The organism is Klebsiella sp. KP20-425-1, from assembly GCF_025813515.1.
GTDB classification, from domain to species: Bacteria; Pseudomonadota; Gammaproteobacteria; order Enterobacterales; family Enterobacteriaceae; genus Klebsiella; species Klebsiella pneumoniae.
Genome location: NZ_CP109614.1, coordinates 4,980,043 through 5,095,385 on the forward strand (window position 1 = coordinate 4,980,043; position 115,343 = coordinate 5,095,385).

General features: G+C 56.9%; 96 protein-coding genes, 10 tRNA genes, 5 rRNA genes and 1 riboswitch (2 of these 112 only partly in view). Of the genes, 31 read left to right on the forward strand and 80 right to left on the reverse strand.

Going from position 1 to position 115,343, the window contains the following annotated elements; translation table 11 throughout:
* The 8 genes from OHJ17_RS24280 to pepQ form a co-directional block, all read right to left on the reverse strand.
* A 23S ribosomal RNA gene (locus tag OHJ17_RS24280) occupies positions 1–2,217 on the reverse strand (it extends 685 nt beyond the left edge of the window).
* A gap of 169 nt (positions 2,218–2,386) precedes the next feature.
* Positions 2,387–2,462 (reverse strand) — tRNA-Ala (locus tag OHJ17_RS24285).
* 36 nt (positions 2,463–2,498) lie between these two features.
* Positions 2,499–2,575 (reverse strand) — tRNA-Ile (locus OHJ17_RS24290).
* A gap of 71 nt (positions 2,576–2,646) precedes the next feature.
* Positions 2,647–4,186 (reverse strand): 16S ribosomal RNA (locus OHJ17_RS24295).
* Together the 16S and 23S rRNA genes with 2 tRNA genes alongside form the textbook arrangement of a ribosomal RNA operon.
* Before the next feature lie 387 nt (positions 4,187–4,573).
* Positions 4,574–5,107 carry a menaquinone-dependent protoporphyrinogen IX dehydrogenase gene (hemG, locus tag OHJ17_RS24300; protein WP_002883453.1) on the reverse strand — a complete coding sequence of 178 codons (534 nt, stop codon included), beginning with the start codon at positions 5,105–5,107 and terminating at the stop codon, positions 4,574–4,576.
* Between the two features lie 11 nt (positions 5,108–5,118).
* Positions 5,119–6,570, reverse strand: a complete 1,452-nt coding sequence (trkH, locus tag OHJ17_RS24305; RefSeq protein WP_002883450.1) for a Trk system potassium transporter TrkH — start codon at positions 6,568–6,570, stop codon at positions 5,119–5,121.
* A gap of 38 nt (positions 6,571–6,608) precedes the next feature.
* A complete protein-coding gene (locus OHJ17_RS24310) occupies positions 6,609–7,223 on the reverse strand; it encodes an IMPACT family protein (RefSeq protein ID WP_002883449.1) in 615 nt (204 codons plus the stop codon).
* Positions 7,223–8,554, reverse strand: coding sequence for a Xaa-Pro dipeptidase (pepQ, locus tag OHJ17_RS24315; protein WP_004152060.1), 1,332 nt, complete (start codon positions 8,552–8,554; stop codon positions 7,223–7,225). Before pepQ ends, OHJ17_RS24310 begins: the two co-directional genes overlap by 1 nt.
* Before the next feature lie 191 nt (positions 8,555–8,745).
* On the opposite strand from pepQ, the gene fadB reads away from it, so the two are divergent.
* On the forward strand, positions 8,746–10,935 hold the full coding sequence (gene fadB / locus OHJ17_RS24320; protein ID WP_004901902.1) for a fatty acid oxidation complex subunit alpha FadB: 2,190 nt from the start codon (positions 8,746–8,748) through the stop codon (positions 10,933–10,935).
* 9 nt (positions 10,936–10,944) lie between these two features.
* Positions 10,945–12,108: an acetyl-CoA C-acyltransferase FadA gene (fadA, locus tag OHJ17_RS24325; RefSeq protein ID WP_004150456.1), complete on the forward strand. Its 1,164-nt coding sequence runs from the start codon at positions 10,945–10,947 to the stop codon at positions 12,106–12,108.
* 106 nt (positions 12,109–12,214) lie between these two features.
* Here fadA and fre read toward each other — a convergent pair whose 3' ends face one another.
* Positions 12,215–12,916 (reverse strand): NAD(P)H-flavin reductase, encoded by a 702-nt coding sequence (fre, locus tag OHJ17_RS24330; protein WP_002883448.1) that lies wholly within the window; start codon positions 12,914–12,916, stop codon positions 12,215–12,217.
* A gap of 49 nt (positions 12,917–12,965) precedes the next feature.
* Entirely contained in the window at positions 12,966–14,441 is a 1,476-nt protein-coding gene (gene ubiD / locus OHJ17_RS24335; RefSeq protein WP_009309755.1) for a 4-hydroxy-3-polyprenylbenzoate decarboxylase, read from the reverse strand.
* A 178-nt stretch (positions 14,442–14,619) separates the two neighbouring features.
* On the opposite strand from ubiD, the gene rfaH reads away from it, so the two are divergent.
* On the forward strand, positions 14,620–15,108 hold the full coding sequence (gene rfaH, locus OHJ17_RS24340; protein WP_002883430.1) for a transcription/translation regulatory transformer protein RfaH: 489 nt from the start codon (positions 14,620–14,622) through the stop codon (positions 15,106–15,108).
* Here the strand turns inward: rfaH and tatD are convergent.
* The 9 genes from tatD to udp all read right to left on the reverse strand — a co-directional run bounded on the left by tatD (position 15,105) and on the right by udp (position 23,071).
* On the reverse strand, positions 15,105–15,908 hold the full coding sequence (gene tatD, locus OHJ17_RS24345; protein WP_004146458.1) for a 3'-5' ssDNA/RNA exonuclease TatD: 804 nt from the start codon (positions 15,906–15,908) through the stop codon (positions 15,105–15,107). The two genes, rfaH and tatD, sit on opposite strands and share 4 nt — an antisense overlap.
* A gap of 32 nt (positions 15,909–15,940) precedes the next feature.
* The gene (gene tatC, locus OHJ17_RS24350) at positions 15,941–16,720 is read right to left on the reverse strand and encodes a Sec-independent protein translocase subunit TatC (protein ID WP_002883427.1); all 780 of its coding nucleotides are present in this window, start codon (positions 16,718–16,720) and stop codon (positions 15,941–15,943) included.
* Between the two features lie 2 nt (positions 16,721–16,722).
* Entirely contained in the window at positions 16,723–17,259 is a 537-nt protein-coding gene (gene tatB, locus OHJ17_RS24355; protein ID WP_002883426.1) for a Sec-independent protein translocase protein TatB, read from the reverse strand.
* A 3-nt stretch (positions 17,260–17,262) separates the two neighbouring features.
* Positions 17,263–17,514 (reverse strand): Sec-independent protein translocase subunit TatA, encoded by a 252-nt coding sequence (gene tatA / locus OHJ17_RS24360; RefSeq protein WP_002883425.1) that lies wholly within the window; start codon positions 17,512–17,514, stop codon positions 17,263–17,265.
* A 129-nt stretch (positions 17,515–17,643) separates the two neighbouring features.
* Positions 17,644–19,284, reverse strand: a complete 1,641-nt coding sequence (gene ubiB, locus OHJ17_RS24365) for a ubiquinone biosynthesis regulatory protein kinase UbiB (RefSeq protein ID WP_004177924.1) — start codon at positions 19,282–19,284, stop codon at positions 17,644–17,646.
* Positions 19,281–19,886 carry a ubiquinone biosynthesis protein UbiJ gene (ubiJ, locus tag OHJ17_RS24370; RefSeq protein ID WP_002883422.1) on the reverse strand — a complete coding sequence of 202 codons (606 nt, stop codon included), beginning with the start codon at positions 19,884–19,886 and terminating at the stop codon, positions 19,281–19,283. The genes ubiB and ubiJ overlap by 4 nt, the downstream gene beginning before the upstream one ends.
* A 13-nt stretch (positions 19,887–19,899) precedes the next feature.
* Positions 19,900–20,655 carry a bifunctional demethylmenaquinone methyltransferase/2-methoxy-6-polyprenyl-1,4-benzoquinol methylase UbiE gene (ubiE, locus tag OHJ17_RS24375; protein ID WP_002883421.1) on the reverse strand — a complete coding sequence of 252 codons (756 nt, stop codon included), beginning with the start codon at positions 20,653–20,655 and terminating at the stop codon, positions 19,900–19,902.
* 70 nt (positions 20,656–20,725) lie between these two features.
* Positions 20,726–22,174 carry a DNA recombination protein RmuC gene (gene rmuC / locus OHJ17_RS24380; protein ID WP_002883420.1) on the reverse strand — a complete coding sequence of 483 codons (1,449 nt, stop codon included), beginning with the start codon at positions 22,172–22,174 and terminating at the stop codon, positions 20,726–20,728.
* A 135-nt stretch (positions 22,175–22,309) separates the two neighbouring features.
* Entirely contained in the window at positions 22,310–23,071 is a 762-nt protein-coding gene (udp, locus tag OHJ17_RS24385; RefSeq protein ID WP_004181652.1) for a uridine phosphorylase, read from the reverse strand.
* Between the two features lie 272 nt (positions 23,072–23,343).
* On the opposite strand from udp, the gene OHJ17_RS24390 reads away from it, so the two are divergent.
* A complete protein-coding gene (locus OHJ17_RS24390; RefSeq protein ID WP_002883417.1) occupies positions 23,344–24,156 on the forward strand; it encodes a dienelactone hydrolase family protein in 813 nt (270 codons plus the stop codon).
* Positions 24,157–24,214: 58 nt separating this feature from the next.
* Here the strand turns inward: OHJ17_RS24390 and metE are convergent, their stop codons facing one another.
* A complete protein-coding gene (gene metE / locus OHJ17_RS24395) occupies positions 24,215–26,479 on the reverse strand; it encodes a 5-methyltetrahydropteroyltriglutamate--homocysteine S-methyltransferase (RefSeq protein ID WP_004895068.1) in 2,265 nt (754 codons plus the stop codon).
* Positions 26,480–26,726: 247 nt separating this feature from the next.
* On the opposite strand from metE, the gene metR reads away from it, so the two are divergent.
* Positions 26,727–27,680 carry an HTH-type transcriptional regulator MetR gene (gene metR / locus OHJ17_RS24400; protein ID WP_002883415.1) on the forward strand — a complete coding sequence of 318 codons (954 nt, stop codon included), beginning with the start codon at positions 26,727–26,729 and terminating at the stop codon, positions 27,678–27,680.
* On the opposite strand, the gene OHJ17_RS24405 is transcribed toward metR, so the two are convergent.
* The 3 genes from OHJ17_RS24405 to pldB form a co-directional block, all read right to left on the reverse strand.
* Complete coding sequence (locus tag OHJ17_RS24405) at positions 27,568–28,467, reverse strand: carboxylate/amino acid/amine transporter (RefSeq protein ID WP_002883414.1); 900 nt, start codon at positions 28,465–28,467, stop codon at positions 27,568–27,570. The two genes, metR and OHJ17_RS24405, sit on opposite strands and share 113 nt — an antisense overlap.
* Before the next feature lie 88 nt (positions 28,468–28,555).
* Positions 28,556–29,356, reverse strand: coding sequence for a sugar/pyridoxal phosphate phosphatase YigL (gene yigL, locus OHJ17_RS24410; RefSeq protein ID WP_004146466.1), 801 nt, complete (start codon positions 29,354–29,356; stop codon positions 28,556–28,558).
* A 44-nt stretch (positions 29,357–29,400) separates the two neighbouring features.
* Complete coding sequence (gene pldB, locus OHJ17_RS24415; protein WP_002883412.1) at positions 29,401–30,393, reverse strand: lysophospholipase L2; 993 nt, start codon at positions 30,391–30,393, stop codon at positions 29,401–29,403.
* 109 nt (positions 30,394–30,502) lie between these two features.
* Between pldB and rhtB the strand changes: the two genes are divergently transcribed.
* Both rhtB and OHJ17_RS24425 read left to right on the forward strand, forming a co-directional pair.
* Positions 30,503–31,123: a homoserine/homoserine lactone efflux protein gene (gene rhtB, locus OHJ17_RS24420; protein WP_002883411.1), complete on the forward strand. Its 621-nt coding sequence runs from the start codon at positions 30,503–30,505 to the stop codon at positions 31,121–31,123.
* Between the two features lie 162 nt (positions 31,124–31,285).
* Positions 31,286–32,206: an Rpn family recombination-promoting nuclease/putative transposase gene (locus OHJ17_RS24425; protein ID WP_032433742.1), complete on the forward strand. Its 921-nt coding sequence runs from the start codon at positions 31,286–31,288 to the stop codon at positions 32,204–32,206.
* A 44-nt stretch (positions 32,207–32,250) separates the two neighbouring features.
* On the opposite strand, the gene rhtC is transcribed toward OHJ17_RS24425, so the two are convergent.
* The 3 genes from rhtC to pldA form a co-directional block, all read right to left on the reverse strand.
* Positions 32,251–32,871: a threonine export protein RhtC gene (gene rhtC, locus OHJ17_RS24430; RefSeq protein ID WP_004177928.1), complete on the reverse strand. Its 621-nt coding sequence runs from the start codon at positions 32,869–32,871 to the stop codon at positions 32,251–32,253.
* A 61-nt stretch (positions 32,872–32,932) separates the two neighbouring features.
* Positions 32,933–34,759 (reverse strand): ATP-dependent DNA helicase RecQ, encoded by a 1,827-nt coding sequence (gene recQ, locus OHJ17_RS24435; protein ID WP_004152055.1) that lies wholly within the window; start codon positions 34,757–34,759, stop codon positions 32,933–32,935.
* Between the two features lie 67 nt (positions 34,760–34,826).
* On the reverse strand, positions 34,827–35,687 hold the full coding sequence (gene pldA / locus OHJ17_RS24440) for a phospholipase A (protein ID WP_023286996.1): 861 nt from the start codon (positions 35,685–35,687) through the stop codon (positions 34,827–34,829).
* Positions 35,688–35,839: 152 nt separating this feature from the next.
* Between pldA and yigI the strand changes: the two genes are divergently transcribed.
* Together yigI and rarD are read left to right on the forward strand one after the other, a co-directional pair.
* Positions 35,840–36,304 carry an acyl-CoA thioesterase YigI gene (gene yigI / locus OHJ17_RS24445; RefSeq protein WP_002883404.1) on the forward strand — a complete coding sequence of 155 codons (465 nt, stop codon included), beginning with the start codon at positions 35,840–35,842 and terminating at the stop codon, positions 36,302–36,304.
* A 48-nt stretch (positions 36,305–36,352) separates the two neighbouring features.
* Complete coding sequence (rarD, locus tag OHJ17_RS24450) at positions 36,353–37,246, forward strand: EamA family transporter RarD (protein WP_002883402.1); 894 nt, start codon at positions 36,353–36,355, stop codon at positions 37,244–37,246.
* Positions 37,247–37,289: 43 nt separating this feature from the next.
* On the opposite strand, the gene corA is transcribed toward rarD, so the two are convergent.
* From corA to lptM, 8 genes are all read right to left on the reverse strand, one after another.
* Positions 37,290–38,240, reverse strand: a complete 951-nt coding sequence (corA, locus tag OHJ17_RS24455; RefSeq protein WP_012543234.1) for a magnesium/cobalt transporter CorA — start codon at positions 38,238–38,240, stop codon at positions 37,290–37,292.
* Positions 38,241–38,390: 150 nt separating this feature from the next.
* On the reverse strand, positions 38,391–38,447 hold the full coding sequence (ysgD, locus tag OHJ17_RS26495; protein ID WP_349815745.1) for a YsgD/CorL family protein: 57 nt from the start codon (positions 38,445–38,447) through the stop codon (positions 38,391–38,393).
* Positions 38,448–38,595: 148 nt separating this feature from the next.
* Entirely contained in the window at positions 38,596–40,758 is a 2,163-nt protein-coding gene (gene uvrD / locus OHJ17_RS24460; RefSeq protein ID WP_012543235.1) for a DNA helicase II, read from the reverse strand.
* 63 nt (positions 40,759–40,821) lie between these two features.
* A complete protein-coding gene (yigB, locus tag OHJ17_RS24465) occupies positions 40,822–41,538 on the reverse strand; it encodes a 5-amino-6-(5-phospho-D-ribitylamino)uracil phosphatase YigB (RefSeq protein WP_032433739.1) in 717 nt (238 codons plus the stop codon).
* Positions 41,538–42,440 carry a tyrosine recombinase XerC gene (xerC, locus tag OHJ17_RS24470; protein ID WP_002883396.1) on the reverse strand — a complete coding sequence of 301 codons (903 nt, stop codon included), beginning with the start codon at positions 42,438–42,440 and terminating at the stop codon, positions 41,538–41,540. Before xerC ends, yigB begins: the two co-directional genes overlap by 1 nt.
* Positions 42,437–43,144 carry a DUF484 domain-containing protein gene (locus tag OHJ17_RS24475; RefSeq protein WP_002883395.1) on the reverse strand — a complete coding sequence of 236 codons (708 nt, stop codon included), beginning with the start codon at positions 43,142–43,144 and terminating at the stop codon, positions 42,437–42,439. The genes xerC and OHJ17_RS24475 overlap by 4 nt, the downstream gene beginning before the upstream one ends.
* Positions 43,141–43,965: a diaminopimelate epimerase gene (dapF, locus tag OHJ17_RS24480; RefSeq protein ID WP_002883394.1), complete on the reverse strand. Its 825-nt coding sequence runs from the start codon at positions 43,963–43,965 to the stop codon at positions 43,141–43,143. The genes OHJ17_RS24475 and dapF overlap by 4 nt, the downstream gene beginning before the upstream one ends.
* A 35-nt stretch (positions 43,966–44,000) precedes the next feature.
* On the reverse strand, positions 44,001–44,204 hold the full coding sequence (lptM, locus tag OHJ17_RS24485; protein ID WP_002883392.1) for an LPS translocon maturation chaperone LptM: 204 nt from the start codon (positions 44,202–44,204) through the stop codon (positions 44,001–44,003).
* 146 nt (positions 44,205–44,350) lie between these two features.
* On the opposite strand from lptM, the gene cyaY reads away from it, so the two are divergent.
* Complete coding sequence (gene cyaY, locus OHJ17_RS24490) at positions 44,351–44,671, forward strand: iron donor protein CyaY (RefSeq protein ID WP_002883389.1); 321 nt, start codon at positions 44,351–44,353, stop codon at positions 44,669–44,671.
* A 48-nt stretch (positions 44,672–44,719) separates the two neighbouring features.
* Here the strand turns inward: cyaY and cyaA are convergent, their stop codons facing one another.
* Positions 44,720–47,272, reverse strand: a complete 2,553-nt coding sequence (gene cyaA / locus OHJ17_RS24495) for a class I adenylate cyclase (RefSeq protein ID WP_002883383.1) — start codon at positions 47,270–47,272, stop codon at positions 44,720–44,722.
* A gap of 357 nt (positions 47,273–47,629) precedes the next feature.
* Here cyaA and hemC point away from each other — a divergent pair, with 357 nt between their 5' ends.
* The 4 genes from hemC to hemY are packed head-to-tail and all read left to right on the forward strand — an operon-like array spanning position 47,630 to position 51,711.
* A complete protein-coding gene (gene hemC, locus OHJ17_RS24500) occupies positions 47,630–48,571 on the forward strand; it encodes a hydroxymethylbilane synthase (protein ID WP_032433738.1) in 942 nt (313 codons plus the stop codon).
* The gene (hemD, locus tag OHJ17_RS24505; protein WP_002883380.1) at positions 48,568–49,308 is read left to right on the forward strand and encodes a uroporphyrinogen-III synthase; all 741 of its coding nucleotides are present in this window, start codon (positions 48,568–48,570) and stop codon (positions 49,306–49,308) included. The genes hemC and hemD overlap by 4 nt, the downstream gene beginning before the upstream one ends.
* 21 nt (positions 49,309–49,329) lie before the next feature.
* Positions 49,330–50,511 (forward strand): uroporphyrinogen-III C-methyltransferase, encoded by a 1,182-nt coding sequence (gene hemX / locus OHJ17_RS24510; RefSeq protein WP_004150429.1) that lies wholly within the window; start codon positions 49,330–49,332, stop codon positions 50,509–50,511.
* A 3-nt stretch (positions 50,512–50,514) separates the two neighbouring features.
* Positions 50,515–51,711: a protoheme IX biogenesis protein HemY gene (hemY, locus tag OHJ17_RS24515; protein ID WP_004150428.1), complete on the forward strand. Its 1,197-nt coding sequence runs from the start codon at positions 50,515–50,517 to the stop codon at positions 51,709–51,711.
* Between the two features lie 461 nt (positions 51,712–52,172).
* Here hemY and OHJ17_RS24520 read toward each other — a convergent pair.
* From OHJ17_RS24520 to trxA, 19 genes are all read right to left on the reverse strand, one after another.
* A tRNA-Pro gene (locus tag OHJ17_RS24520) sits at positions 52,173–52,249 on the reverse strand.
* 42 nt (positions 52,250–52,291) lie between these two features.
* Positions 52,292–52,378: transfer RNA gene (locus tag OHJ17_RS24525), tRNA-Leu, on the reverse strand.
* 23 nt (positions 52,379–52,401) lie between these two features.
* Positions 52,402–52,477 (reverse strand) — tRNA-His (locus OHJ17_RS24530).
* 55 nt (positions 52,478–52,532) lie between these two features.
* Positions 52,533–52,609: transfer RNA gene (locus OHJ17_RS24535), tRNA-Arg, on the reverse strand.
* A 102-nt stretch (positions 52,610–52,711) separates the two neighbouring features.
* Positions 52,712–54,097: a bifunctional threonine/serine APC transporter ThrP gene (thrP, locus tag OHJ17_RS24540; RefSeq protein WP_002883322.1), complete on the reverse strand. Its 1,386-nt coding sequence runs from the start codon at positions 54,095–54,097 to the stop codon at positions 52,712–52,714.
* A gap of 205 nt (positions 54,098–54,302) precedes the next feature.
* Positions 54,303–55,043 carry a lipopolysaccharide N-acetylmannosaminouronosyltransferase gene (gene wecG, locus OHJ17_RS24545; RefSeq protein ID WP_004177935.1) on the reverse strand — a complete coding sequence of 247 codons (741 nt, stop codon included), beginning with the start codon at positions 55,041–55,043 and terminating at the stop codon, positions 54,303–54,305.
* Positions 55,044–55,054: 11 nt separating this feature from the next.
* Positions 55,055–56,401, reverse strand: coding sequence for an ECA oligosaccharide polymerase (wzyE, locus tag OHJ17_RS24550; RefSeq protein WP_004186365.1), 1,347 nt, complete (start codon positions 56,399–56,401; stop codon positions 55,055–55,057).
* Positions 56,398–57,474 carry a TDP-N-acetylfucosamine:lipid II N-acetylfucosaminyltransferase gene (locus OHJ17_RS24555; RefSeq protein ID WP_004146501.1) on the reverse strand — a complete coding sequence of 359 codons (1,077 nt, stop codon included), beginning with the start codon at positions 57,472–57,474 and terminating at the stop codon, positions 56,398–56,400. Before OHJ17_RS24555 ends, wzyE begins: the two co-directional genes overlap by 4 nt.
* A complete protein-coding gene (gene wzxE, locus OHJ17_RS24560) occupies positions 57,471–58,721 on the reverse strand; it encodes a lipid III flippase WzxE (protein WP_032433737.1) in 1,251 nt (416 codons plus the stop codon). Before wzxE ends, OHJ17_RS24555 begins: the two co-directional genes overlap by 4 nt.
* A 1-nt stretch (position 58,722) precedes the next feature.
* The gene (gene rffA, locus OHJ17_RS24565; RefSeq protein ID WP_250950032.1) at positions 58,723–59,853 is read right to left on the reverse strand and encodes a dTDP-4-amino-4,6-dideoxygalactose transaminase; all 1,131 of its coding nucleotides are present in this window, start codon (positions 59,851–59,853) and stop codon (positions 58,723–58,725) included.
* A gap of 5 nt (positions 59,854–59,858) precedes the next feature.
* The gene (rffC, locus tag OHJ17_RS24570; RefSeq protein ID WP_004146507.1) at positions 59,859–60,533 is read right to left on the reverse strand and encodes a dTDP-4-amino-4,6-dideoxy-D-galactose acyltransferase; all 675 of its coding nucleotides are present in this window, start codon (positions 60,531–60,533) and stop codon (positions 59,859–59,861) included.
* On the reverse strand, positions 60,511–61,392 hold the full coding sequence (gene rfbA / locus OHJ17_RS24575) for a glucose-1-phosphate thymidylyltransferase RfbA (protein ID WP_023301353.1): 882 nt from the start codon (positions 61,390–61,392) through the stop codon (positions 60,511–60,513). The genes rffC and rfbA overlap by 23 nt, the downstream gene beginning before the upstream one ends.
* Before the next feature lie 18 nt (positions 61,393–61,410).
* Complete coding sequence (gene rffG / locus OHJ17_RS24580; protein ID WP_002883303.1) at positions 61,411–62,478, reverse strand: dTDP-glucose 4,6-dehydratase; 1,068 nt, start codon at positions 62,476–62,478, stop codon at positions 61,411–61,413.
* Positions 62,475–63,737, reverse strand: a complete 1,263-nt coding sequence (gene wecC, locus OHJ17_RS24585; protein ID WP_004186361.1) for a UDP-N-acetyl-D-mannosamine dehydrogenase — start codon at positions 63,735–63,737, stop codon at positions 62,475–62,477. The genes rffG and wecC overlap by 4 nt, the downstream gene beginning before the upstream one ends.
* Entirely contained in the window at positions 63,734–64,864 is a 1,131-nt protein-coding gene (gene wecB, locus OHJ17_RS24590; protein WP_002883297.1) for a non-hydrolyzing UDP-N-acetylglucosamine 2-epimerase, read from the reverse strand. Before wecB ends, wecC begins: the two co-directional genes overlap by 4 nt.
* Before the next feature lie 56 nt (positions 64,865–64,920).
* Positions 64,921–65,967, reverse strand: coding sequence for an ECA polysaccharide chain length modulation protein (wzzE, locus tag OHJ17_RS24595; protein ID WP_002883296.1), 1,047 nt, complete (start codon positions 65,965–65,967; stop codon positions 64,921–64,923).
* 13 nt (positions 65,968–65,980) lie between these two features.
* Positions 65,981–67,084, reverse strand: a complete 1,104-nt coding sequence (wecA, locus tag OHJ17_RS24600) for a UDP-N-acetylglucosamine--undecaprenyl-phosphate N-acetylglucosaminephosphotransferase (protein WP_002883295.1) — start codon at positions 67,082–67,084, stop codon at positions 65,981–65,983.
* A 240-nt stretch (positions 67,085–67,324) separates the two neighbouring features.
* Positions 67,325–68,584 carry a transcription termination factor Rho gene (rho, locus tag OHJ17_RS24605; protein ID WP_002883293.1) on the reverse strand — a complete coding sequence of 420 codons (1,260 nt, stop codon included), beginning with the start codon at positions 68,582–68,584 and terminating at the stop codon, positions 67,325–67,327.
* Positions 68,585–68,914: 330 nt separating this feature from the next.
* Complete coding sequence (gene trxA / locus OHJ17_RS24610) at positions 68,915–69,244, reverse strand: thioredoxin TrxA (protein ID WP_002883224.1); 330 nt, start codon at positions 69,242–69,244, stop codon at positions 68,915–68,917.
* Between the two features lie 341 nt (positions 69,245–69,585).
* On the opposite strand from trxA, the gene rhlB reads away from it, so the two are divergent.
* The 5 genes from rhlB (at position 69,586) to OHJ17_RS24635 (ending at position 75,338) form a co-directional block, all read left to right on the forward strand.
* Complete coding sequence (rhlB, locus tag OHJ17_RS24615) at positions 69,586–70,851, forward strand: ATP-dependent RNA helicase RhlB (protein ID WP_002883222.1); 1,266 nt, start codon at positions 69,586–69,588, stop codon at positions 70,849–70,851.
* Between the two features lie 118 nt (positions 70,852–70,969).
* Positions 70,970–72,478, forward strand: a complete 1,509-nt coding sequence (gppA, locus tag OHJ17_RS24620) for a guanosine-5'-triphosphate,3'-diphosphate diphosphatase (RefSeq protein ID WP_004150419.1) — start codon at positions 70,970–70,972, stop codon at positions 72,476–72,478.
* A gap of 19 nt (positions 72,479–72,497) precedes the next feature.
* Positions 72,498–73,424, forward strand: a complete 927-nt coding sequence (locus tag OHJ17_RS24625) for a LysR family transcriptional regulator (protein ID WP_002883211.1) — start codon at positions 72,498–72,500, stop codon at positions 73,422–73,424.
* Between the two features lie 130 nt (positions 73,425–73,554).
* Complete coding sequence (locus OHJ17_RS24630; protein ID WP_004181642.1) at positions 73,555–74,553, forward strand: amidohydrolase family protein; 999 nt, start codon at positions 73,555–73,557, stop codon at positions 74,551–74,553.
* A 62-nt stretch (positions 74,554–74,615) separates the two neighbouring features.
* On the forward strand, positions 74,616–75,338 hold the full coding sequence (locus tag OHJ17_RS24635) for a DUF554 domain-containing protein (RefSeq protein WP_002883185.1): 723 nt from the start codon (positions 74,616–74,618) through the stop codon (positions 75,336–75,338).
* A 4-nt stretch (positions 75,339–75,342) separates the two neighbouring features.
* On the opposite strand, the gene rep is transcribed toward OHJ17_RS24635, so the two are convergent.
* Entirely contained in the window at positions 75,343–77,364 is a 2,022-nt protein-coding gene (rep, locus tag OHJ17_RS24640; protein WP_004181641.1) for a DNA helicase Rep, read from the reverse strand.
* 112 nt (positions 77,365–77,476) lie between these two features.
* On the opposite strand from rep, the gene ppiC (OHJ17_RS24645) reads away from it, so the two are divergent.
* Together ppiC (OHJ17_RS24645) and ppiC (OHJ17_RS24650) are read left to right on the forward strand one after the other, a co-directional pair.
* On the forward strand, positions 77,477–77,758 hold the full coding sequence (gene ppiC, locus OHJ17_RS24645) for a peptidylprolyl isomerase PpiC (protein WP_002883181.1): 282 nt from the start codon (positions 77,477–77,479) through the stop codon (positions 77,756–77,758).
* 51 nt (positions 77,759–77,809) lie between these two features.
* Positions 77,810–78,091, forward strand: a complete 282-nt coding sequence (ppiC, locus tag OHJ17_RS24650; RefSeq protein WP_002883180.1) for a peptidylprolyl isomerase PpiC — start codon at positions 77,810–77,812, stop codon at positions 78,089–78,091.
* 203 nt (positions 78,092–78,294) lie between these two features.
* On the opposite strand, the gene ilvC is transcribed toward ppiC (OHJ17_RS24650), so the two are convergent.
* Positions 78,295–79,770, reverse strand: a complete 1,476-nt coding sequence (gene ilvC, locus OHJ17_RS24655) for a ketol-acid reductoisomerase (protein ID WP_002883178.1) — start codon at positions 79,768–79,770, stop codon at positions 78,295–78,297.
* A gap of 152 nt (positions 79,771–79,922) precedes the next feature.
* On the opposite strand from ilvC, the gene ilvY reads away from it, so the two are divergent.
* Complete coding sequence (ilvY, locus tag OHJ17_RS24660; protein WP_002883176.1) at positions 79,923–80,813, forward strand: HTH-type transcriptional activator IlvY; 891 nt, start codon at positions 79,923–79,925, stop codon at positions 80,811–80,813.
* Here the strand turns inward: ilvY and ilvA are convergent.
* From ilvA to ilvL, 7 genes are all read right to left on the reverse strand, one after another.
* Positions 80,810–82,354, reverse strand: a complete 1,545-nt coding sequence (ilvA, locus tag OHJ17_RS24665) for a threonine ammonia-lyase, biosynthetic (RefSeq protein WP_002883174.1) — start codon at positions 82,352–82,354, stop codon at positions 80,810–80,812. The two genes, ilvY and ilvA, sit on opposite strands and share 4 nt — an antisense overlap.
* A gap of 2 nt (positions 82,355–82,356) precedes the next feature.
* The gene (gene ilvD / locus OHJ17_RS24670) at positions 82,357–84,207 is read right to left on the reverse strand and encodes a dihydroxy-acid dehydratase (protein ID WP_002883173.1); all 1,851 of its coding nucleotides are present in this window, start codon (positions 84,205–84,207) and stop codon (positions 82,357–82,359) included.
* Positions 84,208–84,271: 64 nt separating this feature from the next.
* The gene (ilvE, locus tag OHJ17_RS24675) at positions 84,272–85,201 is read right to left on the reverse strand and encodes a branched-chain-amino-acid transaminase (RefSeq protein ID WP_032422068.1); all 930 of its coding nucleotides are present in this window, start codon (positions 85,199–85,201) and stop codon (positions 84,272–84,274) included.
* Between the two features lie 16 nt (positions 85,202–85,217).
* Entirely contained in the window at positions 85,218–85,475 is a 258-nt protein-coding gene (ilvM, locus tag OHJ17_RS24680; RefSeq protein ID WP_002883170.1) for an acetolactate synthase 2 small subunit, read from the reverse strand.
* Positions 85,472–87,118 carry an acetolactate synthase 2 catalytic subunit gene (ilvG, locus tag OHJ17_RS24685; protein WP_012737117.1) on the reverse strand — a complete coding sequence of 549 codons (1,647 nt, stop codon included), beginning with the start codon at positions 87,116–87,118 and terminating at the stop codon, positions 85,472–85,474. The genes ilvM and ilvG overlap by 4 nt, the downstream gene beginning before the upstream one ends.
* A gap of 2 nt (positions 87,119–87,120) precedes the next feature.
* Entirely contained in the window at positions 87,121–87,174 is a 54-nt protein-coding gene (gene ilvX, locus OHJ17_RS26500) for a peptide IlvX (protein ID WP_201281575.1), read from the reverse strand.
* Positions 87,175–87,258: 84 nt separating this feature from the next.
* On the reverse strand, positions 87,259–87,357 hold the full coding sequence (gene ilvL, locus OHJ17_RS24690) for an ilv operon leader peptide (protein ID WP_130568688.1): 99 nt from the start codon (positions 87,355–87,357) through the stop codon (positions 87,259–87,261).
* A gap of 354 nt (positions 87,358–87,711) precedes the next feature.
* Here ilvL and OHJ17_RS24695 point away from each other — a divergent pair, with 354 nt between their 5' ends.
* On the forward strand, positions 87,712–89,232 hold the full coding sequence (locus tag OHJ17_RS24695) for a YifB family Mg chelatase-like AAA ATPase (protein ID WP_002883134.1): 1,521 nt from the start codon (positions 87,712–87,714) through the stop codon (positions 89,230–89,232).
* Positions 89,233–89,256: 24 nt separating this feature from the next.
* Here the strand turns inward: OHJ17_RS24695 and OHJ17_RS24700 are convergent, their stop codons facing one another.
* The gene (locus OHJ17_RS24700) at positions 89,257–89,595 is read right to left on the reverse strand and encodes a MaoP family protein (protein ID WP_004146520.1); all 339 of its coding nucleotides are present in this window, start codon (positions 89,593–89,595) and stop codon (positions 89,257–89,259) included.
* Positions 89,596–89,713: 118 nt separating this feature from the next.
* On the opposite strand from OHJ17_RS24700, the gene hdfR reads away from it, so the two are divergent.
* Complete coding sequence (gene hdfR / locus OHJ17_RS24705; protein WP_004181639.1) at positions 89,714–90,535, forward strand: HTH-type transcriptional regulator HdfR; 822 nt, start codon at positions 89,714–89,716, stop codon at positions 90,533–90,535.
* A 109-nt stretch (positions 90,536–90,644) separates the two neighbouring features.
* Here the strand turns inward: hdfR and OHJ17_RS24710 are convergent.
* The 9 genes from OHJ17_RS24710 to btuB form a co-directional block, all read right to left on the reverse strand.
* Positions 90,645–90,720, reverse strand: a tRNA-Trp gene (locus OHJ17_RS24710).
* A gap of 53 nt (positions 90,721–90,773) precedes the next feature.
* Positions 90,774–90,850, reverse strand: a tRNA-Asp gene (locus OHJ17_RS24715).
* Positions 90,851–90,907: 57 nt separating this feature from the next.
* Positions 90,908–91,023 (reverse strand): 5S ribosomal RNA (gene rrf, locus OHJ17_RS24720).
* 96 nt (positions 91,024–91,119) lie between these two features.
* Positions 91,120–94,021 (reverse strand): 23S ribosomal RNA (locus tag OHJ17_RS24725).
* Between the two features lie 169 nt (positions 94,022–94,190).
* A tRNA-Ala gene (locus OHJ17_RS24730) sits at positions 94,191–94,266 on the reverse strand.
* A 36-nt stretch (positions 94,267–94,302) separates the two neighbouring features.
* A tRNA-Ile gene (locus OHJ17_RS24735) sits at positions 94,303–94,379 on the reverse strand.
* A gap of 71 nt (positions 94,380–94,450) precedes the next feature.
* Positions 94,451–95,990, reverse strand: a 16S ribosomal RNA gene (locus OHJ17_RS24740).
* 396 nt (positions 95,991–96,386) lie between these two features.
* On the reverse strand, positions 96,387–97,238 hold the full coding sequence (gene murI / locus OHJ17_RS24745; protein ID WP_002883026.1) for a glutamate racemase: 852 nt from the start codon (positions 97,236–97,238) through the stop codon (positions 96,387–96,389).
* Positions 97,183–99,039 (reverse strand): TonB-dependent vitamin B12 receptor BtuB, encoded by a 1,857-nt coding sequence (btuB, locus tag OHJ17_RS24750; protein ID WP_004187835.1) that lies wholly within the window; start codon positions 99,037–99,039, stop codon positions 97,183–97,185. Before btuB ends, murI begins: the two co-directional genes overlap by 56 nt.
* 64 nt (positions 99,040–99,103) lie before the next feature.
* A riboswitch (cobalamin riboswitch) is annotated at positions 99,104–99,291 on the reverse strand.
* A 114-nt stretch (positions 99,292–99,405) separates the two neighbouring features.
* Here btuB and trmA point away from each other — a divergent pair.
* Complete coding sequence (trmA, locus tag OHJ17_RS24755) at positions 99,406–100,506, forward strand: tRNA (uridine(54)-C5)-methyltransferase TrmA (RefSeq protein WP_002883023.1); 1,101 nt, start codon at positions 99,406–99,408, stop codon at positions 100,504–100,506.
* Positions 100,507–100,557: 51 nt separating this feature from the next.
* Here trmA and OHJ17_RS24760 read toward each other — a convergent pair whose 3' ends face one another.
* Complete coding sequence (locus tag OHJ17_RS24760) at positions 100,558–100,917, reverse strand: YijD family membrane protein (protein ID WP_002883021.1); 360 nt, start codon at positions 100,915–100,917, stop codon at positions 100,558–100,560.
* Positions 100,918–100,932: 15 nt separating this feature from the next.
* A complete protein-coding gene (fabR, locus tag OHJ17_RS24765) occupies positions 100,933–101,568 on the reverse strand; it encodes an HTH-type transcriptional repressor FabR (RefSeq protein ID WP_004151856.1) in 636 nt (211 codons plus the stop codon).
* Between the two features lie 196 nt (positions 101,569–101,764).
* On the opposite strand from fabR, the gene sthA reads away from it, so the two are divergent.
* Complete coding sequence (gene sthA, locus OHJ17_RS24770) at positions 101,765–103,165, forward strand: Si-specific NAD(P)(+) transhydrogenase (protein ID WP_002883016.1); 1,401 nt, start codon at positions 101,765–101,767, stop codon at positions 103,163–103,165.
* Here the strand turns inward: sthA and oxyR are convergent.
* The 4 genes from oxyR to argC form a co-directional block, all read right to left on the reverse strand.
* A complete protein-coding gene (gene oxyR / locus OHJ17_RS24775) occupies positions 103,148–104,065 on the reverse strand; it encodes a DNA-binding transcriptional regulator OxyR (RefSeq protein WP_002883015.1) in 918 nt (305 codons plus the stop codon). The genes sthA and oxyR overlap by 18 nt on opposite strands.
* A 258-nt stretch (positions 104,066–104,323) precedes the next feature.
* A complete protein-coding gene (argH, locus tag OHJ17_RS24780; RefSeq protein ID WP_004187840.1) occupies positions 104,324–105,697 on the reverse strand; it encodes an argininosuccinate lyase in 1,374 nt (457 codons plus the stop codon).
* A 99-nt stretch (positions 105,698–105,796) separates the two neighbouring features.
* A complete protein-coding gene (gene argB, locus OHJ17_RS24785) occupies positions 105,797–106,573 on the reverse strand; it encodes an acetylglutamate kinase (protein ID WP_004187843.1) in 777 nt (258 codons plus the stop codon).
* A 6-nt stretch (positions 106,574–106,579) separates the two neighbouring features.
* Entirely contained in the window at positions 106,580–107,584 is a 1,005-nt protein-coding gene (gene argC, locus OHJ17_RS24790; RefSeq protein ID WP_004181637.1) for an N-acetyl-gamma-glutamyl-phosphate reductase, read from the reverse strand.
* A gap of 113 nt (positions 107,585–107,697) precedes the next feature.
* Between argC and argE the strand changes: the two genes are divergently transcribed.
* Positions 107,698–108,849, forward strand: a complete 1,152-nt coding sequence (argE, locus tag OHJ17_RS24795) for an acetylornithine deacetylase (RefSeq protein WP_004177969.1) — start codon at positions 107,698–107,700, stop codon at positions 108,847–108,849.
* A gap of 258 nt (positions 108,850–109,107) precedes the next feature.
* A complete protein-coding gene (gene ppc / locus OHJ17_RS24800) occupies positions 109,108–111,759 on the forward strand; it encodes a phosphoenolpyruvate carboxylase (RefSeq protein ID WP_004181636.1) in 2,652 nt (883 codons plus the stop codon).
* A 43-nt stretch (positions 111,760–111,802) separates the two neighbouring features.
* Here ppc and zinT read toward each other — a convergent pair whose 3' ends face one another.
* On the reverse strand, positions 111,803–112,453 hold the full coding sequence (gene zinT / locus OHJ17_RS24805; RefSeq protein ID WP_032433735.1) for a metal-binding protein ZinT: 651 nt from the start codon (positions 112,451–112,453) through the stop codon (positions 111,803–111,805).
* Between the two features lie 24 nt (positions 112,454–112,477).
* Here zinT and OHJ17_RS24810 point away from each other — a divergent pair, with 24 nt between their 5' ends.
* The 3 genes from OHJ17_RS24810 to gldA all read left to right on the forward strand — a co-directional run.
* Entirely contained in the window at positions 112,478–113,464 is a 987-nt protein-coding gene (locus OHJ17_RS24810) for an AraC family transcriptional regulator (protein WP_072196953.1), read from the forward strand.
* Between the two features lie 205 nt (positions 113,465–113,669).
* On the forward strand, positions 113,670–114,332 hold the full coding sequence (gene fsa / locus OHJ17_RS24815; RefSeq protein ID WP_004177977.1) for a fructose-6-phosphate aldolase: 663 nt from the start codon (positions 113,670–113,672) through the stop codon (positions 114,330–114,332).
* Between the two features lie 54 nt (positions 114,333–114,386).
* Positions 114,387–115,343, forward strand: partial view of a bifunctional L-1,2-propanediol dehydrogenase/glycerol dehydrogenase gene (gene gldA, locus OHJ17_RS24820; protein ID WP_004146274.1) — the 5' portion only. 147 nt of this gene lie beyond the right edge of the window; only the first 957 of its 1,104 coding nucleotides appear in the window; the start codon lies at positions 114,387–114,389; its stop codon lies beyond the right edge, outside the window.

Consider the following 115,343-nt stretch of genomic DNA (forward strand, 5'->3'; position numbering starts at 1 on the left):
ACCCCGGTAAGGGGCCAACGTTAGAACATCAAACATTAAAGGGTGGTATTTCAAGGTTGGCTCCACGCAGACTGGCGTCCACGCTTCAAAGCCTCCCACCTATCCTACACATCAAGGCTCAATGTTCAGTGTCAAGCTATAGTAAAGGTTCACGGGGTCTTTCCGTCTTGCCGCGGGTACACTGCATCTTCACAGCGAGTTCAATTTCACTGAGTCTCGGGTGGAGACAGCCTGGCCATCATTACGCCATTCGTGCAGGTCGGAACTTACCCGACAAGGAATTTCGCTACCTTAGGACCGTTATAGTTACGGCCGCCGTTTACCGGGGCTTCGATCAAGAGCTTCTCCTTACGGATAACCCCATCAATTAACCTTCCGGCACCGGGCAGGCGTCACACCGTATACGTCCACTTTCGTGTTTGCACAGTGCTGTGTTTTTAATAAACAGTTGCAGCCAGCTGGTATCTTCGACTGGTCTCAGCTCCATCCGCAGGGACTTCACCTACACACCAGCGTGCCTTCTCCCGAAGTTACGGCACCATTTTGCCTAGTTCCTTCACCCGAGTTCTCTCAAGCGCCTTGGTATTCTCTACCTGACCACCTGTGTCGGTTTGGGGTACGATTTGATGTTACCTGATGCTTAGAGGCTTTTCCTGGAAGCAGGGCATTTGTTACTTCAGCACCGTAGTGCCTCGTCATCACACCTCAGCCTTGATTATCCGGATTTGCCTGGATAACCAGCCTACATGCTTAAACCGGGACAACCGTCGCCCGGCTAACATAGCCTTCTCCGTCCCCCCTTCGCAGTAACACCAAGTACAGGAATATTAACCTGTTTCCCATCGACTACGCCTTTCGGCCTCGCCTTAGGGGTCGACTCACCCTGCCCCGATTAACGTTGGACAGGAACCCTTGGTCTTCCGGCGAGCGGGCTTTTCACCCGCTTTATCGTTACTTATGTCAGCATTCGCACTTCTGATACCTCCAGCAACCCTCACAGGTCACCTTCGCAGGCTTACAGAACGCTCCCCTACCCAACAACACATAGTGTCGCTGCCGCAGCTTCGGTGCATGGTTTAGCCCCGTTACATCTTCCGCGCAGGCCGACTCGACCAGTGAGCTATTACGCTTTCTTTAAATGATGGCTGCTTCTAAGCCAACATCCTGGCTGTCTGTGCCTTCCCACATCGTTTCCCACTTAACCATGACTTTGGGACCTTAGCTGGCGGTCTGGGTTGTTTCCCTCTTCACGACGGACGTTAGCACCCGCCGTGTGTCTCCCGTGATAACATTCTTCGGTATTCGTAGTTTGCATCGGGTTGGTAAGTCGGGATGACCCCCTAGCCGAAACAGTGCTCTACCCCCGAAGATGAATTCACGAGGCGCTACCTAAATAGCTTTCGGGGAGAACCAGCTATCTCCCGGTTTGATTGGCCTTTCACCCCCAGCCACAAGTCATCCGCTAATTTTTCAACATTAGTCGGTTCGGTCCTCCAGTTAGTGTTACCCAACCTTCAACCTGCCCATGGCTAGATCACCGGGTTTCGGGTCTATACCCTGCAACTTAACGCCCAGTTAAGACTCGGTTTCCCTGCGGCTCCCCTATACGGTTAACCTTGCTACAGAATATAAGTCGCTGACCCATTATACAAAAGGTACGCAGTCACACCCGAAGGTGCTCCCACTGCTTGTACGTACACGGTTTCAGGTTCTTTTTCACTCCCCTCGCCGGGGTTCTTTTCGCCTTTCCCTCACGGTACTGGTTCACTATCGGTCAGTCAGGAGTATTTAGCCTTGGAGGATGGTCCCCCCATATTCAGACAGGATACCACGTGTCCCGCCCTACTCTTCGAGTTCACAGCCTGTGCATTTTGGTGTACGGGACTATCACCCTGTACCGTCGGACTTTCCAGACCGTTCCACTAACACACAAGCTGATTCAGACTCTGGGCTGCTCCCCGTTCGCTCGCCGCTACTGGGGGAATCTCGGTTGATTTCTTTTCCTCGGGGTACTTAGATGTTTCAGTTCCCCCGGTTCGCCTCGTTAACCTATGTATTCAGTTAACGATAGTGCAACGAATTGCACTGGGTTTCCCCATTCGGACATCGCCGGCTGTAACGGTTCATATCACCTTACCGACGCTTTTCGCAGATTAGCACGTCCTTCATCGCCTCTGACTGCCAGGGCATCCACCGTGTACGCTTAGTCGCTTAACCTCACAACCCGAAGATGTTTCACTTCTGATTGCGAAAATTTGAGAGACTCGAACACACATTGACTGTGTGTCGTTTCAATTTTCAGCTTGATCCAGATTTTTAAAGAGCAAAACTTCGCAGTGCACCTTTTCAGGTTCACTCTGAAGTTTTCTTGTGTTCGCAGTAAAGATGGTGGAGCTATGCGGGATCGAACCGCAGACCTCCTGCGTGCAAAGCAGGCGCTCTCCCAGCTGAGCTATAGCCCCATCGTTTGCAACCTCTTCAAATTTGCTTCGCAAATTTGGTAGGCCTGAGTGGACTTGAACCACCGACCTCACCCTTATCAGGGGTGCGCTCTAACCACCTGAGCTACAAGCCTGCAGAGATTACTTACTGCTCTATTTTCATCAGACAATCTGTGTGAGCACTGCAAAGGCAGGTTCTTTAAGGTAAGGAGGTGATCCAACCGCAGGTTCCCCTACGGTTACCTTGTTACGACTTCACCCCAGTCATGAATCACAAAGTGGTAAGCGCCCTCCCGAAGGTTAAGCTACCTACTTCTTTTGCAACCCACTCCCATGGTGTGACGGGCGGTGTGTACAAGGCCCGGGAACGTATTCACCGTAGCATTCTGATCTACGATTACTAGCGATTCCGACTTCATGGAGTCGAGTTGCAGACTCCAATCCGGACTACGACATACTTTATGAGGTCCGCTTGCTCTCGCGAGGTCGCTTCTCTTTGTATATGCCATTGTAGCACGTGTGTAGCCCTGGTCGTAAGGGCCATGATGACTTGACGTCATCCCCACCTTCCTCCAGTTTATCACTGGCAGTCTCCTTTGAGTTCCCGGCCGAACCGCTGGCAACAAAGGATAAGGGTTGCGCTCGTTGCGGGACTTAACCCAACATTTCACAACACGAGCTGACGACAGCCATGCAGCACCTGTCTCACAGTTCCCGAAGGCACCAATCCATCTCTGGAAAGTTCTGTGGATGTCAAGACCAGGTAAGGTTCTTCGCGTTGCATCGAATTAAACCACATGCTCCACCGCTTGTGCGGGCCCCCGTCAATTCATTTGAGTTTTAACCTTGCGGCCGTACTCCCCAGGCGGTCGATTTAACGCGTTAGCTCCGGAAGCCACGCCTCAAGGGCACAACCTCCAAATCGACATCGTTTACGGCGTGGACTACCAGGGTATCTAATCCTGTTTGCTCCCCACGCTTTCGCACCTGAGCGTCAGTCTTTGTCCAGGGGGCCGCCTTCGCCACCGGTATTCCTCCAGATCTCTACGCATTTCACCGCTACACCTGGAATTCTACCCCCCTCTACAAGACTCTAGCCTGCCAGTTTCGAATGCAGTTCCCAGGTTGAGCCCGGGGATTTCACATCCGACTTGACAGACCGCCTGCGTGCGCTTTACGCCCAGTAATTCCGATTAACGCTTGCACCCTCCGTATTACCGCGGCTGCTGGCACGGAGTTAGCCGGTGCTTCTTCTGCGGGTAACGTCAATCGCCAAGGTTATTAACCTTAACGCCTTCCTCCCCGCTGAAAGTGCTTTACAACCCGAAGGCCTTCTTCACACACGCGGCATGGCTGCATCAGGCTTGCGCCCATTGTGCAATATTCCCCACTGCTGCCTCCCGTAGGAGTCTGGACCGTGTCTCAGTTCCAGTGTGGCTGGTCATCCTCTCAGACCAGCTAGGGATCGTCGCCTAGGTGAGCCGTTACCCCACCTACTAGCTAATCCCATCTGGGCACATCTGATGGCATGAGGCCCGAAGGTCCCCCACTTTGGTCTTGCGACATTATGCGGTATTAGCTACCGTTTCCAGTAGTTATCCCCCTCCATCAGGCAGTTTCCCAGACATTACTCACCCGTCCGCCGCTCGTCACCCGAGAGCAAGCTCTCTGTGCTACCGCTCGACTTGCATGTGTTAGGCCTGCCGCCAGCGTTCAATCTGAGCCATGATCAAACTCTTCAATTTAAGTTTGATGCTCAAAGAATTAAACTTCGTAATGAATTACGTGTTCACTCTTGAGACTTGGTATTCATTTTTCGTCCGAGGACGTTAAGAATCCATGTCACTTTGAGTGCCCACACAGATTGTCTGATAAATTGTTAAAGAGCAGTGCCGCTTCGTTTTCGCTGCGGCGCGGGGTGTGCATATTACGCTTTCCCGCTGCAGAGTCAAGCATTTATTTTTGCTTTTCTCTGCGAGGTCCTCACCGGAACCCCGCTGACCCGGCGGCTTGTTTGCCGTTGTTCCGTGTCAGTGGAGGCGCATTATAGGGAGTAATTCTGAGGTGACAAGGGGAAATGCAAAAAAACTTTTCGTTCGCTCGATTTTCCATCACAACGCGAGTTTTACGCGCTATTTGCGCGCCATTTGTGCGATTTCCCGAGCAAACCGGGATACCTGTTGCCAGTCGGTATAGACCACTTCTTTGCGGGTATCCGTTTCACCCCCGGTCATTTTCATAATCAGGCGGATCATAAACCGATCGTACCAGCTGTAGCGCGGGTAGCGCAGCGCGCCGGCAAATACCGCGCAGCTCTGCGGCTGCCACGGCGAGTTCAGCAGAAACTTACGCGTATAGCTGTTGGTCTGCGGCGTGCGCTTCTCGGGTTTACGCGCCACCAGGTTAACCGAAAAGAATGCCCCCGGCAGCGCCTGCAATGCTGCCAGATGCTTTTTCACAAAGCGGTCCACCGCCGGATGAAAGTGCCCGTAGCGAATCGACGCGCCAATGACCACTCGATCGTAGTGATGCCATTCGACGACATCGGTACGGTTCAGGTTCAGGGTGTCCGCATCGATGCCCAGCTCTTTAAGCTCAGAGGCGAGAAACGAAGCGATTTCACGGGTCTGCCCGTCGCGGGTGGAGAAGAGAATTAAAGTTTTCACGAGCACTCCTGTTATTCGCGCCAGAAAGTGGGGGTAAAGAGCACCAGTAAGGTGAACACTTCCAGACGACCAAACAGCATATTAGCAATCAGGATCCATTTCGCGACCGGGTTCATGGTGGCAAAGTTATCCGCGACGACGCCGAGCCCAGGCCCGAGGTTGTTCAATGTCGCCACCACGGAGGCGAAAGCAGAGAAGTCATCCACCCCGGTGGCGATAATCGCCAGCATACTAATGATAAAGACCAGCGCATAGGCGGAGAAGAATCCCCATACCGCTTCCAGAATACGTTCCGGCAGCGCGCGGTTACCTAATTTAATGCTATACACCGCATTCGGGTGCACCAAACGCTTCAGCTCACGGTTGCCCTGCTTGAACAGCAACAGGATACGGATCACTTTTAATCCACCGCCCGTGGAGCCAGCGCAGCCGCCGATAAATGCGGAGCACAGCAACAGCACCGGAAGGAACAGCGGCCAGCGTGCAATGCTATCGGTGGTGAACCCCGCGGTGGTCGCCATCGACACCACCTGGAAAAACGCCTGGTTCAGCGTCGTCAACACCGAGCCGTACACGTTATGAAGCCATAGCACCAGCGTACAGACGATGACCAGCGTCAACTGGACGCCAATGAACATCCTAAATTCAGGGTCGCGCCAGTACACCTTCAGGCTGCGTCCGCTCAACAACGAAAAATGCAGACCGTAGTTACAGCCGGAGATCAGCAGGAAGATGGCAATGATGGAGTTGATCATCGGGCTGTTGAAATAGCCGACGCTGGCATCGTGAGTCGAGAAACCGCCGATGGCGATGGTGGCGAAACTGTGCCCGATCGCATCGAACGCCGGCATACCGGCAAACCAGAGCGCCAATGCGCAGGCGATCGTGAGTAACACATAGATGAGCCACAATGTCTTCGCCGTCTCGGCAATACGCGGACGCATCTTGTTATCCTTCAGCGGGCCGGGCATTTCCGCGCGGTAGAGCTGCATCCCCCCGACGCCGAGGATAGGCAGAATCGCTACCGCCAGCACAATGATCCCCATGCCGCCGAACCACTGCAGCATCTGACGATAAAAGAGGATAGCGTGCGGAAGCGAGTCCAGCCCCACCAGAGTGGTCGCCCCGGTCGTCGTCAGGCCGGAAAATGACTCGAAGAAGGCATCCGTCACCGTCAGGTTCGGCTGTTCGGAGAAGATAAAGGGCAAGGCCCCCACGCTCCCCAGCACGGTCCAGAACAGCACCACGATCAGAAACCCTTCACGAGATTTCAGTTCGCCTTTTTGCTTACGGTTCGGCCACCACAGCATGGAGCCGATCGCCAGAGCGACAAAGAAGGTTTGAGTGAAGGCCCGTCCCGCGCCATCGCGATATATCAGGGCCACTAATCCCGGGACGATCATCGTCCCCGAAAACAAGATGACCAGCAGTCCAACGATTCGGGTTATGGCGCGAAAATGCATCTCTGGCGCTTCCTTTGATAAGCAAAAAACAGAGGGGATTATTCGTTAATCTTCAGTAATTGCAATGAACCACGACTAAAATCAGCCAGTCTTGCTGAAAAAGCCGCCACTTCGGCCTGGGGAAGCGCCACGCGCAGCCGAACTGACGCCAGATATTCGCTTTCAACGACGTTTCCGGAGAATTGGGCGAGCAGCGCTTCGACGCCGGCCAGTTGCCCATACTCACACTGCAAAGTATATGCCGTTAACGGCGTCTTGCGCAGCGTCGTCAGCTGCGCCAGCGCCTGATGCACCCCGCCGCCATAGGCCTTAACCAGACCGCCGGTGCCCAGCAGGATACCACCGTAGTAACGCACGACGACAGCGGTTATCTCGCCGACGCCGCTTCCCATCAGCTGCGCCAGCATCGGTTTACCCGCCGTTCCCGCCGGTTCGCCATCGTCTGAAAACCCCAGCTGTTGCGAATCATCAGGCGGCCCCGCGACCCACGCCACGCAGTGGTGGCGGGCATCAGGGTGATCCGCTCTGACGGACTCGACAAAAGCTTTTGCCGCCGCCACGCCGTCGGTATGCGCCAACAGCGTGATAAAACGGCTTTTTTTAATCTCCTCAACGACGGTAACCGGCGCCGCCGGGATTAACCAGCTCTCCATCAGGCCAGCTTCAGATCGCGCGTCATATTTTCGATACTGTTTTCGTGAATCACCACGTTATCTTCGATACGGATCCCACCGAACGGCTTCATGGCGTCAATTTTTTGCCAGTTAAAGTGCTTGCTGAACGGGCCTTCACGCCACGGCGCCAGTAACGACTCGATGAAGTAGATGCCGGGTTCAATAGTTAACACCATCCGCGGCTCGATAATACGGGTGCAGCGCAGATACGGGTATTTCGACGGCGCCGCCAGATGCGTACCGGTGTCATCCTGCATAAAGCCAGCGACATCATGCACCTGCAGACCCAGCGGATGGCCAATCCCGTGCGGCATAAACGGCCCGGTCAGGTCATTCTCCACCATCGCCTCTTCGCTCATGTCGGTAACCAACTGGTGTTTACGCAACAGCTTCGCGATACGCTGATGGAACTGGATATGGTAATCAATGTAACTGGTACCGGCCTTCATGGTACTAATCAGCGCCTGCTGCTCATCGTTAACGTCTTTGATCAGATGGGCAAAGTCGTTATCGCCGTGCGCCGCCCAGGTGCGCGTCAGATCTGCGGCATAGCCGTTATATTCCGCACCGGCGTCGAGCAGGAAACTGCGCATCTCCGCCGGGGCACGATGGTCCAGTTTGGTGTAGTGCAGGACGGAGGCATGCTCATTCAGCGCGACAATATTGCTGTAAGGCACGTCGGTATCACGATGGCCGGTGGCGGTGAGATAGGCCTGGTTGATATCGAATTCGCTCATCCCCGACTGGAAAGCTTCGTAGGCCGCACGATGACCATTCACCGCCGACTTCTGCGCTTCACGCATGCAGGCCAGCTCGTAATCGGTTTTGTAAGCCCGGTAGTAATGCAGGTAGTCGATAACCCCTTTCGGGTTGATCTTATCCGCGGCGATACCCAGGCCCAGCGCGCGCTCAGGCACCGGGCCGATATAGCCAATATTACCGCGAGCGGCAGGCAGCTGGCTGCCGATGCCATCGGCCTTCGGTAGCGCGATCACGTCTATCTCTTCGGTCCAGAAAGAGGTCGGCAACGGCTCAACGTTATGCCAGTAATCTACCGGCAGATAGAACCACAGCTTCGGTTTATTCACACCGTCCACCAGCAGCCAGCAGTTAGGCACCTGAGTCACAGGCACCCAGGCTTTGAACTGCGGATTGACCTTGAACGGGTACGGATGGTCATCAAGGAAGACGTTAACCAGCTCGCCGGAGTGAATCAGCAGAGCATCCATTTGAAAACGGGCCAGGACGTCGCGGGTACGTTCTTGTAGGGTAACAATATGATTTTTATAGAGCGCGGCCAGGGATTCCATCTTTTATCCTTTGCTTTTATGGGATCGTGATACACCGCATCTTAGCACATCGACCTGCGTGCGGGTGATTTCCGCCGGATGTGATCCGACCAGCAATTATTTAAAGAGTAATTTGCAATTCTTTAACATAAATTCCACACTCCGTTTCATCTGGTATGACCAGATCATATTGCTGGATTCAGGAGACTGACATGCTCTACAAAGGCGACACCCTGTACCTCGACTGGCTGGAAGATGGCATCGCCGAACTGGTGTTCGATGCCCCAGGTTCGGTCAACAAGCTTGATACCGCAACCGTAGCCAGCCTCGGTCATGCGCTGGACGTACTGGAAAAACAAAGCGATCTCAAAGGTCTGCTGCTGCGCTCTGAAAAAGCGGCATTTATCGTCGGCGCGGATATCACCGAATTCCTCTCGCTGTTCCTGGTCCCTGAGGAGCAGTTAAGCCAGTGGCTGCATTTTGCTAACAGCGTCTTCAATCGTCTGGAAGATCTCCCCGTCCCCACTATCTCTGCCGTCAATGGCTATGCGCTGGGCGGCGGTTGCGAATGTGTGCTGGCGACCGATTACCGCCTGGCGACGCCGGATCTGCGCATTGGGCTGCCGGAAACCAAGCTCGGCATTATGCCCGGCTTCGGCGGTTCCGTGCGTCTGCCGCGCCTGCTCGGCGCCGATAGCGCGCTGGAAATTATTGCCGCCGGGAAAGACGTCGGCGCCGATCAAGCACTGAAAATCGGCCTGGTGGATGGCGTGGTCGCTGCGGAAAAACTACGCGACGGCGCGCTGGCGATCCTACGTCAGGCCATGAATGGCGACCTGGACTGGAAAGCGAAACGTCAGCCGAAGCTGGAGCCGCTGAAGCTCAGCAAAATTGAAGCCGCCATGAGCTTCACGATTGCCAAAGGCATGGTCGCGCAAACCGCCGGGAAGCATTACCCGGCGCCGATCACCGCGGTCAAAACCATTGAAGCCGCCGCGCGTCTTGGTCGTGAAGAAGCCCTGGTGCTGGAAAATAAAAGCTTTGTCCCGCTGGCCCATACCAATGAGGCCCGCGCGCTGGTTGGTATCTTCCTGAACGACCAGTACGTCAAAGCGAAAGCGAAAAAGCTGACCAAAGATGTCGAGACGCCGAAGCATGCTGCCGTCCTGGGCGCTGGCATTATGGGCGGCGGTATCGCTTACCAGTCGGCCTGGAAGGGCGTGCCGGTGGTGATGAAAGACATCAGCGACAAATCGCTGACCCTAGGTATGACCGAAGCGGCGAAGCTGCTGAATAAACAGCTGGAACGCGGCAAAATCGACGGTCTGAAGCTGGCCGGAGTGATTAGCACCATTCAGCCAACGCTGGAATACAGCGGTTTTGACCGCGTGGACGTCGTCGTTGAAGCGGTGGTGGAAAACCCGAAAGTGAAGAAAGCCGTACTAGCGGAAACCGAGTCAAAAGTGCGCCCGGATACCGTGCTGGCGTCCAACACCTCAACGATCCCCATCAGCGAGCTGGCCAGCGTTCTGCAGCGCCCGGAAAACTTCTGCGGTATGCACTTCTTTAACCCAGTGCATCGCATGCCGCTGGTTGAAGTGATCCGCGGCGAAAAAACCTCGGATAATACCATTGCCAAAGTGGTGGCCTGGGCCAGCAAAATGGGCAAAACGCCGATTGTGGTGAATGATTGTCCCGGCTTCTTCGTCAACCGGGTACTGTTCCCCTACTTCGCCGGCTTCAGCCAGCTGCTGCGCGACGGGGCGGACTTCCGCAAAGTCGACAAAGTGATGGAGAAACAGTTTGGCTGGCCGATGGGCCCGGCTTATCTGCTGGACGTGGTCGGCATCGATACCGCGCACCATGCTCAGGCGGTCATGGCGGCGGGCTTCCCGCAGCGGATGCAGAAAGATTATCGCGACGCCATCGACGCCCTGTTTGACGCCAACCGTTTCGGCCAGAAGAACGGCCTCGGCTTCTGGCGCTATAAAGACGACAGCAAAGGTAAGCCGAAGAAAGAAGAAGATGCTGCCGTCGACAGCCTGCTGGCCGACGTCAGCCAGCCGAAGCGCGATTTCAGCGATGAAGAGATTATCGCCCGCATGATGATCCCCATGGTTAACGAAGTCGTCCGCTGCCTGGAAGAAGGCATTATCGCCAGCCCGGCGGAAGCGGATATGGCGCTGGTATACGGCCTGGGCTTCCCTCCGTTCCACGGCGGCGCATTCCGCTGGCTGGACACCATCGGCAGCGCGAAGTATCTCGATATGGCGCAGCAATACCAGCACCTTGGCCCGCTGTATGAAGTGCCAGCCGGTCTGCGTGACAAAGCGCGCCATAACGAAGCGTATTATCCCCAGGTAGAGCCAGCCCGTCCGGTTGGCGCTCTGAAAACGGCTTAAGGAGTCACAATGGAACAGGTTGTCATTGTCGATGCAATTCGCACCCCGATGGGCCGTTCGAAGGGCGGCGCATTTCGCCACGTGCGCGCGGAAGACCTCTCCGCGCACCTGATGCGTAGCCTGCTGTCGCGCAATCCGTCGCTTGAGGCAAGCGCGATAGACGATATCTACTGGGGTTGCGTGCAGCAAACCCTCGAGCAGGGTTTTAACATCGCCCGAAACGCGGCGCTGCTGGCGGAGATCCCGCATTCGGTACCAGCAAATACGGTCAACCGTCTGTGCGGTTCTTCCATGCAGGCGCTGCACGATGCGGCCCGTATGATCATGACCGGCGATGCCAGCGTCTGCCTGATTGGCGGCGTCGAGCACATGGGCCATGTGCCAATGAGCCACGGCGTCGATTTCCATCCGGGCCTCAGCCGCAACGTGGCAAAGGCGGCAGGGATGATGGGGCTGACTGCGGAGATGCTGGCGCGTCTGCACGGTATTAGCCGCGAGATGCAGGATCAGTTCGCCGCGCGCTCTCACGCTCGTGCCTGGGCCGCAACCCAGTCCGGCGCATTCAAAGCGGAGATTATCCCCACCGGCGGCCACGATGCCGATGGCGTACTCAAGTCCTTTAACTATGACGAGGTGATCCGCCCGGAAACCACCGTCGAGACGCTGTCCACGCTTAAACCGGCGTTTGACCCGGTGACCGGTACGGTAACGGCGGGTACCTCTTCCGCCCTTTCCGATGGCGCAGCGGCGATGCTGCTGATGAGCGAAAGCCGCGCTCGCGAGCTGGGGCTGAAGCCGCGCGCTCGCGTCCGTTCAATGGCGGTGGTCGGCTGCGACCCGTCCATTATGGGTTATGGCCCGGTTCCGGCCTCAAAGCTGGCGCTGAAAAAAGCGGGCTTATCCACCAGCGATATCGACGTTTTTGAAATGAATGAAGCATTTGCCGCGCAGATCCTACCGTGTATTAAAGATCTGGGCTTAATGGAGCAGATCGATGAGAAGATCAACCTCAACGGCGGGGCGATCGCGCTCGGTCATCCGCTGGGCTGTTCCGGGGCGCGTATTAGCACCACGCTGATCAACCAGATGGAGCGCAAAGACGCTCAGTTCGGCCTCGCCACCATGTGTATCGGCCTGGGACAAGGGATCGCTACCGTGTTTGAGCGGGTTTAAGCGAAAGGGTATCTCAACGCCATGGCCACCAGAACCTGGCGGCTATGGCGAAGAGAGCAGGTTTAGTTGCCGTTCTTCCCGCCTGTCAGGGGCGGGTTTTTTATTTTCAGATAAACGCAAACGCATCGCCAAACAGGCGATCTTCACGCGCGCCGCGCTCATTACAGAACAGGTCGCGAGCGATCTTGGCCATCTCAAAACGACCGGCAATGTAGATGTCATGCTCGGCCAGCGTACCGTAATCCTGCAGCACGGCGGTGAGTACCGTACCGGAGCGACCACGCCACCCTTCTTCCGGCTGTTCAACCACCGGCTCGATGCGCAGATTCGGATGCTTGATGCTTAACGCTTCCAGCTCGGCCAGATCGTACAGATGCTTAGCCTCGCGGCCGCCCCAATAAATGGCGATATCGCGATCCGGGTTACGCGCCAGCGCGCTTAACAGAATAGAACGCACATAAGAGAATCCGGTACCGCCGGCGATCAGAATCAGCGGGCGATCTTCGTCATCGCGCAGCCACGCTTCGCCATGCGGAATATCAACCTCAATTTCACGCTCTTTCAGAATGCGATCCATGACCGCCATCGCGTACAGATTGAGCTCCGAGGCGCCGATATGCAGCTCGATAAATTCCTGTTCCGCCGGCGTGGAAGCCATGGAGAACGGGCGCTTGTCGCGCTCATCCATTACCACCATCAGATACTGGCCGGCACGGAAGGAAAATGCCGCTTCCGGCACTAATCGAACACGATATACGGTATCGGTAATCGCCTCCACCGAGGTCACTTTACAGCTTAAGGTTGTCATGCGTCCCCTCTGTCGGGTCAATAGAGCAAAACAGCGGCGTTAGCCCCGCTTACTGTTGTTTAAAGATGGCCAGTTCATCCCAGATGGCGTCAATACGCGCCGTAACGGCAGGATCTTTTTTGATTGGGCGACCCCATTCACGCTGGGTTTCGCCAGGCCATTTATTGGTGGCATCCAGCCCCATTTTTGAACCCAGGCCGGAAACCGGCGAGGCAAAATCCAGATAATCAATTGGCGTATTCTCTACCAGTACCGTATCACGAGCCGGGTCCATACGGGTAGTGATCGCCCAAATCACATCGTTCCAGTCGCGTGCATTGACGTCGTCATCGCAGACAATCACGAACTTGGTGTACATAAACTGGCGCAGGAACGACCAGACGCCCATCATTACGCGCTTGGCATGTCCCGCGTACTGTTTTTTCATGGTCACCACCGCCAGGCGATAGGAGCACCCTTCCGGCGGCAGATAGAAATCAACGATTTCCGGGAACTGCTTTTGCAGGATCGGGACGAAGACTTCATTCAGCGCCACGCCCAGCACCGCTGGCTCATCGGGCGGTCGGCCGGTATAGGTAGAATGATAAATCGCGTCTTCACGCTGGGTAATATGGGTTACCGTAAACACCGGGAACTGGTCTACTTCATTGTAGTAACCGGTGTGGTCGCCATACGGGCCTTCCGGCGCCATTTCACCGGCCTCAATGTAGCCTTCTAGCACAATTTCCGCGCTGGCCGGCACTTCAAGGTCATTGGAAACGCACTTAACCACTTCGGTCTTGGTGCCGCGCAGCAGGCCTGCGAAGGCATATTCCGACAGGGTATCGGGCACCGGCGTCACCGCGCCAAGAATGGTTGCCGGATCGGCGCCAAGCGCCACGGAAACCGGGAAGCGTTCGCCCGGACGCGCCGCGCACCACTCCTGGAAATCCAGCGCGCCGCCGCGATGAGACAGCCAGCGCATAATCAGTTTGTTTTTGCCGATCAGCTGCTGGCGATAAATCCCCAGGTTCTGCCGCTCTTTGTGCGGCCCGCGGGTTACCGTCAACCCCCAGGTGATCAGCGGCGCGGCATCTTCCGGCCAGCAGGTCATAATCGGGATTTTATTCAGATCGACATCATCGCCCTGGATGATTTTTTGCTGACAGGGGGCGCCGCGCAGGCGTTTGGTCGGCATATTCAGCACTTGCTTGAACTGCGGCAGCTTATCAAACAGGTCGCGGAAGCCTTTTGGCGGCTCAGGTTCTTTCAGAAAGGCCAACAGTTTACCCACCTCGCGCAGCGAACTGACATCCTCCTGCCCCATCCCCAACGCCACGCGACGCGGCGTGCCGAACAGATTGCACAGCACCGGCATGGTATAGCCTTTCGGATTCTCAAACAGCAGCGCCGGGCCGCCGGCGCGCAGAGTCCGGTCGGCAATTTCGGTGATTTCCAGGTGAGGATCGACCGGCAGAGTGATACGTTTTAGTTCGCCCTGTTGTTCCAGGAGTGTCAGAAAGTCGCGAAGATCGTGATATTTCATGGAAGTGTTATTGACCTCTCTACAGGCGGCTAATTATACGGTGTTCGACGGCGCGATGCTGTAATTTTGTTAAATTAGCGTGAAAGAACGCTGAAATTTGGATTTCAATTATAATGGCTTTCGCGATTACACCAGCCATTTGTTATGCTTGCCGTTATTAGAAGTGGAATGAGTCATTATGCAAGCCTGGTACTTACTGTATTGCAAACGTGGGCAGCTACAACGAGCCCAGGAACATCTGGAACGTCAGTCAGTTAACTGCCTGATGCCGACGATTGCGCTGGAAAAAATCATTCGCGGTAAACGCACCATGGTCAGCGAACCGTTGTTCCCGAACTACCTGTTTATTGAGTTCGATCCAGAGGTGATTCATACCACCACCATCAGCGCCACTCGCGGGGTTAACAACTTCGTGCGCTTTGGCGCCCTACCCGCTATCGTCCCCTCGGCGGTCATCCATCAGCTTTCTATCTACAAACCGGAAGGGATTACCGACCCGGAAACGCCGCATGAGGGCGATAGCGTGCTAATCACCGACGGCGCGTTTGAAGGCCTGGAGGCGATCTTCACCGAGCCCGACGGCGAAGCGCGCTCTATGTTGCTGTTAAACCTGCTGAATAAGCAAGTCCTGCAGAGCGTTAAAAATACCGACTTCCAGAAAATCTAAACGCCGTTAATGTCGACGCCAAACAGCGCCCTGACGTTTGCGTCCGTTTGCGCCTCCAGCCATTGCGCCTCCTCGCCGCGCCAGGCCGCGACGCTGGCCAGGATATGCGGCAAATACGCGGGCTCGTTACGCCGCGAGGCCGGTTTCGGCTTGAGATCGCGCGGCAGCAGATAAGGCGCATCGGTCTCCAGCAGCAGACGTTCCGCCGGGATCGCCGGCAGCAGCTCGCGCAGTTCCAGTCCTCGCCGCTCATCGCATACCCAACCGGTAATACCGATAAACAGGCCCAGATCCAGGCATTCCTGCACCTCGCTGCGGCTGCCGGTAAAGCAGTGCAGCACCGCGCCCGGGATCTTCTCAAGCCAGGGTTTAAGCAGCGTCAGAAACCGATCGTGGGCGTCGCGGCAGTGCAAAAACACCGGCATCGACAGCTCAGCGGCCAGCGCCAACTGGGCGCTGAACGCTACCTCCTGCTCGTGCGGCGTGGAAAAATTCCGGTTAAAATCCAGACCGCACTCGCCTATCGCCACCACCTGCGGCTCGCCGGCGAGGGTATAAATCGCCTCGGCGACCGCTGGCGTCCAGCTGCTACCGTCATGGGGATGAACCCCCGCCGTGGACCAGCAGCCGGAATAGCGGCTCGCCAGTTTCTGCGCCTGCTGGCTCTCCGCCAAATTTGTACCGGTCAGCAGCATGCCGTTAACCCCCGCAGCCAGGGCGCGCGCCACTACCTCATCATGATCGCGGGAAAACTGCGAACTGGTCAGATTAACGCCGATATCAAACATGATCGCTCCCATATGCCAACCGCCCTGACGGGCGGTTGGCGGTATTACTCTTCTCTGTGCTCTGCGGCTTCAGCTTCGGCCGCGGCGTCGTCATCGCGCGTCAGGCGCTTCCCGGTGTAGAAGCGGGCAAAGAACACCCCGACTTCAAACAGACAGTACATCGGAATGGCCAGCAGTGTCTGCGAGAATACGTCCGGCGGCGTCAGCAGCATGCCCACCACGAAGGCACCCACCAGCACATACGGCCTTTTTTTACGCAAGTCTTCCGGCGTGGTAACACCCATCCAGCAGAGCAACACAATGGCGACCGGCACCTCAAAGGAGACCCCGAATGCCATAAACAGCGCCATCACGAAGTCGAGATAGCTGCGAATATCGGTCGAGACCAGCACCCCTTCCGGCGCCGCATGGGTCAGGAAGCCGAACGCCAGCGGAAACACGACAAAATAGGCGAAAGCCATGCCGATATAGAACAGCAGGGTACTGGATACCAGTAAAGGCACCACCAGCCGGCGTTCGTGCTTATACAACGCCGGCGCGACGAAGGCCCATACCTGGTAAAGAATAATCGGCACCGACAGGATCACCGACACCATGAAGGTCAACTTTATCGGCGTAAAGAAAGGTGAAGCGACATCGGTGGCGATCATCGTCGCGCCCACTGGCATCTTACTGATAAGCGGGGCCGAGACCAGCTGGTAGATATCATTGGCGAAATAGACCAGCGCCAGGAAGATCACCAGAATAGCAATGATGCTGTTGAGCAGACGCTTGCGCAGCTCAATCAGATGCGAAATTAGCGGTTGTGTATCGTCTACGCCCATGTTTACGGTTTATCACTCGATGCGGGGGAAGAATGGGGAACTGCCGCCGTAGCGGACGTTTTCTCTGCCTGAAGGTCAGCCGGTGAAGCAGATTGCTCGTCGGCAACGGGATCTGGCGCATGAGCCGGAGCGCTGGCCTGATGTTCTGCCGTCGCCGGCGTGACGTCCTGGCGCTGCGCTTCGCTGCCTTTGACCACCGGATTAAGGATGGTATTGGCTTCGTCGCTGGCTTTTTCGGGATCGTGGGCGCTATAGGAGCGCTTCATCGACTCCGCGGCCTCGCGCAGTTCATCCATCGAGGCTTTCAGCTCCGGCGTCAGGTTATTCAGGCTAGCCTTTTCCACCTTCTTCAGGCTCTCCTGGAACTCCTGCAGTTTTAGCTCCTGGGCCAGCTCATTTTGTACCGTGGTCGCCAGCGAGCGTAACGTACGGATCCAGCCAACTACCGTTTTAACCGCTACGGGAAGCCGCTGTGGCCCCAGAACAATGAGGCCAATCACAAACACCAGCAGTAGTTCACTAAAACCAATATCGAACACGAGTTACACCTGCTCTTTGTCGTGGCGTTTTGTCTCGTCTTTTTTTGCATCATCCTGTTTATCGGCGATGGTTTTCGCCGTGAAATCTGCGTCTGGCGCCGACTTTTCGGGTTTATCATCATCACTCATGGCTTTTTTAAAGCCTTTGATAGATGCCCCTAAGTCAGACCCCAGCGAGCTCAGCTTCTTCGTCCCAAAAAGCAGAACTACGATGACGACAACAATTAATAACTGCCAAATACTGATACCACCCATACACGTTCCCCTATGACAGATGATGAATTGTGTGGACGCATTATACACGCCATCCTGCGAGCCGCCTCTTCGTCAGGCCGCCGACATGATTTTGCGCAAATAAGCCTGCGTCATGAAGAGGCGAACCGATCAGTGGGTTTTCCGCCAGCCAATAAGCCAGGTCACCACACCGCCGGCCATCAGCCAACCGGGCATCATTCCCCACTCAGGGCGATGGATAAAGAGCAGCGTACCACTGAGCAATAAAACCGCGCCTATACCAAACAGGTAACGGGATTGGCCCTGGCGCACATGACGCACATGCATATCCCGCACAATAGTATCGACGCTGGTCTGCAGCTGTTTGCTCTGCTGCAGGCTCTGATACACCAGCTCAGGTATTTCCGGCATTCTTTCGATCCAGAATGGCGCTTTGTCTTTAAACGCGCGCACCAGCGCCGGAATGCCGACCTGATCTTTGATCCACGACTCGAGGAAAGGCTTCGCCGTTTTCCACAAGTCTAACTGAGGATAGAGCTGCCGGCCTACCCCTTCTACGTAAAGTAATGTCTTCTGTAGTAAAACGAGCTGCGGCTGGACTTCCATATTGAAACGCCGCGCGGTATTGAACAGATTAAGCAGCACGTGGCCGAAGGAGATCTCCGCCAGCGGCTTCTCAAAGATCGGCTCGCAGACCGTGCGGATCGCGAACTCAAACTCTTCAACGTTGGTATCGGGCGGAACCCAACCGGAATCGACGTGCAGCTCGGCAACTTTACGATAATCGCGGTTGAAAAAGGCGATAAAGTTTTCCGCCAGATAGCGCTTATCTTCTTTGTTCAGTGAGCCGACAATACCGCAGTCGATGCCGATATACTGCGGATCTTCCGGATGCTCGTAGCTGACGAATATGTTGCCAGGATGCATATCGGCATGGAAGAAGCTGTCGCGGAACACCTGGGTGAAGAAGACCTGCACGCCCCGCTCCGCCAGCAGCTGCATATTGGTGCCCTGGGCCTCCAGCGCCTCCACATCGGACACCGGGATACCGTAAATGCGCTCCATTACCATCATGCTTTCGCTGCAGTAGTCGGGGTACACCTCCGGCACGTACAGCATCGGGCTGTCTTCGAAATTACGCCGCAGCTGAATAGCGTTGGCGGATTCCCGCAGCAGGTTCAGCTCATCCAGCAGCGTTTTTTCATATTCACGAACTACCTCCTGCGGGCGCAGACGACGACCGTCAGGCAGCAGACGCGGTACCCAGCGCGCCAGGCGGTAGATGAGCTTCATGTCCGCTTTAATGATCGGCAAAATATCCGGGCGGATAACCTTGATCACCACCTCTTTGCCATTCTCTTTCAGACGCGCGGTATGCACCTGGGCGATGGACGCCGAGGCTAACGGCTCAACGGAGAAATCATCAAACCAGGTCTCGACCGGCAGCCCCCCCATCGCTTTCTCTATCTGCTGCTGCGCGAGCTTCCCTTCAAAGGGCGCCACGCGGTCCTGCAACAGCGCCAGCTGATCGGCAATATGCGGCGGAAAGAGATCCCGGCGGGTGGAAAGCATCTGGCCGAATTTTATCCACACCGGCCCCAGCTCCTGGAGCGCCAGCCGAAGGCGGGCGCCAAGAGGCTGATCCTGATGGCGGTTTGGCATCCAGAACAGCATCCGCCGCCAGATACGCAGCGGCAGCGTGATCCGCATTTTGGGGATGAGCTCATCGAGCCCGTAGCTCAAAAAGGTGTGGATGATGAAATACAGGCGCCGTAATTCTCCTGGCGTCATTTGCCCTCCAGCGTTTCCAGCCGTTTTTCCAGTGCGGCCAGCGCGCGCTCAATAGCCGTTGTCTCTTCAGCAAACCAGGCCAGCTCCAGCGGCCCCGGCGCCAGGCGCCACTCTTCAGTGATCGCTTCCGCGACATAGCGCTGCTGGCGCTCTGCGCCCTTCAGCAGAAACTGAGCGCCGCCGCGCAGGACTTTACCGACGCCTTCGGCCACAATATCGCCGGTATAGGGCGCCAGCAGTTCAGCGGGATCAAACTCTGCCAGGTCGCACAGGGAGACCATATTCTGCACCACCTGCAGATCGCCCTGCACTTCCAGATCACCGCTGCGAATAAGCGCCGTGAGCTGCTGACGATTGCGTAGTTTTGGCAGCACGCTGAGCCGGGTAATCACGGTGCAATCGGCCTCTCCGTCCCAAGCGCTCAGGACGTCAACCTGGCGTTCGCTGAATACCAGCACCACGGGCGTGGCGAAATCCTGCAGCTGGACCCGCAATACCTTGCCCAGCAGGCGCTGACGAGCGGGTTTAAGCGCTTTGTCGCGCCAGAGGAAAGTATTCAGCGCCGTTTCAATGCCAGCGGTAACCAGGGGTGTGAAAGGCATAGCGTCCCTCCTGTCAGAACTTGTAACCGCGATGCAAAGCAACGATACCCGCCGTCAGGTTGTAGTAATCCACGTTTTCGAAGCCCGCATCCTGCATCATCCCTTTCAGGGTTTCCTGGTCCGGATGCATACGAATAGATTCCGCCAGGTAGCGATAGCTGTCGCCATCTTTTGCCACCAGCTCGCCCACCTTCGGCAGGATATGGAAGGAGTAAGCGTCGTAGGCTTTGCTCAGCGGTTCGATAATGGGTTTAGAAAACTCCAGCACCAGCAGACGTCCGCCCGGCTTCAGCACGCGATACATCGAACGCAGCGCTTTCTCTTTGTCGGTCACGTTACGCAGACCGAAAGAGATGGTGATGCAGTCAAAGGTATTATCAGCAAAAGGCAGGGCTTCCGCGTTGGCCTGAACATACTCAACGTTGCCTACGATGCCGATATTGCGCAGCTTTTCGCGGCCCATTTTGAGCATAGAATCATTGATATCAGCAAGCATGACGCGGCCGGTTTCCCCTACCAGGCGGGAGAACTTGGCCGTCAAATCACCGGTACCGCCCGCCAGATCCAGCACGGTCTGCCCGCGACGTACGCCGCTGCAGTCGATGGTGAAACGCTTCCACAAACGATGGATCCCAAACGACATCAAGTCGTTCATCACATCATATTTTGCGGCGACAGAATGGAATACATGCGCCACCATATCTGCTTTCTGCTCTTTAGCGACCGTCTGAAAGCCAAAGTGCGTCGTTTCTTGTGAATCCTCAACCATCTCTATGCCTGCTTGCTTTTCAAGAAAATGTTCACTGAGTGTATCAGACTCAGCGCATTTCCCATACGTTTCAGCGTGGCGGAGCCGCCTCCCGGCTACGCACCGTCTCGGCAGAGTCGGGTGAAAATGCGTCATTTTCCGGCAGGTTATCCTCATCTTCGAGACGATATTGCTCGTCCTGAGCCGTAGCTTGTTCGACTAAATCAGGATTAATCCCGCGCTTGACCTCCACGCCCAGGCCGCGAAAGGCCTCCGCCTGGGCCAGCAGATTACCACGCCCGGAAGCGAGCTTTTTCATCGCCTGGCGATAGCTCTCTTGCGCCTTATCCAGGCTCTGGCCGATGGCGGACATATCATCCACAAACAGGCGCATTTTGTCGTAAAGGCGCCCCGCCCGCTCGGCAATCTTCTGCGCGTTACGACTCTGGTGCTCATAGCGCCACAGATTGGCGATAGTGCGCAGGGCTACCAGCAGCGTCGTCGGGCTAACCAGCATAATATTATTTTGCAGCGCCTCGCTGATGAGCTCAGGCTGGCGATCGATGGCCAGCAGGAACGCCGGCTCAACGGGAATAAACATCAGCACATAGTCGAGCGAGCGCAGGCCAGGCAGCTGTTGATAATCCTTGCGTCCCAGCAGGCGAATATGGTTTCGCACCGAGGCAAGGTGTTCCTGCAGCGCGACTTCGCGGGTGTAGTCGTCTTCGGCGTTGAAATAGCGCTCATAGGCGACCAGGGTCATTTTGGCGTCGATCACCACGTCCTTACCCTGCGGCAGGCGCACGATAACGTCCGGCTGCATCCGCGAGCGGTTGTCGGTCTCAATACTGACCTGAGTCTGGTACTCATAGCCTTCGCGCAGGCCGGAGGCCTCCAGCACGCGGGTTAAGACCACTTCCCCCCAGTTGCCCTGAGTTTTGTTATCCCCCTTCAGCGCTTTGGTCAGGTTCAGCGCCTCCTGTGCCATCTGCGCGTTCAACTGCTGCAGATTGCGGATCTCATGCGCCAGGGTATGTCTTTCACGCGCCTCCTGGCCAAAGCTCTCCTGCACCTGGCGGCGGAACCCGTCCAGCTGTTCGCGTAGCGGCGTCAGCAGGCCATGCAGGCTCTGGCGGTTTTGCTCATCGACCCGCCGGTTGCTGTGTTCGAAAATACGGTTGGCGAGGTTTTCAAACTGCTCGCTAAGGCGCTGCTCGCTGTTCATCATCTGGCGGATCTTATCTTCCGCATGCAGCTGGGTGGATTCGAGCCGGGTGGTGACCTCACGGAGATCGGCCTCGAGCGAGGTATTGATATCCCGTAGGCTGCGCAGCTCGTTGTTCAGCAGCTCACACTCCTCACGCCAGTGGGCCTCCTGCGCCAGTTGCTGGCGGGCGGCGCTCAGCTCAATATCCAACTCTCGCCGTTCCTCGATGAGATCGGCCCGAATTTGATCGGCACGCGCTTTGGTCGCCAGCCAGCCGACCATTAACCCGGCTGCCAGTGCGATAACCGCGCTGATAATAATGGAGAGATCCACGACGCCCCCTGCGATAACCTGATGACACAAAATAGAATTGTGCTGTACAAACGTCCAGTTTAAAAGGAATTTCCTGCGAGAGGCGACGCAAAAAAGAAAGGCCGGAGGATCCGGCCTGACAGGGAAAGAGTTGAATTACAGCAGACGACGCGCCGCTTCCACGACGATTTTCACCGCGTGGCTTTCGGTTTGCTTCATGGTTTCGGCGTTAGGGATCTCTTGCTGGGTACGGTTCACGATAACCCCAGCCACCATCCCGGCGCGCAGGCCCTGGCTGGCGCACATGGTCAGCAGCGTGGCGGATTCCATTTCATAGTTCATCACGCCCATTGCCTGCCACTCTTCCATTGAGCCCTTGAAGCGGCTCACCACGCGGCCGGAGAAGGTGTCGTAACGCTCCTGGCCCGGGTAGAAGGTATCCGAGGAGGCAGTCACGCCGATATGGGTGGTGGCGCCGATTGATTTCGCCGCTTCCACCAGCGCGGTGGTACAGGCGAAGTCTGCGACGGCCGGGAACTCCATCGGCGCGAAGTGCAGGCTGGCACCGTCCAGACGGACAGAACCGGTCGTCACCAGTACATCGCCAACATTGATATGTGGCTGAATCGCGCCGGTGGTGCCGATACGCAGGAAGGTACGCACCCCCAGCTGCGCCAGCTCTTCCACGGCGATGGAAGTCGACGGGCCGCCGATGCCAGTAGAGCAGACGATCACTGGTTTGCCGTCCAGCTCCGCGCGCCAGGAGGTAAATTCGCGATGAGATGCCAGTTTAACCGGCTTATCCATCAGCGCGGCGATCTTTTCCACACGCTCCGGATCGCCAGGGACGATAGCCAGCGTAGCCCCTTGTAAATCGTTCTTGGTGAGGCCGAGATGAAAAACATCAGACTTGGACATAAAAAACTCCTCTGTGGGTCGAATTATCAGCAGAAGCAAAACGGTACTGTACAGAAGCCCCTGGCAACATTTTGTGATGATAGTCACCAAGACCAATAATGATTGCAGTTGTTTTTCAGTAAATAGTGATACACATCACATTAACAAGTTATATTCATCATCACAGAACAAAAGATAGCCGCTTTCAGGCACTGTGCTTTATTACCGCCCGAACTAAAGGTAAAGGGTCTATAGTTACTGATGCGCTAATAAATAAGGGTACGGAGAATACCATGACCACCACCAAGCAACCTGGATTCGCACCTGCAGCTTCACCACACGCCGCAACCGCCGTTCATACGCCGGAAGAGCATATTATCGCCGGAGAGACGTCGATTCCCTCTCAGGGTGAAAACATGCCGGCCTACCACGCCCGCCCGAAAAATGCCGACGGTCCGCTGCCGATCGTTATCGTGGTACAGGAAATTTTCGGCGTGCATGAACATATTCGCGATCTTTGTCGCCGCCTGGCACAGGAAGGCTATCTGGCTATCGCGCCTGAATTGTACTTCCGTCAGGGCGATCCGAATGAGTACCACGATATCCCGACCCTGTTCAAAGAGCTGGTCAGCAAGGTGCCGGACGCGCAGGTGCTGGCGGATCTCGACCACGTCGCCAGCTGGGCGGCGCGCCACGGCGGCGATGCCCATCGTCTGCTGATCACCGGCTTCTGCTGGGGCGGACGCATTACCTGGCTGTATGCCGCGCATAACCCGCAGCTTAAAGCGGCGGTGGCCTGGTACGGTAAGCTGGTGGGAGAAAAATCACTGAATTCGCCGAAGCACCCGGTAGATATCGCCGTCGATCTCAACGCCCCGGTGCTTGGTCTGTACGGCGCTAAAGACGCCAGCATTCCGCAGGACACCGTCGAGACTATGCGTCAGGCGCTGCGGGCAGCCAACGCCACGGCGGAAATCGTGGTCTATCCCGAAGCCGATCATGCCTTTAATGCCGACTATCGCGCCAGCTATCATGAAGAGTCAGCCAAAGATGGCTGGCAGCGGATGCTCGCCTGGTTTGCTCAGTATGGCGGTAAAAAAGGCTAATCGCCCTAAGCATGAAAAAAGGAGGCAAATGCCTCCTTTTTGATTTTTCGCGTAACGATTAGGCGGACTGGCGCAGATTTCGCGCCGCTTGCACCATATTCGCCAGCGCGGCGCGGGTTTCCGGCCAGCCGCGAGTTTTCAGGCCGCAGTCCGGGTTAACCCACAGTCGCTCCACCGGGATACGCTGCGCGGCTTTCTTCAGCAGCGCTTCGATCCACTCCACGCTCGGCACGTTTGGCGAGTGAATATCATATACTCCCGGCCCGATCTCATTGGGGTACTCGAACGCTTCGAACGACTCCAGCAGCTCCATATCGGACCGCGAGGTTTCAATGGTGATCACGTCAGCGTCCAGCGCGGCAATGGAGTCCATGATGTCATTGAACTCGCAATAGCACATGTGGGTATGGATCTGCGTGTCGTCTTTGGCGACCGCAGCATTAAGGCGGAAGGCTTCCACACCCCACTGCAGATAGGCATCCCAGTCGCTGCGCTTCAGCGGTAACCCTTCGCGCAGCGCCGGCTCATCAATCTGGATGATGCCGATCCCCGCCGCCTCCAGATCCGCCACTTCATCACGCAGGGCCAGCGCAATCTGTTTCGCGATGGTTTCACGGCTGACATCTTCCCGCGGGAAGGACCAGCACAGAATGGTCACCGGTCCAGTGAGCATCCCTTTCACCGGCTTGTCGGTCAGGGACTGCGCGTACTTCGCCCAGTCGACGGTGATCGCCTGCGGACGGCTGACGTCGCCGATCACCACCGGCGGCTTCACGCAGCGGGAACCATAGCTCTGCACCCAGCCGTTTTGCGTGAAGATAAAACCGTCCAGATGTTCGCCGAAGTATTCCACCATGTCGTTCCGCTCGGCCTCCCCGTGCACCAGTACGTCTAAACCTAACCGCTCCTGCTCGACGATCGCCTGCTTAATATGTTCCGCAATCCCCGTCCGATAATGACTGGCGTCAAGGTTACCCTTTTTGAAGTCCAGGCGCAGGCCGCGGATCTCGGTCGTTTGCGGGAATGACCCGATGGTGGTGGTCGGCCATTTCGGCAGGTTAAAGCGCTGGCGCTGTGCCTGCGCGCGAACCTCATAGGGGCTGGCGCGCTGGCTGTCCTGAGCAGTGATCGCCGCCAGCCGTTTTTCCACCTCCGCGTTGTGCACGCGGGTCGAATGGCGACGGGCCTGGATTGGCGCGCTCCACTCGGTAATCGCCGCCGTATCGCCGCTGTTCAGCGCATCGCGCAGCAGCGCCAGCTCACCGCATTTCTGCAGCGCGAAGGCAAACCAGCTCTTCACTTCCGCATCAAGGCGCGTCTCCACGCTCAGATCGATCGGGCTATGCAGCAGAGAGCAGGATGACGCGACCCATAGCTCGCGCTTACCGACGAGGTCTTTAATTTGCGCATACTTTTCGGTGAGATCGGCGCGCCAGACGTTACGCCCATTGATCAAGCCCGCGGACAGCAGCCAGTCGGCCGGCAGGCGGTTGTGCAGTTCGGCAACATCATCTTTGCCGTGCACCAGATCGACGTGCAACCCCTGGACCGGTAGCGCAGCAATGGTCGCGAGATTGTCGCTAACGCCTTCAAAATAGGTAGTCAGCAGCAGCTTCACCTGGCCCTGCAGGGCGTCATAAGCCGGTTGAAAGGCCTCCAGCCACGCTGGCGGCAGCTCCAGCACCAGCGCCGGTTCATCAATCTGCACCCAATCGATGCCGCGCTTCGCCAGTTCGGCCAGCACCTGCTGGTAAACCGGCAGGATGGCATTCAGCAGGGTCAGGCGGTCAAACGGTTCACCTTTCACTTTACCCAGCCACAGATAGGTTACCGGCCCCAGCAGCACGGGCTTGATCTTGTGGCCCAGCGCCAGCGCTTCGTCTACTTCATCCAGCAGTTGGGTCCAGCTCAGTTTGAACTGCTGGCCCTTCACGAACTCCGGCACCATATAGTGATAGTTGGTGTTAAACCATTTGGTCATTTCCGCAGCGGCGGCCGGTTCGCCAGTCGGCGCGCGGCCGCGGCCAATGCGGAACAGGGTATCGATGTCGATGGATCCGTCTTTGTTCTGATGACGAGCCGGCACGTTGCCAAGCAGCAGGCTGGTAGTCAGAACATGGTCGTACCAGGCGAAATCCCCCACCGGCAGCAGATCAACGCCCGCCTGTTTCTGCTGCTTCCAGTGACGGGCGCGCAGCTCACGGCCTACCGCCAGCAGTTCCTCGCGAGTGGCGTTGCCCGCCCAGTAGCTCTCTTGCGCTTTTTTCAGCTCGCGGCGCAGGCCAACGCGAGGAAAACCGAGGGTGTGGTTAATAATTGTCATTTATGTTCCTCTCTTATTTCATTGAATCTGAAGAAAAAATCTCAATAGTTCGGCTTGCAGGAAGGCGGCAACGATGCGCATCCCCAGGAGCTTACTGAAGGAAGTGACTGGGGTAAGCAAGGCAGCCAACGCATCTGCAAGTCGAAATATGACGAGTTTTAGACGTCCAGATGTTTACACATCCATAATTGACAGTTACTGTATATTCCTCAAGCGCAAATTGCTCATGGCGAAGTGAAGGACTTTCATGATCGAAATTAAACATCTGAAAACGCTGCAAGCGTTGCGGAACAGCGGTTCACTGGCGGGTGCGGCAGCGGCCCTGCACCAGACCCAGTCCGCCTTGTCTCACCAGTTCAGCGATCTGGAACAGCGCCTTGGCTTTCGTCTCTTTGTGCGTAAGAGCCAGCCGCTGCGTTTTACTCCTCAGGGGGAAATCCTCTTACAGCTGGCCAACCAGGTGCTGCCGCAGATCGCTCGCGCCCTGCAGGACTGTAACGAACCACAGCAGACCCGGCTGAGGCTGGCTATCGAATGTCACAGCTGTATTCAGTGGCTGACGCCGGCGCTGGAGAATTTCCGCGCCCGCTGGCCACATGTGGAGGTCGACTTCCATTCCGGCGTCACCTTCGACCCACAGCCTGCGCTGCAGCAGGGTGAACTGGATCTGGTGATGACCTCCGATATTCTGCCGCGCAGCGGCCTGCACTACTCGCCGATGTTTGATTTTGAGGTGCGTCTGGTGCTGGCGCCCGAGCATCCGTTAGCTATGAAGACGCTGGTTACCCCGGAGGATCTGGCCGCGGAAACGCTGTTGATTTATCCCGTGCAGCGCGGGCGCCTCGATATCTGGCGCCACTTCCTGCAGCCGGCCGGCATCAGCCCGCAGCTGAAAAGCGTCGATAACACGCTGTTGTTGATCCAGATGGTGGCTGCCCGGATGGGCATCGCCGCGCTGCCGCACTGGGTGGTGGAAAGCTTTGAACGCCAGGGCCTGGTGGTCACCAAAACCCTGGGTGAGGGATTATGGAGCCGGTTGTACGCGGCCGTTCGCGATGGCGAACAGCGTCAACCGGTCACCGAAGCGTTTATTCGCTCTGCGCGGAACCACGCCTGCGATCATCTGCCGTTTGTCCGGAGTGCGGAGCGACCCAGCGGCGATGGACCCACAGCGAGGCCAGGATCACCAACGCTCCGCTAATAAAGCTCGGCCAGTGCGGCTGCTCCTGCCAGATGGCAAGGTTAACCAGCAGCCCGGCGGGGACATGGACGTTATTCATGATCCCCAGCGTGCCGGCATCCACCTGGGTGGCGCCATAGTTCCACATAAAGTAACCCAGCCCGGAAGCCACCACGCCGAGCCACACCAGCACGCTCCACTGCAGCGTGGTGGTCGGCAGCTTCTGGGCGTTGCCGAGCATAAACCACGCCGCCACCGCCACGATAAAGGCCCCGACATAGAACCAGGCAAAGGCATTGTGCTGCGGCATCGGACGCACCTCCATCAGACGCTTATACCCCACCATACCGATGGCGAAGCAGAGGTTTGACAGCTGTACCAGTAACAGCCCGGTCCAGAAATGATCGCTGACTTTGTCATAGCGGATAATCGCCGCCCCCAGCACCGCCAGCGCGGCACTCAGCAGATAGCCCCAGCGCAGCTTACGTCCGCTGAGCAGGTCGTAGATCAGCGTGATATACAGGGGAGTAAACACGGTAAACAGCAGAAATTCCGAGACCGTCAGATAGAGATAGGCGCGGAAAGCCAGCAGGTACATGATGCCTAGCTGCATCGCGCCCACCAGCATATAGAGCACGATCGTGCGCGGCGACTGGCCGCGCGTGCGCAGGAAAGGCAGGAACACCAGCGCCGCCAGGCCCACGCGCATCAGTACCGAAAAATAGCTGTCGACGCTACCGGCCAGGTATTCGCCAATCAGGCTAAAAGAAAAGGCCCACAGGATAGTGGTGATAATTAACAGCGCCACAATGGTCGTCTCGTTGGATAAAGAACAGGCATTGTAGCGAAGAGTCAGGTTGACGACTGGACACTTATTCGCCAGCCGTCAATCTTTTTCAGTCGAGGTATAGCTTACGCAGGTAGTGCGGGACAGCATCGTCGGCGTTACTGCCGATCACTTCCAGTTCCGGATGCAGATCCTTCAGCCGCTGGTGGGCGTTGGCCATGATGCAGCCTTTGCCAGCCATCGACAGCATCTCAGCGTCGTTCATACCGTCGCCGAAGGCGATGCAATCGGAAAGAGTGTAGCCGAGCATCTTCGCCACCGCCTCCAGCGCATGCCCCTTCGATACCCCACCCGCCATGACTTCCAGGCAGGTTAAGGTGGAGAAGCTGACGTTCACCCGATCGCCCCAGCGGGCGTTCATCGCCTGCTCCAGCGGCAGCAGATGCTCATGATCCTCGCAGGTAAAGAATACTTTGCTGATCCCCTGCGGATCCAGTTCGCCCGGCTCATACAGCTTGTAGTTAAACACCGCCTCCTTGAAGAAGCGCATCTCTTCCGGACGATGGCGGTTCATATACCACTCGTCTTCCCGATAAACGTTAGTGACGATTTTCGGGTCGTTACGCACGATCTCAAACAGGTCGGCGGCAATATCGCGATCGAGGTTATGGGCAAAGATTTGCTGACCATCGCTATCGTGAACGCGGGCGCCGTTAGAGGTGATCATGTACGACCGGATGCCAAGATTATCGCGGATTTGCCCGACGTCGATGTAGTGACGGCCGGTGGCGAAGACGAAATTGATCCCACGGGCGGTGAGCAGCTTCAGCGTCTCTTTGGCATACGGGGTCAGGAAATGATCGGGGGAAAGCAGCGTGCCGTCTAAATCAGACGCAACAACCTGGTACATAAAAAAGTTAACCTCTAAGCAGGGCGACGAGCGTTATCGTCGGATTAAGTATGTCGATTGAAAAACTCGACGATGGCATTGAGCGCGACTGAGCGCATAGCGTCCTTTTCAAAAAGGATCTCATGATATGCCCCTTCAATGACGAGCGGCTTACCGCCCTCACAGGGATGGCCGGCAGCGGCCCGTAATTCGCAATAGCGGTCGTGCATCAGATTATCGACCACCCGCTCCTCCTCCGCCTGTAAAAGCAGCGTCGGGGCGGTATCTTTTTCCACATTCGCCAGCACTTCGTCGCCGGCCAGCATGCCCTCACGCACCCAGTGCCAGGTCGGACCGCCGACCTGCAGCCGCGGCTCATCGGCATAGAAGCGCAGGTTGCGACGATAGCGTTGCCGACTGTGCGTCAGCACGTTAACGGCAAAAGGCAGCGCCCGCCAGCGCCCGGTGCCGATAGCATACTCTTCGCGAATGCGCTGATGGCCCTCAGCCCAGTCGAGAATATGGCGCACCATCCAGTCCGGCAGCCGAATGATAATCCCGAACATCGGCGCGCAGAGCGCTATTGCATCGCAATGCGCCCGGTAACGTTGCAGAAAAAGCGTGGCAATCGCTCCGCCCATAGAATGGGCAAGGATAAACCGTTTTCGCCAGTGTCCAGGAACCACCTGCTGCTGCCAGAGCGCGGCCAGGTCATCAACATAGTCGCTGAAGTTAACCACGTGTCCGCGGTGGGTATCTGAGAGCAGGCGGCCCGAGCGTCCCTGCCCGCGATGGTCAATGATCATCACGTCAAAGCCGCAGTGAAAGAGATCGTAGGCCACTTCAGCATACTTCACGTAGCTTTCAATGCGCCCGGGGCAAATCAACACCAGACGATCGTTATGTTGCGCGCAAAAGCGGACAAAGCGTACCGGTACATCGTCGACGCCTTTAAATTCAGCTTCTTCGCGCTGTCGCCAGAAATCCGTCAGCGGCCCCATGCTAAAGGCCGCAAACGCGTTTTCTCGTGTTTCCCAGTCCTTTTTCTGCCCAAACATCGGGTTTACACCCCTGTTAACCGCTGAAAATCGTTTTTTTACCGTGTATCACACAATGCTGACACAATAGCGTATTGTGGCATAAAAACAGACAATCAGGGAGTTTCTCATGACCATTGAGTGGTGGTTCGCCTATCTGCTGACATCAATTATTCTCAGCCTGTCGCCGGGTTCCGGAGCGATTAATACCATGACCACCTCCATTAACCACGGATACCGCGGCGCGGCGGCGTCGATTGCCGGTTTGCAGACCGGGCTGGCCATTCATATCGTGCTGGTTGGCGTTGGTCTCGGCACTCTCTTCTCCCGCTCGGTGCTGGCCTTTGAGGTGCTAAAATGGGCCGGCGCCGCCTACCTGATCTGGCTGGGTATCCAGCAATGGCGGGCGGCAGGGGCGATCGACCTGAATACGCTGGCGAAGGCGCAGACGCGCGGCAAACTGTTCCAGCGCGCGGTGTTCGTAAATCTCACCAATCCCAAAAGCATTGTTTTTCTGGCCGCCCTGTTTCCGCAGTTTATCCTGCCGCACCAGCCGCAGGTGATGCAATATCTCGTTCTGGGCGTCACCACCATCGTCGTCGATATCATTGTGATGATTGGCTATGCGACCCTGGCGCAGCGCATTTCCGCATGGATCAAAGGGCCAAAGCAGATGAAGGCGTTGAACAAAGTCTTTGGTTCACTGTTTATGCTGGTCGGGGCGCTGCTCGCCTCCGCCCGCCATGCCTGAATCATGGAATCTCGCTCGCAAAGAGAGGTTCGCGAGGTGAACGACGCTTTCTCTCTGCGCGAGCCGGCGCGCAAAGTGGGTAATTAATTTTTTTGCCCGCTGTCGGCGCTGAACCCGCCGTGCCAGGATGCCGCCAGATACGTGATTCATGGATGAACGGCAATGGCGGAAACGGCGACCCCTCATGATGCGGTATTTAAAACTTTTCTCTCACGGGTAGAGACGGCGCGCGATTTTATCGAGCTCCACCTGCCTCCGTCGTTAACACAGATCTGCAAACTGGACACCCTGCGTCTGGAATCCGGCAGCTTTCTTGAAGACGATCTCAGGCCTTACTACAGCGATATCCTATATTCGCTGGAAACCACCCGCGGTGCGGGCTATGTCCATGTTCTGATCGAGCACCAGAGCGCACCCGATAAGCTGATGGCCTTTCGCTTAATGCGCTATGCCGTCGCCGCCATGCAGCGGCACCTGGAGAGCGGCCATAAAACGCTGCCTCTGGTTATCCCTATTCTCTTCTATCAGGGACGACGCAGCCCCTATCCCTGGTCGATGCGCTGGCTGGATAATTTTGCCGATCCTGAGACCGCCAGCCAGCTCTATAGCGGGGCGTTTCCGCTGGTCGATATCACGGTGATCCCCGACGACGACATCATGCAGCACCGCAGCATGGCAGCCCTGACGCTGGTGCAAAAGCACATCCGCCAGCGCGATATGGCGCAATTGCTGGATAAGTTGACCCACCTCTTAATGCTGGAGCAGATGAGCGGACAACAAATCACCGTATTGGTAAACTATATGGCTCAGGCAGGGGATGCCGAAGATACTCGGACACTCTTGTACGGGCTGGCACAGCGCGTGCCGCAGCATGGAGGATTACTGATGACGCTGGCGGAAACATGGCTTGCAGAAGGTATGGAGAAAGGCATCAGGGAAGGCGTACAGCAAGGCATAAAAGAAGGGAAACACCAGGCTCTGGTGCAGGTTGCCGAAGCGATGCGCAGTCGCGGTATTGATGACCAGGCGATTATGGAAATGACCGGTCTGTCTGAAGACGAGCTGCAGCGGCTTCGCCACTGATACTTTCCCACCCGGAAACAACCGGGTAGGAAACAGCATGCCGGTTAACGCGAGATAATCAGGTGGATGCCGAAGCCCGCAAACAGCGTACCGGCGATACCGTCGATCCACTTCGCCATCCGCTGATAGCCGCGGCGCATCCCCGGCAGGGCGAACAGGCTGGCAACCACCATAAACCAGGCCAGCGTCTCAACGATAATCAGCAGGAAAATGCCCCAGCGCGCGCCGGCGCCGACGCTGTCACCCACGAACAGCGAAAACACCGAGCCGAAGTAGATAATCGCTTTCGGATTCGCCAGATTGGTCAGCAATCCCTTCACGAAGCTGCGTCCGCTGCGGGCCAGCTCCACCTGCGGCTCCGCCGAGGCCACCGTCTCTTTTTTCAGCGCGCCACGCAGCATCTGGTAGCCCATCCAGCATAGATACAGGCCCCCGCCGACCATTATAATGTTATGCAGCCACGCCATCCGGGCGAGGATCAGGTTCAGGCCGAGCAGCGCCACTCCCGCCCAGACCATGACGCCGCAGGTGATCCCCAGCACACCCATCATCGCCTCTCTGCGCGAGCGGCTGATGGCCGTTTGTGAGACAAAGAAAAAGTCCGGCCCCGGGCTCATCAGCGCAATGATATGCACCAGCGCCACGGTGAGGAAAAGCATCAGCATAGTTAACTCGCAGGAAAATAATGAAGAGAGAAACTATTCTGGCACTTTTTCAGCCAGCTGACTACTCATCGTCGCCATCAACATGCGCCCGGATCAGCGCCATAAACGGCTTCCCGAAACGCTCGAGCTTGCGTGTCCCCACGCCGTTGACGCTGAGCATCTCGCCGGCGGTCAGCGGCGATTGTTCGGCCATCTCGATAAGCGTCGCGTCATTGAAGACCACATATGGCGGGATGTTCTCTTCGTCGGCGATCGCTTTACGTAATTTGCGCAGCTTGGCGAACAGTTTACGGTCGTAATTGCCGCCAAAGGATTTCTGCATCGCCTTTGGCTTCAGCGCCACGATACGCGGCACGGCGAGCTGCAGCGGCACTTCGCCACGCAGCACCGGTCGCGCGGCTTCGGTCAGCTGCAGCGCGGAGTGCTGGGCGATATTCTGCGTCACCAGCCCAAGGTGAATCAGCTGGCGGATCACGCTCACCCAGTGCTCGTGACTTTGCTCCCGGCCGATACCGTAAACCGGCAGCTTATCGTGGCCCATCTCTCGGATGCGCTGGTTGTTGGCCCCGCGCAGGACCTCCACCACGTAACCCATCCCGAAACGTTGATTGACCCGGTAAATCGTTGAAAGCGCCTTGCGCGCATCCATTAAGCCATCGTACTGCTTTGGCGGGTCAAGACAGATATCGCAGTTGCCGCACGGCTCCTGACGCCCTTCGCCAAAATAGTTCAGCAGCACCAGACGGCGACAGGTCTGCGCTTCGGCAAACGCCCCCATCGCATTCAGCTTATGCCGTTCGATATCCTGTAGCGGCCCGGCGGGTTTTTCTTCCAGACAGCGGCGCAGCCACGCCATATCCGCCGGATCGTAAAACAGCATCGCTTCCGCCGGCAGGCCATCACGCCCGGCGCGGCCGGTCTCCTGATAGTAGGATTCTATATTGCGCGGAATATCAAAATGCACCACAAAGCGGACGTTCGGCTTGTTAATGCCCATCCCGAAGGCCACCGTCGCCACCACGATCTGCAGATCGTCGCGCTGGAATTTCTCCTGCACCTCGGCGCGCACGTCGTTTTCCAGACCGGCATGGTAAGCCGCCGCGCTAATACCGCGGCTTTGCAGCCTGGCGGCGGTGTCTTCCACTTTCGAACGGCTGTTGCAGTAGATAATGCCCGATTTGCCGCGCTGATCCTGAACGTAGCGCATCAGCTGATCGAGCGGCTTGAATTTCTCCATCAGCATATAGCGGATGTTTGGACGGTCGAAGCTGCTGACCTGAATCAGCGGATCGTTAAGCCCCAGCAGGCGGACGATATCGCGGCGGGTGGTATCATCGGCGGTGGCGGTCAACGCCATAAACGGGATCTGCGGCATCCGCTGACGCAGCTGGCCCAGCGCGGCATATTCCGGACGGAAGTCATGGCCCCATTGCGAGATACAGTGCGCCTCGTCTACCGCCAGCATCGCCAGGTTCCAGTTCGCCAGATGCTCAAGAAAGTTATCCAGCATCAGCCGTTCCGGCGCGATATACAGCAGACGAACCTGCCCGCTGCGGCAGCCGGCCATCACCTCCTGCTGCTGCTCACGGCTTTGCGTCGAGTTCAGACAAGCCGCCGCCACGCCGTTGGCCAGCAGCTGATCGACCTGGTCCTTCATCAGCGAGATCAGCGGTGAGACCACGACCGTCAGACCGCCCATGACCAGCGCCGGCACCTGATAGCACAGCGACTTGCCGCCACCGGTCGGCATGACCACCAGGCAGTCCCGGCCTTCGAGCGCCGTCTCGATAATCGTTTCCTGGCCAGGACGGAACTGCTGGTAGCCGAAGGTCTCTTGTAAAACCTGCTTAGCCAGCGATTCCTGATTTAATACTTCCGCCTGTGCCACGTTGACCCCATTTGCCTGAAAAGAAAACAGGCGCTATTTTCAGCGCCTGCGAGCCAGAGTGCAACGATTAAAACAGATCGTTGAGCATTAGCCCGACGCCGACGCGCGTTTGGTTAAAGTTATAGTCGATAAGCGACTCGCCATAGCCGCTGTAGATCTGCGTATAGGCGCGAACATGTTTGGTAATGGGATAGCTCACGCCAAGTTCCGCCCCGCCGTAGCCGGTGTTCCAGTTGTATTGCCCCTGCGCGCTGAGGATCGCCTCTCCCAGCTGGTAGCCCACCTTCAGCCGGTAATAGCCCATATATTTGGTGATATCCGGGTTATCATCGGTGTTGCCCACCACATACCAGGGCTTCACTTCCACCAGCCAGTTACCGTTTTGCGCCATCAGGCGGGCATAAAGCCGATTCCAGCTGCGCGAGGTGGGGTCGGAACGCCCATTCGAGTCGTGGTTATACCCCATCTCGATATCGCGCAGCGTCCAGCCGGCAAACTGGTAGTCGGTCGCAAAGCCCAAAAACAGCTGGGGTTCATAATTGGTTTCGCGAAACGGCGCCGACTCTTTGCTGTTAGAGAGCTGCCACCAGGATTTCTGGGTATAGGACGCGCCCAGCAGCGAATTATCGCCCAGGATACCGCGCCACAGCGGGAACGCCAGGCTTAGCTGAAACTTCACTTCATCTTTACGGGCATTTTCGGCCCAGTCATAGCTGCGGATCGCCTCTTTATTGAGGTCGCTGGTCCACGTATAGAGCAGATAGTTGCTCTCATAAGGGTAGAGCAGGAAAGGATTATCATGGTCCTGGAGCAGGTTGGCGATAATGCTGCCGCGCACTGCCGGTTTGTCGTGTACCGACGCGTCCTGCGCCATAACACCGACCGGTAGCGCGCACAGCGCCACCAGGCAGGTCAAAGAGATACGCATGCTGGTCTCCTGAAAAATAGTTTTTATTTTTGTTTAACCTGAAGCCATTCTACCTGTTTATTAATCACCTGCCCCCTAATCCGCTCCGAAAGTGGAAATCAATATTTTAGAAGCATAAAATCAACATTTTATTAACGAATGGAACCGGTGTTATGTCTGAACTTACTGCCGAAGCAGCCCTGAAACTGGTAGGGGAGATTTTCGTCTATCACATGCCGTTTAACCGCGCCCTCGGTCTCGAACTGGAACGCTACGAAAAAGCGTTTGCCCAGCTTAGCTTTAATAATCAGCCGATGATGGTCGGCAACTGGGCGCAAAGCATTCTGCATGGCGGGGTGATCGCCTCCGCGCTGGACGTTGCCGCTGGCCTGGTCTGCGTCGGCAGTACCCTTACCCGCCATGACACCATCAACGAAGAAGAATTGCGCCAGCGGCTTTCCCGTATGGGAACCATCGACCTGCGCGTGGACTACCTGCGTCCGGGCCGCGGCGAACGTTTTACCGCCACCAGCACCCTGCTGCGCGCCGGCAATAAAGTGGCGGTTGCCCGCGTGGAACTGCATAACGAAGCTCAGGTCTATATTGCCAGCGCAACGGCCACCTATATGGTGGGTTGATTGGCCAAAATCGAGTAACATCACTCTCTTTGGCAATGGATTTTACCGATGGATGCGAAACAGACGCGGTTGGGGATCATTCTGGCCCTCGCCGCCTACTTTATCTGGGGTATCGCGCCAGCGTACTTCAAACTTATCTACTATGTTCCCGCCGATGAAATTCTGACCCATCGCGTGATCTGGTCCTTCTTCTTCATGGTGGCGCTCATCAGCGTCAGCCGCCAGTGGCCGCAGGTGAAAAAGCTGCTGAAGACGCCGCGCAAGATCTTCCTGCTGGCGCTCTCGGCAGTGCTGGTCGGCGGTAACTGGCTGTTGTTCATCTGGGCGGTGAATAACCACCATATGCTGGAAGCCAGCCTCGGCTACTTTATCAACCCGCTGGTAAATATTCTGTTGGGGATGATTTTCCTCGGCGAACGCTTCCGTCGCCTGCAGTGGCTGGCGGTGATCCTCGCCTTTTGCGGCGTGTTGGTCCAGCTGTGGACCTTTGGTTCGCTGCCGATAATCGGCCTTGGGCTGGCCTTCAGTTTTGCCTTTTACGGCCTGGTGCGGAAGAAAATCGCTGTCGACGCGCAGACCGGCATGCTGGTGGAAACGCTGTGGCTACTGCCGGTGGCGGCAATCTGGCTGTTTGGCATCACTGATAGCCCGACCAGCCATATGGGGGAGAACCCCTGGTCGCTCAATCTGCTGCTGATGGCCGCGGGCGTGGTCACGACCATTCCCCTGCTGTGCTTCACTGGCGCGGCAACGCGCCTGCGGCTCTCCACGCTGGGCTTTTTCCAGTACATCGGCCCAACGCTGATGTTCCTGCTGGCGGTGACGTTCTACGGCGAAGTGCCGGGCAAGGATAAAATGGTGACCTTCGGCTTTATCTGGGTCGCGCTGGCGGTATTTATCGTCGATGCGCTGTATACCCAGCGCCGGCTGCGCAGAGGCTAAGCCGGCCTCTGACAATAAACAAGGGAGCCGACGCTCCCTTTTTTTACAGCCAGTTTTTACGCTTGAAGTAGAGATATGGCGCCAGGCCGGCCAGCATCATAAAGACGATCGCCCCCGGGTAGCCGAAGCTCCAGTGCAGCTCCGGCATAAATTCAAAGTTCATCCCGTAGCTGGACGCCACCAGGGTTGGCGGCAGGAACACCACCGACACCACCGAGAAGATCTTGATGATGCGGTTCTGCTCGATGTTGATGAAGCCCATCGCCGCCTGCATCAGGAAGTTCACCTTCTGGAACAGTGATTCGTTGTGCGGCAGCAGGGATTCGATATCGCGCAGGATCTCCCGCGCCTGTTCCAGCTGGCCCGCCGGCAGGCGCGCCTTACGCACCAGGAAGTTCAGCGCGCGCTGGGTATCCATCAGACAGAGGCGGACCTTCCAGCCGATATCTTCCAGTTCCGCCAGCGTCGACAGCGCTTCATCGTACTCGTCGCCCTGATGGCCTTCCATAATCACGCGGCTCAGCTTTTCCAGGTCGCTGTAGATATTTTCAATTTCATCCGCCAGCTGCTCGATTTTGGTTTCGAACAGGTCGAGCAACAGTTCATAGGCGTTACCGTCGACCAGCGTCTGGTTGCGCACGCGCATACGGTACAAGCGGAAAGCGGGCAGTTCGCGCTCGCGCAGCGTGAACAGGCGACCTTCGCGGATGGTAAACGCCACGGTAGAGTTGCCGGCGTGATCTTCGGCATCTTCAAAAAAGAAGAACGAGTGGATGTGTAACCCATCTTCATCTTCAAAGAAACGCGCGGAGGCTTCGATATCTTCCAGTTCCGGGCGCGTCGCCAGGTTCTGACCCAGTTCCGTCTGCACGCGGCTTCGCTCATCGTCGTCAGGCTCGACCAGATCGACCCACACCGAGCTGGCGAGGTGCTTGATCTCATCGGCTTCCAGGCGCGTTAAACGATTGTTTTCCAGTTGAAATGCGCTCAGCATGACCGGGACTCCCAATGCAAAAAAATTATCGGACAGTTCGGTGGGCACACAGAAACAAATTGGGTTTCAGACCATTAAGCCTGACTCAGCGCGACGGGAATAGGGCAGGTCGCTGACAACCGCTAAGGCTATCAGCATAAGAGGATAGCCTTAGGAGTTGTTCCTGAATGACAGGAAGTTGAGCCAGCATCTACTGGGTGTGTCCAAGGCGAATGTCCTCTTAGCGTAATCGTGCGCGCATGTTACGCCAGCGCAAAATCGGCGTCAACACGCAACGGAACGCGAAAGCGCAAATCAGGCGCCTTAACGTATAAAGGTAGCAGAATATTACAAAATAATGATATTTTTCTTAAAGTTACACCGTCTCAAGCCGCGCGTAAGCCGCCACCAGCCATTTGATTCCCTGGCCCTGAAAAGCCACCTGCAGCCGGCTGTGCTCGCCGCTGCCTTCGAGGTTGACGATAGTGCCTTCGCCAAACTTCGGATGACGCACCCGCTGACCTAACTTGTAGCCGGTATCGCTCTCGGCAATCGGCGCCCCCAGTCGCTGGTGGTTTACCGGACGGCTCACCGTGGCCCGCAGACGCACTTCTTCTACGCACTCCTGCGGCAGTTCTCCAATAAAGCGCGACGGGCGATGGTAAACCTCTTTGCCGTACAGACGGCGGGTTTCGGCGTAGGTCAGCGTCAGCTTCTGCATGGCGCGCGTTACGCCAACGTAGGCCAGACGACGCTCCTCTTCCAGACGGCCGCCTTCATCAAGGGCCATCTGGCTCGGGAACATCCCCTCCTCGACGCCGACGATGAACACCTGCGGGAACTCCAGCCCTTTCGCCGAATGCAGGGTCATCAGCTGAACCGCGTCCTGCCAGGTGTCCGCCTGCCCCTCGCCCGCTTCCAGCGCGGCGTGAGAGAGGAACGCCTGCAGCGGCATCAGGTCTTCATCTTCTTCGTTGTAGCTGAACTGGCGCGTCGCCGTCACCAGTTCCTCTAAGTTTTCAATACGGGTCTGGCCCTTCTCGCCTTTCTCCTGCTCGTACATCGCGCGCAGCCCGGAGTCTTTAATCACCCGATCGGTCTGAACATGTAGCGGCATATCGGCGGTTTCCTGCGCCAGCGCGTCAATCAACTCCATAAAGCGCTGCAGAGCGCTGGCGGCTCGGCCAGCCAGCACTTTCTCTTTCAGCAGCTCGCGGCAGGCCTGCCACAGCGTCAGCTGACGATCGCGCGACGTCTGGCGCACCACGTCGAGCGTGCGATCGCCGATGCCGCGGGTCGGCGTATTGACCACCCGCTCAAAGGCGGCATCGTCGTTACGGTTGGCAATCAGGCGCAGGTAAGAGAGCGCATCTTTGATTTCCTGACGTTCGAAGAAGCGCATACCGCCGTAGATACGGTACGGCATGCTGGCCTGCAGGAGCGCCTCTTCCAGCACGCGCGACTGGGCGTTACTGCGATAGAGAATGGCGCATTGCTCCAGCGCGCCGCCGTTCTCCTGCCAGGTTTTAATGCGGTTCACCACGAAGCGCGCTTCGTCGAGATCGTTGAAGGCGCAGTACAGCGAAATCGGCTCGCCGTCGGCGCCGTCGGTCCACAGCTTTTTGCCCAGGCGCCCGTTGTTGTTTTCAATCAGGGCGTTGGCAGCGCTAAGAATATTGCTGGTTGAACGATAGTTCTGCTCCAGGCGAATAGTTTCCGCGCCGGGGAAGTCGTTGAGGAAGCGCTGAATGTTCTCGACCTGCGCGCCGCGCCAGCCATAAATCGACTGGTCATCATCGCCAACGATCATCACTTTGCCGGTATCGCCCGCCAGCAGGCGGATCCAGGCGTACTGGATGTTGTTGGTGTCCTGGAATTCATCGACAAGGATATTGGTGAAACGCTCACGATAGTGCTGCAGGATATGTGGCTTGTTCAGCCACAGCTCGTGCGCGCGCAGCAGCAGCTCGGCGAAATCCACCAGCCCGGCGCGGTCGCAGGCCTCCTGGTAGGCCTGATAGACCTTCTGCCAGGTCTGCTCGACCGGGTTGCCGTAGCTCTGAATGTGATGCGGGCGCAGCCCTTCATCTTTCTGGCTGTTGATGTACCACATTGCCTGACGCGGCGGCCATTGCTTCTCATCGAGATTCATCGCCTTAATCAGACGCTTCAGCAGACGGAGCTGGTCTTCGCTGTCGAGGATTTGGAAATCCTGCGGCAGGTTGGCGTCCAGATGATGCGCACGCAGCAGACGGTGCGCGAGGCCGTGGAAGGTGCCTACCCACATGCCGCCCTGGGTAGTGCCCATCAGCTGGCCGATACGGTGACGCATCTCCGCCGCCGCTTTGTTGGTAAAGGTCACCGCCATAATGGAATACGGGGAACAGTTCTCCACGCTCAGCAGCCAGGCGATACGGTGCACCAGAACGCGCGTCTTACCACTGCCCGCCCCTGCCAGAACCAGCATATTGGTGCGCGAGGCCGCTACGGCTTCACGCTGTTTGTCATTAAGGCTGTCGAGCAGGTAAGAAACGTCCATTGGCACCGCCGGAAGAGAAGGGGTTCCACGAACCCCTGTTAATATATACAGAGTGACTGGTGATTATATCAGCGAGGTCAGAGATGCCAACCGTGAAATTTCAATATGCGGCAGCAGGCGGCTGTCCGCGGTGTGCATCAGGTCCGCGCCTTGCGGTTTGATCCAGCAGGCCTGCATCCCACAGCGAATAGCGCCGGCCACGTCGGTGGTCAGATCATCGCCGACGTGCAGAATCTTCCCGAGCGGCACATTCAGACGCTCCGCCGCAAGGTGGTACATGTCGGCAAACGGCTTGGAGCGGCCATCCGGCCCGGCGCGCAGCACGAAGCGGAAATAGTCGCTCAGACCGAACAGTTCCGGGCGGGCGTTGCCATTGGTAATCGCCACCAGCGGCCACTTCTTCGCCAGCTTCGCCAGCGTATCGTGCGTTTCCTGCGGGACATCGACGCGGCTGCGCCAGTGAGCGAAGTGTTCCATCGCCGCATCGGCCCCCGCTTTCGCCGCTTCGGCGGAGAGCCCGGCATTACGCATACCTAACTCCAGCGCACGGTGGCGCCAGACGGTCACGTCATGATAAATCTCAGGTTCAGCAGCCAGCAGCGTCTGACGCAGCTGATTAAGCTCATGGGCGTCGAACTGGCTGAGCGAAGGATGGTAGCTGCGCACAAAGGCCAGCGACTCGTGCATCGTCCGGTCAATCACCGGGCGGTTATCGTAAAGGGTATCGTCCAGGTCAAACGTCAGCGCGGAAATCTGGCCCAGAGGTCGGTAAAAACGCATTATTTCCCCCGTTTAGCGCGCGGATGCGCGGCATCGTACACCGAGGCAAGGTGTTGAAAATCAAGATGGGTATAGATTTGGGTGGTGGAGAGGTTAGCATGCCCCAGCAGCTCCTGCACGCCGCGCAGATCGCCGCTCGACTCCAGCATATGGGTGGCAAAGGAGTGGCGCAGCTTGTGCGGGTGCACATGGCTGTTCAGCCCCTGCTTAATGCCCCACTCGGCGAATCGCTTCTGTACGTTGCGCGCCGAAATACGTTTGCCCAGCTTCGACAAAAACAGCGCGTCGTCGTCGGTACCGAACAGGCCGCGCAAATCCAGCCAGTGCTCAATCCATGCCACCGCGTTGCGACCGATCGGCAAACGACGCTCCTTGCTGCCTTTGCCCATCACCCAGACCTCACCGCTTTCGAGATCGAGGTGTTTGATATCCAGGTTGACCAGTTCGGACAAACGCAATCCCGCGCCGTACATCACCTCCAGCATCGCCCGATCGCGCACCGCCAGCGGATCGTTGAGATCGATATCCAGCAGTCGATTGACGTCATCGACGTCAATATTTTTTGGCAGGTGGCGGGGAATTTTCGGCGCGGCAATCCCCTTCGCCGGATTGGCGCTGAGCTCGCCCTGGCCGACCAGCCAGTCGAAGAAACTGCGCAGCGCCGACAGGCGAAGCGCCAGGCTTGCCGGGCCTAACCCCGCGCGGCGACTACGCACCGCAAAGCTTCGCACCTGAGCGGCATCGCACTGCGACCAGCTTTTCAGGCCCGCCTCATCCGCCAGGGCGATCAGCGCGTCCAGCTGTCGCTGGTAATTCAGTAACGTGATCGGGCTGAGCTGGCGTTCAACGCCAAGATGGCGAAGAAAGCGGGCGACGGCGGAGAAGAGAGGAGAATCGGTCATGCGCGTTCAATCCAGCGCTCCAGCAGGCCGGGCAGCATCTGGGCAATCTCCTGCAACAGCTGCGTCCCCTGCCCTGGCTGATAATGCTGCGCATCGCGGCTGCTGAAGAGCATCACCCCCGGGGCATTATCGCCCCCCAGCAGCGATATCGCCACAGACCCAATGGCCTTCGCCTCCGGCAGCACCACCAGCAGCTCCGGGCCGTTCAGCGGCCCAAGATAGTGGCGCGCCTGGCCCAGACGTTGAATACGGATCGGCTCAAACGCCTGCCGGTTTAATGCCAGATGGGTAAACTTCGAGGGCGCGCCGAGGCGCCAGCAGTCAGGAAACAGGCGCACCGTGGCGCCCGCCAGCCCCAGCTCGCGTGCCCAGCGGTGAAGGCGGTTGAGCATATCGTCGAGGCTCTCCGCCGCCGCCAGCCGCGTTTGCAGCTGCAGCAGGCGCTGGAACAGGCTTTCATTAGCGACCGCCTGCTCCATCAGCAGCGACATATTCTCTTCCAGCACATGAATATGGTTACGCGCCCGCATCATGTGCCACTCCACCAGCGAAATCGTACCACGTACCGGATGCGGGACGCGGAGATGTTCGACCTGGGCGGCATTACGAATAAAAAATTCAGGATGTTGCAACAGATAGTCCACCACTGCGCGATCGTTCAACGCGCTGGCAACCTCCTGCTGTTCTTCCCCGATTGGTTTCATAAATGAATAAATCCATCATAGACATGGGCCGCCGGGCCGGTCATAAACAGCGGCTGGCCCGGGCCTTTCCAGGCGATATCAAGACGACCGCCGGGTAATTCCACGCGTACCGTTTCCGCCAGCAGCCCCTGCTGGATCCCCACCGCCACCGCGGCGCAGGCGCCGCTGCCGCAGGCCTGGGTTTCCCCCGCGCCGCGTTCGTAGACGCGCAGACGGATATGAGACCGGCCGACCACCTGCATAAAGCCGATATTGGCGCGCTCCGGAAAACGCTCATGGCTTTCCATCACCGGGCCGAGAGTTTCCACCGCCGCCGTATCCACATCATCAACCTGGATGACGCAGTGCGGATTTCCCATGGACACCACGCCGCACAATACTGTCTGCTCGGCGGCACGCATGATATAGGTCTTTTCCGCTTTGTTGGCGCGGAACGGCACCTGGGACGGCTCGAAGTTGGGCTCGCCCATGTTCACCCGCACCAGATCGTCTTCCGTTACGCTTAATACCATACGCCCGTTGGCCGTACTCACGCGGATATCACGTTTATTGGTCAGGCCTTTCAGCCGGACGAAGCGGGCAAAACAGCGCGCGCCGTTGCCGCACTGCGACACTTCGCTGCCGTCGGCGTTAAAGATCCGGTAGTGGAAATCCAGATCCGGATCGTAGGGCGGTTCGACGACCAATAGCTGATCGAACCCGACGCCAAGGTGGCGATCCGCCAGGCGGCGAATCAGCTCCGGCGAGAAAAAAACATTCTGCGTTACCGCGTCAACGACCATAAAATCGTTGCCAAGGCCATGCATTTTAGAGAACTGCATCATCTACTCCAGTTGCGCGGAACAGAACGTTATCGTTAGTAATTGACCTGGCTCGGACCACCGGTATCGCCACGATCGTTACGATCCGGCGTTGCGCTCTGAATGCCAGGGTTAACCGGTTTGGTCGGCGGCGGCGCGGTTTTGTCCGCCGGTGGGAAATAGAGAGGCCCTTTCAGACCGCAGCCGGTCAGGCTGAAGATCGCAAACAAAACGGCAAGCGTAGGAAAAACGTTTTTCATTGATAGTTGCCCGTGATTCATTCTTTCTGCTTTCTATCATCGCAGGAGAAGACGTAAAAGCAAGCCTTTAGCATCCGACTGCGCGCGCTTTTGTTTCGCGCTATACTGCGACCCATCTTCAAAAATCAAAAAAGCAGAATCAAATTATGAACGACAGTGAATTCCATCGCCTGGCCGATAGCCTGTGGATGACCATCGAAGAACGTCTGGACGACTGGGACGGCGATAGCGACATCGACTGCGAAATCAACGGCGGCGTGCTGACCATCAGCTTTGAAAACGGCAGCAAAATCATTATTAACCGTCAGGAGCCGCTGCACCAGGTGTGGCTGGCCACCAAACAGGGCGGCTATCACTTCGATCTCAAAGGCGACGAGTGGATCTGCGATCGCAGCGGCGAAACCTTCTGGGATCTGCTGGAGCAGGCGGCGAGCCAGCAGGCCGGTGAGACGGTGAAGTTCCGTTAATGACGTGTTTCCCGGATAGCGGCGCATCGCGCCTTATCCGGGCCAAATCTACGAGTAGCGCTGCTGCAGCACCGGCGAGGCGGTAACGTCCTGGCTGGTGGGTATCGCGGCGGCAATCGCCTGAGTGCGGAAAGGGATCACCTGGGTGCGCCCGTCTACCTCGACAATCTGATAGAACTGCGGCAGGTTGAAGTTGATAAAGCTGGAGCCGTAGGTGAAACGATCGTGCGATGACGAATAGAAGCGGCTGACGTCGCGCACCAGCTCCTCTTTACTGCCCTCGCAGTGATGATAGACCTCGGCGCGGTTGCTCTCATCAAGAATATAGATGTTAAAGCCGCTGTCGTTGTTATCCGCGTCTTCAAAGAAGAACTGAATAATCCCTTCGCTGGCGAAGCCATCCACCACCGCCGGCAGCTTAACGTGATTGGTTTCCACCTGCACCGACAGCCCGTGCAGCTTGTTGTGCGAGATAGCGCCGTAGAACTCAATGGCGTTTTCCAGCTTCTGCACCGAAACGTTAAGCCGCTCGAAGAACAGCCCCCACGTCTGGCCGGAGACGCGCAGCGCTTTGAAGCGCCCGGTATCCTGGCGGGTACTGGAGAGACGCAGTTCGATACATTCGGAGATCATCTGCTGTACGCGGGTGCGGATCAGGCCGCGCAGGTGCTGGCTATAGCAGAACACCTCCACGCTGTCCGGCGGCGCGGCGTCCTGGTGCATTTTGCCGAGGATCGTTTTCAGCGCCTCGATCATCGCCTGCTCGCCGTTAAAGTGCAGCGTACGCACTTCGTTCCACGAGTTGCGATACAGCAGGTCGACGCTGCCGATCAGGCATTTTTGCTCTTCGCCGAAGCTGAAAACATCCAGCTTACGGAAATCGAAGTGCACCACCTGGTTACGGAAGGCCGCGGTTGGGTCATATTCGAGGTTGACGATAATCGCCAGGTGGCGGATTTCGCACGGGCTGTACAGCGCCTTTGGCGTCGGCGCCGGCAGGCGCAGCGGGAAGTGGTGCGACACGTCGGCCACCATCTCCTGCAGCTTCGCCAGATCGACGATGCCGTTGCCCTTAATAAACAGGCGGGTGCGTGAGGTCAGCAGGCCGTTAAACCAGGCCCAGGCCACCAGCTTATTAAGATAACGGTTATATTCCAGCGGCTGATGGCTGATGATCGATTCCATGTCCGGCGCGCGGTTGTACAGATACCAACCGGTACGGTTGGCGCGGCCCGGCGGCACGTGGATAAAGGTCAGGTTCGGTTCCGACAGATCCGGCGAAATTTGCGGGTTTACCAGCGTCACTTTCCCCGGCAGCGCTTCAAAGGCCGCATACAGCTTACGGGTCAGCACGCCAATATCCTGCGGGCTGGCGGAGACGCTAAGGTTATTGCGCCGCGCGAAGCGGATCAGATTACGATAGCTCTGCATCATGGCGTCGAGCAGTTCGTTGTGCGCCTTGCGCACTTCATCGATTTTCCAGTTGGCGCGGTTGTCGAGCATCATCAGACGCTTTTCGTCCCAGCCCCAGGCATTCACCAACTGGCTGACGACTTCGCGACGCCAGCCGACGCAGGCGCGTTCGCGGCTGAGTTTTTCACAAACTTTCAGGTAGAAGCAGCGGCGCACCAGATCGAGGCGGGTTTCATCTTCGATGGCCTGCAGATAGGTGGTCACGCGCTCCAGCATCATGCAGTACGGGTCGAGGCCGAAGGAGACAATCTCCCCGTCGTGCAGACGCTGTTTGATATCTTTCGCTAACAGGCGGTTATTGGGGTATTCCCAGGAGTAGGCTTCCAGCAGCAGCGTTTTCAGCACCGCTTTATAGGGGGAGTCGATACTTTTATACAGCTGCCACAGGCTGGCGCCGAAGTACTCTTCCGCCGACAGCGAACTGAGGCCGCCGAGATCGAGCCATTCGTTAGGCGTCAGCACGCCCTGGGCATACAGCCCCATCACGTAATCATCGTAATGCTCTTCTTCATCGCACGGCACCATATTCCACAGAATACGCTTGCCGGCGAGGCGCACCGCGGTGCGGTAGAACTCATCAAGCAACAGGATATGCTGGGTCGAACCGCAGTCTTCGCCGCCGAGGCTACCGCTTTCGTTATGACGGAAACGGTTTTCGTCGATCAGGAAGAAGCTGACTTCCACGCCGAGCGAGGCAGCCCAGCTCTCAAGCAGGCTGCATTTTCGCTGCAGCAGCTGGCGCTCTTCGCTATCCAGCCAGGCCTGGTGACATACCCAGATATCAAGATCGGAAGAGCAGCTCTGGCCGACGGAGGAAGTACTGCCCATCGAGTAGACGCCGGTGATCGGCAGCTCGCCTTTCGGCGGCTCCTGAGTCTGCATACCGCGATGCAGTTCCAGTTCCTCAAGATAGTGGCGTTGGGTTTCATCAGGCGTGTAGAGGCAAATGCCACGGGGAACGTTACCGTCAAGGTAACCCGGCATCAGCGGGTGATGATAATGTAATAACGTTGGCAGTAGACTGTAAACCTGCTGGAAAGCGGGTCCCATGGCAGCAAGCGCGCGATCCACGCGCAATTGGTTGATGGCATCCAGTCTCTGTTTCAGTGTCTCAATATAGAGGTACAAGACATATCGCCTGATGTTCAAAAACCCGAGGTACAATAGTACGGAGGATTTCAGTATTTCAACAAAAACCGTCACCATTCGTCGTCGGTGTGGTTGTGATGAGCAGCGGACTGACAAATGGTTTAAAACGTGATCAATTTAACACCTTGCTCATTGACCGTAAAGAAAGATGCGCTACATACAAGTGTAGCACCGTTTATTACCTGTAAATTCCTCACTACGCCTCCGGCAACCGCCACGCGCATGAAAGGTTAAAAAAGAGTGGGCCGGAGCCACCTCCCACATAAACCGTGAAAACTAACATCCGTAAGACAACAATGTTAGGATGGATAGTGGTCGATAATGACGGTAACAAGCATGTTAGACAAAGTTTTGAAAATTGCCACACGGCAAAGCCCGCTTGCGCTATGGCAGGCGCAGTATGTTAAAGCGCGCCTGGAACAAGCGCATCCCGGACTGAAGGTCGAGCTGGTGCCGATGGTCACGCGCGGGGATGTCATCCTTGATACTCCGCTGGCAAAGGTGGGGGGCAAAGGCTTATTTGTGAAAGAGTTAGAGCTCGCCATGCTCGAAGGGCGCGCCGATATCGCCGTCCATTCGATGAAAGATGTGCCGGTGGAATTCCCGGAGGGCCTGGGGCTGGTGACTATCTGCGAGCGCGACGATCCGCGCGACGCGTTTGTCTCCAATCGCTATGCCTCGATTGACGAACTGCCGGCCGGCAGCGTCGTTGGCACGTCAAGTTTACGCCGTCAGTGCCAGCTGGCCGCCACCCGTCCGGACCTGGCGATCCGCTCTCTGCGCGGTAACGTCGGTACCCGGCTGAGTAAGCTGGATAACGGCGAGTACGACGCCATCATCCTCGCCGCCGCCGGCCTGAAGCGCCTGCAGCTGGAAGCGCGTATTCGCCAGCCGCTGTCGCCTGAGCAATCTCTGCCGGCGGTCGGCCAGGGCGCGGTCGGCATCGAATGCCGTCTTGATGATGCATGGACCCGGGGGCTGTTAGAGCCTCTCAACCATACGGAAACGGCGGTGCGCGTGCGCGCCGAGCGGGCGATGAACACCCGCCTCGAAGGCGGCTGCCAGGTGCCGATCGGCAGCTATGCGGAACTGAAGGACGGGGAACTGTGGCTGCGGGCGCTGGTTGGCGCTCCGGATGGTTCACAGCTGGTGCGCGGCGAACGACGCGGGCCAGCGGAACAAGCGGAAGCCCTCGGCATCTCGCTGGCGGAAGAGCTTCTGGATAATGGCGCCCGCGAGATTCTCGCGGCGGTTTATGATGGAGAAGCCCCGCGATGAGCATCCTGGTCACTCGTCCACTACCGCAAGGAGAAGCGCTGGTCAGCCGTCTGCGGGCCATGGGACGCGTGGCCTGGAGCTTTCCGCTGATAGAATTTACGCCCGGCAGGGAGCTTCCCGCGCTGGGCGATGCGCTTGCCCGACTGGGTCCCGACGATCTGCTATTTGCGCTATCCCAGCATGCGGTGGAATTCGCCCATGCCCGTCTGCAGCAGCAGGGCCTGCCCTGGCCCACTTCTCCGCGCTATTTTGCCATTGGCCGCACGACGGCGCTGGCCCTCCATACGGTCAGTGGGCAGCATATCCATTACCCGTTAGATCGGGAAATTAGCGAAGTCTTGCTACAATTACCTGAATTACAAAACATTGCCGGGAAAAATGCGCTGATCCTACGCGGCAATGGCGGGCGGGAACTCTTAGGCGCGACGCTGACCGAGCGCGGCGCCAGGGTCACATTTTGTGAATGTTATCAACGTAGTGCAAAACATTACGATGGCGCAGAAGAAGCGATGCGCTGGCAATCTCGCGGAGTCACCACGCTGGTGGTCACCAGCGGCGAGATGCTGCAGCAGCTATGGTCGTTAATACCGCAATGGTATCGCGAACAGTGGCTCCTGCACTGCCGCGTTGTCGTTGTCAGCGAACGTCTGGCCCTTCAGGCCCGGGAACTGGGCTGGCAGGAGATTCAGGTTGCCGATAGCGCCGACAACGATGCGCTGCTACGCGCATTACAATAACTCTCAACATTGGAAGCCATAATGACGGAACAACAAAATCAATCCGCCGTGGTTGAAGAGACCAGGGAGGCCGTGGAGACCACACCACAGCCAGAGAATACTGAGAAGAAGAAGGCAGGCAATAAAACCAGCCTGGCGCTCAGCGCGATCGCTATCGCCATTGCGATAGCCGCCGGCATCGGCCTGTATGGTCTGAACAAACAACAGGCCACGCGGCAAAACGCAACTACCTCTGAATTAGCAAGCCAGGTCGCGGCGCTGCAAAAAGCGCAGGAAAATCAAAAAAGTGAACTGGAAGGTGTTATCAAACAGCAGGCCGACCAGCTAAACGAAGCCAAACACCAGCAGGAGACGCTGGCCAAACAGTTGGATGAGCTGCAGCAAAAAGTGGCGGTGATTTCCGGTAGCGATGCCAAAACCTGGCTGCTGGCCCAGGCCGACTTCCTCGTCAAGCTGGCAGGACGTAAGCTGTGGAGCGATCAGGATGTCACCACCGCCGCCGCGCTGCTGAAAAGCGCTGACGCCAGCCTCGCCGACATGAACGACCCAAGCCTCATCGGCGCCCGCCGGGCGATCACCGACGACATCGCCACCCTCTCCGCGGTAAGCCAGGTGGACTATGACGGCATGATCCTCAAGGTTAATCAGCTGGCGAACCAAATCGATAACCTGCGGCTGGCAGATAATAACGATGACGATTCGCCGATGGACGCTGATAGCGATGAGCTTTCCAGTTCTATCAGCGAATGGCGCGTCAACCTGCAGAAAAGCTGGCAGAACTTTATGGACAGCTTTATCACCGTGCGCCGCCGCGATGAAACGGCGGTCCCGCTGCTGGCGCCGAATCAGGATATCTATCTGCGGGAAAATATTCGCTCTCGCCTGCTGGTCGCCGCGCAGGCAGTTCCGCGCCATCAGGAAGAGACCTGGAAACAGTCGCTGGATAACGTCTCGACCTGGGTACGCGCCTATTATGATACCGATGACGCCACCACCAAAGCCTTCCTCGACGAGGTGGATAAGCTCAGTCAGCAAAGCATTACCATGACGGTGCCGGAAACGCTGCAGAGCCAGGCGTTGCTGGAAAAACTGATGCAGACCCGAGTGCGCAACCTGATGGCGCAGCCTGCCGTTACAGCGGGCGGCGCGCCTTCGCCCGCACCTGCTGCGCCGGCCGCCCCCGCTGCGCCGCAAGGAGAGTAACGCATGCTGAAAATTCTTTTACTCTTCGCACTGTTGATCGCCGGGATCGTGCTCGGCCCGATGATCGCCGGGCATCAGGGCTACGTCCTGATCCAGACCGATAATTACAATATCGAGACCAGCGTGACCGGGCTGGTGATCATCCTGATCCTCGCCATGGTGGTGCTGTTCGCCATTGAATGGCTGCTGCGCCGCATTTTCCGCACCGGGGCGCATACGCGCGGCTGGTTTGTCGGCCGTAAACGCCGTCGCGCGCGTAAGCAAACCGAGCAGGCGCTGCTTAAGCTGGCGGAAGGTGATTACCAGCAGGTTGAGAAGCTGATGGCGAAAAATGCCGATCACGCCGAACAGCCGGTGGTGAACTATCTGCTGGCGGCGGAAGCGGCCCAGCAGCGCGGCGATGAAGCGCGGGCCAACCAGCATCTGGAGCGCGCCACCGAGCTGGCGGGCGATGACCTGATCCCGGTGGAAATCACTCGCGTTCGCCTGCAGCTGGCTCGTAATGAAAATCACGCCGCGCGCCATGGCATCGATAAGCTGCTGGAAATTACCCCGCGTCATCCGGAAGTGCTGCGCCTCGCCGAACAGGCATACACCCGCACCGGCGCCTGGCAGTCGCTGCTGGACATCATTCCGTCGATGGCGAAAGCTAACGTCGGCGATGAAGCGCACCGTGCGGCGCTGGAACAGCTGGCCTGGGTTGGCCTGATGGATAAAGCGCTGGCCGATGGCGGCAGCGAAGGACTACGCGAATGGTGGCGCAACCAGAGCCGTAAAACGCGGGCGCTGGTGCCGCTACAGGTGGCGATGGCCGAGCGCCTCATCGAGAGCGACGATCACGATACCGCGCAGCAAATTATCATTGATGGTCTGAAGAAACAGTATGATGACCGTCTGGTGATGCCGATCCCGCGTCTGAAGACCAATAACCCGGAACAGCTGGAGAAAGTGCTGCGCCAGCAGATCAAAGCCGTTGGCGACCGTCCGCTGCTGTGGAGCACCCTGGGCCAGTCGCTGATGCGGCACGGCGAATGGCAGGAGGCCAGCATCGCCTTCCGCGCCGCGCTTAAGCAGCGTCCGGATGCCTTTGATTACGCCTGGCTGGCGGATGCCCTGGACCGTCTGCATCAGCCGGAAGAAGCCGCCGCTATGCGCCGCGATGGACTGCTGCTGACGCTGCAGAATAATCCTCAGCCATAACCTGGCATGGCTATCGCCTCCTGCGGGGCGATAGCCCTTCTCCCCCGCCTTCGCATTGACGGATCCCTGAAAGAAAAAAACGCCTGCGCTGAAATCAGGGCAGGCGTTAAAACAGGTCTGTTTGACAACAAATTGGGTGCTTCACTCAACGTAATGTCCATGGTGTTTGATGAGGCATAAATGCGACATCTGTCAGTGGACGATAAGCACCGTAAGAACGGCTCTGCATCATTCCGGAGTTTATGAGGCACGAAGGCGAACATAAGAGATGGAATGAGCATCTACCCGGTTATTATCGCACAGGATCCGGGGAAATTGCATCTACCACAGTGATGAATTGAGAGTTTTCCTGACGCGTATTCTTAAGCAAAGAGAAGATTTTTTATCAGCAAGATCAGAGAAATAAGAGATGGCGGACGGCAGCAGAAAACAAAAAACCCCGCCGAAGCGGGGTTCAAAATTGGTCGGCGAGAGAGGATTCGAACCTCCGACCCACTGGTCCCAAACCAGTTGCGCTACCAAGCTGCGCTACTCGCCGAAATACTGCTTTTTGAATTTTTAGTTCAATTCGTTAAAGTCGTGGTGCGAGGGGGGGGACTTGAACCCCCACGTCCGTAAGAACACTAACACCTGAAGCTAGCGCGTCTACCAATTCCGCCACCTTCGCAAATTCACAACTCTATCAAATAATGGGGTGGCTAATGGGATTCGAACCCACGACAACTGGAATCACAATCCAGGGCTCTACCAACTGAGCTATAGCCACCACTGCAAACCTTTTACGCGGTATTAAAACCACCGCAGCTCCAGCACCGGGTTAATGGTGCGCCCGACAGGATTCGAACCTGAGACCTCTGCCTCCGGAGGGCAGCGCTCTATCCAGCTGAGCTACGGGCGCTTAGCGCCGTTGCGGGGTCGGATAATACGGACTTCCTACCCCGCTGTCTAGTGCCTTTTTAAAGAAAATTATCGTTTGCTCATGCTTTGTTCGTTTTGACGGTTATTCAGCCGTATTATTGACTTGCCCCTGTCTTCCGAGGCCAAACACCTTATAAATCAGGGTGACGGCGGCCAGAAAAATAATGCCGACGAAGAGCGACATGCGGGTTTCATCATTCAGTCCCATCCCGACCAGCACGCAGATCAGGAAGGCCATCGTGAAATAGTTGGCCCACGGAAACAGCAGCGAACGGAACGGATGGCTGGCAATCGCCGCCTGATGCACACGACGGAAACGCAGCTGACTAATCAGGATCACAAACCAGGGCACCATCCCCGGCAGGACGCTGGCGCTATAGACATAGACGAACACCCGCTGCGGATTAGGAATAATGTAATTCAGGCAGGAGCCCACCAGCAGGATCAGAATCGACAGCGCCACACCGACGGACGGAACGCCGTTGCGCGATACCTTACCGATCGCCGCCGGCAGCTGACGGTTCTTCGCCAGGGCGTACAGCATACGTCCGCAGCTGTACATTCCGCTGTTGCAGCCGGAAAGCGCTGCCGTCAGCACCACGAAGTTGATAATTCCCGCCGCCGCGGTAATACCGATCTTGGCAAACGTCAGTACGAACGGGCTGCCGTTGGAGCCGATTTGATCCCACGGGAAGATAGTGACGATAACAAAAATCGCGCCGACGTAGAAAATCAGGATTCGCCACAGCACTTTGCCCACCGCGCTGCGCAGCGTCACCTGCGGGTTTTTCGCTTCACCTGCGGTAATGCCGATGAGCTCCACCCCCTGATAGGACGCGACCACGATACACAGCGCCGTCAGGAAGCCCTTCCAGCCGCCAGCAAAGAAACCACCATGTTCGGTGAGATTACCAAAACCGATGGAGTGGCCGCCGTTGCCAAAGCCGAAGAAAATGACGCCCAGACCCACGACGATCATCACGATAATGGTGGTCACTTTTATCATGGCGAACCAGAACTCGATTTCACCGTATAGCCGGACCGCCGCAAGGTTCGCCAGCGCCACCAGTCCCACAGCAATTAACGCCGGGATCCACTGCGCCATCTCCGGGAACCAGAACTGCACATAGACCCCGATGGCGGTAATCTCCGAGATCCCCACCGCCATCCACATAAACCAGTAGGACCACGCGGTCAGATAGCCGAAGAAGGGGCTCATATAGCGATGCGCATACACCGCGAAGGAGCCAGTGACAGGCTCAAGGAACAGCATTTCGCCCATTGAGCGCATAATGAAAAAGACGAACAGGCCAGCGATAATATACGCCAGCAGCACGGAAGGCCCAGCCCATTTCAAGGTACTGGCCGCCCCCATAAACAACCCCACGCCAATCGTCCCGCCAAGGGCGATCAGTTCAATATGCCGGGCCTCCAGTCCACGCTGGAGCTCCGCTTTTTTCTCAGTCATATATCCTCTTGTGTTTGCCGTATTCCGGGTACTCCCGGTTATTGTTATTAACTGAAACCATAGCCTTGCCGACGCGCAGGTCTCCCCGGCGCGTATGAAGCCTGCGAATGGTTAATTAATTTTGCGGAAATGGCAAATAAAGTATCAGGCGAGTGAAGAGATTACACAGAATATGTATGCAAACTCGCCTGGTTGCAGTGGAATATCAGAGCTTACCGGAATAATGCCAACGTAAATAGCGCAGTAGGCGGAACTGTCTCTTGATGCGGCTCGGCTGCAAAAGCAGGCGATAGAACCACTCCAGCCCCAGATCCTGCCAGAACTTCGGCGCCCGATGGACGTGCCCGGTAAAAACATCGTAAGTGCCGCCGACGCCCATATACAGCGCGTGCGGATACAGGCGCCGGCAGTCGCGCATGAAGATCTCCTGGCGCGGCGACCCCATCGCGACGGTGACGATTTTCGCCCCGCTGTCGCGAATGCGTTCGAACAATGCCTGGCGTTGCTCAGGGGTGAAATAACCGTCCTGGCTGCCGACGATGTTCACCTGCCAGCGCTGACGCAGCCTGGATTCTGTCTGCGCCAGGACCTCAGGTTTACCACCAACCAAAAACACCGGTGTCCCTTCAGCGCCAGCGCGCTGCATTAACGCTTCCCAGAGATCGGCCCCGGCGACGCGGGATACCTGGGCCTGCGGGTATTTTTTGCGCAGCGAACGCACCACGCTGATGCCATCGGCATATTTAAACTCCGCCGCCTCAATCAGCGCCCGTACCTCCGGGTTATCTTCTACGGCCAGCATTTTCTCAGCATTAATGGCCACCAGCGTCCCCTCCCGGAGCGCGCCGTCGGCAAACAAATAATCCAGAGCGTGCGGCATATCGCGCCAGCCTATGAGCTGCAGCCCTCTTAACAGGTACAACGGCGCGGAAATGGTCCCAGTCATGTCCATCCTTCTCAGACTTGCGGTTGCGAAAGCGGTTTTACGCGCTTATGAATCAGTCCCACGCTATCCAGGAACCAGTACAGCAGTTTCGCCGCCAGCAAGCAGATACCAAAGATCACGAGGAAAAACACCACGCGGGAGCCGAACGAATCCAGCCCCTCGCGCGCCAGCACTATCATGTTGAAGATAGCGCCGAAACAGAAACTGTGCAGGATAGCCGCTTTATAGCGATTGCTCTCCCGGTTGCCCAGCTCATACAGCCAGTCGAACCATTTAATAATCAACCCTACCGCCACGGCGCCCAGCGGTACGAACCAGACGCCGCCCATCACCACCAGCGAGCCAATCAGCGTCGGCGAAATCGCCAGCCCCGAATGGTTGTTTAATACTTCCCAGGTAAAGTAGTTGGCGGTATTGAGCACCATCGTCGGGCGACCGTGCCACAGCCAGCTGGGGATAAAGACGTAGAAATCGCGGATCATCGGCGCCAGCCCCTGGAAATCGATCTTGTCGTAGTTCTGCAGCAGCAGCGCCAGGTTCTCCCACGGTGAGAAGGTGTCGCGCGTGAGATACAGAAAGGTATAAAACGCTTCGTCGCCGCTGACGTTCATCCCGTAGCGCTTCAGCGCCAGCCAGAACATGCCGACAATACCCAGCACACCCGCCGCAGCCAGCATCCACAGGCTGATCCAGCCGCGAATAATACCGATGAACAGAAAGATGGCGAAGGCGATGATGATATTGGCGCGCGTCCCGCCGACGATGGCGTAGGTCAGCAAACCAAAGGCCACCGTGCTGACGAGGAAGAAGATCCACGCCTTATAATCCTGGCGCAGAAAATAGACCACCAGCATCGCCGGAATAAAGAAGTAAAAGAAGCGCTTCAACGCCACGCCGGACACTTCAGCAGAGAAAATCTGGCTGTAGGAGTTGAGCTTAAACAGCAGGAAACCGTTGTGGGCGAAGAAGATGCCGACGCACAGCAGCGCCAGCCCCATCAAAATGCCCCACGCCAGATGGGTTTCCACCCGGTTCATGGTAAACAGCGGGCGATGCGCAACCTCACGCGATGCCGAACGCAGCCGCGTTTTATAGGTCACGTAGTAGACTGCGTAGAAGCACACCGCGATCAGCAGCGTCTGCAGCAAAATCTCCGGCGGCGCCACGCTGACGTCAAAGCGAAACACCAGAATACTGGTCAGCGGGAAGCCGAAGAAAAAGGTCAGCAGAAACAGCAACGAGAAAAAAACGTTGAAGTTAAAGCGTACCCGACGGAACTCAAACCAGGTGGCGGTGGCGATGAACAGCGTCGACAGCAGCCAGACCACCAGCAGCCCGCTAAATTGCATTAACGTCATGCCTGCCCCTCCGCCGCTAACCGTAGCGCCCGCCGCCAGCCCGTCAGATAGTTCGGCCGGAAGAAGGCGATAGCGGATTTATCCACGCTCGCCAGCTGACGCTGCGCTTCGCGCACCACGCTGACGTCCAGCGCGTCGCTGGTGAACAGCACCGGCACATGCTGCTCGGCCATATCCTGCCAGAACGGGTTTTCCCGATTGAGCACGCAGGGGATGCCCGCCTGAATCAGCAGACACAGGGTGCCGATCCCCTGCTGGCGGGCAAACAGAAAATAGCCCAGATCGCAGCGGCGCAGCAGCGCCAGATAATCATGAAACTCCAGCTTCTCGCTGAGGATCTGCAGATGCTCACCGCTAAACAGCGCCGCCCCCGCCTCGCGAACCTCATTGATATAGGCGTCGTTTTTCGCTGGATAGCCCATCGGCACGATGACGTTTACCGTATCGCCAAACTGCTGATGGATTGCCTTCAGCGCGGCAATATGTTCATTGCTGCGATCCCCGGAGTTGCCGACCAGAATAGTCAGGGTATCACCGCGCGGAGCGTTATCGGCCAGGGTATTCAGCGCCGGATCCATACGGGTCGGGAAGTAGAGCAGCTCGCCCGGGACGCGCGGATGGCGGTTAGCGAACCAGCTGAGATCGCCGCGGGTGGCGAAAACGCGCCCTACCCGCCCCTGCGCCATACGGCGCAGCGGATAGAACAGGCGAAACTTCAGGCTGGCAGAATTTTCATACAGATCCGCCCCCCAGATATGCCAGTTAAACTGCGACGGGCGGATGCCGCCGCTCAACAGCGCCAGCCACAGCCCGGTATTGAACTGGCCGTGGAAGAAAAAGCGCTGCTGGCGGTTGGCTTTCGCGGTAGCAATCACTGCCTGCGCCAGCGCCTTTTTCCCCGGATAACAGGTGACATCCAGCGCCGGATACCCATCACGCACGCTGGCCTCATCACCGACGATCATAAATCTCCTGGCCTGCGGGTCGGCGGCCAGTTCGTCGTTAAAGAACCGCAGTACGGTCTGGTTATGATGCGGGATATCCGATCCCAGTACATGTATCAGTGCTGTCATGCCCGTTTACGCCAGAGTAAAAACACGCCACTACAAAGGGCGAAATAAACAATATAAGTGGCCATATATGCCTGCGCCGCGCCAACCGCGCCGTGCGCCGGTATAAGCCAGTGTGAGAATGCGGTCAGCAGTGCGAACTGGCTGATTTCCGTCAGAATATAAAAACGCAGCGACGCTTTGGCGATCACCAGATAGCCGTAGACGTAAGCGCCAACTTTTAAAACGTCGCCCACCAACTGCCAGGCGAACAGGTCGCGCATCGCGGTAAAGCGATCGGAAAACAGCAGCCAGATGGCAAAATCGCGCAGCAGCCAGACCGTCAGGCTCGCCGCCGCTACTGCCGGCAGGACGAATTTCAGCGACTTGCCAATCTCGCGGGTGATATCCGTTTTGGCGCTCAGCCGCGACAGCGTCGGCAGCAGATAGACGCTAAACGAGGCGGTAATAAACTGCAGGTAGGCATCGGAGATGCTGCTCACCCCCTGCCAGATCCCGACCGCCTCCCAGCCGTAATGCGCCGCCAGCAGATTACGCATCATCACATAGGCTACCGGCAGGGTCACCGAGGTTATCAGCGCCATCAGGGTAAATTTCGATAGCTGTCCCGCCAGACCGTTATCCCAGCGCGGACGCAGGGCGCTCAGCGGGATATTACCCCGCCGCCAGAGCATAATACCCGCCGGGACCACCACCAGCGCTGGAACTAACGCCAGCCCCAGCAGCGCGCCCTGATAACCTCCCAACACGTAGCAAGCATAGTAAGCCGCCACGCCGATCAGGCTCCCGGCAATCAGCGAGAAGGCGTTACCCGCCGCATCGCGAAAGCCTTTAATCAGCGCCAGCAGGAAATTCGCCCAGGCGATCCCCATCTGCACCAGCGCCACCAGGCGTACCAGCCCCTGATAGTGCGTATGGCCGAACAGCCCCTGGCTTATCGGCGCCGCCGCCAGTAAAAATACCAGCGCCAGCAGGGTGGAAAAGCCAAGCACCATCGCCGACGAGGTGCCCACCACCTGCTTCAGGCGCGGGGGATCGTCGTGATGCTGCGCCACCAGCTTCGTGACGCCATTAAATATCCCGGCCCCGGCCAGCACGCCGAGTACGGTGACCAGTTGCCGGAAGTTACCGGCCTGGCCAACGCCCGCCGGCCCAAACGAGACGGCCAGCAGCTTGACGACCAGCAGACCGGCGCCGATTTTGACCAGCGTCGATGCCGCCGTCCACAGTGAGGCTTTTGCTAACGACATATCAGGAGAAGTAGCTCAGCAGCGAGTTAATCACCGTCCGCTGATTCACCACAGACAGATTGTAAAACAGCGGCAGGCGTACCAGACGCTCGCTCTCCTGAGTGGTGTAGCGGTCTTCACCGCGGAATTCGCCGAACTGTTCGCCTGCCGGGCAGCTGTGCAGGGGAATGTAATGGAATACCGCGAGGATCTCCGCCTCTTTCAGCCAGGCGATCAGTCTGCTGCGATCCTCGATATCGCGCAGCTTAATGTAGAACATGTGCGCGTTTTGCCCGCAGTCGGCCGGAACCGTCGGCAGTTCGATACGCCCGGCGCGCGCCAGCGGCAGCAGCGCATCATAGTAGTTCTGCCACAGGGCCAGGCGCTGCTGGTTGATGCGCTCCGCCGCTTCCAGCTGCGCCCACAGATAGGCGGCCTGCAGGTCGGACATCAGATAGCTGGAGCCAATGTCCCGCCAGGTATATTTATCCACCAGGCCGCGAAAGAACTGGCTGCGGTTGGTGCCTTTTTCGCGAATAATCTCCGCGCGTTCCACCAGCGTGCGATCGTTGATCAGCGTCGCCCCGCCCTCACCGCCGGCGGTGTAGTTTTTGGTTTCATGGAAGCTGAAGCAGCCGATATGGCCGATGGTGCCCAGCGCGCGCCCCTTGTAGGTGGACATCACCCCCTGCGCGGCGTCTTCCACCACAAACAGGTTGTATTTGTCGGCGATGGCCATGATGGTGTCCATCTCGCAGGCTACGCCGGCATAATGCACCGGGACAATCGCCCGGGTTTTATCGGTGATGGCGGCTTCGATGAGCGTTTCGTCGATATTCATCGTATCGCGACGGATATCAACGAAGACGATTTTCGCCCCGCGCAGCACAAAGGCGTTGGCGGTGGAGACAAAGGTATAGCTGGGCATAATCACTTCGTCGCCCGGCTGGATATCCAGCAGCAGCGCGGCCATCTCCAGCGAAGCCGTGCAGGAAGGGGTCAGTAGCGCTTTTGCCGTGCCAAATCGCTGCTCCACCCACTGCTGGCAGCGGCGCGTAAAGCCGCCGTCGCCGCACAGCTTGCCGCTGTTCATCGCAGACTGCATGTAATCAAGCTCGGTTCCAACCACCGGCGGCGCGTTAAATGGGATCATGGGGGTCACCTGTATAGCCAGTAGGCGGTGCTTTCCACGTTAGCACCGCTGAGAATATAACGTTTAAGCGCGGCGGTGTTGCCCATCTGGGTCGCCACCCGCAGTGTAGAAAGTCCGCGCGAGGCGGCCCAGTACCGCGCCGCCTGCATCAACTGCGCCCCGGCGCCGCGTCCGGCCAGCAGGCCGATACGCGCTTCGGTCGCAGTGATCTGCCGCAGGGAGACAAAGGCGCGAATATCGCCCTCAGGATGGCGGTAAATCAGGCACTGATGATCGAAGGTGCCGCGCACCGCATTTTCAATCCACTGGGCATAGAAGCGGCCGCTGGCGTCGGCAGCGTACCAGGGCGCGCGAAAGCGGCTCATGGCAAATGCCTGCGCCGCCTGCTCGCGCAGCGGCGCAATATCCGCTTCCACGGCGACGTCTGCGCCGGCATCTGCAGGGCTGCCCACCGGCAGCGCCAGATCGACCTCACCTTCCACCAGCTGAAAACCCAGCCGCTGCAGCGCGTCCAGCCGGACGGTGTCGCTGGCGGCGATCTTCGCCTGCACTCGCGACCACCCCGCCAGCGCCTCAGGCGTCAGCCGCGGCGCGTGCTCGTCAAAGCGCACGATCGCGCTGTTCACGGCAAAGAAGCGGTTCTCCCACTCCAGGGGGTCAATACTGGCGCGGACGGGCACGGAGCAGATCCAGCAGATATTGGCCGTAGCCGGTTTTTTCCAGCCGCTTCGCCGCACGTTTGACGCCGTCGTCGTCCAGCCAGCCGTTACGCCAGCCGATCTCTTCCAGACAGGCGATTTTAAAGCCCTGGCGCTTCTCGACGGTCTGCACGAACATGCTGGCCTCGATCAGGCTATCGTGGGTGCCGGTGTCCAGCCAGGCAAAGCCGCGTCCAAGCAGTTCGACAGTCAATGCGCCATCCTCCAGATACATCTGGTTGATGGAGGTGATTTCCAGCTCGCCGCGCTCGGATGGTTTGACCCGTTTGGCATACTCCGTCACCTTGCCATCGTAGAAATAGAGACCGGTGACCGCCCAGTTCGACTTCGGCTGCTTCGGCTTCTCTTCCAGCGATAGCGCACGGAAGTTATCATCAAACTCCACCACGCCAAAGCGCTCAGGATCCATCACCTGATAGCCAAAAATCGTCGCCCCTTCCGTGCGGGCAGCGACGCTGCGCAGCTTCGGGCTAAAGCTTTGGCCGAAGAAGATATTGTCGCCTAACACCAGACACGCCGGTTCGCCGTTAAGAAAGGCTTCGCCGATGATAAACGCCTGGGCTAAACCATCCGGCGTCGGCTGTACGGCATAGTGCAGCGCAATGCCAAACTCTGAGCCATCGCCGAGCAGGCGCTGGAAATCACGTAGGTCGTCCGGCGTGGTGATAATCAGGATCTCACGGATCCCGGACAGCATTAATACCGACAGCGGGTAGTAGATCATCGGCTTATCGTAGATCGGCAACAGCTGCTTCGATACGCCGCGGGTGATGGGATGTAGCCGCGTTCCGGAACCGCCCGCCAGAATAATACCTTTCATCATTCCCCCCAGAGATGATTAGCTTTGCAGCCCAAGACGCTCGCCCTGATAGCTTCCGTCCTGAACCTGACGCCACCAGGCCTCGTTCGCCAGATACCACGCCACGGTCTTACGCATACCGGAGGTGAAAGTCTCTGCCGGCGTCCAGCCCAGCTCGCGGGCAATCTTCGAGGCATCAATGGCATAGCGCAGATCGTGGCCCGGACGATCGGCAACGAAGGCGATCAGATCGCGATAGTGCGCCACGCCCTGCGGCTTATCCGGCGCCAGCTCTTCCAGCAGCTGACAAATGGTTTCCACCACCTCGATATTTTTCCGTTCGTTATGACCGCCGATATTGTAAGTTTCGCCCGGTTCGCCGCGGGTCGCCACCAGATACAGCGCTCTGGCGTGATCTTCCACGTACAGCCAGTCGCGGATCTGTTGTCCATTGCCATACACCGGCAGCGGCTTGCCCGCCAGCGCGTTAAGGATCGTCAGCGGGATCAGCTTCTCGGGAAAGTGATACGGGCCGTAGTTATTTGAGCAGTTGGTGATAAGCGTCGGCAGGCCATAGGTTCGCAGCCAGGCGCGCACCAGGTGGTCGCTGCTGGCTTTCGAAGCCGAATAGGGGCTGCTTGGCGCATAGGGCGTGGTCTCGGTAAAGAAATCATCGCTGCCGTGCAGATCGCCATACACTTCATCGGTGGAGATGTGATGGAAGCGAAACGCCGATTTTTGCGCCGTAGCCAGGGTATTCCACCAGCTACGGGCCGCCTCCAGCAGCGTATAGGTGCCCACGATATTGGTCTCGATAAACGCCGCCGGGCCGTCAATCGAACGATCGACATGGCTTTCCGCCGCCAGGTGCATCACCGTATCCGGTTGATGCTGACGAAAAATGCGATCCAGCTCGGCGCGGTCGCAGATATCCACCTGTTCAAAGGCGAAACGCGCATCCTGCGCCACCGGCGCCAGCGACATTAAATTGCCGGCGTAGGTCAGTTTATCCACCACCACCACGCGATCGGCGGTGTGCTGGATAATCTCCCGCACTACCGCCGAACCAATGAAACCCGCGCCGCCGGTGACCAGAATGGTTCTCACCGCCACACTCCTTTGGTGTCGACGATAAACGCCTGGGTGACGCTATCGCCGCTAACGGCTTTAAATTGGTTATGATCGACCAGCATCACCAGCACATCGGCGCTGGCCAGCGCCGCCTCAAGGGTCGCCAGCGTACACAGTCCATCGAGTTTCTTCGGCAGCGCGTGAATGTTGGGCTCAACCACCTGGGTCGTGCCGCTGTGCCAGCGGGCAATCTGCGCGGCAATTTCCATCGCCGGACTTTCGCGCAGGTCGTCAATATTCGGTTTAAAAGCGAGGCCAAAACAGGCGATCGTCAGTTCGCTGGCCCGCTTGTTGGTGGCATTCAGGCAGTCCGCCACCTGCGCTTTCACCTGTTCGATAACCCATTCCGGCTTGTGGTCGTTGACCTCGCGAGCGGTGCGGATCAGACGCGCCTGCTGCGGGTTTTGCGCCACGATAAACCATGGGTCGACGGCGATACAGTGGCCGCCAACACCCGGGCCCGGCTGCAGGATATTGACGCGCGGATGGCGGTTCGCCAGGCGGATCAGCTCCCAGACGTTAATCCCCTGGTCGGCGCAAATCAGCGACAGCTCGTTGGCAAAAGCGATGTTGACGTCGCGGAAGCTGTTTTCCGTCAGCTTGCACATCTCGGCGGTGCGCGAGTTGGTCACCACGCATTCGCCTTCAAGGAAGATTTTATACAGCTCGCTGGCGCGAGCGGAGCAGACCGGCGACATGCCGCCGATAACACGGTCGTTTTTAATCAGCTCGACCATCACCTGACCGGGCAATACCCGCTCCGGGCAGTAGGCGATATTCACGTCCGCCGCTTCACCCACCTGCTGGGGGAAGCTAAGATCCGGGCGCATCTCCGCCAGCCACTCGGCCATCTGTTCGGTCGACCCGACCGGCGAAGTGGACTCGAGGATCACCAGCGACCCTTTCTTTAACGTCGGCGCAATAGATTTGGCGGCCGACTCGACAAACACCATATCCGGCTCGTGGCGATCTTTAAACGGCGTCGGCACGGCAATCAGGTAAGCATCCGCCTCCACCGGGGTGGTGGTGGCGCTTAAATACCCCTGCTCGACCGCGGTCTTCACCACGCTCGCCAGATCTGGCTCCACGATATGAATCTCTCCACGGTTAATGGTCTCCACGGCATGTTGATTAACATCAACGCCGACCACCCGCTTCTGCCGGGAGGCGAACGCGGCAGCGGTTGGCAGCCCGATATAGCCAAGGCCAATCACTGAAATGGTAGAAAAACTCATAGCGTTACCTGATTATTTTTAAGTGCAGACAAAATGCGACGACATGCTTCGCCATCGCCATAGGGATTATGCGCGCGGCTCATCGCCTGGTATGCAGCATCATCCTCCAGCAGTCGCGTCACTTCCGCGACGATGCGCTGGCTGTCGGTGCCCACCAGACACACGGTGCCGGCGGCCACCGCTTCCGGACGTTCGGTCATATCGCGCATGACCAGCACCGGCTTACCCAGCGAGGGGGCCTCTTCCTGAATGCCGCCGGAATCGGTCAGGATCAGCCAGGCGCGATCCATCAGCCAGACGAACGGCAGGTAATCCTGCGGTTCAATCAACATCACATTGTCAATATGACCAAGAATACGATTCACCGGCTCGCTGACATTAGGATTCAGGTGAACCGGATAGACAATCTGCACCTCAGGGTGGGTATGGGCTATCTCGGCCAGCGCCTGGCAGATCTGTTCAAAACCGAGCCCAAAGCTTTCCCGCCGGTGGCCGGTAACCAGAATCATCTTTTTACCATGGCTGATGAAAGGATAGCGCTGCAGCAGGGTCTCCCGTAGCGCTTCATCACCCAGCACCCGATCCCGCACCCAGAACAGGGCATCAATGACCGTATTCCCGGTAACCGTGATCCGACTGTCGGCAATATTTTCCCGCAGCAGATTCTGCCGCGAGGTTTCCGTGGGGGCGAAATGGTATGTCGCCAGATGGCCGGTCAACGTACGGTTGCCTTCTTCCGGCCACGGCGAACTTAAATCGCCGGTGCGCAGGCCGGCCTCTACGTGACCCACCGGTATCCGCTGGTAAAACGCCGCCAGGCTCGCCGCCATGGTGGTGGTGGTATCGCCATGCACCAGCACCACGTCGGGTTTAAACGACTCCAGCACCGGCTTCAGCCCTTCAAGGATGCGACAGGTGATCTCGGTCAGCCCCTGCCCCGGCTTCATGATGTTGAGATCGTAGTCCGGGACAATAGAGAAAAGTTTCAACACCTGATCGAGCATCTCCCGATGCTGCGCGGTCACGCATACTTTCGCCTCAAAATGAGGATCCTTTGCCAGCGCATGGACCAGAGGCGCCATCTTGATGGCTTCCGGCCTCGTGCCAAATACAGTTAGTACTTTCACATCGATTCTCTTCGATTAGGCGATGAAGGTCATCTGCCCTTCACCACAGGCCGCAATCACAGGACACGACGACGCGATAACGCCACGCCTGCGCCGATGAGCGCACCCACAATCCCCCACATCACCATCAGAAATACACGGCGCGGGCTATCGCGTTTTACAGGTTCTTCCGGCGTCCGCAAATACCGGTAAGTCTGAAAACGCGGATCTAACGTTGGACCGACGTTCAACGTGCTCAGCATGGCGCGGTTCTGGTCGTAATCGAGGTCATATTCCGGCCCGACGGCCTGCAGGTTTTCCAGCCTGGCCTGCAGCATCGGCCTGCCCAATAAAAATAGCTCTGAATCCGGCAACTGATCGGCAGGAACATCCGTTTCGCTACGTGAAATATTGTGCTGCTGAGCCACCTTCAGCGCCTGCTCCACGCTGTGCGTCCGGCGGTTGAAGATGGCCTCGGCCACCTCTTCCTGGCGCTTCACCTGCGCCTTCATCTGCACCGTCCGCGCCGCCCAGGCGCCTTTAAGTTCGTCGTTAAGATGGCCTGCCGCCCGCTGGCTGGCGAAGGCCACATACTGACGCAACAGATTATTGGCATCCTGCCCGGTCTCGGCGGTCAGTTTGACGCTGTCGTTAATGCTCTTGGCCGCATCACCTGGCATAAACTGGATATTGTTAATCAGGTCATCCAGCATCGCCGCATCAGCGCGGGCATTACCCGACTGACGCTGCTTGTAGTAGTCCGTTTGCAGCCAGAAATCGCGCCGGGTATCCCAGGAGGCCAGCTGCATGATGAACTCTTTATACGCTTCATCCATGGCGGAAGGCTGGTCGACCGAGGCGAGGTCGGCTTTAATGTCCAGATTGCGTAAGAACTGCTGTTGGGAATAGTATCCCCCCAACATATTGACAGTAGGCCGATCGGTGATCGCCGTGGCGCTCCACTCCTGGCGAGCAAAGAAGGTGTACACCAGCACGATGGCGGCGAAGAGTACGGCGCCGCCGACTATCCAGCCTTTTCCTGCCCATAAAGCGCGAAACAGCCCGCGAATATCCAGCTCGTTCTCAACGTTCACTGCTTGTGCTCCCGGTAATGGTTGAGTCATCACATCCCCAGCTCTACTTGGTTAGTTTCGGATTATTGCCGCTGTGTCGCCGAATTCTGCGTCTGATGCGCTTAACCAGGCGCGCCACTTTCCAGGCGCGCTTAATACAGTAGCCATAAAGAAAGAAGGCTACCAAAAAGAGAATTAACATCACCCATTCCGGCACAATGCGGGTGTACTCCGCCACGACGCCAACCAGCGCCAGCAGGGCGGCGGCCAGGGTAATCAGGACAAACGCCTGGCGGGAAGTAAACCCGGCGCGCATGATCAAATGATGAATATGCTGACGGTCCGGTGAGAAAGGACTCATGCCTTTGCGCAGGCGGCGATACATAATCGCCACCATGTCCATCAGCGGGATAGCGATAATCCACAGCGCGGTCACCGGGCTAATGGGATGCGTTTTACCTTGCGTGGTTTCCAGCAGGATCCAGATGATGGTGAAGCCAATCATCGTGCTGCCGGCGTCACCCATAAAGACTTTATAGCGGCGGCCGAGGGCGCCAAGATTGAGAAGAATATAGGGTAGAATGGCGGCGATCATCGCGAAACACCACATCGCCAGGCTGTACTGACCATCAAACCAAAGGATAATCCCGGTCGCCGCAAAAGAGACCGATGACAGTCCGCCGAGCAGGCCGTCGATACCATCGACCATGTTGAACGCATTGATAGCGGCCCAGACGGCAAACAGCGTCAGGAAGAAGCCGAAGGGCCCCAGCACCAGTTCCCACGAGCCAAAAATAAAGCCCAAACTACTCAGATGCAGATTCCCTGCCATCATCATAATCACGGCGATCGCGGCCTGAATGACCGCGCGAATTTTCACGCTGATGTCGAAGCGATCGTCAAGCGCGCCAACCAGCACCAATACCCCCGCGCAGGCCAGATACAGCGAGGCGTGAGGAATATAATAATCGGCGATGGCGAAAGTGAAACAGATACCTGCATAAACTGAGATACCACCGACCAACGGTATCAACCCCTGATGCCGTTTGCGATAGTTGGGTTTATCCACTAACCCGATCTTTTTTGCCACTTTCCGCGCGACAAAAATAAAGAGGGTCGTGAATAAGAAAATACTGATTAATTCAGTAATAGCAGTGAGTAAATTCACAACGCATGTGCTCTCAGCATAGTTAATCCGGGAAGTATAGCGATGATGCCCCAACTCCAGAAGGGGAAAAGCAGAACATTACAAATTTATTGTATAGATTTTAGTCTGTTAAAGCTGTCTCCGCCTGCTATCCGGCGCCATTATACGACAACTTTCGTCCCGCTTTCTCTGTCTCTGGATCATACAAACCCAAAAATGAAAACGCCACGCAAAGGCGTGGCGTTTTTGGCTTTTTTTACCTTACGAGCGCTTCATCATATCGAAGAAGTCATCATTCGTCTTGGTCATTGCCAGCTTATTGATGAGGAATTCCATCGCATCAATCTCACCCATCGGATGGATAATTTTGCGCAGGATCCACATTTTCTGCAGCTCTTCCTGAGTGGTAAGCAGCTCTTCTTTACGGGTACCGGAACGGTTGTAGTCGATAGCCGGGAAGACGCGTTTTTCAGCAATCTTACGAGAGAGGTGCAGTTCCATGTTACCGGTGCCTTTAAACTCTTCGTAGATAACTTCGTCCATTTTGGAACCGGTGTCGATCAGCGCCGTGGCGATGATGGTCAGGCTACCGCCCTCCTCGACGTTACGTGCCGCACCAAAGAAACGCTTCGGACGGTGCAGGGCGTTGGCGTCCACACCACCGGTCAACACTTTACCGGAAGCCGGAACCACGGTGTTGTAGGCACGCGCCAGACGGGTAATAGAGTCGAGCAGGATGATAACGTCTTTCTTGTGTTCAACCAGACGTTTCGCTTTCTCAATAACCATCTCGGCAACCTGCACGTGACGGGATGCCGGCTCGTCAAAGGTGGAAGCAACCACTTCACCTTTCACCAGACGCTGCATCTCGGTCACTTCTTCCGGACGTTCGTCGATCAGCAGTACCATCAGGACACAGTCCGGGTGGTTGTATGCGATGCTCTGCGCGATGTTCTGCAGCAGCATGGTTTTACCGGCTTTCGGCGGCGCGACGATCAGACCACGCTGGCCGCGGCCAATCGGGGAGGCCAGATCCAGTACGCGAGCGGTTAAGTCTTCGGTAGAACCGTTACCACGCTCCATACGCAGGCGAGAGTTCGCGTGCAGCGGCGTTAAGTTCTCGAACAGGATCTTGTTACGCGCGTTTTCCGGCTTGTCGTAGTTAACTTCGTTAACTTTCAGCAGCGCAAAGTAACGTTCACCCTCTTTCGGAGGACGAATCTTACCGGAAATGGTGTCACCAGTGCGGAGGTTGAAACGGCGGATTTGGCTGGGGGATACGTAGATGTCGTCAGGGCCGGCGAGGTAGGAGCTGTCTGCGGAGCGGAGGAATCCAAATCCATCCTGCAGTATCTCCAGTACGCCGTCGCCAAAGATATCTTCGCCACTCTTCGAATGCTGCTTGAGGATGGCAAAAATAATATCCTGCTTACGCATACGAGCCAGGTTTTCCAGCCCCATATTTTCGCCGAGAGTAATCAGCTCAGAAACCGGCGTATTCTTTAATTCGGTAAGATTCATAGTGGTGTGGGTTCTTAAACTCGGGGTAAATCTCGAACTTAATGTTGTGAATGGTATGGCAGGAACTTCCATGCCTGTTAACGGCCTTCATCTCGTGTCTGTACGTTGCCTGGTCACAGGAAAGAACGCAGAACTGAAACGACTAGACGGAATGAGTGAAAAGCCCGGAATTATTAACTTCACGCGCATTTATGCGGGATGCTTCGGGTAAAACAAGATTCAAACAAGGTATGTTTAAAACGAAGTCTGTGGATTAACTTAGCACGACTCCAGCCGGGCGTCCAGAGTTCCGCAAAAAATAGGAATCTGGACGCCGGAACAGCAATTCGCTTACGCCAGGTTAGCGTCGAGGAACTCTTTCAGCTGACCCTTGGACAGTGCGCCAACTTTAGTGGCCGCCACTTCGCCGTTTTTAAACAGCAGCAGGGTTGGGATACCGCGAATGCCGTATTTCGGCGCAGTGCCCGGGTTCTGGTCAATGTTCAGCTTAGCTACGGTCAGTTTGCCCTGATACTCTTCAGCGATCTCATCCAGAATCGGGGCGATCATTTTGCACGGACCACACCACTCTGCCCAGAAATCGACGAGGGTCAGCCCGTCAGCCTTGAGTACGTCCGTGTCAAAACTGTCGTCAGTCAGGTGAATAATTTTATCGCTCATATTTAACTCCACAGGAATAAGCCTGGTGTGTTGGTGTCGTAGCCATCAACGACGCGCTGCGGCTACGTTATGCACGCTATTCTTCAGGATACCTCAATTCTCTGGCCTGCCAACTGGCGCAATCCATCATGGACTCGCCTGTTGACGCCAGGGTGCCCGAACGCGAACTGCATGCTGCAGATTTATCGCTCCCGACTCGCTTAGTAGTCTAAGCTATCCTGGATTCGTTCAGTTACCGTAGACGTACCTTGAATAATTTCGTACACCGCCAACGAAAGGTTGACGTTATTTCACCGGATACGCTTTCTTAATGCAATAGTTAGCTGATATTCTACCACACTATGAGCAAAACACATTTAACAGAACAGAAGTTTTCCGACTTCGCCCTGCACCCGGCAGTCATTGAAGCCCTTGAAAAGAAAGGGTTTCATAATTGCACACCCATTCAGGCCCTCGCCCTTCCGCTGACGCTGGAAGGCCGCGATGTCGCCGGGCAGGCGCAAACCGGTACCGGTAAAACGATGGCGTTCCTGACGTCAACGTTTCATTATCTTCTCTCTCACCCGGCTATCGCCGATCGCCAGGTTAACCAACCGCGCGCGCTGATTATGGCGCCGACGCGTGAACTGGCGGTACAGATCCACGCCGACGCTGAGCCACTGGCGCAGGCCACCGGTCTGAAGCTGGGTCTGGCTTACGGCGGCGACGGCTACGATAAGCAGTTGAAAGTGCTGGAAAGCGGCGTCGATATTCTGATCGGCACCACTGGTCGTCTGATCGATTACGCGAAGCAGAACCACATTAACCTCGGCGCCATTCAGGTTGTCGTGCTGGACGAAGCCGATCGCATGTACGATCTCGGCTTTATTAAAGATATCCGCTGGCTGTTCCGCCGCATGCCGCCGGCCACTCAGCGCCTGAACATGCTGTTCTCCGCGACCCTTTCTTATCGCGTCCGCGAACTGGCGTTCGAACAAATGAATAACGCCGAGTACGTTGAAGTCGAGCCGGAACAGAAGACAGGCCACCGTATTAAAGAAGAGCTCTTCTACCCTTCCAATGAAGAAAAAATGCGCCTGCTGCAGACGCTGCTGGAAGAAGAGTGGCCCGATCGCGCCATCGTTTTCGCCAATACCAAGCACCGTTGCGAAGATATCTGGGGCCATCTCGCCGCCGACGGCCATCGCGTAGGTCTGCTGACCGGCGACGTGGCGCAGAAAAAACGTCTGCGCATTCTCGAAGAATTTACCCGTGGCGACCTCGATATTCTGGTCGCGACCGATGTTGCCGCCCGTGGCTTACATATTCCGGCCGTGACTCACGTCTTTAACTACGATCTGCCGGACGACTGCGAAGATTACGTTCACCGCATCGGCCGTACCGGTCGCGCTGGCGCCAGCGGTCACTCCATTAGCCTCGCCTGCGAAGAGTATGCGCTGAATCTGCCGGCGATCGAAACCTATATTGGTCACTCAATTCCGGTCAGTAAGTACAACCCGGACGCGCTGATGACCGACCTGCCTAAGCCGCTGCGTCTGACCCGTGCGCGCCCAGGCAACGGCCCGCGCCGTAACGGTCCACCGCGCAATCGTCGTCGTTCAGGTTAAGAGATCTATGCCATACGCTCAGTCATTCAGAATCTGCCAGGGCGACCTTCCTCTGGCGACCCGCTCAGTGATGTGGATCGGGCCTAAGCGCCCCACCGACCAGGGAGCCTTCTGAACGATGAAGAGTATGAGCTCCACCTCGCTATATGCCGCCATTGATTTGGGCTCCAATAGTTTCCATATGTTGGTGGTGCGCGAGGTGGCGGGCAGCATCCAGACGCTGAGCCGCATTAAGCGTAAGGTTCGACTGGCCGCCGGCCTGAATAGCGACAACACCCTCTCCGCAGAAGCGATGGAACGGGGCTGGCAGTGCTTACGCCTGTTTGCCGAGCGCCTGCAGGATATTCCGCCGACGCAAATCCGCGTCGTGGCCACCGCCACGCTGCGTCTTGCCGTCAATGCGGGGGAGTTTCTGGCGAAAGCGCAGGAGATCCTCGGCACTCCAGTGCAAGTGATCAGCGGCGAAGAAGAAGCGCGCCTGATTTACCAGGGTGTCGCCCACACCACCGGCGGCGCCGATCAGCGCCTGGTGGTCGATATCGGCGGCGCCAGCACCGAGCTGGTGACCGGGACCGGCGCACAAACAACCTCGCTGTTTAGCCTGTCGATGGGCTGTGTCACCTGGCTTGAACGCTATTTTGCCGACCGTAGTCTGACGAAAGAGAATTTCGATCTCGCCGAAGCGGCTGCGCGCGAGGTACTACTGCCCGTCGCCGATGTGCTGCGCTATCACGGATGGAAAGTGTGCGTTGGCGCCTCCGGCACCGTTCAGGCTCTGCAGGAAATTATGATGGCGCAGGGGATGGATGAACGAATCACCCTCGCCAAACTCCAGCAGCTTAAACAGCGCGCTATCCAGTGCGGACGTCTGGAAGAGCTGGAGATCGAAGGCTTAACCCTTGAGCGGGCGCTGGTGTTTCCTAGCGGGCTGGCGATCCTGATCGCTATCTTCAGCGAACTGAATATTCAGTGTATGACCCTCGCGGGCGGCGCGTTACGCGAAGGCCTGGTGTACGGCATGCTGCATCTCTCCGTTGAGCAGGACATCCGCAGCCGCACGCTGCGTAATATTCAGCGTCGTTTTATGATCGACACCGAACAGGCCCAGCGCGTCGGCGGCCTTGCCAGTCATCTGCTCAGTCAGTTGGATGGCAGCTGGGAGCTGGATCCGCTAAGCCGTGATTTACTCCTTAGCGCCTGTGCGCTGCATGAGATTGGGCTGAGCGTGGATTTTAAGCGCGCGCCGCAGCACGCCGCCTATCTGGTCAATAACCTCGACCTGCCGGGGTTTACCCCGGCGCAGAAGAAGCTGATTGCCACGCTGCTCCTTAACCAGACTAACGCTATCGACCTCTCTTCGCTTCATCAACAGAATGCCGTCCCGCCGCGGGTGGCTGAGCATCTGTGTCGTCTGCTGCGACTGGCAATCCTGTTTGCCAGCCGGCGGCGCGACGATCTGTTGCCCGCCATTCAGCTGACCGCTCAAGACGAACAACTGACGCTGATATTGCCGGGAAACTGGCTGGATGAACATCCGCTGGGTCGGGAGATGGTCGATCAGGAGTGTCAGTGGCAAAGCTACGTCCACTGGATACTTCGGGTCGCCAGCGGCGATACGCTGAAATAATATCCAGCCAGGAGGGCGGATGCGGGAAGAACTGGATTTCAAATCGCTACGCTTTTTCTCTGCGCTCTACCGCTTGGGCAATGTTTCCCCAGCAGCGGACGCGCTCGATATCAGCCAGCCCACCGGCAGCCTTTTGCTGAAAAAACTACGAGATCATTTTGCTGACCCGCTGTTTGTCCGGGTCGGGCAGCGGATGATCCCGACGCCGCGAGCGGACGCGATCGCCCCCACCATCTCGACTCTTCTCCAGCTTGCCGATAACGATTTAGCGGTCAAACCTGAATTTCTTCCCCAGCAGAGCCAGCGTAATTTTACGATCGGTATGACCGATATCAGCCAAATGACGCTGCTGCCTTTATTGCAAATTGCGCTCCAGCAGCAGGCGGCGGACGGGATCACCTTTACGGTACAGAATCTGGATGAGCAGACCCTCAACGCCCTCGAATCCGGGAAATGCGATCTCGCGATCGGCTATCTGACGCAGCTTCCGGAAAGCGTCTACCAGCAACATCTCTTCGATCAATCATATGTCTGCCTGGCTGCGGAAAACCATCCTCGCATTCGCGCACAGCTCCGCGCCGAAGACTGGCGCCAGGAAAAGCATCTGGCGATCCGCGTGGAGGGGACTGCCCATGGCGATATGGATAAGCTGCTTGATGAGCACCACATGCCCCGGCGCATTGCGCTAACGTTACCAAGTTTTTTAGGTACCGGTGAGCTGGTGGCCGAAAGCGATATGATTGCCGTCGTCCCGGAACAGGTGGCGCGGCATATCACCCGGCGCTATCCCTGCCGCAGCTGGCCGCTGCCTTTTCCCCTCGCCAAAATCGCCATCCGTCAGGTCTGGCATCAGCGGCTGCACCGCGATCCCGGACATATCTGGCTACGCTCGCTGATCGCTACGCTTGCCGATCCCGCACAGCAGAGTACTTCTATTAAAATCTAAGTAACAAAATACGCCCGTGTATTGGTTTTATTAATAACCCCTATTACGTTTGGTTTATTGCTGGTAATACGTGAAAGCTTTTATTCTCCTCGCATCAAGCCACACTGACTCATATCGCAAGGAAAATATCATGCGCGGAAAAATTGCTTTAGAAGAACACGTATCCACTCCTGAAAATAACCGTCTGTGGGATTCATCTGGTGAAGCAGGTCGTAACGGCACAGAATATATGAAAGATGTTGAACGCCGCCTGCTGGATCGCAGCATTCAGCTGGAAGAAATGGCGCAGCGTCATATTGATCATGTAATTCTTTCTCTGACTTCACCTGGCGCCCAGTCTATTTTAGATAAAGCCAAAGCCGTCTCTTTTGCCCGCGATACCAACGATTTTATCGTTGAGAATTATGTGAAGCCAAATCCGGACAAATTCAGCGCCTTCGCCACCCTGGCATTGCAGAACCCGGAAGCCGCGGCGGAAGAGCTGGAGCGCGCCGTGAAAAAGTTAGGCATGAAAGGTGCGCTGATCAACGGCTACACCAACGTTAAAGATAGCGAGCATGGCCTGTATCTTGATGACGAATCCATGCTGGTATTCTGGGATAAGGTCAACGAGCTGAACGTGCCTGTCTATCTTCATCCTCGTGAACCGCTGGAAGGCCCGGCGCGCGGCATCTATACCGGTTACGAAAGCCTGATCGGCTCTGCCTGGGGCTTCGCTCAGGAAACGGCGGTGCATGCTATTCGTCTGATGATGAGCGGTCTGTTCGATCGTTATCCTAACCTCAATCTGGTGCTGGGTCACCTCGGCGAAGGGCTGGTACATATGCTGCCGCGCACTCAACATCGTCTCTATCGTCAGCGTTTCGGCTGCGGTCTGGGTAAAGCGGAAAAACCGTTAATGCACTACCTGCAGAATAACTTCATCGTTACCACCAGCGGCCATTTCAATACCCATTCACTGAATAATGCTATTGAAGTCATGGGCGCCGATCGCGTGATGTTCTCTGTCGATTATCCGTATGAAGATATTCATCAGGCCTGCGACTGGTTTGATCCTTTAGAACTTGAAGCAGGCCTGAAAGAGAAAATCGCCTGGGGTAATGCCAGCCGCGTATTTAACATTAAATAATTAATTTAAATATTTCAGGGCCTGTATATTCAGGCCCTGATTTTTATTAGGGAAAATAAATTATGGCTATAGGTATATTTGTCTGTAGCGGCTCGCTTCTCGTTGGTGCGCTGGCGGGCGCTTCACTGAATCGTTTTATTCCGGAACATTTCAAAAAAACCTTACCGTTGATCGCCGGACTGATCTCAATCAGTATGGGCATATTCTTTGTCAATAAATTACATAACCTGCCGCCGATTGCCCTGGCTATTATTGTCGGCACGATTATCGGCGGCCTGTTGAATATTGAAAAATGGATTGAACGAGCCGGAACAACGCTGCGCAGCCCCATTGAACGTATCTTTCCGGCGCAGTCCAGCGCCAGCGTCGGTGCGGAAGATTTTATGAATCAGTTTATCGCCGTGCTGATCCTGTTCTGCGCCAGCGGTACCGGCATCTTCGGCGCCTTAACCGAAGGGATGACCGGCGACCCGACCATTCTGCTGACCAAGTCGATCCTCGACTTTTTTACTGCCGCGATTTTCGCCTCCACGCTGGGGTATATCATCACCGTGATCTTTATTCCCCAGCTGATTGTTTTCGTTATCCTGTTTTTCGCGGCAACCTTTATCATGGCGTTAATCAATCCGTCGATGATCGCCGATTTCACCGCCTGCGGCGGTATCATTATGCTGGCGACCGGTTTCCGTCTGTGCGGGATCCGTGCCTTCCCTACCGCCAATATGCTGCCCTCGCTAATACTGGTGATGCCCTTCTCCGCCGCCTGGCAGCAGTTTATCGCCTGAGACGCTAAGCTTTTTTCGCCTTTGCCAGCATCGCCCGAATATTAGCGACGTTGGCCTGGCCTTTTTGCATCCGCTCTTCAGGCGTAATGGTTTTGCGTGCCTGCTCCCAGATAAGGTCGTCCTGAGGTAGCTCCAGCAGAAAACGACTCGGTTCAGGACGCACCAGCTCGCCATATTGCCGGCGCTCCTTACAGAGCGTAAAGGTCAGCTCTTTCTGCGCACGGGTGATGCCAACGTAGGCCAGGCGGCGCTCTTCATCGACGTTATCTTCATCAATGCTGCTTTGGTGCGGCAGCAATCCCTCTTCCATTCCCACCAGATAAACGTAGGGGAACTCCAGCCCCTTTGACGCATGGAGAGTCATCAGCTGCACCTGATCCAGCTCTTCATCCGATTCGCCGCGCTCCATCATGTCGCGCAGGGTAAAGCGGGTGACCACCTGGGTCAGGGTCATCGGCTCATCGATTTCGCTGCCTTCCAGCATCTCGGTCATCCAGGTAAACAGCTGGTTGACGTTTTTCATGCGCATTTCCGCGGCTTTCGGGCTGGGCGAGGTTTCATACAGCCAGGATTCGTAGTCGATCCCGCGAATCAAATCGCGCACGGCGTTGACCGGCTCGCGTTCGGCCAGCTGCTGGATCTCGCGTAGCCAGTGGGTGAAGCGGGTGAGAGATTCATAGCCGCGCCCGGTCAGCGTCTGGCTGAGACCCATATCAAAGCTGGCGGTGAACAATCCTTTGTTGCGGCCCATCGCCCACTCACCGAGCTTTTGCAGCGTCGCCGGGCCGATCTCGCGCTTCGGCGTGTTGACGATACGCAGGAAGGCGCTGTCGTCGTCCGGGTTGGTCAGCACGCGCAGATAGGCCAGCAGATCTTTAATTTCCGGACGCGAAAAGAACGACGTGCCGCCGGAGATTTTGTACGGGATGCGGTTCTGCATCAGCATCTTTTCAAAGACCCGCGACTGGTGATTGCCGCGATAAAGGATCGCGTAGTCTTTGTAATTGGTTTTATTAATGAAGTGGTGGGCGATCAGCTCCCCGGCCACGCGCTCCGCTTCATGATCTTCATTGTTGGCGGAGAGCACTTTCAGCTCCGCGCCATATCCCAGTTCGGAGAACAGCCGCTTTTCAAAGACGTGAGGGTTATTGGCGATCAAAATGTTGGCGGCTTTCAGAATACGCCCGGATGAGCGGTAGTTCTGCTCAAGCTTGATCACCTGCAGCGCCGGGAAGTCCTGGCTGAGCAGCACCAGGTTCTGCGGCCGCGCGCCGCGCCACGAGTAGATCGACTGGTCGTCATCGCCCACCACGGTAAAGCGCGCCCGCTGACCCACCAGCAGTTTCACCAGCTCATACTGGCTGGTATTGGTATCCTGATACTCATCCACCAGCAGGTAGCGGATCTTATTTTGCCAGCGCTCGCGCACCTCCTCGTTGCGCTGCAGCAGCAGCGTTGGCAGCAGGATCAGATCGTCAAAATCGAGAACATTGCAGGCCTTCATGTGCGCGTCGTATAGCCCATAGCAGTGGGCGAAAATACGATCCCGTTCGCCTTTCGCGCCAGCGGCGGCCTGCGCCGGGGTTTTTAGATCGTTTTTCCAGTTGGAGATCGTCGAGATCAGCTGCTGAAGCACCACTTTGTCATCTTCGATCAACCCTTCGGTCAGTTCCTTAAGCAGCGCCACCTGGTCGGTATCGTCGAATAAGGAAAAGTTAGACTTCATACCCAGCGCAGCGTATTCGCGCTTAATGATATCCAGCCCCAAAGTGTGGAAGGTGGAAATCATCAGCCCACGCGCCTCTTTGCGCCCCAGCGTTTGCCCAACGCGCTCTTTCATCTCGCGCGCGGCTTTGTTGGTAAAGGTCACGGCCGCGATATGGCGCGCCTGATAGCCGCAGCCGCGGATCAGGTGGGCGATTTTATTCGTAATAACGCGGGTCTTACCGGAACCGGCGCCCGCCAGCACCAGGCACGGTCCGGTGACGAATTCGACGGCTTGTTGTTGGCCAGGGTTTAAACGCATGGGAGTCTTGCTCAATCTTCGAACGGGGTGGGGATTGTAGCAGAAAGCGGAGCCGAGATTTACTGACTGATGGTAAAGTGTCAGCCACGCAAACCATCCTGAGAATGATGTCATGGCAAAAAGCGCAGCGGCCCTGCATATCCTGGTCAAAGAAGAGAAACTGGCGCTGGAGATCCTCGCCAAACTGGAGCGGGGCGTCAGCTTCGATCATCTGGCGAAACGCTATTCTAAATGTCCGTCTGGCCGCAACGGCGGCGACTTAGGCGAGTTTCAGCAAGGCGCGATGGTCGGTCCGTTTGATCAAGCCGTCTTCAGCTGTCCGCTGCTCAAACCCTATGGCCCGGTGAAAACCAAATTCGGCTACCACATCATCAAGGTGCTGTATCGCCGCTAGCGCGTGATACTATGGCGCCCTGATTTATCCCAACTCACTCAAGGCGCAATCATGGCTAAAACCGCGGCAGCACTGCATATCCTGGTAAAAGAAGAGAAACTGGCGCTCGATCTGCTCGAGCAGCTCAAAAACGGCGCCGATTTCGGCAAGCTGGCAAAGAAACACTCCATTTGTCCGTCAGGCAAACGCGGCGGCGATCTGGGTGAGTTCCGCCAGGGCCAGATGGTACCGGCCTTCGATAAAGTGGTCTTCTCCTGCCCTGAACTGGAGCCAACCGGCCCGCTGCATACCCAGTTCGGCTACCACATCATCAAAGTGCTGTACCGGAAATAATAAAAAAACCCGGGGATCTTAATCTCCGGGTTTTTGCCTGATGGCGCTTCGCTTATCAGGCCTACTAAACAAATCCATGCCTCTATGGATTTCGGCTTGCCGGAAGGCGGCAAGGAAGTACATCCCCAGCAACAAAGATTACTATGTGACTGGGGTGTACGTACCGTAGCCAACGCATCGGCAAGTCGAAAGACGACGAGGAATTAGCCGGCTACCGCGATACGCTTCATATCGGTCATATAACCGCGCAGTTTCTTACCAACCTGCTCGATAGCGTGGCTGCGAATCGCTTCGTTCACATCGCGCAGCTGCGCGTTATCTACCGCGCCTTCGGCAATCGCTGTGCCCAGGTCGCCGGTCTGCAGGGTGGTCATGAACTCTTTCAGCAGCGGTACGCAAGCGTAAGAGAACAGGTAGTTACCATATTCAGCGGTATCGGAAATAACCACGTTCATCTCATACAGACGCTTACGGGCGATGGTGTTGGCGATAAGCGGCAGCTCATGCAGTGATTCGTAGTAAGCAGACTCTTCGATGATGCCGGAGGCCACCATGGTTTCGAAGGCCAGCTCAACGCCCGCTTTCACCATCGCGATCATCAGAACGCCTTTATCGAAGTACTCCTGCTCGCCGATTTTGCCTTCATATTGCGGCGCGGTTTCGAAGGCGGTTTTGCCGGTCTCTTCACGCCAGGTCAGCAGTTTCTTATCATCATTCGCCCAGTCCGCCATCATGCCGGAGGAGAATTCGCCGGAGATGATGTCGTCCATGTGTTTCTGGAACAGCGGCGCCATGATCTCTTTCAGCTGCTCGGACAGCGCATAAGCGCGCAGTTTCGCCGGGTTGGAGAGGCGATCCATCATCAGGGTGATGCCGCCCTGCTTCAGCGCTTCGGTGATGGTTTCCCAGCCGAACTGAATCAGTTTTTCTGCATACGCCGGATCGGTACCTTCCGCCACCAGCTTGTCGAAGCACAGCAGAGAACCCGCCTGCAGCATGCCGCAAAGGATAGTTTGCTCGCCCATCAGGTCAGATTTCACTTCCGCCACGAAGGAAGATTCCAGCACGCCCGCGCGGTGGCCGCCTGTCGCCGCCGCCCACGCTTTGGCAATGGCCATGCCTTCGCCTTTCGGGTCGTTTTCCGGGTGTACCGCGATAAGCGTCGGTACGCCGAAACCGCGTTTGTACTCTTCACGCACTTCGGTGCCCGGGCACTTCGGCGCCACCATCACCACGGTGATGTCTTTACGGATCTGCTCGCCCACTTCCACGATGTTGAAGCCGTGGGAGTAACCCAGCGCTGCGCCGTCTTTCATCAGCGGCTGTACGGAGCGCACAACGTCTGAGTGCTGTTTGTCCGGCGTCAGGTTAACCACCAGGTCGGCCTGCGGGATCAGCTCTTCATAAGTGCCGACTTTGAAGCCGTTTTCAGTCGCTTTACGCCAGGAGGCGCGCTTCTCAGCGATCGCTTCTTTACGCAGCGCATAGGAGATATCCAGGCCGGAGTCACGCATGTTCAGACCCTGGTTCAGACCCTGCGCGCCGCAGCCGACGATGACCACTTTTTTACCCTGAAGGTAGCTTGCGCCATCGGCGAATTCGTCGCGCGCCATAAAGCGGCATTTGCCCAGCTGTGCCAGCTGCTGGCGCAGGTTCAGTGTATTAAAGTAGTTAGCCATGTCTGTAACTCCGTGATGTTGTGTCGTGCTTATTGTTCGGTTCGCTTTTGCGAGAATGAACTTACTATATGACAGGAATTTTATTGCGGAAATTGATATATTCACAACGTCACGTTGCATTTTATGAAATACAAAACCGGGGAGTACGCGCCGTGGATTTACGCGATCTGAAAACCTTTCTGCATCTGGCGGAAAGCCGCCATTTTGGCCGCAGCGCGCGGGCCATGCACGTCAGCCCGTCGACGCTTTCGCGCCAGATCCAACGCCTGGAAGAGGACCTCGGCCAGCCGCTGTTCGTGCGAGATAATCGCACGGTGACCCTTACCGAAGCCGGGGAAGAGTTACGTACCTTTGCCCAACAGACTTTATTGCAGTATCAGCAGCTTCGTCACGTCATCGATCAGCAGGGCCCTTCGCTCTCCGGCGAGCTGCACATCTTCTGCTCTGTCACCGCCGCCTATAGCCATCTGCCGCCGATCCTCGACCGCTTTCGCGCCGCGCACCCCTCGGTGGAGATCAAGCTCTCGACCGGCGACGCCGCCGACGCTATGGAGAAGGTCGTCACCGGCGAAGCCGACCTGGCGATTGCCGGTAAGCCGGAGACTCTGCCAGGGTCGGTGGCGTTTTCGATGCTGGAGAACCTCGCCGTGGTGTTAATTGCCCCGGCCCTTCCCTGCCCGGTGCGCAACCAGGTGACCGTCGAGCGCCCCGACTGGTCGACAGTGCCCTTTATCATGGCCGACCAGGGGCCGGTACGTCGGCGCATCGAGCTGTGGTTTCGGCGGCATAAAATCAGCAATCCGTCGATCTACGCCACCGTCGGCGGGCACGAAGCGATGGTGTCGATGGTCGCCCTGGGATGCGGCGTGGCGCTGCTGCCGGAAGTGGTGCTGGAGAACAGTCCGGAGCCGGTACGCAACAGGGTGATGATCCTGGAGCGCAGCGATGAGCAAACGCCGTTTGAGCTGGGTGTTTGCGCACAAAAAAAGCGGCTGCATGAGCCGCTTATTGATGCTTTCTGGAAAATTCTTCCCAACCACTAACCCGCGAGGAAAAAGCGGAATGCCGGGTTATGCGTTTCGTCGTGGCACTCATAGCCCAGCTCATTGAGACGAGTTTCAAAGTCCGGCTCGTGCTCGCCCAACTCGAAGGCCGCCAGTACCCGACCATAGTCAGTGCCGTGGCTGCGGTAGTGGAACAGTGAAATATTCCAGTGGGTGCCAAGGGTATGCAGGAATTTCAGCAGCGCCCCCGGCGATTCCGGAAACTCGAAGCTGAACAGCCGCTCCTGCAGCGCTTTTGACGGCCGGCCGCCGACCATATAGCGCACATGCAGCTTAGCCATCTCATCATCAGAGAGATCCACCACGCTGTAGCCGCCGTCGTTCAGTAACTGGAGGATCTCTTTCCGCTCTTCCAGGCCACGACTCAGGCGTACCCCGACAAAAATACAGGCGTCTTTGGCATCGGCAAAGCGGTAGTTGAACTCCGTCACCGAGCGGCCCCCCAGTAGCTGGCAAAACTTCAAAAAGCTACCTTTCTCTTCCGGGATCGTCACCGCCAGCAGTGCTTCGCGCTGTTCCCCGAGCTCGCAGCGCTCGGACACGTAGCGCAGGCCGTGGAAGTTGACGTTGGCCCCGGACAGAATATGAGCCAGACGCTCGCCGCGGATGTTATGCTGGGCGATATACTTTTTCATCCCCGCCAGCGCCAGCGCGCCGGAAGGCTCCGCCACCGCCCGCACATCTTCGAACAGATCCTTCATCGCCGCGCAGATAGCATCGCTATCGACGGTGATGATATCGTCCAGATACTCCTGGCATAAACGGAACGTTTCATCGCCGATGCGTTTGACCGCCACGCCTTCGGCAAACAAGCCGACGCGCGGCAGATCCACCGGATGGCCTGCGTCCAGCGCCGCCTTCAGGCAAGCAGAATCTTCCGCCTCCACCGCGATCACTTTGATCTGCGGCATCAGCTGCTTGATCAGCACCGCCACGCCCGCTGCCAGACCGCCGCCGCCCACCGGGACGAAGACGCGGTCAATATGGGCATCCTGCTGCAGCAGCTCCAGCGCCAGGGTTCCCTGTCCGGCGATGACCATTGGGTGATCGAACGGCGGCACCCAGGTAAAACCCTGCTGTTGCGCCAGCTCAATCGCTCTCGCCTTCGCTTCGTCAAAGTTGGCGCCGTGCAGCAGCACTTCGCCGCCAAAGCCGCGAACGGCATCGACTTTGATATCGGCGGTCGCTACCGGCATCACGATCAGCGCCTTAACGCCCAGCCGCGATGCGGAAAACGCCACGCCCTGGGCATGGTTGCCCGCCGAAGCGGTGATCACCCCGTGGGATTTCTGTTCGGCAGTCAGGCTGGACATCATCGCGTAAGCGCCGCGCAGCTTAAAGCTGTGTACCGGCTGGCGATCTTCACGCTTCACCAGAATAACGTTATCCAGCCGCGACGAGAGCTTATCCATTTTTTGCAGCGGCGTTTTCTGCACCGCTTCATAAACCGGCGCGCGCAGCACTGCTCGCAGGTACTCGGCGCCCTCAGGGGCGCCGGACAAGGGTTGTGAATCCGCCATGATTAGCCACCCAGCTTGGATTTATCGCGTACCGCGCCTTTGTCGGCGCTGGTCGCCAGGCTGGCGTAGGCGCGAAGGGCAAAGGAGACCTGACGCTGGCGATTCTTCGGCGTCCACGCCTGGTCGCCACGCGCCTCCTGGGCTTCACGACGCGCCGCAATTTCCGCATCGCTCAGCTGCAGCTGGATGCTGCGGTTCGGAATATCAATCGCGATCATGTCGCCATCTTCAATGAGCGCAATGTTGCCGCCGCTCGCCGCTTCCGGAGAGACGTGACCGATAGAGAGCCCTGAGGTGCCGCCGGAGAAACGGCCATCGGTGATCAGCGCGCACGCTTTGCCCAGCCCCATCGACTTCAGGAAGCTGGTGGGGTAAAGCATTTCCTGCATCCCCGGCCCGCCTTTCGGCCCTTCGTAGCGGATCACCACGACGTCGCCTTCCACGACTTTACCGCCGAGGATGGCCTCAACCGCATCGTCCTGGCTCTCATATACTTTCGCCGGACCGGTAAATTTCAGGATGCTGTCGTCCACGCCGGCGGTTTTCACGATACAACCGTTTTCTGCGAAATTGCCGTACAGCACCGCCAGGCCGCCGTCCTTGCTGTAAGCGTGTTCCAGAGAACGGATACAGCCTTCGGCGCGATCGTCATCCAGGGTATCCCAGCGGCAGTCTTGCGAGAACGCCTGGGTGGTACGGATGCCCGCCGGGCCGGCGCGGAACATTTTTTTCACCGCATCGTCCTGGGTCACCATCACATCGTACTGTTCCAGGGTCTGCGGCAGCGTCAGGCCAAGGACGTTTTTGACCTCGCGATTCAGCAGCCCGGCGCGGTCCAGCTCGCCCAGAATGCCCAGCACGCCGCCGGCGCGATGCACATCTTCCATATGGTATTTCTGCGTGCTCGGCGCCACCTTACACAGCTGCGGCACTTTGCGGGAGAGCTTATCGATATCGCTCATGGTGAAGTCGATTTCAGCTTCCTGCGCCGCCGCCAGCAGGTGCAGAACGGTATTGGTGGAGCCGCCCATGGCGATATCCAGCGTCATAGCGTTCTCAAAGGCCGCCTTGCTGGCGATATTGCGCGGCAGCGCGGAAGCGTCATCCTGCTCGTAATAGCGTTTGGTCAGCTCCACGATACGTTTCCCGGCGTTTAGGAACAGCTCCTTACGATCGGCGTGGGTCGCCAGCAGAGAGCCGTTGCCCGGCTGTGACAGGCCCAGCGCTTCGGTCAGGCAGTTCATGGAGTTCGCCGTGAACATCCCGGAACAGGAGCCGCAGGTCGGGCAGGCGGAGCGTTCCACCTGATTACTCTGCTCGTCGGACACTTTCGGATCCGCCCCCTGAATCATCGCATCCACCAGGTCAAGCTTGATGATTTTATCTGACAACTTGGTCTTCCCGGCTTCCATCGGGCCGCCGGAAACAAAGATCACCGGAATGTTCAGGCGCAGGGAGGCCATCAGCATCCCCGGGGTGATTTTGTCGCAGTTGGAGATACAAACCATGGCATCAGCGCAGTGGGCGTTAACCATATACTCCACCGAGTCGGCGATCAGCTCGCGGGATGGCAGTGAATAGAGCATACCCCCGTGGCCCATAGCGATCCCATCATCCACTGCGATGGTGTTGAATTCTTTGGCCACGCCACCGGCGGCTTCAATCTGCTCGGCAACCAGTTTGCCGAGATCGCGCAGGTGCACGTGCCCGGGGACAAACTGGGTAAAGGAGTTAACGACGGCGATAATCGGTTTGCCGAAATCGGCATCGGTCATTCCGGTTGCGCGCCACAACGCGCGGGCGCCCGCCATATTGCGGCCATGTGTGGTGGTGGCGGAACGGTACTTAGGCATGCTCTTTTTACTCCCATCTGTGTTTATTAAATGGGACGGTGCGTGCCGTCCCATTTTTAATTACTTACTTACTTACCGGATCCAACCAGCCCCATTTATCTTGTGTTTCACCGGTGAAGAGGCCAAAGAAGGCTTCCTGAATGCGTTTGGTTACCGGACCGCGACGGCCTGCGCCGACCTGGATGCCGTCCACGCTGCGTACCGGGGTGATTTCCGCCGCAGTGCCGGACATGAAGACTTCATCCGCCAGATACAGGGATTCACGGGACAACACCTGCTCGCGGACTTCGATACCAAGATCTTTCGCCAGCTTGATAATGGCGTCGCGGGTAATGCCCGGCAGCGCGGAAGAGGTAAACGGCGGGGTGAACAGTACACCGTCCTTCACTTCAAACAGGTTTTCCCCTGCGCCTTCGGAGATATAGCCGTTAACATCGAGGGCGATACCTTCCTGATAGCCATGGCGACGCGCTTCACTGCCAACCAGCAGCGAGGAAAGATAATTACCACCGGCTTTCGCTGCCGTCGGGATAGTGTTCGGCGCCGCGCGGTTCCAGGAAGAGACCATTGCATCGATCCCCTGCTCAAGCGCTTCTGCGCCGAGGTAGGCTCCCCATGGGAACGCCGCGATGATCACGTCAGTGTTGTAACCCGGAGGCGGGTTTACCCCCATGCCGACATCGCCAACAAACACCAGCGGACGGATATAAGCGCTGGTCAGATTATTGGTTCGAATGACTTCGCGGCAGGCTTCCATCAGTTCGTCGACGCTCTGGGAGACCGGGAAACGATAAATTTTGGCTGAATCATGCAGACGCTGCATATGTTCGCGATGACGGAACACCACCGGGCCTTTGTGCGAGTCGTAGCAACGGATCCCCTCGAATACCGAGGTACCGTAGTGCAGCGCATGGGACATCACATGAACTTTCGCTTCGCCCCACGGAACCATCTCGCCATTGAACCAAATGTAATCAGCTTTTTTCGTCGTCATTTTTCTTCCTTTGCGCTCAGGCGCGGATTTGTTGTGATGTGGGTTGCTGGATCTCGACGCAGGCAACGTCGACCAGTTTGCTTAATTGACTAAACAGTAATTCGACGGGCCGCGGGCTGGCAACGGTCAATTCGATATTTATGTTCTGTGCGTCCGGCGCGGTTTCCATGTTCATTGCGCAGATGTGGAAACCCCGGTGGCGGACAACGCGCAGCACGCGCTCTAAGGTTTCCGGGTTGAAACGTGCCTGTAAAGCGACCTGATGTTGCATCATGATAATTTCTCCAGCATTTCAGAGTTACTGGCGCCGGGCGGCACCAACGGCCAGACATTCTCAAGTTCGTCGATTGAGACATGAAGCAGGTATGGCCCCTGGCTCGAAAGCATGGTGTCGAGTGCCGCTTCAACCTGGTCTTTACGGGTGATGTGTTGGCCAGGAATACCGAAGGCGCTGGCCAGCGTGAGGAAATCAGGGTTATCAGTCAGAGTGGTTTCGCTATAACGTTCCTGGAAAAACAGCTGCTGCCATTGTCGAACCATCCCTAACCGCTGGTTGTCGAGTAACACGATCTTCAGCGGTAACTGCTTGCGTTTAACGGTGCCCAGCTCCTGTACATTCATCATGAAGGAGCCGTCACCGGAGATACAGATCACCGTATCGTTAGGGCGCGCCACCTGGGCGCCAACGGCGGCCGGCAGGCCAAAGCCCATGGTGCCTAAGCCACTGGAGGTGATAAAGTTTTCCGGGCGGGTATAGCTCATATGCTGAGCCGACCACATCTGGTGCTGGCCAACGTCGGTGGTCACCACGCTGTCCGCCGGCTTGCGGTCGGAAAGCTGCTTCAGCAGCAGCGGCGCGTAGATTGCCTCACCGGGATGATCGTAACGCCAGGCATGCTCGGCACGCAGTGCGGCACTCCGCTCGCGCCAGCCATCGATAGCTAACGGCTGCTGCAGCGCCGGCAGCAGGCAGTTCAGATCGCCTGTCAGACCGATATGCGCCTGACGCAGCTTGTTCAGCTCCGCCGGATCGATGTCCATGTGGATCACTTTGGCATGCGGTGCGAAGGTATTGAGCTTACCGGTCACGCGATCGTCAAAGCGCGCGCCGACGGCGATCAGCAGATCGCACTCCTGTACCGCCAGGTTGGCCGCCTTAGTGCCGTGCATTCCCAGCATGCCGAGATAATAGGGATAATCAGCATCCACCACGCCCAGCCCTTTCAGGGTGCAGGTTGCCGGCATCCTGGTCACCGCCAGGAATTCGCGCAAAGCCGGTACCGCCTGCGCCATGCCGACCCCGCCGCCAACATACAGCATCGGTTGCTGCGATTGGGCCAGCATCTGCAGAGCCTGCGCCACTTCCGCCTGCGGAAATGCCATCTCATCGGCGACGGTAGAGAAATGGGGATCGAGGTCGCCCTGCGCCATCTGAATATCCTTAGGGATATCAACCAGCACCGGACCTGGACGGCCTGAGTTTGCCACCTGGAAAGCCTCAGCAATAACCCGCGGCAGTTCGTCCAGAGACTGCACAAGGAAACTGTGCTTAGTACAGGCCAGTGACAAACCGAGAACGTCTACTTCCTGGAACGCATCCGTGCCGATGAAGGGTGCGGCCACCTGGCCGGTGATGGCTACGATGGGAATAGAGTCAAGCAGGGCATCCGCCAGGCCGGTGATCAGATTGGTCGCGCCCGGGCCGGATGTCGCGATACACACCCCGGTTTTACCGGTTGCTCGCGCATAACCAATGGCCGCCATGGCTGCCCCTTGCTCATGCCGGCACAGCAGGTGCTCCACGCCGCCGTCATACAGTGCATCGTAAACCGGCATAATTGCGCCACCCGGATAGCCAAAAACTGTGTCGACTCCCTGTGTCCGCAAAGCATGTACCACCCACTGCGCGCCATTCATAGTTAGTTCCCCGTCATAAATCGGGAGAAACAGAATTTTATGCTAAAAGTCATCATCTGCTCCTCGCTTAGGTTATTTCAGTTATAAAAAAACCCCCGGACCTTTCGGTGCGGGGGTCTTAGTTCGTTAAGGCTTGATTTCTAAGCCTTTCCTCGTCCAAGTGCAGCCCCGCACGGTGGGATAATAATCACCACCACGCTAACCACGACCAGGCTAATCACTCGTAGAAGGGCTGTCATTTTCTATACTTTCTGGCTTCTTGTTCGAAGGAATACCTAAAGAGTTACCACAGACATCACATAAAGCACAAGATTTTTTTATATCTTCGTTGCTGATCAGCCTAACGGTTTCAATAAAAATAATTGTTTTATATGAAAAAAATCAAAAATGAAAAAAATTCAGTTTTCTCACGCCTGCCGCGCTCTTCGGCGCCCTCTTTGCCAACATAGCTCTGTTTTGCGATCAAACGTCCATTTTCGGCTAAATGTAACGATGTGTCGCGAAAAGTATGGATACGCAGTTCTAAATTCGCACTTTTTCCATTCTCGCTTTACGTCATGCCAACCATAATTCTTCTCTGTCCAGGAGGTTTTATGTCGCTCGCTATCGTCTATACTCGCGCGGCGCTCGGTATCGAAGCGCCATTGATTACCGTTGAGGTTCATCTCAGCAACGGTCTTCCTGGTCTAACTATGGTCGGGCTGCCGGAAACCACCGTGAAAGAGGCCCGCGACCGGGTCCGCAGCGCCCTGATCAACAGCGGCTACGCTTTTCCTGCGAAGAAGATAACCATTAACCTGGCGCCAGCGGATCTGCCCAAAGAAGGCGGACGATACGATCTGCCCATCGCTCTCGCGCTTCTCGTTGCCTCAGAGCAGCTCAACACGACGCGACTGAATCAATATGAGTTTGTGGGCGAACTCGCCCTTACAGGTGGGTTACGAGGCGTTCCAGGGGCGATCCCCAGCGCAATGGAGGCCATCAAAGCCGGCCGGCGCATTGTCGTCTCCTCTGACAATGCGGCGGAGGTCGGCCTGATCGGCGGCAGCGATTGTCTGGTCGCCGACCATCTGCAGGAGGTTTGCGCATTTCTTGCGGGGCAGACATCGCTTTCGCCGCCTCTCGCCGAGGCGCCTGCTCGGGATGAACGCTACGAAGATCTGCTCGATGTTATCGGCCAGCAGCAGGGCAAACGAGCGCTGGAGATTGTGGCCGCCGGTGGTCACAACCTGCTCCTGATAGGCCCGCCCGGGACCGGGAAAACCATGCTAGCCAGCCGACTCCCCGGTCTCCTGCCGCCATTAAGCAATCAGGAAGCGCTGGAGAGCGCGGCCATACAGAGTCTGGTCAACCTCCACACCGCAAAGACGCGGTGGCGTCAGAGGCCGTTCCGCGCCCCCCACCATAGCGCCTCGCTGGCAGCGATGGTGGGCGGCGGCTCGATACCGGTCCCCGGTGAGATTTCCCTGGCCCATAATGGCGTGCTGTTTCTTGATGAACTGCCGGAGTTTGAGCGGCGGGTACTGGATGCGCTACGCGAACCCATTGAGTCAGGCAAGATCCACATATCACGCTCGCGCGCCAAAATTGACTATCCGGCGCGCTTTCAGCTTATTGCAGCGATGAATCCAAGCCCGACAGGACATTATCAGGGTAAACATAATCGTGCATCGCCGGAGCAGACATTGCGCTACCTTGGACGCCTGTCAGGCCCCTTCCTCGACCGCTTCGATCTTTCCTTAGAGATCCCATTGCCGCCGCCAGGAATACTGAGTCAGGGCTCGCAGGGCGAAGAATCGAGCGCAACGGTCCGGCAGCGGGTGCTGGCGGCGCGTGAACGACAAATGCTCAGGCAAAATAAACTCAATGCCCATCTTGAGAATCGTGAAATGAAGAACTGCTGCCGCTTAAGGCGGGAGGATGCTGTCTGGCTGGAACAGACGCTAACGCAGCTGGGGCTTTCTATTCGCGCCTGGCAGCGTCTGTTAAAGGTTGCGAGAACCATTGCCGATCTGGCAGAGGTTGAAGAGATTGAACGCTGTCATTTGCAGGAGGCGCTCAGCTATCGGGCAATTGATCGGATGCTCAACCATCTGCAGAAAATGATGGCGTAAAAAAAGGGCTTACGCCCTTTTTTCTTAGTCATCGCTTTCGGTGTAATCGTCAGCGCCTTCCATCTGCGGTTTGCCGCCGGACAGAGTATGGAAACGCTTCGGCCGCTTGATACGCGCCATATACTTAATCCATACGCGTTCTGCTTCCGTCACCGGCTCACGTTCACCACGGCACACCGAGACAAATTGTTTTTCATCTTCGGTAACAGGTTCGCGCTTACCCAGTTCCAGTTCGTTAAAGGCATAACCATGACGTTCCAGCAGTTGCGCCTCTTTGATGGTGAAATCACCGTGACGGGAGAACCCGCGTGGATAATTTTTATTGTCGAAAAAACGATTAGTCGTCGTAAAGCTTTCCGCCATCCTACACGCTCCTGATTCTTTGGCCGAGCTATTTATGGCGCGGAGTATTAGTTACGCTTGACAGAGCGTCAAACAAAACATTTAAATCATCACGACAAATAATTTTGTGGAGAACGGTGTGGATACGGAATTGCTCAAGACTTTCCTGGAAGTGAGTAGAACTCGTCACTTTGGGCGAGCAGCAGAGGCGCTTTACCTGACACAGTCAGCAGTCAGCTTTCGTATTCGTCAGCTGGAAAATCAACTTGGTGTGAATCTGTTCACCCGTCATCGTAATAACATCCGCCTGACGACCGCCGGCGAAAAGCTCCTCCCCTATGCCGAAACGCTCATGAATACCTGGCAGGCTGCGCGCAAGGAGGTGGCACACTCTTCGCGACATAATGAATTCTCCATTGGGGCCAGCGCCTCCCTGTGGGAATGTATGCTTAACAGCTGGCTCGGTACCCTCTACAGCGCACCTTACAATCTCCAGTTTGAAGCCCGTATCGCGCAGCGGCAGTCGTTGGTTAAACAGCTTCACGAACGCCAGTTGGATCTGCTGATCACCACCGAATCGCCGAAGATGGATGAATTAAGCAGCCAGCTGTTGGGTAATTTTACTCTTGCCCTGTATTGCGCATCGCCTGCAAAAAACAGAAATGAATTGAATTACTTGCGCCTTGAATGGGGGCCTGATTTTCAGCAAAACGAAGTGGGACTGATAGGAAGCGATGATGTTCCGCTGCTCACTACCTCTTCAGCTGAACTGATCTATCAGCAATTATCGCGCCTGAACGGCTGCTGTTGGCTACCTGTTCGCTGGGCGAAAGAGAAGCATGGGTTACATACGGTCATGGACAGCGCTACGTTATCCCGTCCACTTTATGCGATCTGGTTACAAAATAGCGATAAGCAGGCGCAGATCCATGAGATCCTGAAAAACCCTATTCTGGAATAAACGCTACTCTCCATGGACGGAGATCAGCAAGGTATTTTCGTCGGGGATATTGCCAATGGAGATTAGAGATAAAAAAAAATCCTTTGCCTGAGCAAAGGATTCTTATAAATGGCAGGGGCGGAGAGACTCGAACTCCCAACACCCGGTTTTGGAGACCGGTGCTCTACCAATTGAACTACGCCCCTAAAATTTTCTTACCACTAAGCCTGCTATTTGAGCAGGCTTAATGTTAAATAAGTGGCGGAACGGACGGGACTCGAACCCGCGACCCCCTGCGTGACAGGCAGGTATTCTAACCGACTGAACTACCGCTCCACCGAATTTCTTCGCTTTATTACCACCGGTTGTCACCCCGGCTTACTGCAATTTGATGCCTGGCAGTTCCCTACTCTCACATGGGGAGACCCCACACTACCATCGGCGCTACGGCGTTTCACTTCTGAGTTCGGCATGGGGTCAGGTGGGACCACCGCGCTAGTGCCGCCAGGCAAATTCTGTTTTATCAACACGTTTCACCAACGTATCGATTAATCTGTATCAGAGCTGAAAATTCTCTCAATCCGCCAAAACATCTTCGGCGTTGTAAGGTTAAGCCTCACGGTTCATTAGTACCGGTTAGCTCAACGCATCGCTGCGCTTACACACCCGGCCTATCAACGTCATCGTCTTTAACGTTCCTTCAGGAGACTTAAAGTCTCAGGGAGAACTCATCTCGGGGCAAGTTTCGTGCTTAGATGCTTTCAGCACTTATCTCTTCCGCATTTAGCTACCGGGCAGTGCCATTGGCATGACAACCCGAACACCAGTGATGCGTCCACTCCGGTCCTCTCGTACTAGGAGCAGCCCCCCTCAATTCTCCAGCGCCCACGGCAGATAGGGACCGAACTGTCTCACGACGTTCTAAACCCAGCTCGCGTACCACTTTAAATGGCGAACAGCCATACCCTTGGGACCTACTTCAGCCCCAGGATGTGATGAGCCGACATCGAGGTGCCAAACACCGCCGTCGATATGAACTCTTGGGCGGTATCAGCCTGTTATCCCCGGAGTACCTTTTATCCGTTGAGCGATGGCCCTTCCATTCAGAACCACCGGATCACTATGACCTGCTTTCGCACCTGCTCGCGCCGTCACGCTCGCAGTCAAGCTAGCTTATGCCATTGCACTAACCTCCTGATGTCCGACCAGGATTAGCTAACCTTCGTGCTCCTCCGTTACGCTTTGGGAGGAGACCGCCCCAGTCAAACTACCCACCAGACACTGTCCGCAACCCCGGTAAGGGGCCAACGTTAGAACATCAAACATTAAAGGGTGGTATTTCAAGGTTGGCTCCACGCAGACTGGCGTCCACGCTTCAAAGCCTCCCACCTATCCTACACATCAAGGCTCAATGTTCAGTGTCAAGCTATAGTAAAGGTTCACGGGGTCTTTCCGTCTTGCCGCGGGTACACTGCATCTTCACAGCGAGTTCAATTTCACTGAGTCTCGGGTGGAGACAGCCTGGCCATCATTACGCCATTCGTGCAGGTCGGAACTTACCCGACAAGGAATTTCGCTACCTTAGGACCGTTATAGTTACGGCCGCCGTTTACCGGGGCTTCGATCAAGAGCTTCTCCTTACGGATAACCCCATCAATTAACCTTCCGGCACCGGGCAGGCGTCACACCGTATACGTCCACTTTCGTGTTTGCACAGTGCTGTGTTTTTAATAAACAGTTGCAGCCAGCTGGTATCTTCGACTGGTCTCAGCTCCATCCGCAGGGACTTCACCTACACACCAGCGTGCCTTCTCCCGAAGTTACGGCACCATTTTGCCTAGTTCCTTCACCCGAGTTCTCTCAAGCGCCTTGGTATTCTCTACCTGACCACCTGTGTCGGTTTGGGGTACGATTTGATGTTACCTGATGCTTAGAGGCTTTTCCTGGAAGCAGGGCATTTGTTACTTCAGCACCGTAGTGCCTCGTCATCACACCTCAGCCTTGATTATCCGGATTTGCCTGGATAACCAGCCTACATGCTTAAACCGGGACAACCGTCGCCCGGCTAACATAGCCTTCTCCGTCCCCCCTTCGCAGTAACACCAAGTACAGGAATATTAACCTGTTTCCCATCGACTACGCCTTTCGGCCTCGCCTTAGGGGTCGACTCACCCTGCCCCGATTAACGTTGGACAGGAACCCTTGGTCTTCCGGCGAGCGGGCTTTTCACCCGCTTTATCGTTACTTATGTCAGCATTCGCACTTCTGATACCTCCAGCAACCCTCACAGGTCACCTTCGCAGGCTTACAGAACGCTCCCCTACCCAACAACACATAGTGTCGCTGCCGCAGCTTCGGTGCATGGTTTAGCCCCGTTACATCTTCCGCGCAGGCCGACTCGACCAGTGAGCTATTACGCTTTCTTTAAATGATGGCTGCTTCTAAGCCAACATCCTGGCTGTCTGTGCCTTCCCACATCGTTTCCCACTTAACCATGACTTTGGGACCTTAGCTGGCGGTCTGGGTTGTTTCCCTCTTCACGACGGACGTTAGCACCCGCCGTGTGTCTCCCGTGATAACATTCTTCGGTATTCGTAGTTTGCATCGGGTTGGTAAGTCGGGATGACCCCCTAGCCGAAACAGTGCTCTACCCCCGAAGATGAATTCACGAGGCGCTACCTAAATAGCTTTCGGGGAGAACCAGCTATCTCCCGGTTTGATTGGCCTTTCACCCCCAGCCACAAGTCATCCGCTAATTTTTCAACATTAGTCGGTTCGGTCCTCCAGTTAGTGTTACCCAACCTTCAACCTGCCCATGGCTAGATCACCGGGTTTCGGGTCTATACCCTGCAACTTAACGCCCAGTTAAGACTCGGTTTCCCTGCGGCTCCCCTATACGGTTAACCTTGCTACAGAATATAAGTCGCTGACCCATTATACAAAAGGTACGCAGTCACACCCGAAGGTGCTCCCACTGCTTGTACGTACACGGTTTCAGGTTCTTTTTCACTCCCCTCGCCGGGGTTCTTTTCGCCTTTCCCTCACGGTACTGGTTCACTATCGGTCAGTCAGGAGTATTTAGCCTTGGAGGATGGTCCCCCCATATTCAGACAGGATACCACGTGTCCCGCCCTACTCTTCGAGTTCACAGCCTGTGCATTTTGGTGTACGGGACTATCACCCTGTACCGTCGGACTTTCCAGACCGTTCCACTAACACACAAGCTGATTCAGACTCTGGGCTGCTCCCCGTTCGCTCGCCGCTACTGGGGGAATCTCGGTTGATTTCTTTTCCTCGGGGTACTTAGATGTTTCAGTTCCCCCGGTTCGCCTCGTTAACCTATGTATTCAGTTAACGATAGTGCAACGAATTGCACTGGGTTTCCCCATTCGGACATCGCCGGCTGTAACGGTTCATATCACCTTACCGACGCTTTTCGCAGATTAGCACGTCCTTCATCGCCTCTGACTGCCAGGGCATCCACCGTGTACGCTTAGTCGCTTAACCTCACAACCCGAAGATGTTTCACTTCTGATTGCGAAAATTTGAGAGACTCGAACACACATTAACTGTGTGTCGTTTCAATTTTCAGCTTGATCCAGATTTTTAAAGAGCAAAACTTCGCAGTGCACCTTTTCAGGTTCACTCTGAAGTTTTCTTGTGTTCGCAGTAAAGATGGTGGAGCTATGCGGGATCGAACCGCAGACCTCCTGCGTGCAAAGCAGGCGCTCTCCCAGCTGAGCTATAGCCCCATCGTTTGCAACCTCTTCAAATTTGCTTCGCAAATTTGGTAGGCCTGAGTGGACTTGAACCACCGACCTCACCCTTATCAGGGGTGCGCTCTAACCACCTGAGCTACAAGCCTGCAGAGATTACTTACTGCTCTATTTTCATCAGACAATCTGTGTGAGCACTGCAAAGGCAGGTTCTTTAAGGTAAGGAGGTGATCCAACCGCAGGTTCCCCTACGGTTACCTTGTTACGACTTCACCCCAGTCATGAATCACAAAGTGGTAAGCGCCCTCCCGAAGGTTAAGCTACCTACTTCTTTTGCAACCCACTCCCATGGTGTGACGGGCGGTGTGTACAAGGCCCGGGAACGTATTCACCGTAGCATTCTGATCTACGATTACTAGCGATTCCGACTTCATGGAGTCGAGTTGCAGACTCCAATCCGGACTACGACATACTTTATGAGGTCCGCTTGCTCTCGCGAGGTCGCTTCTCTTTGTATATGCCATTGTAGCACGTGTGTAGCCCTGGTCGTAAGGGCCATGATGACTTGACGTCATCCCCACCTTCCTCCAGTTTATCACTGGCAGTCTCCTTTGAGTTCCCGGCCGAACCGCTGGCAACAAAGGATAAGGGTTGCGCTCGTTGCGGGACTTAACCCAACATTTCACAACACGAGCTGACGACAGCCATGCAGCACCTGTCTCACAGTTCCCGAAGGCACCAATCCATCTCTGGAAAGTTCTGTGGATGTCAAGACCAGGTAAGGTTCTTCGCGTTGCATCGAATTAAACCACATGCTCCACCGCTTGTGCGGGCCCCCGTCAATTCATTTGAGTTTTAACCTTGCGGCCGTACTCCCCAGGCGGTCGATTTAACGCGTTAGCTCCGGAAGCCACGCCTCAAGGGCACAACCTCCAAATCGACATCGTTTACGGCGTGGACTACCAGGGTATCTAATCCTGTTTGCTCCCCACGCTTTCGCACCTGAGCGTCAGTCTTTGTCCAGGGGGCCGCCTTCGCCACCGGTATTCCTCCAGATCTCTACGCATTTCACCGCTACACCTGGAATTCTACCCCCCTCTACAAGACTCTAGCCTGCCAGTTTCGAATGCAGTTCCCAGGTTGAGCCCGGGGATTTCACATCCGACTTGACAGACCGCCTGCGTGCGCTTTACGCCCAGTAATTCCGATTAACGCTTGCACCCTCCGTATTACCGCGGCTGCTGGCACGGAGTTAGCCGGTGCTTCTTCTGCGGGTAACGTCAATCGCCAAGGTTATTAACCTTAACGCCTTCCTCCCCGCTGAAAGTGCTTTACAACCCGAAGGCCTTCTTCACACACGCGGCATGGCTGCATCAGGCTTGCGCCCATTGTGCAATATTCCCCACTGCTGCCTCCCGTAGGAGTCTGGACCGTGTCTCAGTTCCAGTGTGGCTGGTCATCCTCTCAGACCAGCTAGGGATCGTCGCCTAGGTGAGCCGTTACCCCACCTACTAGCTAATCCCATCTGGGCACATCTGATGGCATGAGGCCCGAAGGTCCCCCACTTTGGTCTTGCGACATTATGCGGTATTAGCTACCGTTTCCAGTAGTTATCCCCCTCCATCAGGCAGTTTCCCAGACATTACTCACCCGTCCGCCGCTCGTCACCCGAGAGCAAGCTCTCTGTGCTACCGCTCGACTTGCATGTGTTAGGCCTGCCGCCAGCGTTCAATCTGAGCCATGATCAAACTCTTCAATTTAAGTTTGATGCTCAAAGAATTAAACTTCGTAATGAATTACGTGTTCACTCTTGAGACTTGGTATTCATTTTTCGTCCGAGGACGTTAAGAATCCATGTCACTTTGAGTGCCCACACAGATTGTCTGATAAATTGTTAAAGAGCAGTTGCAACGCGGCTTTCAGCTCACCGTTGCGAGGTCCCGTATAATACGTTTTCCTCATTCAGAGTCAAGCCCTTATTTTGCTTTTCTCTGTCAGTTTTTAGCGCTGAACTTCACCGCTAAAACCCTGCTGACCCGGCGGCTTGCTTGCCGTTGTTCCGTGTCAGTGGAGGCGCATTATAGGGAGTTCTGAGACGTTGACAAGCCCTGTTTTCAAAAAATTATTCAACCGTCTCTTTTTTGTGCAAAACGCCCTTAGAGCGGTAATTTTTCCAGCGTCGAGAAGCCATAGCGACGCAGAACGGGTAAAAGCTGTTCTGTTTCTGCCGTCAGCGCCATGCAGAATGCTTTATTCTCGTCGCTGGACTTCGCATCCGGCGCTTCATGCTCTAACAGCCAGGCGGTGCGACGGGCAATCGCCGCGCCGGAATCGATCAGCCGTGTGCCTTCCGGCAGAACGCGCTGCAGCTCCTCCTGTAAAAGAGGAAAGTGGGTGCAGCCCAGCACCACCGTATCCGGCGGCTCCTGCATCCGCAGCCATGGGCGCAGGATACGGCGCAGCTCTTCTAACGGCACAGGCTCGCCGTGCAGCTTCGCTTCCGCCAGCTCCACCAGCTCCGCCGACCCCAGCATTTCAATCCGACATTCATTGGCAAAGCGGTCGATCAGCTCACGGGTATAAGGACGCTTTACGGTACCGCGCGTCGCCAGCAGGCCAACAATGCCGTTCGCCGTTAAACGGGCGGCGGGCTTGATCGCCGGCACCACGCCAACGACGGGGAAAGCGAACTTTTCACGCAGGGCAGGCAGGGAGACGGTACTGGCGGTATTGCAGGCGATCACCGCCAGCGCCAAGGGATAACGCTGCTGGACAGCGGTGACGATTTCCACAACGCGCTCAACGATAAACTCCTCGCTCTTCTCGCCATAGGGGAAGGCAACGTTATCGAAAGCATAGATGTAATGCAGATTCGGCAGCAGCTGCCGAATCTCATTATAAACCGACAACCCACCGACGCCGGAATCAAACACCAGCACGGTGGGACGTGGATCAGAAGGTGTAGCTGCCAGACAAGGTGTATTCCCGTCCTGCAGATTGGTAGCCATAAACTGTCTCGTAATCTTTATCGAACAGGTTGGCTATTTTACCACGAACTGTCAGGTGTGAGGTGACGGGATACGATAAACCGACATCCCAGAGGCTCAGACCGCCCATTTTGACATCGCGCCCATTGTCGTAGTCATCATCGTAACGCTTGCCGAGGTACTGATACATCACGTTCCAGTCAAGATCGTAGATCTGTCCGGTCAGTTCATACTTCACTTGTTGCTTCGCGCGGCGATAGAGTACCTTGCCAGTATCATCATCACGCGGATCGACATACTGCAACGTCAGATGATGCTCCACCGGGCCAGTCGTCACGTTCCCCGTCCACTCCAGACCTTTAATCGTGGCTGACTTCACGTTGATATATTGATTGTTTTTATAGTCGATCAGGTTTTGAATCTCATAATGATATGCTGAGATTCGCCAATCCAGCGGCCCCGTTAGCCCGTCAATTCCGGCTTCCCACTGTTTAGATTCTTCCGGCTTCAGGTTTGGGTTGGAAGCAATGCCAGGCCCATAAAACGAAGCAAAACGCGTCGCGCCATATTGCTGACCCAGTGACGGCGCCAGGAATCCGGTACCGTAAGAGAGCGTAGCCCGGTAGCCATCAATAAACTCCCAGCCTGCCGCAGTCTGCCAAGTACCGTGCCATCCGAACTGCTCGTCATGATCCTCACGTCCGGATGCTTCCAGGGTCACACTGTCAATCTGCTGCTGCCCGGTCAGGTAAAGACCGGTGGTATCGCGTTTGTAGGCATCAGACAATGTTGTGCTACTGGAGGTGAGCTTTTCTTGCTTCCAGTCGACGCCGCCACTAATCGCCCCGTGCCCAACCTCAATGTTATTACCCCACTGGATATAGCGCTGTTCCATATCATCCAGGGTGGTGCCCGCGGCATAGCGGCCAGCGTCGCTGCTGTAGTTGTAATCTTTGATGCGCTGATAGTTAGCAATCAGCTGGGAGGAATAGATACCGGAGCTGTAACGCAGACCCGTATCCCAGGACTGCGTGTAATTCTGTCTTTCATCATTGCCGCCAACATAGCCATACGAGCCCTGATCGTAGTCAGTATTGGCTGTGTAACCATAGCCCCGGAAGAAACCAGAGAAGTTATCGTCAAACTTATGTTGCACACCGCCCAGGAAAAGCTTGTTACGATAGCCATCACGATCGCTGTCGCCGCTGTACGGCGAATTCGGCTGGACGTTAAAACCTTTTGTGGTCTGATAAGCACCAGCTGCAGTCACTACGGTATCGCCAAAACGTTTATTAATGGCGCCGTCATAAGTCTGATAACCGTTACTCCCCATTCCGACGTTAACCTGTGAACGGTCTGAATCGGTCATGGTGATGATGTTCACCACCCCGCCGATCGCTCCGGAGCCGTACACCGCGGAGCGCGGGCCGCGGATGTATTCCACCCGCTGGACCAGTGAGATAGGGATCTGACTGATATCTACGCCGTTGGAGATCCCCGGACGCGCCATCGGCACACCGTCGATCAGCACCAGCACGTGACGAGCCTCCGTCCCCCGAACATACAACGAAGCGCTCTGCCCCATGCCGCCGTTGCGGGCAATATCAACGCCGGGAAGACGACGCATGACATCGTTTAAATCTTTGGACTGCCAGCGGTCGATGTCATCGCGCGTCACAATGTCGGTCGGCGCCAGCACGGTATTGACCGGCTGTTGAAAACGGTTTGCTGTCACCACCAACGTATCTGAATTGCTATCCTGCGCCCAGCCGGAAAATGCCGTGACGGATAAGGCCGCCATCAGCGAAGCTTTTTTAATCATTGTAAAAGCATCCGAAACAGAAAAAGGATGCCGCAGGTTTTATCAGTTGCTCGCGACGATAAAACCCAGTGCGACGTATTCCGGCAGGTCTTCGGGCTTGGAGGCTGTTTCAAGAAATAATGACTTCCCACGGCTAGCCGCAGTGTCTGCACCGAGTGCGCTCATTTCTCACCTTCCTTACCGCTGCGCGTCAGCCCCAGATTTCCACTGGGTTCCCTTTTAACTCACAGGACCGGTAGGCGAATGCTACAATCAGAACCATATAGATGTCCAGACTGCTAATTATATTTCCCGCGGCATTCGAGGCTGGACATCCCCGGCGCTTTCCCTACAATCCCCGCGTACTTATTTTATTCAGGATACATCATGACCCCCGAACACCTTCCTACCGAACAATACGAAGCGCAGCTGGCAGAAAAAGTCGTCCGTTTGCAAACCATGATGGCGCCTTTTGCCGCGCCGGTTCCGGAAGTGTTTCGTTCGCCGGTCAGCCACTACCGTATGCGCGCCGAGTTCCGTCTGTGGCACGATGGCGACGATCTGTACCATATTATTTTCGATCAGCAGACCCGGTCGCGGATTCGCGTTGACAGCTTCCCGGCCGCCAGCGCGCTGATCAATCAGCTGATGACCGCCATGCTGGAGGGCGTACGCAACAATCCCGTGCTACGCCAGAAGCTGTTCCAGATTGACTATCTGACCACCCTCAGCAACCAGGCGGTCGTTTCGCTGCTGTATCATAAAAAGCTGGACGATGCCTGGCGTGAGCAAGCGGAGGCGCTGCGTGACGCCCTGCGAGCCCAGGGGCTCAATGTGCATCTGATTGGGCGGGCGACCAAAACCAAAATCGAGCTCGATCAAGACTATATAGATGAACGCCTGCCGGTTGGCGGGCGGGAGATGATCTACCGTCAGGTGGAAAACAGCTTTACCCAACCGAACGCGGCCATGAACATTCAGATGCTGGAGTGGGCACTGGATGTCACCAAAGGGGCGACTGGCGACCTGCTGGAATTGTACTGCGGCAACGGTAACTTCTCGCTGGCGCTGGCACGTAATTTCGATCGCGTATTGGCCACCGAAATCGCCAAACCGTCGGTGGCGGCGGCGCAGTACAACATCGCCGCTAACCATATCGACAACGTGCAGATTATCCGCATGGCGGCGGAAGAGTTTACTCAGGCGATGAACGGGGTGCGGCAGTTCAACCGGCTGCAGGGTATCGATCTGCATAGCTATCAGTGCGAAACCATCTTCGTCGATCCACCGCGCAGCGGGCTGGACAGCGAGACGGAAAAAATGGTGCAGGCCTATCCGCGTATTTTGTACATTTCGTGCAACCCGGAAACGCTGTGTCGCAATCTGGAAACGCTAAGCCAGACGCACAACGTTACCCGGCTGGCGCTGTTCGACCAGTTCCCGTATACCCATCACATGGAGTGCGGCGTCCTGCTGACCCGCAAATAGGCCCAAAAAAACCGGCAACGTCATATTGCCGGTTTTTTTACCACTGGCGGCTTACTCGGCTGCGGTATCTTTGCGGTTACGCATCTTGTAGCCGATCCAGAAGACCATCGCGACGGACAGAACGGCCGGGAAGAAGTTAGAACCGATATCCGGGTACTCCGCACGCACGACGGTGCTGTACAACAGCACCCCGAGAATAAAAAAGGCGGCGGCCAGGCCCGGTAGCCCAACGGGCATACTGCGATTCTGATAGCGCTGATGCAGACAGTAGACCGTCAGCAGCAGGGATAAAATGGGGAAGACGGAAAACGGAACTATCGAACTGAACAGCGCCGCAAAGGCGCCATTAATGGATAACCCGGCAATCAGCGCCAGCAGCAGCGTACCTTTATCTTGAACTGAGTGTTTCATTGCTCGTCCTTCACGTTATTCGGAATGATGTGACATTTTTTCTTGTTCACGGCGATACCAGTAATACGCGCCTTTCGAGATCATTCGAAGCTGCAGTACCAACCGTTCCTCCAGCTGCCGGCGCTGCTCAGGGCCGACATCCAGCGCTTCCGCGCCAGCGCTAAAAACGATGGTGACCATAGCTTCAGCCTGCGCTTCGGTAAAGGCGCGCGGCATATGGTTTTCGAGTTCTAAATAGTCGGCGAGTTCCGCAATAAAGTGCTGGATCTCGCGTGCGACGGCGGCGCGAAACGCCGCAGAAGTTCCCGAGCGCTCGCGCAGCAGCAGGCGGAAGGCGTTCGGGTTGTTACCGATAAATTCCATAAAGGTGGAGACCGAGGTGCGGATCACGCTGCCGCCTTTGGCTATCCGCTGGCGCGCCTGGCGCATCAGCTGGCGCAGCATCAGTCCGCTCTCATCGACCATCGTCAGGCCCAGCTCATCGACGTCGCGAAAATGACGATAAAAGGACGTCGGCGCGATCCCTGCTTCCCGGGCCACTTCACGCAAGCTCAGGCTGGCGAAACTCCGCTCAGCGCTAAGTTGACTGAATGCCGCTTCCACCAGCGAACGGCGGGTTTTTTCTTTTTGTTGTGCTCTTACGCCCATCACGATGTATGAATCCTTCCAATAGCCCTGCTGGCACTATACCAGAGATTAAAACTAATCGGTTTGCCCTGGATTGTGAATGATTGTTTACGAGCCGTTTCTGCTTTTATGCTGCAAAAAAGCACAACGATAATTGGGTTAAAGCGCAGCGAATGTTATCATCGTGTTTATTTTATGTATAAAACAGGTGAGTAATGCCATGTCACACTCTTGGGATTATGATGCAATAGTGATTGGTTCCGGTCCTGGCGGGGAAGGCGCCGCCATGGGACTGGTGAAACAGGGAGCACGCGTTGCCGTCATCGAGCGCTACCATAATGTCGGCGGCGGTTGCACCCACTGGGGCACCATCCCGTCGAAAGCCCTCCGCCATGCCGTCAGCCGTATTATCGAGTTTAACCAAAACCCCCTCTACAGCGACCACTCCCGCCTTCTTCGCTCTTCTTTCGCCGACATCCTTAACCATGCCGACAGCGTCATCAACCAGCAGACTCATATGCGCCAGGGATTCTATGAGCGCAACCACTGTGAAATTCTGCAGGGCAATGCCCACTTCGTGGATGAGCATACTCTGGCGCTGGAGTGCCATGACGGCACGGTCGAGACTGTGACCGCGGAGAAATTCGTTATCGCCTGCGGATCGCGTCCCTACCATCCGGCGGATGTCGATTTCCACCACCCGCGCATCTATGACAGCGATTCGATTCTCAGCCTGCAGCATGAGCCGCGCCATGTGATCATTTACGGCGCCGGGGTGATCGGTTGTGAATATGCGTCGATCTTCCGCGGCATGGAGGTGAAGGTCGATCTGATCAACACCCGCGATCGTCTGCTGGCCTTCCTCGATCAGGAGATGTCAGACTCGCTCTCTTATCACTTCTGGAACAGCGGCGTGGTTATTCGCCACAACGAGGAGTATGAGAAAATTGAAGGGGTGGATGACGGGGTGATCATGCACCTGAAGTCCGGCAAAAAGCTGAAGGCCGATTGCCTGCTGTACGCTAACGGCCGCACCGGCAACACCGACACCCTGGCGCTGGAAAATATCGGTCTGCAGACCGACAGCCGCGGTCAGCTGAAGGTCAACAGCATGTATCAGACCGCCCTCCCGCACATCTATGCGGTTGGCGATGTCATCGGCTATCCAAGCCTGGCTTCTGCCGCTTACGATCAAGGACGCATTGCCGCCCAGGCGCTGGTGAAAGGCGAAGCCTCAGCGCATCTGATTGAAGATATCCCGACCGGGATCTATACCATTCCGGAAATCAGCTCCGTCGGGAAAACCGAGCAGCAGCTGACGGCGATGAAAGTGCCGTATGAGGTGGGCCGCGCCCAGTTTAAACACCTGGCGCGGGCGCAAATCGTCGGTATGAGCGTTGGTACGCTGAAGATCCTGTTCCATCGTGAAACCAAGGAGATCCTTGGCATTCACTGCTTTGGCGAGCGCGCGGCCGAAATTATTCATATCGGCCAGGCGATCATGGAGCAGAAAGGCGGTGGCAACACCATTGAGTACTTCGTCAACACCACCTTTAACTACCCGACCATGGCGGAAGCGTACCGGGTTGCCGCGCTGAACGGCTTAAACCGCCTGTTTTAACGCCTTGTCGAAATGGCCATCCATCGTGCCGCGGATGGCCTCCGCCAGATGTTCATAGCGGCTGCGCAGCGGGGAGCCCGGACGATAAACCAGACCGATGGTGCGTCTTGGCTCTGGCTTAATGCACGGCAGGTAGACTACGCCATCGCGTTTTCTCTCCTGCGGCACCGCCAGCGCCGGCAGCAGGGTAATGCCGCTGCCTGCCGCCACCATATTGCGCAGCGTTTCCAGGCTGGTCGCGCGGAAGTGGGTATCCTCATCCGCCCCCGCTTCAAAGCAGAAGCCCATCGCCTGATCGCGCAGACAGTGGCCATCCTCTAGCATCAGCAGCTTTTCACCGGCCAGATCCGACATCGGCACCCGATCGCGGTTCGCCCACGGATGATCTTCATAGATAGCCAGCATCATCGGCTCATCGAACAGCGGCACCTCGATAAAGGCCTCGCTCTCTTTGACCAGCGCCAGGATGGCGCAGTCGAGCTTACCGCTGTCGAGCTGAGCCAGCAGCTGATGGGTCTGCGCTTCGTGCAGATACATTTCCAGCTTCGGGAAGGTCTGATGCAGCATCGGAATGATGTGCGGCAGCAGGTACGGGCCAATTGTCGGGATCAGGCCGATATGCAGCGGCCCGGACATGGTTTCCCCTTGTTGGCTTGCCATTTCCTTGAGCACTTTTACTTCGCGTAACACGGTACGCGCCTGATCCACCAGCAACAGCCCCGCCTGGGTAAACAGAACCTTACGGCTGGTGCGCTCCAGCAGCATGACGCCAAGCTCATCCTCCAGCTTGCGGATCTGTCCGCTGAGCGTCGGTTGGCTCACATGGCATGAGTCAGCCGCCCGCCGGAAGTGGCGGTGTTCGGCGAGCGCTACCAGGTATTCAAGATCGCGAATATTCATTATTCATCCTCCATCGCCACGATAGTCCATGGCGATAGATAGCATAGCAACGAACGATTATCCCTATCAAGTTTTCTGTTCAATAATACGCTCATAAAGACGGTCTACCTGTGAAAATCACTGACCCGTCACACTGTTTCTCTACCCGAACAACTAAAGCCAACGTGAACTTTTGCGGACCTTGCGTCCGCTTTTTTTTGCATAAAAAACCCGGCGTCGCTGGGCTTGGCCGGGTCAGGGAGGGCAGATATCTAAGGATTAGCTTAAACGAGCCTTCGCCTCGTTGATAGCCTGGGCTACCTGCTGCGGCGAGACGCCGCCTTTCGCTGCGCGTTTCTCGAGGCAAGACTGCAGCGACAGGATCGGATACACATCGTCCGAAATCACCGGGCTGAATTTCTGCAGATCGGCCAGGGTCAGCGCTTCCAGCGGTTTCCCTTGCGCAATGGCTTCCACTACCGCTTCACCGACAATATGGTGCGCCTCGCGGAACGGTACGCCTTTCGCCACCAGATAATCCGCCAGCTCAGTGGCGTTGGCATAGCCCTGCTGCGCCGCTTCCGCACAGCGCGGGCGTTTTACCTGAATGCCGTCCAGCACCAGGGCCGCCATATGCAGGCAGTCGAGCCAGGTATCCAGGGCGTCGAAAAGCCCCTCTTTATCTTCCTGCATGTCTTTGTTGTAGGCCAGCGGCAGTCCTTTCAGCGTCATCATCATGCCGGTCAGGGCACCCTGCACGCGGCCGCATTTGCCACGGATAAGCTCCAGGGCGTCCGGGTTTTTCTTCTGCGGCATCAGCGAGGAGCCGGAGGTCACGCGGTCGGAAAGCTCGACGAAGTTCGCCTCGCCGGAGTTAAAGAAAATCAGATCTTCCGCAAAGCGCGACAGATGCACCATACCGATAGCCGCATCGGAAAGCAGCTCCAGCACATGATCGCGATCGGACACGCTGTCGAGGCTGTTGCGGGTGGCGGAGGCAAAGCCCAGCCAGCCGGCCAGCTGCTCGCGGTCGATCTCATACGCCGTCCCCGCCAGCGCGCCGCAGCCCAGCGGGCTGACGTCGAGGCGCTTCAGCGCGTCCTGCAGACGGCTTTCGTCACGCGCCAGCATTTCAACGTAGGCCAGACACCAGTGCGCGAACGTCACCGGCTGGGCGCGCTGCAGGTGGGTGTACCCCGGCATTACCGCGTCCTGATTCTGCTGGGCGGTCTCCACCAGCGCGCTCTGCAGCTGGCGGTTCGCTGAGAGCAGTTCGACAACGGTATCTTTGCACCACAGTTTAAGATCGGTGGCGACCTGGTCGTTACGGCTGCGCCCGGTGTGCAGTTTCTTGCCCAGCTGGCCCACTTTATCGATCAGCTTGCCTTCCACCCAGCTGTGAATATCTTCGGCATCGCTGGCGAGGATTTGCTGCGGATTGGCGCGCACCTCTTCCAGCAGCACGTTCAGCGCTTCTTCCAGCTGCTGCTGTTCAGCGGCACTCAGAACGCCGACCGTTACCAGCGCTTTCGACCAGGCGACAGAGCCAACGATATCCTGCTCCGCCAGACGATAGTCGAAGCGCAACGAGTCGTTGAACTGTTTGAACCGTTGATCTGCTGCCTGTGTAAAACGCCCGCCCCAAAGTGCCATAACATGCTTCCTTTATTCGTTAGTTCCGCCGGCGGCATTGTGCCGCCCGGCCTACGGTCTTGTAAGCCCGGCAGACGACGCGCCGCCGGGCATGAAATCTTAAGCCAGAATACGTGTGCCGATCGGCGTGCCGTTAAATAACGCCGGCAGCTGCTCGGCGTGACGCCAGGAGGCGATATCCACCGGACGACCCAGAGCACGTGCGGCGTCAAGGGCCGCATTCACTTTAACAATCATGCCGTCGGTGATAATCCCCTGCTCGATCAGCTGTTCCGCTTTCTCGGCGGTCATCTCGGCAATGCGCTGCCCTTTACCGTCGAGGATACCGCTAACGTCAGACAACAGGATCAGATCCGCCCCCAGGGTGGCCGCCAGCGCTGTCGCCGCCTGGTCAGCGTTGACGTTCATCAGCTGGCCTTCATCGGTCACCCCGATAGAGCTCACCACCGGCAGGTAACCGCCGGCCAACAGGGTGTTGATCAGTGCCGGGGAGCCCGGCTGCGCCAGCCCGACATGGCCCAGCTCAGCATCCAGTTGCGTGACCTTCACGCTATCGCCATCGCCGAGGAACAGGCCTACCGAGGAAATACCATGTTTTTTCGCCCACGCCAGCAGCGTCTTGTTGGCGGTACCCGCCAGCGCGCCGGTGATGATGTCGATTTGCTCAGCCGGCGTAACGCGCAGGCCATTTTTCTTCTGCACCGGCAGGTTGAGCTGCTTCATCAGCTCATCCACCACGCAGCCGCCGCCGTGGACGATAATCAGCGGACGCTGGTGCGCTTCACGGTAGTTAACCAGCGCGGTAAACAGGCGCTCCAGCGCTTCTTCGCTATCGAGTAATACGCCGCCAAGTTTGATAATTAATGGGTTCATCATCACACCTTAAATAAGAGACTGCGTCTCAGCGAAGCCGAAACGAATATTCGCGCACTGCACCGCCTGCGCTGCGGCGCCTTTCAGCAGGTTATCCTCTGCCGCGACGACGATGAGATGATCGTCCTGCACGGCAAAACCGATATCACAGAATGGCAGGCCTTCGACGCTTTTCAAAGCGGGCACGCCTTTATCATATAAACGTACCAGTGGTTTATCGGCGTAAGCCTGCTGGTAAACCGCCGCGATCTGCGCATGGCCGACGCCCGGCTTCAGGCGGCAGGTGATAGTTTCCAGGATGCCGCGCTTAAAATTACCCAGGTGCGGGGTAAAAATTACCTTTGCCCCGAGGTGGCTGGCAATCTCCGGCTGATGGCGATGGTTAAATATGCCGTACGGCTGCAGGCTAACTTCACAGAAGCTGTTGCCGATCGCGGCCTTACGACCCGCGCCGCTCACTCCGCTGGTAGCGTTGATTACCGGCCACTGGTTGAGATCCAGCAGATTGGCCTCAATCAGCGGCTTCAGCGACAGCTGCGCCGCCGTCGGATAGCAGCCTGGCACTGCGATTAACTGCGCGTCTTTAAGCGCATCCGCGCTCCACTCCGCCAGACCATACACCGCCTGTTTGAGCAGGTCGGGATGCTGATGAGTGAAACCGTAATATTTTTCGTAGAACGCCCCATCGTTAACGCGGAAGGCACCGGAGAGATCGAACACCACGCAGCCAGCGGCAAGAAACTGCGGCGCCAGATCGTGACTCACTTCGTGCGCGGTGGCGAGAAACACCACGTCCACGCCAGCGCTGAATTCGCTGATATCGGACATCGGCTGCAGCGGCATATCGACAATGCCTTTGAGCTGCGGATGCAGGTCGGAAATTAATTTTCCCGCATCATTGCTTTGCGCGGAGACCGTCAAAGCGGTTATGTTCATATGCGGATGACGATTGATATAGGTCACCAGCTCTGCGCCGGCATAACCACTGGCACCCACAATCAGCGTATTTAACATTGGAAGCGCATCTCCTTACATTCGATGGGTTTTCTTACGCTCAACGATATTGTATTTTTATTCACAATAAATGCATGAATATTGATACTATCACGACCCAAGGTGTGTCAACAATGAAAAACAATTTACCGCCCTTTATCGAGATTTACCGCGCGTTGATCGCCACACCGTCCATCAGCGCGACCGAAGAGGCTCTCGATCAAAGCAATGAGTCTTTAATCAATTTGCTGGCAGGCTGGTTCCGCGATCTCGGCTTCAATGTTGAGATACAGCCGGTGCCGGATACGCGCCATAAATTCAACCTGCTGGCCAGCACCGGACACGGCGCCGGCGGCCTGCTGCTCGCCGGGCATACCGATACCGTGCCGTTCGATGATGGCCGCTGGACGCGCGACCCGTTCACCCTCACCGAACACGATAACAAGCTCTACGGCCTCGGCACGGCCGATATGAAAGGCTTCTTCGCCTTTATTCTCGACGCCCTGCGCGATGTCGACGTCACCACGCTGAAAAAGCCGCTGTATATTCTGGCCACTGCCGACGAAGAGACCAGCATGGCCGGCGCGCGCTACTTTGCCGAAACCACCCGGCTGCGCCCGGACTGCGCCATCATCGGCGAGCCCACCTCCCTGCAGCCGATCCGCGCCCATAAAGGCCATATGTCCAACGCGATCCGTATTCAGGGCCAGTCCGGCCACTCCAGCGATCCGGCGCGCGGGGTCAACGCGATTGAGCTGATGCACGACGCCATCGGCCGGATTATGCAGTTGCGCGATCTGCTTAAAGAGCGCTATCACTTCGAGGCGTTTACGGTCCCTTACCCAACCCTCAACCTGGGCGCTATCCATGGCGGCGATGCCTCAAACCGTATCTGCGCCTGCTGTGAACTGCATATGGATATCCGCCCGCTGCCGGGGATGACCCTAAACGATCTTAATGGTCTGTTGGGCGAGGCGCTGGCCCCGGTCAGCGAACGCTGGCCGGGCCGCCTGACGGTCTCTGAGCTGCATCCGCCGATCCCCGGCTACGAGTGCCCGCCGGACCATAAGCTGGTGCAGGTGGTCGAGAAACTGCTTGGCGCGCAGACCGACGTGGTGAATTACTGCACCGAAGCGCCGTTTATCCAGACGCTGTGTCCGACGCTGGTTCTCGGCCCGGGCTCCATCAATCAGGCCCATCAGCCTGACGAGTATCTGGAGACGCGCTTTATCAAGCCGACCCGGGAGCTGATTAGCCAGGTGGTTCATCACTTCTGCTGGCACTAAAATCGCCCTCTTTTTCCGCCCCGTTCTCCCGGGGCGGAACGGTGACGATCGTCACATTTCCATAAGCGATGCTTATCCAGCGCTCCCTGAATTAAATTTCGCAAATTACGGCGATTTACTCGTTTGCTGAAGCGATTTCGCAGTAATTGACGTGGGGGTATTTACGTGGCTTTATAAAAGACGGGTTGCTTATCCGTTGCTCACGTTCCAGCGCAGCGGATATAACAAAATAAAATGAGATGGGGTGTCTGGGGTAACATGAACGAACAATATTCCGCATTGCGTAGTAATGTCAGTATGCTCGGCAAGGTGCTGGGCGATACCATCAAGGATGCATTGGGAGAAAATATTCTTGATCGTGTCGAAACTATCCGTAAGTTGTCCAAATCTTCACGCGCCGGCAACGAAGCTAACCGCCAGGAGCTGCTGACCACGCTGCAGAATTTGTCAAACGACGAACTGCTGCCGGTGGCCCGTGCCTTCAGCCAGTTTCTGAATCTGGCCAACACCGCTGAGCAGTACCACAGCATTTCGGCCAATGGCGAAGCGGCCAGCAATCCGGAAGTCATTGCGCGTACCCTGAGAAAGCTCAAAGACCAACCCAATCTCAATGAAGAGACCATCAAACAAGCGGTGGAATCGCTGTCTCTGGAGCTGGTGTTAACCGCCCACCCGACCGAGATCACCCGCCGGACGCTGATCCATAAAATGGTGGAAGTGAACAACTGCCTTAAGCAGTTGGACAACAAAGATATCGCTGACTATGAGCACCATCAGCTGATGCGCCGTCTGCGCCAGCTGATCGCCCAGTCGTGGCATACCGATGAAATTCGTAAGCACCGCCCTTCCCCGGTCGATGAAGCCAAATGGGGCTTCGCGGTGGTGGAAAACAGCCTGTGGGAAGGGGTGCCTAACTATCTGCGCGAGCTGAACGAACAGCTGGAAGCCAACCTTGGCTATCAGCTGCCGGTGGACTTCGTCCCGGTGCGTTTCACCTCGTGGATGGGCGGCGACCGCGACGGCAACCCGAACGTGACTGCCGACATCACCCGCCACGTGCTGCTGCTCAGCCGCTGGAAAGCGACCGACCTGTTCCTCAAAGACGTGCAGGTGCTGATCTCCGAGCTGTCGATGGTGGAGTGTACCGACGAGCTGCGCGCCCTGGCTGGCGCCGAGGGCGCTCAGGAACCTTACCGTTATCTGATGAAAAAACTGCGCTCTCAACTGATGGAGACCCAGGCCTGGCTGGAAGCGCGTCTGAAAGGTCAGAAGCTGCCGAAACCGGCGGGACTGATCACTCAGAACGAGCAGCTGTGGGAACCGCTGTACGCCTGCTATAAATCGCTGCAGGCCTGCGGCATGGGCATTATCGCCAACGGCGAGCTGCTCGACACCCTGCGCCGCGTGAAGTCTTTCGGCGTACCGCTGGTGCGTATTGATATTCGTCAGGAAAGCACCCGCCATACCGAAGCGCTGGGTGAAATGACCCGTTACCTCGGGATCGGCGACTACGAAAGCTGGTCGGAAGCCGACAAACAGGCTTTCCTGATCCGCGAACTGAATTCCAAACGTCCGCTGCTGCCGCGCCAGTGGGAGCCAAGCGAAGAGACGCGTGAAGTTCTCGACACCTGCAAGGTGATCGCCGAGGCGCCGCGCGGATCGATCGCTGCCTACGTGATCTCGATGGCGAAAACGCCGTCCGATGTGCTGGCGGTTCATCTCCTGCTGAAAGAAGCCGGGATTGGCTTTGCTCTGCCGGTGGCCCCGCTGTTCGAAACGCTGGATGACCTCAACAACGCCAACGACGTCATGACCCAGCTGCTGAATATCGACTGGTACCGCGGCTTTATCCAGGGCAAGCAGATGGTCATGATCGGCTACTCTGACTCCGCTAAAGATGCCGGCGTGATGGCCGCCTCCTGGGCGCAGTACCAGGCGCAGGACGCGCTGATCAAAACCTGCGAAAAAGCCGGTATTGAACTGACGCTGTTCCACGGTCGCGGCGGCTCTATCGGCCGCGGCGGCGCGCCGGCCCACGCCGCGCTGCTCTCGCAGCCGCCGGGAAGCCTGAAAGGCGGCCTGCGCGTTACCGAGCAGGGCGAGATGATCCGCTTTAAGTACGGCCTGCCGGAAGTCACCATCAGCAGCCTGTCGCTGTATACCAGCGCCATTCTGGAAGCCAACCTGCTGCCGCCGCCGGAGCCGAAAGCAGAATGGCGCGACATCATGGCCGAGCTGTCCGACGTGTCGTGCAAGATGTATCGCGGCTACGTGCGTGAAAACAAAGATTTCGTCCCTTACTTCCGCTCTGCGACCCCGGAGCAGGAGCTGGGCAAACTGCCGCTGGGTTCGCGTCCGGCAAAACGTCGTCCAACCGGCGGCGTCGAGTCGCTGCGCGCCATTCCGTGGATCTTCGCCTGGACCCAGAACCGCCTGATGCTGCCGGCCTGGCTGGGCGCTGGCGCTGCGCTGCAGAAGGTGGTCGAAGGTGGAAAACAGAGTGAACTGGAAGCCATGTGTCGCGACTGGCCGTTCTTCTCTACCCGCCTCGGCATGCTGGAGATGGTTTACTCGAAGGCCGACCTGTGGCTGGCGGAGTACTACGATCAGCGCCTGGTGAAGCCGGAGCTGTGGGCGCTGGGTTCCGAGCTGCGCAAGCTGCTGGCTGCCGATATCAACGTCGTGCTGGCCATCGCCAACGACTCCCATCTGATGGCCGACCTGCCGTGGATCGCCGAGTCTATCCAGCTGCGTAATATCTATACCGACCCGCTGAACGTCCTGCAGGCGGAACTGCTGCACCGTTCACGCCAGGCTGAAGAAGAGGGCAAGGACCCGGATCCGCGCGTTGAACAAGCGCTGATGGTCACCATCGCCGGCGTCGCCGCCGGTATGCGTAACACCGGTTAATCTATCTCCCCCCGGCCGCCCGGCCGGGGGTTTTCCGCCCGTTCTAGTGGTGCAGCATCTCATCAACGATCTGTTCTTTATGCAGCGCATACGGATAATAGGTCGGCCAGTTATCCATCTCTTTCAGCAACGCCTCCTGTGATTTATTGCCCATGAAAATATGGAAATGCTGTGATTTACGCGGGCCAATGATATGGTCGCTGAATTGCACAAATTTCGGCGCGTTGGCATCGCCCTGCTGGCACTCGAACAGATAACGCACGCCCTTCTTACCGGAGGCGTAATGCAGAATTTTATAGCCTGAATAGCGGTATTTACAGCTATTGACGGTCTGGCCAACGTGGAACTCAATCACGTCATCTTCAATGCCAATCTGCTCCACATCGGTGGCGTAGCCCTTCTTATAATAGGCGCGATACTCCTCCACGCTCTTGCCGCCAGGCTTTTTCGCCTTCTGCTCCAGCACCGGATCGAGATCGCCGTTGAGCAGATACGGGTTCACCGACTGCCAGACGCCCTCCCAGTCGCTCAGCGCGCGGTCCTGCACATCTTTATCCGCAAAAATGCCTTCGCTGGCCTGACGCTCTACTTCGGTTAACGCCGGGCCATGGCTATGGTTGCCGTGGGCGAACGCCTGGGCGCTGGCTAAAGCCATGCCGAATCCTAAGGCCAGCAGGGGGATCTTTCTGGTCATTACTCTCTCCTGAGTTTGCTATCAATGGCGACATATTGTTACGATATAACATATCTTATCTGGGAGACAAGAGCGACAGGCAAGCGCTTTTACCGCTGGAATAATGTCCGGTATGATGAAAAGGGTGATGCGCTGAACGGAAGAATGATGGACAACGATATCAATCAACTTATTGATGCATTGCTAAAAAAGCAGACCAGCCTCGGCCGGGTTTATTTCGCCGGCGAGACGCGCTCGCCTGCTGAGCCGGTGGTGCAGGTTGATTTTCCCCGTCTGAATATTCTCCTTGATGGGCAGTTGCCCGACCAGGCGCTCGGCGATAACGCCCCGCTCCTTGAGGCCCATGACGTGCTCTATATCCCTGGCGATAGCTGGAACTGCCCGCAGTGGCAAGCGCCCTGCCTGCTGTTAAGCATCCTGTTCGCTAAGCAGCAGCTGGAGTGCTCGCTGCAGCACTGGAATGGCAAGGCGATAACTGTTGTCGACAAGCGGCAGGCGCTGCGCCGCGGGCCGCGCGTCGGATCATTTCTGCTGCAGGCGCTCAATGAACTCCGGATGCAACCGCAGGAGCAGCAAACCGCCCGCAGCATCGTCGTCAGCCTGCTCAGCCACTGCCATGATCTTCTCGGCAGCCAGGCGCAAACCTCCTCGCGCAGCCAGGCGTTGTTCGAAGCGATCCGCCAATATATGGACATCCATTATGCGGAACCGCTGAGCCGGGAATCGGTGGCCCAGGCGTTCTACCTCTCTCCCAACTATCTTTCCCATCTGTTCCAGAAATGTGGGCCAATGGGCTTCAATGAATATCTAAACCATATTCGTCTCGAACAGGCCCGTATGCTGCTGAAGGGCCACGATATGAAAGTGAAAGACATCGCCCACGCCTGCGGCTTCGCCGACAGCAACTACTTCTGCCGCCTGTTCCGCAAAACTACGGAACGCTCGCCGTCTGAATACCGCCGCCAGTACCATAGCCAGCTGACGGAAAAAGCATCCCCGGTAAAAAACTAGATTTTTGTGTGTTAAACCTGACTTTTGTGCGCGCTATAGTTACCTCCCATCCCAGCTAGCGCCGATAAATGTGATCTAAATCATCCTTAATCACGATGCGTACATTTATCCAGTTTTTGGCAAATTTGTCATCTGGCTATCCTTCGAACGAAAGCCGTATGCTTACCTCAACGACAGCACCGAATTAAGCATTGAGGAAAACACAATGGAACTCTATCTGGATACCGCCAACGTCGCCGAAGTGGAACGCCTGGCCCGCATCTACCCGCTGGCCGGGGTAACCACCAACCCGAGCATTATCGCCGCCGGTAAAGTCCCGGTCTGGGATGTGCTGCCGCGCCTGCAAAAAGCCGTCGGTCCGGAGGGCACCCTCTTCGCGCAGACCATGAGCCGCGACGCGCAGGGCATGGTGGAAGAGGCCAAACGTCTGAGCAATGCCGTGCCGGGCATTGTGGTCAAAATCCCGGTCACCGCCGAAGGGCTCGCCGCTATCAAACTGCTGAAGAAAGAAGGCATCCCGACCCTTGGCACCGCCGTCTACAGCGCTTCGCAAGGCCTGCTGGCCGCGCTGGCCGGCGCAAAGTACGTCGCGCCTTACGTTAACCGCGTCGACGCCCAGGGCGGGGACGGCATCCGCATGGTGCAGGAGCTGCAATCCCTGCTGGAAATGCATGCGCCCGAGAGCAAAGTTCTGGCGGCAAGCTTCAAAACGCCACGCCAGGCGCTGGATTGTCTGCTGGCTGGCTGCGAAGCAATCACCCTTCCACTAGATGTAGCGCAACAAATGCTCGGCACCCCTGCGGTAGAGTCAGCCATAGAGAAGTTTGAACAGGACTGGAATAACGCCTTTGGCACGCTGAATCTGTAACCGGATCCGCGAGCCGCCTGCGGGCGGCGTCACGGTCATCGAGGAGGAATCGAAATGGATCGCATTATTCAATCACCAGGCAAATATATCCAGGGCGCAGGCGCCATCAAGCGCCTCGGCGACTATCTGAAACCGCTGGCCGAGCGCTGGCTGGTGGTCGGTGATAAGTTCGTCCTGGGGTTTGCGGAAGAGATGCTGCGTAAAAGCCTGGCCGACGCTGGCCTGGCGGCTGAAATCGCGCCGTTTGGCGGTGAGTGTTCGCATAATGAAATCAACCGCCTACGCGATATCGCCGGCAACGCGAAGTGCACCGCCGTGCTGGGGATCGGCGGTGGCAAAACCCTGGATACCGCGAAAGCGCTGGCCCACTTTATGAATGTGCCGGTGGCGATCGCCCCCACCATCGCCTCCACCGATGCGCCGTGCAGCGCGCTGTCGGTGATATACACCGACGAAGGGGAATTCGACAGCTACCTGATGCTGCCGCGCAACCCCAACATGGTCATTGTCGATACGCAGATCGTTGCCGGCGCGCCGGCCCGCCTGCTGGCCGCCGGGATTGGCGATGCGCTGGCTACCTGGTTCGAAGCCCGCGCCTGCTCCCGTAGCGGCGCCACCACCATGGCGGGCGGGAAGTGCACCCAGGCGGCGCTGGCGCTGGCCGAGCTATGCTACAACACCTTACTCGAAGAGGGTGAAAAAGCGATGCTGGCCGCCGAACAGCACGTGGTCACCCCGGCGCTGGAGCGGGTGGTGGAAGCCAACACCTATCTGAGCGGCGTGGGTTTCGAAAGCGGTGGTCTCGCGGCGGCGCACGCGATTCATAACGGCATGACGGCCATCCCTGACGCCCATCACTATTATCACGGGGAAAAAGTGGCGTTCGGAACCCTGACGCAGCTGGTGCTGGAAAATGCGCCGGTGGACGAAATAGAGACCGTCGCCGCGCTGTGCCACAGCGTTGGGCTGCCGATCACCCTGGCGCAGCTGGATATCAAAGGTGATATCCCG

Bases quoted from the DNA above. Each gene is read 5' to 3' on its own strand.
- trkH (WP_002883450.1), bottom strand. From the start codon at position 6,570: ATGCATTTTCGCGCCATAACCCGAATCGTTGGACTGCTGGTCATCTTG.
- OHJ17_RS24310 (WP_002883449.1), bottom strand. From the start codon at position 7,223: ATGGAGAGCTGGTTAATCCCGGCGGCGCCGGTTACCGTCGTTGAGGAG.
- pepQ (WP_004152060.1), bottom strand. From the start codon at position 8,554: ATGGAATCCCTGGCCGCGCTCTATAAAAATCATATTGTTACCCTACAA.
- fadB (WP_004901902.1), top strand. From the start codon at position 8,746: ATGCTCTACAAAGGCGACACCCTGTACCTCGACTGGCTGGAAGATGGC.
- fadA (WP_004150456.1), top strand. From the start codon at position 10,945: ATGGAACAGGTTGTCATTGTCGATGCAATTCGCACCCCGATGGGCCGT.
- fre (WP_002883448.1), bottom strand. From the start codon at position 12,916: ATGACAACCTTAAGCTGTAAAGTGACCTCGGTGGAGGCGATTACCGAT.
- ubiD (WP_009309755.1), bottom strand. From the start codon at position 14,441: ATGAAATATCACGATCTTCGCGACTTTCTGACACTCCTGGAACAACAG.
- rfaH (WP_002883430.1), top strand. From the start codon at position 14,620: ATGCAAGCCTGGTACTTACTGTATTGCAAACGTGGGCAGCTACAACGA.
- tatD (WP_004146458.1), bottom strand. From the start codon at position 15,908: ATGGGAGCGATCATGTTTGATATCGGCGTTAATCTGACCAGTTCGCAG.
- tatC (WP_002883427.1), bottom strand. From the start codon at position 16,720: ATGGGCGTAGACGATACACAACCGCTAATTTCGCATCTGATTGAGCTG.
- tatA (WP_002883425.1), bottom strand. From the start codon at position 17,514: ATGGGTGGTATCAGTATTTGGCAGTTATTAATTGTTGTCGTCATCGTA.
- ubiB (WP_004177924.1), bottom strand. From the start codon at position 19,284: ATGACGCCAGGAGAATTACGGCGCCTGTATTTCATCATCCACACCTTT.
- ubiJ (WP_002883422.1), bottom strand. From the start codon at position 19,886: ATGCCTTTCACACCCCTGGTTACCGCTGGCATTGAAACGGCGCTGAAT.
- ubiE (WP_002883421.1), bottom strand. From the start codon at position 20,655: ATGGTTGAGGATTCACAAGAAACGACGCACTTTGGCTTTCAGACGGTC.
- udp (WP_004181652.1), bottom strand. From the start codon at position 23,071: ATGTCCAAGTCTGATGTTTTTCATCTCGGCCTCACCAAGAACGATTTA.
- OHJ17_RS24390 (WP_002883417.1), top strand. From the start codon at position 23,344: ATGACCACCACCAAGCAACCTGGATTCGCACCTGCAGCTTCACCACAC.
- metE (WP_004895068.1), bottom strand. From the start codon at position 26,479: ATGACAATTATTAACCACACCCTCGGTTTTCCTCGCGTTGGCCTGCGC.
- metR (WP_002883415.1), top strand. From the start codon at position 26,727: ATGATCGAAATTAAACATCTGAAAACGCTGCAAGCGTTGCGGAACAGC.
- yigL (WP_004146466.1), bottom strand. From the start codon at position 29,356: ATGTACCAGGTTGTTGCGTCTGATTTAGACGGCACGCTGCTTTCCCCC.
- pldB (WP_002883412.1), bottom strand. From the start codon at position 30,393: ATGTTTGGGCAGAAAAAGGACTGGGAAACACGAGAAAACGCGTTTGCG.
- rhtB (WP_002883411.1), top strand. From the start codon at position 30,503: ATGACCATTGAGTGGTGGTTCGCCTATCTGCTGACATCAATTATTCTC.
- OHJ17_RS24425 (WP_032433742.1), top strand. From the start codon at position 31,286: ATGGCGGAAACGGCGACCCCTCATGATGCGGTATTTAAAACTTTTCTC.
- rhtC (WP_004177928.1), bottom strand. From the start codon at position 32,871: ATGCTGATGCTTTTCCTCACCGTGGCGCTGGTGCATATCATTGCGCTG.
- pldA (WP_023286996.1), bottom strand. From the start codon at position 35,687: ATGCGTATCTCTTTGACCTGCCTGGTGGCGCTGTGCGCGCTACCGGTC.
- yigI (WP_002883404.1), top strand. From the start codon at position 35,840: ATGTCTGAACTTACTGCCGAAGCAGCCCTGAAACTGGTAGGGGAGATT.
- rarD (WP_002883402.1), top strand. From the start codon at position 36,353: ATGGATGCGAAACAGACGCGGTTGGGGATCATTCTGGCCCTCGCCGCC.
- corA (WP_012543234.1), bottom strand. From the start codon at position 38,240: ATGCTGAGCGCATTTCAACTGGAAAACAATCGTTTAACGCGCCTGGAA.
- uvrD (WP_012543235.1), bottom strand. From the start codon at position 40,758: ATGGACGTTTCTTACCTGCTCGACAGCCTTAATGACAAACAGCGTGAA.
- yigB (WP_032433739.1), bottom strand. From the start codon at position 41,538: ATGCGTTTTTACCGACCTCTGGGCCAGATTTCCGCGCTGACGTTTGAC.
- xerC (WP_002883396.1), bottom strand. From the start codon at position 42,440: ATGACCGATTCTCCTCTCTTCTCCGCCGTCGCCCGCTTTCTTCGCCAT.
- OHJ17_RS24475 (WP_002883395.1), bottom strand. From the start codon at position 43,144: ATGAAACCAATCGGGGAAGAACAGCAGGAGGTTGCCAGCGCGTTGAAC.
- dapF (WP_002883394.1), bottom strand. From the start codon at position 43,965: ATGCAGTTCTCTAAAATGCATGGCCTTGGCAACGATTTTATGGTCGTT.
- lptM (WP_002883392.1), bottom strand. From the start codon at position 44,204: ATGAAAAACGTTTTTCCTACGCTTGCCGTTTTGTTTGCGATCTTCAGC.
- cyaY (WP_002883389.1), top strand. From the start codon at position 44,351: ATGAACGACAGTGAATTCCATCGCCTGGCCGATAGCCTGTGGATGACC.
- hemC (WP_032433738.1), top strand. From the start codon at position 47,630: ATGTTAGACAAAGTTTTGAAAATTGCCACACGGCAAAGCCCGCTTGCG.
- hemD (WP_002883380.1), top strand. From the start codon at position 48,568: ATGAGCATCCTGGTCACTCGTCCACTACCGCAAGGAGAAGCGCTGGTC.
- hemX (WP_004150429.1), top strand. From the start codon at position 49,330: ATGACGGAACAACAAAATCAATCCGCCGTGGTTGAAGAGACCAGGGAG.
- hemY (WP_004150428.1), top strand. From the start codon at position 50,515: ATGCTGAAAATTCTTTTACTCTTCGCACTGTTGATCGCCGGGATCGTG.
- thrP (WP_002883322.1), bottom strand. From the start codon at position 54,097: ATGACTGAGAAAAAAGCGGAGCTCCAGCGTGGACTGGAGGCCCGGCAT.
- wecG (WP_004177935.1), bottom strand. From the start codon at position 55,043: ATGACTGGGACCATTTCCGCGCCGTTGTACCTGTTAAGAGGGCTGCAG.
- wzyE (WP_004186365.1), bottom strand. From the start codon at position 56,401: ATGACGTTAATGCAATTTAGCGGGCTGCTGGTGGTCTGGCTGCTGTCG.
- OHJ17_RS24555 (WP_004146501.1), bottom strand. From the start codon at position 57,474: ATGACAGCACTGATACATGTACTGGGATCGGATATCCCGCATCATAAC.
- wzxE (WP_032433737.1), bottom strand. From the start codon at position 58,721: ATGTCGTTAGCAAAAGCCTCACTGTGGACGGCGGCATCGACGCTGGTC.
- rffA (WP_250950032.1), bottom strand. From the start codon at position 59,853: ATGATCCCATTTAACGCGCCGCCGGTGGTTGGAACCGAGCTTGATTAC.
- rfbA (WP_023301353.1), bottom strand. From the start codon at position 61,392: ATGAAAGGTATTATTCTGGCGGGCGGTTCCGGAACGCGGCTACATCCC.
- wecC (WP_004186361.1), bottom strand. From the start codon at position 63,737: ATGAGTTTTTCTACCATTTCAGTGATTGGCCTTGGCTATATCGGGCTG.
- wzzE (WP_002883296.1), bottom strand. From the start codon at position 65,967: ATGACTCAACCATTACCGGGAGCACAAGCAGTGAACGTTGAGAACGAG.
- rho (WP_002883293.1), bottom strand. From the start codon at position 68,584: ATGAATCTTACCGAATTAAAGAATACGCCGGTTTCTGAGCTGATTACT.
- trxA (WP_002883224.1), bottom strand. From the start codon at position 69,244: ATGAGCGATAAAATTATTCACCTGACTGACGACAGTTTTGACACGGAC.
- rhlB (WP_002883222.1), top strand. From the start codon at position 69,586: ATGAGCAAAACACATTTAACAGAACAGAAGTTTTCCGACTTCGCCCTG.
- gppA (WP_004150419.1), top strand. From the start codon at position 70,970: ATGAAGAGTATGAGCTCCACCTCGCTATATGCCGCCATTGATTTGGGC.
- OHJ17_RS24625 (WP_002883211.1), top strand. From the start codon at position 72,498: ATGCGGGAAGAACTGGATTTCAAATCGCTACGCTTTTTCTCTGCGCTC.
- OHJ17_RS24630 (WP_004181642.1), top strand. From the start codon at position 73,555: ATGCGCGGAAAAATTGCTTTAGAAGAACACGTATCCACTCCTGAAAAT.
- OHJ17_RS24635 (WP_002883185.1), top strand. From the start codon at position 74,616: ATGGCTATAGGTATATTTGTCTGTAGCGGCTCGCTTCTCGTTGGTGCG.
- rep (WP_004181641.1), bottom strand. From the start codon at position 77,364: ATGCGTTTAAACCCTGGCCAACAACAAGCCGTCGAATTCGTCACCGGA.
- ppiC (WP_002883181.1), top strand. From the start codon at position 77,477: ATGGCAAAAAGCGCAGCGGCCCTGCATATCCTGGTCAAAGAAGAGAAA.
- ppiC (WP_002883180.1), top strand. From the start codon at position 77,810: ATGGCTAAAACCGCGGCAGCACTGCATATCCTGGTAAAAGAAGAGAAA.
- ilvC (WP_002883178.1), bottom strand. From the start codon at position 79,770: ATGGCTAACTACTTTAATACACTGAACCTGCGCCAGCAGCTGGCACAG.
- ilvA (WP_002883174.1), bottom strand. From the start codon at position 82,354: ATGGCGGATTCACAACCCTTGTCCGGCGCCCCTGAGGGCGCCGAGTAC.
- ilvD (WP_002883173.1), bottom strand. From the start codon at position 84,207: ATGCCTAAGTACCGTTCCGCCACCACCACACATGGCCGCAATATGGCG.
- ilvE (WP_032422068.1), bottom strand. From the start codon at position 85,201: ATGACGACGAAAAAAGCTGATTACATTTGGTTCAATGGCGAGATGGTT.
- ilvM (WP_002883170.1), bottom strand. From the start codon at position 85,475: ATGATGCAACATCAGGTCGCTTTACAGGCACGTTTCAACCCGGAAACC.
- ilvG (WP_012737117.1), bottom strand. From the start codon at position 87,118: ATGAATGGCGCGCAGTGGGTGGTACATGCTTTGCGGACACAGGGAGTC.
- ilvL (WP_130568688.1), bottom strand. From the start codon at position 87,357: ATGACAGCCCTTCTACGAGTGATTAGCCTGGTCGTGGTTAGCGTGGTG.
- OHJ17_RS24695 (WP_002883134.1), top strand. From the start codon at position 87,712: ATGTCGCTCGCTATCGTCTATACTCGCGCGGCGCTCGGTATCGAAGCG.
- OHJ17_RS24700 (WP_004146520.1), bottom strand. From the start codon at position 89,595: ATGGCGGAAAGCTTTACGACGACTAATCGTTTTTTCGACAATAAAAAT.
- murI (WP_002883026.1), bottom strand. From the start codon at position 97,238: ATGGCTACCAATCTGCAGGACGGGAATACACCTTGTCTGGCAGCTACA.
- btuB (WP_004187835.1), bottom strand. From the start codon at position 99,039: ATGATTAAAAAAGCTTCGCTGATGGCGGCCTTATCCGTCACGGCATTT.
- trmA (WP_002883023.1), top strand. From the start codon at position 99,406: ATGACCCCCGAACACCTTCCTACCGAACAATACGAAGCGCAGCTGGCA.
- OHJ17_RS24760 (WP_002883021.1), bottom strand. From the start codon at position 100,917: ATGAAACACTCAGTTCAAGATAAAGGTACGCTGCTGCTGGCGCTGATT.
- sthA (WP_002883016.1), top strand. From the start codon at position 101,765: ATGTCACACTCTTGGGATTATGATGCAATAGTGATTGGTTCCGGTCCT.
- oxyR (WP_002883015.1), bottom strand. From the start codon at position 104,065: ATGAATATTCGCGATCTTGAATACCTGGTAGCGCTCGCCGAACACCGC.
- argH (WP_004187840.1), bottom strand. From the start codon at position 105,697: ATGGCACTTTGGGGCGGGCGTTTTACACAGGCAGCAGATCAACGGTTC.
- argB (WP_004187843.1), bottom strand. From the start codon at position 106,573: ATGATGAACCCATTAATTATCAAACTTGGCGGCGTATTACTCGATAGC.
- argC (WP_004181637.1), bottom strand. From the start codon at position 107,584: ATGTTAAATACGCTGATTGTGGGTGCCAGTGGTTATGCCGGCGCAGAG.
- argE (WP_004177969.1), top strand. From the start codon at position 107,698: ATGAAAAACAATTTACCGCCCTTTATCGAGATTTACCGCGCGTTGATC.
- ppc (WP_004181636.1), top strand. From the start codon at position 109,108: ATGAACGAACAATATTCCGCATTGCGTAGTAATGTCAGTATGCTCGGC.
- zinT (WP_032433735.1), bottom strand. From the start codon at position 112,453: ATGACCAGAAAGATCCCCCTGCTGGCCTTAGGATTCGGCATGGCTTTA.
- OHJ17_RS24810 (WP_072196953.1), top strand. From the start codon at position 112,478: ATGGCGACATATTGTTACGATATAACATATCTTATCTGGGAGACAAGA.
- fsa (WP_004177977.1), top strand. From the start codon at position 113,670: ATGGAACTCTATCTGGATACCGCCAACGTCGCCGAAGTGGAACGCCTG.